We start from the raw sequence: 115,343 nt of genomic DNA, 5'->3' as shown, positions 1-115,343 counted from the left end.
GCGAGTACTGTAATAGACGTTATATACAATTAATGCAAAGCCTATAGCGAGTCCAAGTGCACCGACAAATGAAAGTAAGTTAAGCGGTCCAAACCCAGTTGCTTCCGAATATGTGTACATTCTTCGGGCTTGCCCATCTAAACCAGTAAAGAACATTGGGAAGAATGTAACGTTAAAGCTGATAGCGATAAACCAAAATGCCCATTTCCCAATTCTTTCATTGAGCATGAAGCCAAACATTTTCGGCCACCAGTAAGTTAGACCAGCAAGCATTGCGAATACGACACCTGGAATAATTGTATAGTGAAAGTGAGCGACTAAAAACATCGTATTATGATATTGATAATCTGCACTTGCCATACCTAGCATCACACCGGTTACCCCACCAATTGTGAAAATTGGAATGAAACCTATTGCATAAAGCATCGGAACGGTAAATTTAATTTTTCCTTTCCACATCGTAAGCAGCCAGTTAAAAATCTTAATTCCAGTCGGGATAGCAATCGCCATTGTCGTAATCGAGAAAATACTATTTGTTAATGGCCCTTGCCCCATTGTAAAGAAATGGTGTGTCCAAACTAAAAATGAGAAAAACGAGATAATTACGATAGAAGCAACCATTGATTTATATCCGTATAAGTTACGGCGTGAAAAAGTAGAGAATATTTCACTATAAATACCGAATGCTGGCAAAATCAAAATATACACTTCAGGATGTCCCCAAACCCAGAATAGGTTCGCCCAGAGCATATCCATGCCTCCATTGGTTGTTGTAAAAATGTTTGCACCAAACAGCCTATCCATCGTCCCCAGTAGAAGTGTAACCGTTAATACCGGAAATGCGAAAACGACAATGACGTTCGTGATAAAAGCAGTCCATGTAAACATTGGCATTTTCATTAATGTCATACCAGGTGCTCTCATTTTTAGAATGGTCACTATAAAGTTAATTCCTGATATTAGTGTACCGATTCCAGCAATCTGAATGGCAATCATATAATAATTCGTTCCAACTGATTGACTAAAATCATTGCCCGCGAGCGGGAAATAGGAAGTCCAACCGGCATCAGGAGAACCACCAACAACAAAAGAAATATTGAATAACATCGCACCCATAAAGAATGTCCAAAAACTTAATGCATTTAAGCGCGGGAATGCTACATCACGAGCACCGATTTGCAATGGAACAACAAAGTTCATTAAAGCGAAGATAAATGGCATAGCCATAAATATGATCATTACTACCCCATGAGTTGTAAAAACCTCATTATAATGTTGAGCATCTAGTAACGCGTTTTCAGGTACAGCGGTCTGCGCTCTCATCATAAGTGCGTCAACACCACCACGGAATAACATAAGCAAAGCAGAGATTAAATACATAATCCCGATCCTTTTATGGTCTACCGTTGTTAGCCATTCACGCCATAAATAACCCCATTTTTTAAAATATGTTAAGCCACCAATAACTGCGATAACAGTTAGACCTATAGCAACCATCGCTGCATAAATTGCAGGACTTGGGTGTGGAATGGCAAATCGATCAAAGTAATTCATACTTCTTAGACTCCTTTCAAGGAATATTTCCTGTCATCAAAACTAGTTATGATGATGTTCTGAATCTTTTTCATTGGATTCTTGATCAGAATCGTGTTGATGTCCACTATGAACATCTTCTGAATCTTTATGAGAGTCACTTGATCCATGATTATGACCACCATGCTCCCCCTCTGGTGGAGGCAAGAATTCTAAATGTGTTCCACTAAATGTTAACTGTCCAAGATGTCCCGGTTCCAATAACTCATTGAATTTTTCCTCTGTTAGTGGATCAGCTGTTGTTTTCACTTCTTCTACCCATTTATTAAACTCTGATTCTGGCATTGCCTTCACTTGAAACGTATTTTCAGCGAATCCTTTTCCACTAAAGTTTGCATTCCGTCCCATGTATTCACCCGGAACAGTAGCCGCCAAATGTAAGGTGGTTACCATATCTGACATCGCATATTTTTGTCCTCCAAGTTGAGGAACCCAAAAGCTTGTAATTGGTCCGTATGAATAAAGTTTAAATTCCAATGCCCGATCTGTTGGAATATATAAGTAGTTAACCGTTTCGATATTTTCCTCCGGATAGCTAAAATGCCATTTCCAGTTAGAAGATGAAGCATAAATAATCAATGGTTCTTGATTTTCATAACCTTTCGGTGTTGCTTCCACTTCATAGTTGGATTTGACTGTTACAATGGAAAGAAAAATAATGATTAACACTGGAATCCCAACAATAATTGATTCAACAATCGGATTCCCTTCAATATGTGGTGGTTCATAATCATCACTTTGTTTCGATGCACGGTATTTTGTTATGATAAATATTAATAGAGCGAAAACGACAATTACAACGAACGCCATTGTCGCAATTGAAATCCATATAACATTCGCTTGCGTTTGAGCCTGTGGCCCTTTAGGATCTAAAACCATTAGCGATTCACAACCAGTTAATGCCACAATACTAACCATAATCAAACTAAGAAAAGTCCATTTCATTTTCATCAAAGTACCCCTTTCTTTCATTTTAGAAGCTAACTTACATGAAGTAAGATGTATTAAAATAATCAAAACTACATAGTGTATTCTATTCTTATAAAATGCCAAAAACAATTCTATGTGATACATGTCACAAAGTGTTCATGAAATAATATAAAAGTAAGTCACAAAATGTTAATAAAATAACCATAAAATATATATTGTAAGAGAATAATATTTAATGTTTGTTTAAAAAAGGTTAGGATACTATAGCAATTTGTAGCTATACGCATCTAATTATGGACATTTTAGTCGCAAAGACAGAATGAAAATCAACCCAGATTAAACTACGAGAAAAAAGGTGAGTTACTACTTAAGTTAGTAACTCACCTTTTTTCTCTTATTACAATTATATTATTTTTTAAAAATCCCAAATGGCTTTCCTATCGGTAGCACAACTTGTCCGAAATGTGTATTTAGCACATTCGCCGCCGAGCCATAGAAAGATAGTAAAGCAATGCACATTTCTGCAACTGCCGCTAACATATGGGTTACATCATACATAATATTAAAGGAACTTAAAGATAGGCCAATAAATAGAAAATCAATAAAGACGAAAATGAAGAATAAAACTTTATGGGTTTCCATGGCACCAATAGTCATAAAGATACTGAAAATCAAATAGCCAATAAATGCAAAACCAAGTTGTTTTGGATCACCGTTAGCGGCGAGCTTTTCTCCGAAAAAGCCTAACTGGATTAACCATGTTGTTCCGACACCAAGCCAAAATAATCCGAATGCCCCGAACGCAGTTGTCCCAAATATATTGTTATGCTTTGCATCAAGAACCGAGGCATATAGCTGCGCTAGACCTCCTAGGAAAAACACCCAAGGGAATAGATAGGAATATCCCTCTGTCAATCCTAATTTTTGTGATGATGCTACAAATGTTACCATTGCAAGGCCGAACAAGCCTAGTGCGGATGGATCTGCTGTTGTTATTTTTACTTGTGTGTGATTCTGAGTCTCCATTGTCTCCTCCTAAAAAAACATACTTATGTACTCTATCGGATAAGACAAGGAGTGTCAATATAGCCTTTGGCAAGACCACATAACTTCTCCAACCAAAACATCTCAAGCTTCTATTCCCTTCAAGGTCCACACTTGAAAACTCAAAATACCTAATCTCTGTTAAAAGATTAGGTTCCTTCACACGATATGTTGCTAAATTCCCCCGTTCTCCAACTGAATTAGATTGGAACAATCCCAAGCGATAGGTAAAGATACACTTAGTTATCCGAAAGTATTAACATTCTTAACTTCTCTGTCATTTTTGTCGATGTAAAATAAACTTCCTTATCTTCAATATACATAAACATACTTTTTTCATTCTCTTTACCCAGCCATAAATGAATTCCATGTGTTGGTAGTTGACCTTCCTTTGATGTATATTTAACCATTACATCATACTGTGGATCTGATACATCCACGTCCCCCACTTGTTTACGGGCCGTCGTGATCGCCTTTTTAAAAGTTTTAATTGACTCTTTATCTGTAAAAGATTGAATAATCTCTTCATTCATTCCACCAAATCCATTTGACTCTGAAATTGTAACTTCCGCTATCTTTTCATCCAATAAAACCATATTTTCAATTTCATGAAATTGACAACCAACTAAAAATGCTACACATAAAATAGGTAATAATGAAAATACCCATTTCAACATAGATTCACCTCATATCTGCAATAGTTAAGAATCTTTTTACTAAATAAAGGTAACCCCAAAATTTGAATAACACGTTTATTACTATATTCACTAATAGTCCTATTATAATTTTCTTAGTATACCAAGCTAGTAAATATCCCATTAGTAAGTCCAAAAAGTGGACGGGACAGCTCGTCTCCTTTTCCTCCTACTATTACTTTTTTCCATCTCTCCACCATTCGTGCAATGATATATAAATATTATAAATGAACTAATTCGGCAATTACATGTTTTCAATGCGATTGGTTAAATTAATAACGACATTCTATGATTAAGGAGGGGAAAGAAATGGAGAACACTCATGATTTTGTAGAAAAATTGCATGATACACAGGAGAAAGCCGAAAAAAACAAAAAACGGGGTAAAGGAAATCCCGCCCAAAAGTTACCTAACAAGCAGCACAGCACAAATAAATAAAATATTGCAAAGTAGTGTGGGTGCCAGGCACCCACACTATTCAGAATCTTTCGAGTGCCTGGCACTCAAATTTAAGCTTTGCGTTTTTTTCTTATATACAGTAGTCCTCCAATGATGATCATGCCTATACCTATGAGGAGGTAATTATACATTTGTGTTGCTGTATTAGGAAGTGAATGCTTTCCTTTCTTATCTTGTGCTGGGTTGCCATTATTTTTATTTGCATTATGCTCTGATTTGTTTCCTTGATTATGATTACTATTGTCTCCACCTGGTGCAGTTTCTTCCTGTAGCTTTTCTTTCATTTCTGCAAGGTCTTGGCTCAATTGTTCTAACTGTTTTTCCAACTCTTGAAGCTTGGAGATTTCTTTCCCTTGCTTCACTTCTTCCAGCAGGCCCGCAATTTGTTGTTTTAGTTCAGCTAGCTGCTTTTCCAATGCAGGAATCTGTCCTAGATCCTTTAATGTTTCAATTTGCTGTTTGAGACCAGCCAGTTGTTTCTCAATTTCTTTTATCTCTTTCTGCCAATCTTTTTCAGGTTCTTCACCCTCTGGTGCTTCTGGTTCTGTCGGCCCTTCTACCGCTACTTTGATCACAACGGTTGTTAATGGCTCTAACGTTAAGTTTTCCGCGGTCAGTTCAAATCCTGATCGCTTAGAGACTCCCTCTGTACCTGCTTCATCCTTATCAACGATAACGACCCCATCTGTCAAATCTTCGTTAAGCGTGAGTGTCCGTTTTTCCATATCCGAGTTAATGAATACATAATAAGCATCGCCATTTGTCGCTTCATTCCGATAACCGATCACTAAATCATGCTCATCCATCTCAGGAATATTTAACAATGTCACATTACCATCGACAAGATCCTTCGTCCCTAATCTAAATGCATCTGTCGATCTTCTTAACTTAATTAAGCCCTGTGTATACTTACGTGTCTGGTTGTTTATAGGATATAACTCCTCATTTGTAGCTTTTTCCCAATCTATATGGTTAATAATATCTGTTGAATCATACGAATCATGAATAAAATATGGATATGTGAACTGTTTTCCTTCTTCGTCAACCATATAAGTTGATTTATAAGGTGCTTCATTCGTTTCAGCTCTAAATTGCTTCGTACGTCCGAACTCTTGTCCCGCATGCAGGAAGGCTGTACCTTGGGATGTTAACACCATCGCATTCCCTATTCTGATTCGCTCATGTATTTCCTGTTCATGGTGCTCAGGATCTTTTTTAATCGACTGAGCGATAACATCATGTAAAGTTAAATTATCGTGTGCAGCAATATATGGAACAACATCACCAGGGTCATCTGCCACGAAATTATGTGGTTGGGCCTTAATATTATTAAAAATCTGAGTAATACTGCGGGCACCACCAGTCAGAAACATCGGTTGCCCCTCACTGCCAAATCCAGATTTCAACTCATTTCTAAATTCATCTGAAAATGAGGCAACGCTTTCAGTGTACTGCATCCATTGTTGATCCGCAGGCATGACATCCTTGTCATCGCTATCTCCTTCATATGTTACCCAGCCTTCGCCGATCATAATAATATTTGGATTTAACTTTTTTGCTTCATCAAACGCGATTTGAATGCTCTCTGAATCATGGTCACCCATCATATCAAATCGGAATCCATCCACTTTATATTCTTCGACTAAGTATGTAATCGAGTCTACAAGAATTCGACGTGCCATTTGATGCGTCGTTCCTAATCGGCCACCACCAAAGCTTGTTTTCGGAGTTCCATCTTGCTCCATGAAATGATAATAATTAGGAACAAGGTTTTCAAAAATCTCTAGTTGCGCTGTATGGTTATAAACAACATCAAGTACTACACCCATTCCACGACGATGGATTTCATCAATTAATTTTTTAAATTCGGCAATTCTTAATTCTGGATTATTCGGATTTTCCGAGTACATTCCTGTCAATGAAAAATAACTTTGTGGGTCATAGCCCCAATTATAATTGGTACCAGTTGAAGCATATTCTAGCATTCTCTCTGCACTAGCAAATTCGTCCCCGAAATAATAGCTTAGCACGGGTAATAACTGAATATGTGTCACACCTAGCTCTTCAATATAATCAAGCTTTTCTACAAAGGCAGCGAATGTGCCGAATTGTGCAGTTAATTGATCGGAAATATTTGGATCTGACGTAAAATCCCTTACGTGAACCTCATAAATAATCGCATCCTCACGTTTTTTAAACCCATCAATATTGGCAAAGTTTAATTTAGGTCCAATGGAAGATGGATCCACGATCGCCGCTTTTCCAATCTTATCTTTACCTTGATTACTCCAGCCAGCCATTGATTTAGCATATGGATCTAACGCTAATACTTTCTCCCCATCATGCTCAATCGCATAATGATAATAGTAGCTTCTTAGATCTTTTACTCCTGTATTAGCTTCATCGAGATCAATCTGCCACACACCATGATCACCTAAAGTCATCTCTACTTCATCAGCCACAATAGTAAATTGATTATCTTTATCGTATAAAATGACAGAAACACTTTCCGCCTTTGGCGACCATATTTTTAATGTAGCTGTACCATCCTGATGTAAACTTGCCCCTAATTCACCTTCATAGCCGTACATCTCATCCATCATACGCCAGCCAGTCACCGCTGAAACGGTCTGCTCTCCAAATGTTATGTAGAATGGCGCCCGCTCGTAAGGGAAATCACCACTTAGTTCAACCTTTTTCTCATCGAGAATTTTAATCCCATTTACTGCAATCTCTTTTTGTTCTTTATCAACTACAGTGATCGATTCAAGTAGCTCCTCCTCGTTAAGACCGGCTGTTTTAGAAAAAGTAAGTGTCATTTTTTTATCTGTTAAAACTTCTCCTGACTGGAGTGTTGTTGCAACCGCACCATACGGATTAGTGTACACTCCTATATCACCCTCACTAGTAAATAATTGTTTTGAATCATTTAAACCTGTTAAACTCATTTCCTCACTTTGCTCTCCTGTTTCTCGATTTACAACCAAGAAGGAAACAGTCTGGGCTCCCTCTTTCACTTGCACATCAATATAAGCGCCATAAGGACCAACTTGCTCAGCAGTAAACGGCGTTGCTGCTTTTGGCCAATCCCCTTGTTCTCCTGACTCAACAGCAACATCGTCCCAAAGCCACAAACCTAAATTATCATAGTTTTTATCAGCTTTCTTATAATGAATTCTCACGGTGTTTGCTGGTAAATTTACTGGCTCAAATAAATGCACCTCATCCGAGCCCTCTGTTATCCAGACTTGATTAATATTAGGTGAAAAGAATTCTACAATCTTATCGTCCCCCTCCTTGTCACCTGTCACCCTATCCAGAACTAAGAATCCAACCTTTTTTGCATTATCTTCGATTGGGACATCCACATAAACACCAAAATCTGTAGATTGTTTTTGATCGAATGGTATTCCTCCTGACGGCCAATTATCTGTTGGTGAAACCACATCCTCCCATGTCCAGATTCCAAGATTCGTATAATCTTGATCCTTGCTTTGATAATGAATTCTTAAAGTGTTCTCTGGCACTTCCTTTAGTTCCGTTTTCTCACTTAGCACCTCCACATATCCATGACTTGGAAATGAAAAAATCACAGTAGAAAATAGTAGAATACTAGCAATGAAAGCAGCAACCATATTCCTCATTAACAAACACACTCCTTTTAAGCTTAAATTGCGCAAGCGTTTTCACAAATTAAGCTTAAAGAATCCTCGAACGATTGTCAACTAATTTAGAAAAGTCAAAATAGTGCGAGTGCCAGGCACCCACACTATTCTGAATCCTTCGAGTGCCTGGCACTCGAAAGATTCGCTTATAAATCCAATTCTCCAAGCTTTAAGTAGAGTTTGTGCCTTGTTAGGTTATGTGACTGCCATGATTCGCTTATTAAGTATTCTTTGTTCGCTTGACGCTCTTTTAATAATTCTGCCAATCCTGGAAAATCAGGATTCTTTTCATAGAGCTCAATAAGCCCCAAGACGCCTGTTGCAGATAAATTGTTTAAATAATTAATATCAATTTTTCCAGTCGTTTCAAAGCGGTCAATATTTCGCTCCACTACGAACTTGTCAAAGTTCACGATATTCATACCCGCATAATAAAGTAGCGATACAATGAAATAGAAATGAAACAAGGATAGCTTTTCAATCCATATTTTAGCGAAAGTGTATGCCAAGATGACCATAAGGAAAATCATGAAAGAATGTACAAGGACTCGCGTAAATGTGAAGCCATACGCATCTTCATACATTGTCATTCTCATAAAAGCTGATATCAGAAGTACTCCGCTCGAAAAGACTAAAACTGTCAAGGCCATACGAATAGCTTTTTTCAAATATCCTTGGACCTTTTTCGTTAATTGAATCACCGTTGTAATAACAGTCAGATTAATCAATGTGACAAATAGTAGTTCAAAAAAACCACGTCGCGCATATTCTGCATAAGTAAAGCCTTCATTAAGCGTGCCACTAAAGAAATACTTGAATTGAACGGCAACAAATAGGACATAGACCAAATCCAAGAGTAGTAGCATAGTTAGAGAAATGATTCCATCCACTCCAAATGTTTGAGGGCTATCTTTCTTCTCAAGAATAGAAGTGTTTTTTTGTAAAAGCACTTGCATAAAGCCGAAGAAACCAAATGTATAAATAAGAATGACGACTAAGCGGAATATATAATCTACTCTAATGTTAATGAAATTTGGGATATTGCTTAGAAGCCTTGCAAATTGTGCATCAGCTGACATCAATAAATTCAAAATGATAAACAAAAATGGAACTGAAATGATGATACCTATTAGAATCTTTTTCCATACATCATATTGTTTTTTATTGTGGCTTGGCTTGAATAGCCTCCCAATATACTTTGTGAAAATAGCACTATAACGAACGCCTGCAATAAAACGAAGTATCATGTAAAAGATAAAACTTAGTTTACTCCATTCCATTTTTTTCGGCGAAGTAATCAAAGCAAGGTGAAAAATAACAAGTGTTGGGATCACTAGGATATTTAATGTATAAAAAAGAATGCTGTCATAGAGATAATAGCCAATTGCCAAAAGCCAAATGGCTATTAATATTAAATATCCCAACCGTTGATGCGAAAATGAAAACGAACGAAACCTATAGAAAAATAGCGCATAAAACAGCACGATAAAAACAAAATAAGAAATCCCAATTTGATACATAAAAAACGCTTCTTCTGCTACAACGCCTACTAAAAGGCACATCAATAAAAACAACCAGTCTATCTTTTCAATTTTTAATTCCATGCTTATTACCTCCACTTATAATATATTTCACATACACAGAAATTCTATGTACATAGATAAACAAACCCACAAATGTAAGTTATAGACCTGCACTCCTCTGAAAAATTCAGAATTGTTCGGGTGCCAGGCACCCAAACAACTCAAACAACTTCCCAGTCCAATACATAGAAAGCCTATGTATACAAGTAAAAAAAAGCTCACAAAGAAGCCTTTTTCCCCCATCTATAGCTAATTAGGCAAATGGGGTATAAGAGAAGGGTAAATAGGATGCAAACAATGATAAACGTCTGTGTCAATAGCGGTTGAAACCATTCATGCGGGATGATTTGAAAAACAGTTAATATCATTAGTGTGAGATTCGGTATTAACGCCATAAGAAAAGTCTTTCTCATTAACCCTTTACCACTATGACCAAAGCCTCTGCCTATTTCATAACCAAGTAATGCCCAAAAAAATAAATATATGAGAGCAATTAAAATGGGAAAGGAAGTCATCTGCATCCATAAGCTGCTGAGCCAGTTCCAGTCAAACAGATTATGCGCTAGGGTGAGCACAGAACCTCCACCGAAAAATAGGATATTAACGGCGATAAACAGCCATTTCATATTACTTGGTGTAACAGAAAGTTCTTCTTTCCACATGGCAGCAATTTCTTCAGGTGATCCAAATCTTAAATAGAGTTGATCCCGCACCTCTGATTCATTCCCTAACTTGCAAAGGTCTATAAACAGTTCATCTAAATGAGTATCATATTCTTTTAATATCGACTCTTTCTCTTTATGATTTTCCAGATATTGTGCAAGTTCTTCTAGAAACTCATTCTTCAGCCGTTCCATGTTTTTTTCTCCCTATCATCTTGTTCATTACTGAAACAAAGTCGTGCCATTCTCGGGTTTTTTCAAGAAGCATTTCTCTTCCAGCTTCAGTAATTAGATAATACTTTCTAGCCGGTCCCTTCTCTTGTTCCTGCCAATAATATTCGATGTATTCCTGCTTTTCAAGCTTATGAAGTGCCGGATAAAGGGTTCCTTCCTTGATAGAAAACCCATTACTGCTACGCTTCTCTAATTCTTTTACAAGTTCATACCCGTACATATCCCGCTCATTCAGTAGTTGAAGCAATAAAAGCGATGTACTCCCTTTTACCAATTCACGATTAAACATATGATCACCTACCTAGTTTTCTTATGTATGTAGAAAGTCTACATTCTTCTGGATGAAATGTAAAGGTTTATTTTGATATTTTTCATTAGAATGTTTTTCTATCAAATCTTCTTTGTTTTTGATAGTATTATCTCCATCATAGCAACCATTTTTTCATGGGAACAGGAGCTACCATTTATGAAAAATAAACAAAACGGAATAAAGCCATTTATTACACTTATTTTATCAACAAAAATTCCGAAACTAGCACTAGCCATCGGTTTGATCGCAAGTGTAATTACAACGCTCGCAGGTCTAGTTGTGCCTTTACTGACAAAAAATTTAGTGGATGGTTTTTCCTTATCATCACTAAGTATTCCTCTCATCATCGCTATTGGGGGTGCATTCATCATTCAAGCGATCATTAGCGGGCTATCGCTTTATTTACTCACCTCAGTCGGGCAAAAAATTGTTGCTCGGCTTCGTGACCGGATGTGGTTAAAGCTCGTTCGATTACCTGTCAGCTATTTTGATAAAACATCCAGTGGGGAAACGGTTAGTAGGGTCGTGAACGATACAAGTATTGTTAGAGACTTAATTTCACAGCATTTCCCTCAGTTCATTACCGGCATCATTTCCATTATCGGCGCGATTATCATCTTATTTATTATGGATTGGAAAATGACATTAATCATGTTAATTGCTGTTCCTTTAACATTAGTAGTCATGTTCCCCCTTGGCCGCCAGATGGAGAAAATATCACGTGGTTTACAAGACGAAACAGCAATCTTCACTGGACATATTCAGCAAACACTTGGGGAAGTCCGCTTAATGAAAGCATCTACCGCCGAACAAACGGAAGAGAAGAAAGGTTTATCTGGGATTAATAAGCTATTAGGATTCGGCTTAAAAGAGGCCCGTGTTTTCGCTTTAATCGCACCCATTATGCAGTTAGTTATTATGCTCGTTATTGTGTTGATCATTGGGTATGGAGGAATGCGGGTCGCAAGCGGAGAAATGTCCACTGGATCACTCGTTGCCTTTTTACTTTATCTTTTCCAAATTATTATGCCAATTACCTCTTTTGCGATGTTTTTTACCCAATTACAAAAAGCAAAAGGAGCAACAGAACGTATTATTGATATATTAGGATTACCATTAGAAGAAGGACAGGATGGACTTGATATCGATATTGCGGATAAGCCAATCCATGTTGCTAATGTTTCGTTTGCATATAGCGAAGAAGAGCCTGTTTTAAACAATATTTCCTTCACAGCACAGTCTGGTGAAATGATTGCTTTTGCTGGCCCAAGTGGTGGTGGTAAAACAACGATGTTTGGATTGCTAGAACGTTTTTATGAACCGTCTACTGGTGCAATTCGTATCGGAGAAACTCCTATTAAAGATTTGTCTATGTCATCATGGCGCAGTCAAATTGGCTATGTTTCTCAGGAAAGCGCCATGATGGCTGGCACAATCCGAGAAAATTTATGTTATGGATTAGATAATTGGCAGGAAATTAGCGATGAGCGTCTTTGGCAAGTTGCCAAAATGGCGTATGCAGACCAGTTTATTCGATCATTCCCTCATGGATTAGATACAGAAGTGGGAGAACGCGGCGTGAAATTATCAGGTGGTCAAAGACAAAGAATCGCCATTGCTCGCGCCTTCTTACGAGATCCAAAAATTCTGATGATGGATGAAGCAACAGCAAGTCTTGACAGTCAATCAGAAAGTGTTGTTCAACAAGCATTATCTCGCTTAATGGAAGGTCGAACAACATTTGTTATTGCTCACCGACTATCGACCATCGTTGATGCAGATAAAATTATCTTTATCGAAAAAGGACAAGTAACCGGAAGTGGAACACATCAAGAATTAACAGAAACACATGCGCTTTATCGTCAGTTTGCAGAACAACAATTAGCTTAATTAATGAATATAAAAGGCAAACCACTGTATAAGGGGTTTGCCTTTTCCTTGCCTTACTTTAGTGATCCCGGTTCAGATTATAATTCAATAAATGCTTCAAAAAAGTGGTATTACGTGGCACTTCTTGCAATGCCTCCATTGCAAAACAGTAATGCTCCCACATTGCTTTTCTAGCATCTTCCTGACCTAGAGTTGATACAAATGTCGAATTATTATTTTCTGCATCTTTTCCAACCGGCTTTCCAAGTAGGTACAGATTTCCTTCCACATCAAGTAAGTCATCTTTAATCTGAAAAGCAATGCCCGCATGATAGGAGAATTTCTTCAAAGCTTCTATTTCTAACTCACATACATTGGCCAGAATGGCAGGCATGATGAGAGATGCTTCAAAGGCTATCCCAGTTTTATAAAAGCACATCAAATTTAATTGTTCCAGTGTCAATTGTTTCCCTTTTGAATCCAAATCCATCGCTTGTCCCTTACACATATCCTTTGTGATTTGAGTCGAATATTGGATCAAGTTAAGCACAGTTTTCGAATTGAACTGGTCAAGTGATGCTTGTTCTTCAACAGCCTTTTGCGTCAGAAAAAGGGCAGTCAATTCAGCTGTGGAAATGTTATACACTTGATGAAGAGTTGGGCGACCTCTTCGAATAGATGCATTATCTTGGGATGGCAAATCATCAAGAATTAAGGAGGCGGTATGCATATATTCCAATGACTTAAGGAGTGGAACAATCGCTGCACTTTCTAATCCATATTCATTCACACCCATGACCCAAGTCAATATTGGTCTTAGTCGCTTTCCATGACCCTTCAGGCTATAATTTGCAGCATCAATTATTGGCGCCTTCATCAAAGGTATATGGTCAACTTCAGATATATCTAAGATGTTGTTGATTTGAACGCGTACAGTTTCGAGTGTATTTAAAAATTCTTTCCGCTCTATTCTTTCGTTTTTCAGAACAGTAATCATATGATCTCTAAGCAGTTTATCAAAGAAATCCACATCATCTGCTTTTTGAACCATACTTTGGACTAAACTGTCGAATCCTGGATTTCCACAAGCAAATAGCTGCATCATTTCGTTGTATTTTTTAATCCCCAGTTTTTCTTTAAATCGTTTAAGTCCATTTATCGCACGATTTAAGATCACCTCACAAGCCTTCTTATCTGAGTGATACACATTATGTATCAAATTAGAGATGACGGACCAGTATAATTCAAAAGGGTTTATAAGATCCGGACGTTTATCATGATATTTTATATAGTAGGTATACGGTGTTACCGCACCATTCTTCATATCATCAAACATATCAGCAAAATCATCTGCTAGCTGGTTGTAAATGCCATAAAAGAATGTTCTATTTTCAAATCCTTCATCCTCGGCTGCATTGATTACTGAACGGACAATTAATCTTGAAGAAGAGGATTTTAAAATGATCGGTATATAAAGTTCTTCATTGGTGTAATTTTCATTGGAGAGATTCTTTCCACGGTCTATTTCCTGGGAATTAAAAAACACATAAGATTGCTCCGAAAACTTTGCTCTCGTCTCTTGACGCTGATGTGTTTTAATATACTCAAAGGCATCTCGAAGTTCGGAGTGAATAAATCGGATTAACTCTTTATTATCTCCAGTCCACTCGCCCAATTCTGGCACAAATCCTGTGATAAGTGTCTTACGTATTAAATCGGAATATTGTTTTTCCTCTTTAACCGATAAGATTTTCGCATCCAAAAGATCGTCAATAAAAGGATATGTTAGACCATAGGAATAGCCTAACCTAATAGCTTCATCAAGTTTTTGACGGCGCTCTTCAGCTGATATCTCATCGTTCTTCTCTTCCATCTCGTGCATGATTACCCCAGCAATGATTTTGATTAGCTTTCGTTGAGCTTGCTCAGCATCCATCTCCTTTGGAATATTAGAAGAGACAGTTTTTAGTTTGTTTATCAACCAAATCACAGTAGACTCAATGCCTTCCTTTTGGGCTATCCGATACAATCCAACCATACTGAATGTTTCAATTTTATTTCCTTCCGTTTTAGCGGACTGAGTCAAGTAATTTTTTAAGTGATCAACCACACGCCGAACCCTAGTCTGTGTTCTGGGTGAATCTAATGATTTACCTAGATCTCGCATAAAAATATATGAAATGCTTCTATCCAGATAATTATCTAACTTACCTGTAAAATCTAGCCATTGAATATAATTATCATACTCTCGGGGAGTAGCCTTTCCCTTTCCACGAGAAAAAAAGGATAATAAGGAATGATGATGAATATGATTGTGTTTCCAAGACTGTATATCTTTTGTTAGGGTAGGAACATATGCCCTTTGTATGACTTGCTCATGTAATGATTTATAATATCGGGCCGCCTTTTGCTCTGCCAACCGATAATATGTATCTGCATTTTTTATTGATTTCTCATTCACTGTATATTACCTCTACTTGTCTCTTATTTAAGTATCATATGAAATAAGCTTAAACCTTTATAATATATCATTTTCCCCTTTTCATTTGTAAATATGATGTAAACTTTATTAAGATTATGTAAATGTAATTGACTGTTTCCAATATCATTGGTACCTTTCCGTTATCGGGTTTCGATATTGGGAATGGAAATTAGAGGTGAGACTTTTGGAAGATAAAATTCTAAGGAAGCTTTTTTTAGGGTTTATTCAAATACATATACTGCATCACGCCAAGGAGCATCCTATTTTCGGATTATGGATGTTAGAAGAACTAAAAGAACATGGATATAACATAAGTGCTGGAACATTATATCCTATCCTACACAGCATGGAATCCGACGGGCTTTTAATGAAAGTTGAAAAAAAGGTACAAGGAAAGATAAGAAAATATTATTCGACTACTATACAAGGTGAGATAATCCTTGAACAAGCTCGAAATAAGGCCTATGAACTATTCAAAGAAATCAAAGATTAGAAAGTTGGTAAGGTGAATGAATGCTGGTAAAAATAAAAAATTTACATACTTATTTGAAATATTAATGGTTTCAACCCGCCTTGGACTAACCTCCTTCGGTGGACCTGTAGCGCATTTAGGTTACTTCCATGAGGAATATATACGCAGAAGAAAGTGGATGGATGAAAAAAGTTATGCTGACTTAGTCGCCCTATGTCAATTTTTACCTGGTCCCGCAAGTAGTCAAGTCGGAATTGGGATAGGAGTGATGCGTGGTGGAGTTTTGGGCGGTATTTTAGCTTTTATCGGCTTTACCCTCCCTTCCGTCATTGCCCTTATTATATTCGCCTCACTACTTCACACGTTTGATATTGAAAATGCAGGTTGGATCCATGGTTTAAAGTTGGTTGCTGTTGCGATTGTAGCACACGCTATATTAGGTATGGCTAAAAACCTAACACCTGATTTAACAAGGAAGACGATAGCATTATTTGCGATTGTTGTCACTTTACTATGGCAGACAGCATTTTCACAAGTTGTTATTATTCTATTATCTGGATTAATCGGTTACTTAATCTATAAACAACCGACGATAGAAAAAGATTTATCATCTGACATGCATTTTCCAATTTCACGTCGAGTGGCAGGGGTTTGTTTATTATTGTTTTTTGGCTTACTCATTCTTCTTCCTATTTTACGGGAAACTGTAGCATCTAACTGGATTGCTTTGTTTGATAGTTTTTATCGCTCGGGTTCTCTTGTATTTGGCGGAGGTCATGTTGTATTACCATTACTTGAAAGAGAATTTATTCCAACTGGATGGTTAAGTGAAGAACAATTTCTTGCTGGATATGGTGCTACCCAAGCAGTCCCAGGGCCTCTTTTTACCTTTGCGGCCTATATCGGCACAGTTATCAATGGATGGCAAGGTGGTTTAGTAGCTACTATTGCAGTTTTTCTGCCTGCTATTCTACTTATTTTCGGAACATTACCTTTCTGGGATTCATTACGTCGTAATCCTAAAATAAAAGCGGCTTTAATGGGAGTGAATGCTTCCGTTGTAGGTATTTTAATTTCTGCATTTTATAATCCAATCTGGACGAGCTCCATATTAGAACCGATTGACTTTGCTTTTGCAGCAATCCTATTTAGTATGTTAGCCTTTTGGAAATTACCACCTTGGATTATTGTACTAACCGGAGCATTAGGTGGCGTTCTGTTATCATTATTATAAAATTGATTTGCAGCTTAGCTTATAATTACACAAAAAATAAGAATAACCATTTTAAAAGAGTCAAACTCAAAGGAGCATCTAAATTGACACTTCGAGTTTGCCTCTTCACTTATAAAACAAGTACCTCTATTTTAATCAGTAGACAGAGCTGTTTCCTTTTTACTAAGCAATATTCCAGTTACAGCAAATGCACATACTGCTAGGATTACCAACATGATAAACACTGTATGCAAACTTGACTCTAATGCATGTCCTTGTAACTCATCACTTAACCATAAGCCTGAAATGGCAATACCAATTGCTTGTCCTAAATTTCTTAATAAATTATTGGACCCCATTGCCGCTCCACGCATATTCCAATCCACTGATGATTGAACAGCAACAGTAAATGCTGTAAAGGCTAACCCGAAACCTAGCCCCAGAATGGCTGTGACAACCATCATCCATGCTACCGTTGTATCAGTCTTAAAGAACACTAAGCCAATGCATCCAATGATAATCACTGCGATACCAATCAATGTAATATGGGATATTGGTTTCTTGCTCATCCACCTTCCAGAAAAAACCGCCCCGAGTGGCCATGTCAATGACATTGGCAACATGGCTATTCCAGAAAAGGTCGCATTCAAGTTCGTTACGCCTTGCACCCATAATGGAATATAGAATGTTACGGTAACAAGGATAAAGCCTAATAAAAATCCAGCAATATTAGATATTGTAATGAAGCTATTTTTGAATAAAGAAAGTGGCAACATCGGCTCTTTTCCCTTAGCTTCAATCCAAAGAAATAAACAAAGTCCCACGAGTGCGACAATAAATAATATAGAAATATTACCTGTAACCTGCTTATACTCCTTTAATAAAGTCAATGCATATAAGAAAGCCGTCATACAAATAGCAAATGTGAAAATACCACCATAATCAATGATTTGCTTTTTCTTTTCTATTTGTTCATGCAGAGCAGTCCACAAAAGTATTAATGAAATGATTCCAAAGGGCAAATTCATAAAAAAGATCCAATGCCAAGAAATCGTGTCCACAATGAATCCACCTGCAAGCGGACCAATGATCCCAGCAATTCCCCAAACACTGCTAATCCATCCTTGCATTTTTGCACGCATTTTAAATTCAAAAACATCTCCAATAATGGTAAATGGAATTGTTGCTAAGGCACCTCCACCAATCCCTTGAATGAGGCGAAATAGAACGAGCTGTTCCATTGACTGTGAAAGCCCTGAAAGGACGGAGCCTACTAAAAATATAATTGTACCTATTGTAAACATTAGCTTTCTTCCATATAGATCTGCCATTTTCCCAAAAACCGGGGTGCTAATGACAACAGCTAATAAGTATACGGAAATAACCCAAGTATATAAATGACTACCACCCAAATCTCCAACAATTTTTGGCATGGCCGTACTTACGATCGTTCCTTCTATTGCAGTTAAAAACGTAGAAATTAATAACGCAATAACTACGAACTTCCGATTTGTCTCTCTATTCATTTCTACTCCCCTTTACATACTATTTTGCATAAAGTCTTCGCCAGATGCTTTAAAAACTCCGTGTTCTATCCAACAATCCGATCAGCCAAGCGTTTCCACCTGCCACTATGATATTCAATAAATGACGGGATTAATCCAAGCGCCCAACCGATTGGCCCCGCATACCATACACCAATATAACCAAACATCATTCCAAGTAGTAAGGAGAGCCCTACCTTAGATATTAATTCTACTACACTTGATATTAAAGGAATGGTTACTACACCCATCCCACGCAATGTGTTGTTGTAAAGCCATATAAGTCCTAAAAAAGGAAAGAAGCAGGCACTGATAAGCAAGAATTCACCTGACATTTCAACAATTGTTTCAAGATGGGAATCCTGATCAGAAATAAACCATCTTATTATTACATCTCCAAATAGAAAGATCAATATGGAAGACAAAATACTTAACCCGACAGTAATAAGCGCAACCTTTTTAAAAGCATCTTGGATTCGATCTGGCTTTTTAGCACCTAGATTTTGTGCGGCAAAGGTGGCAAAGGCTTGGGCAATATTAAGATAGGCAAGAGTAGCAAACTGTTGCACTCTCAAACTAGTTGTATAAGCTGCCACTGCGTTCGTTCCATAAGCGTTCACAACTCCTGTAACAGCCATTTCACCAATAGAAATTAATAAGCTTTGTAGTCCCATCGGCACACCGATTTTAGAGATCATCCCGATGTTACCCCAATGCAGGCTCCAATCTGAACGTGATACCCGAAAAATATGAAACTTTTTGTATATATAAAGCACACAAAGTACAGCAGAAATAACTTGGGCTATCACTGTTGCTATTGCTACACCCATTACTGCCATATCGAAAACGATTACAAATAGTAAATCTAATAATACGTTTAGAATAGATGAAAGAATTAAAAAGTATAAAGGCGTTCTACTATCACCAACCGCTCGAAGAACTGCAGCTGCTCCGTTATAAATAAGTAATCCTACACTACCACCTACACAAATTTGAATGTATAGAGTCGCATCGTCGATAATATCGTGTGGAGTTTTCAATAATTCCATAAGCGACCTAGCTCCAAAAATTCCTACAAAACACAATATAATTATACAGAGCAGTGTGATATAAATAGAACTGATCATTGTTTTTCGTACCATTTCTTCATTTTTTGCACCAAAGTATTGAGACATCACAATTGAAAAAGCATTTGTAAGTCCCATTGTAAGAGAAAGTATAAAAAATAAAGTAGAACCTGTAGCACCAACAGCAGCAAGAGCACGAGATCCTACAAAATTTCCTACAATCAAGGTGTCCGCTACATTATAAAACTGTTGAAATACTCCGCCGATCAACATTGGCATTGTAAACGCAAATATAAGTTTTAGCGGGCGGCCCTCTGTCATATCTTTTATCACCAGGCCATACTCCTCTCTAAGATGGGATTCCTTGTAACTTCACACGAAACGTTGAATATTAACAGTAGTTTTTTCAAAAAAATAAAAAACTCATTAAATTGGCACTATTCCTTTGTAAACAATACACTAACCCCTGTTATTAAGGTAATGATACTAAGTATTACTAGAGAGTAACCTACTTCTGATTGACCAACACTATTTAGTTTAGCAATTGATACTGAAATCACATTGGCACTATATAAAATTGCAGATATTACAAAAAACGTCAACCCCACAAATAACTTTTTCATTTTTAAGCCTCACTCTCTAAATCATTATCTATTAACTCTTCCGTCGTTATCATGCCGACTTTCTTATTACCCTACATGATAACTACCTAAGTTCATAGCTGAAAAGTTAAATTACCCCAACTAATATCAATATTTTAAAAAGGTGGTGATACCGCAATGCGTCATATAATTTCGCTGGCTTAAATCTGCTAACCATTTTTTATTATTCATTTGATAAGAACCATGAATATCTCGGTAAGTATAGCTATCCACATTTATTTCAATCGACTCAGGTCTTTCCAACATGTCTCTTTTATATTCTTCAAATGAATGTTGGTTCGGTACTTTGATAATTTCTAACACATCTCCTATTTCCATATACTTTTCAATGTATAATAGAAATAAACGATTTCCAGCCCCATTTATCTCGTATATAAAAGGCATAGAAAACAAACCTTCCAACTCTTTCTCCCAATATTTATCTATCTCTTGAACAGTAAGGTATATAATATCTTCCTCCATTTCAAACACTGTTCGTTTATTATACTCCTCTATTTCTTCAGGTATATTAAATGGCTTTGATGAAGCTAAAAATATGATTCTGTCATCGCCTAATCTCTCCTACTTTGCTTTCCACTACACAAAATTGTTTTCACTTTTAATAGAAGCTTGTACTTTTCGCGGGTGAGTATTTTACGTTATATATATCCCCAATTTCTTGGAGCACTTTTTTCGTTAAAGCAACTCCTATTCGATTAAAATCATCTTCCATCTCCAGCCCATTAGAAAGTAATCTATCTTTCTCCCAATCTATCCATTCTCCATAATTTATTGCCCAAGACGACAATTCCTCTGCTAATTCACCTGATATTGGAACGTCTTCTGTATTGAGATTGCAACCACATATATCGCACCAAAAAGGATCTGCTCCGACATCCCCTTCTATTTTTAATTCATATGTTTTCCCACTTTCACAAAAACAGTTCATATTTTTTCTCCTTTTATCTACTCATCTATCTCAAATTTTTCATATGGATGTTAAAAGGGGGGAAGGATTGCCGAACGAAAGCTTACGAAGTCTTTCAACGCCGTAAGCTTTTAATTTAAGCTGTATAATTATTCCCTATATTTTACAGACAATCCTTTTAAGAAATTCCTGGCGTATTTATCTCCGCATTCTTTATAATTCTTATGCCCCTCTTTTCTTAATAAAGCGCCAAGCTCTCCTTTTGTAACAGTGATTCCCGCTTTTTCGAAAATGTCCAGCATATCTTCAGTAGTTAATGCCAGCGCGATTTTCACTTTCTTTAATAGAAGATTATTTACGTTTGCGCTTTTCTTTATAGAAGGTCCCGCTGTATCCGGCTGTCCTGGTTTCGGTTCTTGTTTCCCTCTTTTAAAAATAATTAGACCATCTAAAAATGCATTTAACATACTATTATTACATTTAATTTGATCATCATTTTCAGTATCATAATCATCTGACTTTGTAAAAATCTTTACTACCTCTGGGACTGTTACATCTTCGCCGCCGAGTTTAAATATTTCCGAAATCTCTTTATTTTTTATTTCAAGTGCGTATCTTAGTCGAATTAATATATCGTTATTATCCACATTAAACCCTCCGTAAATTAGTGCCTGTAGTCTGCCACAACATTGACAATGATCATTTGATTAAATTAATACTACTTTATATTAAATCCTTTATCAAAATTGAACTCAACTTGTTGTTTTTTTATTATCTATTCCTTGGCCAATTCTAGTATGTCTGGCTTGACTCGATGTAGTTATAACCTACCTTGTTTGCTGAAAGGTGAATATTCTAATTTCCTCGTAGTAAACCTTCGAACCTATAAATCATCCAATGAAACAATTTCACCGCTTGATGCATTTACACCATAATGACAATCTAACTTCCCGCATAAAATATATTGTTTTTGTTGGAAGTCATAAACATAATAAGGCTTTAGCTCAAATAATTCTTTGATTTTCCCAAAGGCTTCTTCGTTCGTTATCGCTATTTTATCAGGGGCTTGTAATTGCTCAAAAATACCCAGCATTGGTTTGTTATCCATAAAATTTATTACCTGAAGATCCTTGGCATCAATTATGATCATTAATTTTCTTTGGAATATACGATTGTCCTGGGAGTTCGCCCTTAATATGGCATGAATATACCCTTTGTCACGATGCAATGTTTTAATCATCCATTTTCCTGTGTCACTCGAATATTCTTGTCGCAAAAAGTCTTTAATCGCCATTACACATTTTTCCTGCTCTAATTCTGTTATTGGAAATGAATCAGGGCTTGGTCCGCAAGTAAATGCCTGATCAACTGTTACATCCCCAAATATATTCATTTCTTTTCTTTCAAATGGTTTCATTATCGCTGTATCCCAATACATGATTTTATCTATTTTCACATATGACCTTGCATCCACAATAAATTCGAATGGGATAGTCGAAGTTTGGTCATTTGAAACGTAAATCTCCTCCACCGCATAAACAGGAATTAATTTATTCTGTTCATAGGAAGGAAATTCAATCAACTTCAATTGTTCCTTTGCCAAATTTTCTACTCTTTCAAGGGAAATTATATATGTATCTTCTTTTACTATTTCTTTAGAAGGAAATTGACCATGCACTGAATAGGAGGTGAGTTTCCCTTCCACATTAAGTGTAACGTCAATAAATCCAGAGGGAGACACAGCTACACCTTCCATGCATTCTTTAAATTGTAGCTCTCCATCACTCTCTTTATGTAATTCAAATTGTTTCCCATATGTTAATCCTGTTTCACATTCAATCCATTTTACAATCTCTTTAATATCCTTATTGGAAAACGTTATGCCATCCCTTGCATAGGTTTTCCCCATTACAAAGATAACACTCTCAAACTTACGTGTGTTCACATTTATCTCAATAACCGCCGTACCTTCAGGGTTTAAATCATCATCCTCTTGTTCAATGACATGATTAGGAAACCACTCCATACATAGTGTATAAACCGTTTCATTAAATATATTGACGTTTCGATTGAGCCTATGTAGTTTCAAATAATAATTATGTAATCCCAATTTCGTCTTTGTGAAATCAATTAATTCCTCGATCTTAGCATTCATGCGAAATAACCTCACTTATCATTTTATTCAAAGACATCTAGGAATCCATTACCCTACAATTCTTAAACTCTGGTAAAAGTGATTTATACAAATTACCTTTCAAGTTCCCCCTGTATCGGAGTTTTAATTAGTTAAATTTTTGATCTCTTTCCTATCCTAATCCCAATGGTTAAAAATGACACTCCCAATCTTTGTCGGCCTCCAATATGCAATTTCCTTCAATTCAAGCCTACTCAACTCGTTATCATTTTCTAAAATGTCATTTTTAGGTCCAAGTTTTATTTTTAGTGGTTCATTAAGCTCAATTGCTTCCACTACACAATAAAAAGGGCTGAATAATTCGGCTAATCTAGATTCATCCACAAAATCTATACTAAAATATCCTACATTTGAGGCAAATGCCAAAAATGGATAGCTTTCATTAAGCAATATATACCGCCTTCTACCAAAGATTTCAACTTCTACTTTGAAAAAGTTTGTATCTATTTGTGGTTCTGTGAAATTTATTATTTTACCACCATTCGGTAGTACAAAACTAAAACAGAGCTTTTTAAACTGTTTGCCGTCTTGTTGCTGATAATCACCATCAGATCCATCTGTTAATCCAGTTACACCATTGAGTAGTAACAACTAATCACCATCCTTCATTCTATCTTGGCGATGAAATCAGATCATTTCTATTCCACCTTCACTACTTTCAAATTTGAAACTTGATCAAGTAACCTTCTATAGTAATTAGAACGAATAGAAAATCCGCCAAATTGTTCATGCGTCGTACAAGTAAACCAAGCAAAATTATTTTTAATAAATGTTAAGTCTTCAGGCAAATTCGGAGCCACCCAATCGTATAGCTTATTCGCTGGCTGTAGTAGCAGCTCACACGTATCTTGATTTGCCTCCATGACATACACGGTTGCAGCTGGTCCTTTTGTTTCTGTATTTGCCCACTTTTTTGTTTTATAGGTTTTCACAGTGTGGGGTTCAAATTCGTCCAGAATCTCTTGGGCGTATCTCAACTCTTTTCTTGTCACAAAATAAAATGTGTCCGAATAATCACATAGAACTTTTATTAACTGACGATACGTTTCACCTGTGGGGTTTTCAACTAAATCCCAATATTCCATTTCATCACCTCTAAATTTTTATATTTATATGGATTACTAACATTTAAACTGAATCTCTATCGTTCTTTATTTTACTAATTTCTTGTATTTTTAGATGATAACCCTACTCTTTAAGCTAGCCTACTATACGCACTTATCGACTTTTATGTTTCACATTAACAGAAAATAAATTAAGCTAATTCCTACCCTAACAATCTATTTAAATAAACTCTACGATTCCCCCCTCCCTAGCTGCATGACGAAGAACCATAGTTAAGGAATTCATTCTCTCACCTATGGTTCTATATCATACACTGGAAGACACTCGTGATCCTATATCATTATTATTATAATTTGAATACACTTTCATTATTAGAGTCGGGAGACTAAAATTACTTTTGCTTATCATTCATATTATTTTATTGTAAGTTCTATTGAGTAATTTTTTGCGCAATCTTTGCAATCCAACTATCACAACACCTAAAAAGATTCACAAAAACGTCACTTATGTAAAAAAAATTAGGCATATATAATTACATTTGTTCGCTAAACGAAAGGATGTTTTAATTTGCCTAGTAATAAAAAAGAAGGCATTATATTTGGACTATTTATGTGTTTTGGAATGGTTCTGATTATGTCAGTTTATAACACAGCTTTACACGGATTTTCATCATTTACAGTAGGGAGCGCAGTAGCTCAATTTGTCATAACATTTATCGTAGCATTTATCGTTGAGTCACTAGTTGAGCCAAAAGCACGCAAACTTGCCTTATCACTCCCCTATGATAAATCGAAAGAAATCAACTTTATTGTGGCAATTGCTTTTTGTATGGTACCGATGATGGTTCTGATTATGTCAGTATACGGACTTATCCTAACTGCGTTAATGGTAGGTATTGAAGGCTCTATTTTCACAGCTTATCTTAAAATAGTTGGTCTAAACTTTATCGTAGCACTTCCATCACAGTTACTAATTGTTGGACCCATCTCACGGAAACTATTAACTAAATACATTAAACCAGCAACACATAATCCAGGGTTAAACGTGTAAAAATAGCAAGCTACTTTTACGTAGCTTGCTTGTTCTAGTCTAGAATTATTTTAAACTTATAAGCTAAAATCATACCTGCTACTTTACTGTTTTATCACGATAAACAAACAAAGTAATTGCGTTTAACACGATGGTAACGATTAATATTAAGCAAACGAAACACTTCCAATCTCTTTGTATTTTATTGAAAGCTATTCTCCATTTTAGCCAATACCGTTTTTAGCTCCATTAAGTTATCTATTACCAAATCAGCTTGGGCGAGTTCATCTTCTTGAGCAAAATCGAAATTACATCCAATTGCAATTAAATCATTATCTTTAGCCGCTTTTATATCAGATAAACGATCCCCAACTACTGTTGCTTTTTTTATATCATATTTTTTTATGATTGCTTTAACCAAATCTCCTTTATCAAGCGTTTGTATATCTTGAATACTAAATGTTTCAGTAACCCACTGATCCAAATTATAATAACTTACAATCGCTTTTAAATATTCCGTTAAACCATTACTCGCTATGTAAATGGAATAATTATTTTCTATTAAATAACTGAAAACTTCTTTTACATTAGGATATAAAGCACCTTTTCCACTTTTTATGTTTTCAATCAATCTTTCCAGAAAATAAGCATCTGTTTGTTCTCTTATTTCGTTGGAGTAATTTGGTAACAAAGCTTCCCATACTTTTGGTAAAGGTACACCCATCATTTCACGGTATTTATCAATAGGTGTTACTGTATCCCATTTATTTAGTGATCGTAAATGGTTAAATGTATCATCAAGTGATAATTCTAAAATTTTATCCGTTTGAAATAGAGTACCATCCATATCAAAAATTATTGACTGTACCATTGTTCTTTCTCCTTCTTCATACAGAATAATCTATCCCTAAACTAATCTACCTTGCTCCATTAAGGTTATGCTACCCGTTAGTTCTTCCATACCCCCACAAAAAAGATAACTATCAAAATAATCATAAACAAGCTACTGATTTTTCTCTCATTCCATATATTAACAATTATGAAGATACCTCCTAAAATAAAGAATAATAACCCAATTATCTTCACTATGCTTATATCGAATAAAAAACCTAAATGTGCACAGAAAGCACCAAAGTTAATAAAACCCGTTGTAAGTATAAAACGACGAGACCTAAAATCATTGATTGCTGATTTCTTATCCTCAGTATTCATCTTTAAATATCCTCTAACAACTATAAATGTTGGCATCCCCCATAAAATTAAAACCAGGATAAGAGAATCAGTTTTCATGCTATACACATTCCTCCTACTGACAATCCCTTTGAGTATTATAAACATTTAATTAATAGAATCTATCAGTTGAAAACAATAAAATTTCAACTATGAAAGTTTAACTTTCTCAAAATGTTCAACTGTTGGGAATGGGTCATAAAACTTATGTAATTTCTTTTTCCATTCTTGGTACTCATTCGATTGCCTAAATCCAATTGTATGGTCCTCTAAATTTTCCCATTGCACAAGAAGTAAATATTTCCCTTCCACTTCCATACAACGCTGTAATTCGTGAGATATGTACCCTTTCATAGAAGAGATAATACTTGACGCTTCACGAAATGCTTCTTCATATTCTACTTCTAACCCTGTCTTAACTTGTAACATAACAGCTTCTAATATCAATTTATTTCCCCCTTTTAAAAAGGATAATATTGCTACTTTTCTAGTGATTTTCATTCATGTATTTATCTTATCATTATCTTTTAATTGTACCAGTCGATATTGCTAAAATTTGTTGATATAGAATCCGGGAGACTGCATACACTAAGCCACGAATACGACGTCCTAAAAACTCCAAATAAACTTGGTACGATCATGTTTAGCAAATGAGAAGTAAAATGGGGTTCCCACAATCATTTTCCGCAATATCGACAAATGCATAGCACTGCACAGGTAGGACACAGTTTGATCCATATTGTTAATACTTTTGCTAATCCTTAATTTTAACCCGCTGTGACGTATTAGATCAGGGCAGAAAAAAAGTCTGACCTAGTACTACTTGTACCATAAGTCAGACTAAAAGTTATCCTTATTTATCTTTTGTAACTAATTTTAGCGGTGCGGCTATGAGCTCCTCCACTTTTTCCCCTTGTAAGACATCTTTTGCTGCATCCACTGCCAGCTTTCCAATTAATTCTGGTTGTTGAGCAACTGTTGCTTCCATTTTACCTGCTTGAATAGCACTAATAGCATCTTCGTTTCCATCAAATCCAATGACCATAATGTCCTTACCAGAGCTATTAATTGCCTCAATTGCTCCTAATGCCATTTCATCATTATGAACAAATACTGCTTTCATATCAGGATTTGCTTGTAAAAGGTTTTCCATAACAGTTAATCCTTTTGATCGATCAAAATCAGCAGCTTGTTTTGCAATGACATTTAATTTTTGATCGGCAATGTTATGAAATCCCTTACCTCTTTCCCGTGTAGCCGAAGCCCCAGGAACTCCTTCCAATTCAGCAACATTTGCCTGTTCTCCAAGCTTTTCAACCATATAATTTGCGGCCATTTCTCCGCCTTTAATATTATCTGAAGCTACTAATGCTTCTACCTTCCCTTTATCGGCTGAACGGTCCAATGTAATCACTGGTATGCCAATATTATTAGCGGATTGAACTGCCGTTGAAATCGCGGCAGAATCAGTCGGATTAATAAGTAGCACATCTACACCTTGCTGAATCAAATCCTCCACATCATTTACTTGTTTTGCCGAGTCATTTTGCGCATCCACAACAATGACGTCTATTCCTAAAGCCTTCACTTCTTTCATAACCCCATCCTTTAATGAAACAAAAAACGGATTATTCAAGGTAGAAACAGATAAACCAATTTTCATATCTTTTAAACTTTCCTTTTTATCTGGTTTTGCCCACCCAGGTGGTTCCATTGAACAAGCACTTAAAAGCAAGAGTGTTAGTGACATACATAATGCGATTATTTTCTTCATCGTTTCTCTCCTTACGTTACTTTTTGCGGTCAAGTAATACTGCGATTAAAATAACGATCCCTTTCACTACCATCTGATAAAAGGATGATACACCAAGAAGATTCAAACCATTATTTAAGGTACCGATAATTAAAGCACCAATTAATGTTCCAAAAATTCTTCCTTTACCTCCTGATAAGCTTGTCCCTCCTAATACAACTGCAGCAATTGCATCAAGCTCATAGGAAGTACCCGCGGTTGGTTGTGCAGAATTTAAACGAGATGTTAAAATTGCTCCCGCCAGTGCTGCAAGCATACCTGAAAGACCATAAATCATAACTTTAACTTTTTGTACTTTAATACCTGAAATAAAAGCAGCTTTTTCATTTCCTCCAATAGCATATGTTTTTCGTCCAAACGGCGTTTTATGAAGAACAATGTACAATATCGCAAACGTAATAATCATTGTAATAGCTGGTACAGGTATTCCTAAAAAATATCCACGGCCAAATAACTGAAATAGATAATTTTCACCTAGAATAGTAATGGGATTTCCATCTGTATAAACAAGTGTTAAACCTCTGAATATAGTCATTGTCGCTAGAGTTGCAATAAAGGGGGCCATTTTCCCCTTTGTAATAAATAGTCCGTTTACCATACCCATTAACCCACCAAGAATACATCCAATGATCATGGCAACAATGGGATCAAAACCATAAACGATCAACCCAGCTGTTAAAGCACTTGATAAAGCAAGAATAGCCCCAACAGATAAATCAATTCCTCCTGTTAAAATAACAAATGTCATACCAAAGGCAATAAGTGCATTAATAGCAACCTGCCTTAATAGATTTAAAATATTTAATGGTTCAAGAAAACTTGGATTTAATATGGAGACGATAGCCACTAATATAATTAGACCTAGTAATGGGCCTAACTTTTGGGTGACCGCATTCATCATATTTTTCATACCTGGTTTTGAATCTGACTGAATGGAATTCATCTTACTGACCTCCTGTTGCCAATGTCATAATTTTTTCTTGGGTCGCATCTTCTTTTGCTAATACTCCACTTATTTTTCCTTCATGAACCACGAGGATCCGGTCACTCATCCCTAGAATCTCGGGCAACTCCGAAGATATCATAATGATCGCTACCCCACGCTCCGTCAATTCATTCATCAATTGATAAATTTCTCTTTTTGCACCAACATCTACTCCTCTTGTAGGTTCATCCAAGATAAGCAATTTCGGACCGATTCCAATCCACTTGGCAATGACTACTTTCTGTTGATTACCTCCCGACAGTTTTCCTATCGCAATGTCCGGAGATTCCGTTTTTACTGTTAAGCGCTTAATTAACATATCAACAAACTCTTTTGTACTTTTATCATTAATTAATCCCTTTGGTGCAAAGCTAGAAAGAGTCGGTAATATCATGTTGTCACTTATTGAAAAATCGAGGATTAATCCTTCATCTTTACGATCCTCTGTTATGAATCCTATTCCTAACTTTACAGCCTGATCTGGTGATTTAATGATCACTTTCTTTCCCTCTAGCCAAATCTCTCCACTATCCATTGCATCAAGACCAAAAATAGCTCTCATGATTTCTGTTCTGCCGGCACCCATCAATCCTGAAACTCCGACAATTTCTCCTTCTAGAACGGAGAAACTTACGTCCTCAAAAATACCCTTTTTTGTTAATCCCTTTACTTGAAGAACCGTTTCACCTAGTTCTTGATTACGTTTAGGAAATCTATCCGTTAATTCCCTGCCCACCATTTTTCTGACAACTTCATCAAAATTGGTTTCTGGTATCTCCTTCGTATCAACCGTTTTTCCATCACGCATAACGGTAATCCGGTCACAGATAGCAAAAATTTCTTCCATTCGATGAGATATATAAACGATGGAGACTCCTTCTTTTTTTAATGAAGTAATAACATCAAAAAGTTTGCTGATTTCTCGTTCTGTCAATGCAGCCGTTGGTTCATCCATAATAATCACTTTGGCATCGGTCATTAGAGCTTTTGCGATCTCAATCATTTGCTGCTCTCCAACAGAACAACTCTCTGCCTCTTTATCCAATGGAATCGAAACGGATAATTTTTCAAATTGTTTTTTTGCCAATGCTTTCATTTCTTTCATTTTTAATAGGCCAAATGCATTCTTTAGTTCCTTTCCAATAAATAAGTTTTCTAGAACAGTCATTTCAGGCCAAATATTTAATTCCTGATGAATAAAGGTAATCCCATTTTGCTCTGCTTCTTTTGGATTTTTAAAGTAGGTTTCCTTTCCATCAATGGTGATGGTCCCCTTATCACGAGCATGCAATCCTGTAAGAACGTTCATCATTGTTGATTTCCCTGCACCATTTTCGCCCATAAGAGCATGTACTTCTCCCTCAAGCAAATCGAAATCAACACCTGTTAATACTTCGTTTGTACCAAATGCTTTATGGATGTTCTGCATTATAATTTGCATATTTCTCACCTCATCTATTAGAAAAATACTCCCGATTGTAAAACACAATTTGCATATGGAGTCATTTCACCAGTCCGGATAACTGCTTTGGCTTGTTTCGTTAACTGTTTAAAATCTTCATGACAAATCTGTTCTATTTTCTTATTAACAAATTTCTCTTTGACATATTTTGCATGTCCGGGATTCCCTTCTTCTATTTCAGAGGCAATGATTACTTTTTCAATCACCATATCTTCTTCCACTGCTTCCACAATATCTATAAATGAAGGAATTCCTTTTTTAACAGCTAAATCGATTTTTTTCACACCATCTGGGATAGGTAAACCGGCATCAGCAATGACGATATAATCAGTGTGTCCGAGATCAGCTAAAACTTTTGAAATATGACTGTTTAATATTCCATGGCGTTTCATACTTATAAACTCTCCTCTACTTCTTCCCTTGTTGGCATACCGCCCTGTGCCCCAAATTTTGTAACGGATAATGAGGCTGCGCGATTAGCAAAACGAATACTGTCTTGTATGTTTTTACCTTCCGCAATGGCAACTGCAAATGCTCCATTAAACGTATCACCTGCACCTGTTGTATCAACGGCATCTACTGGATAAGCCGGAACAAGTACCTCATTTTCGCCATCATAATAACGGACACCGTTTTTACCTTCTGTAACCAATAATTTATTCGGATACTCTTTTAAAGCTTCATGAATATCTTTATTGTTAAAAAGAACTGAAGCCTCCCATTCATTTGGTGTAATATAAGCTGCCTTTTCTATGACTGATTTACTAATAGGTCTTGCTGGTGCTGGATTAAGTAATAATGGGACACCATTTGTAAAACAAAGATCTGCCACGTATTCTACAGTTTCCTCAGGAATCTCTTGTTGAATAAGAACAATATCTGATTTTAGTATCACATCAAGAGCCTTATCTATATAATCTGGTGTAATATTGTCATTCGCACCCTTAACGACAATGATACTGTTATCCCCTTCTGCAAGGGTAATATGGGCGGTTCCGGTCTCTAAGTGTGTAACCGGTTCCACATAGGTCGTAAAAACCTCATTAGAAATGAAATTATTCACTATTTTTTCTCCAAATTGGTCTTTACCAACACAGCCAACCATATAAACCTCAGCATTCAACCTTGCAGCAGCGACAGCCTGATTTGCTCCTTTACCGCCGGGAACTGTTTTAAAGCTGTCACCGAGAATTGTTTCCCCTTTATTTGGTCGTTTTGAAGCAGTTACGACTAAATCTATAGAACTACTGCCAATAACTGTTACTTTAGTCATTTTCCTCAACCTTTCTTGTCGTTTGCCTTTCAATAAATGTAACAGGCATTTGGATATTTTTTTGCAATAACGGTTTATTATTAATAATTTTCATTAATAGTTTTGCTGCTTCTCTTCCCATATCATAGGCTGGTTGTCTTATAGTAGATAGTGGCGGAAAAAGCAATCGGCTAAGTGGTATATCATCATATCCGATGATTTGTATATCATTCGGAATTGATCTTCCAATCCTTAGTGCTTCATGTAGTATAGCGGCTGCACTGAGATCATTGCTTGCAATCACTCCATCAATATCGGGATAATTTTCAAATAATGTAATAGCCATTTTTTCGGCATCATCAAAACTAAAAGAAGACGAAATGACGTGAAAATCTACGTTCGAGTTACATAGCTCATCAAGGGCGCCTTTAAATCGATCTTGGGCAGTCATTAATTCAGCAGGCCCTCTAAGTAATGCGATTCTCTTACTTCCCCTTCTGATGATTTCATATGCTGCTTTTTTTCCTCCATTATATCCGTCACCATAAACAGAAGGATGACTATTTGTTGTCCGATCAAGAAATACAACCGGAAAAGATAAGTTCTTATAAGGTGTCGTTTCAGCATGATTTGTTGCCGAAATAATACCAATTACATTATTTTGTTTAAAGGTTTGAATATATTCTATTTCTTTTTCAGGCTTTTCATCGGCATTGCCAATTATTAAGTGTAGCCCTTGCTCTTGCATTTCATCCTCTACTCCCCGAGCCAGTTCGGGAAAAAAAGGATTTCGAATATCTGGCAGTAATAAACCAACTAATCTTGACTTTTTATTAAAAAGTGATCTTGCTACTTCATTCGGTTTATATTTTAATTTTTTTATTGCTTCATTTACTCGTTTTTTCGTATCTTCATGTGAATACCCTTTATTATTTAAAACTCTTGAAACAGTCGCTACTGATACTCCAGCTTCTTTTGCAACATCACGTATGGTAGACATTTACTCACTCCTGTGTAACCGGTTACACATATAGTAACACATTTTTTTCATGCTTGCAATATATTGTCGTATTTATGCAAAGCATTAAAATTCATACTGCTTTCTTCCTCTATGATAATAGCAAGACTAATACTTACTGTGCCGGATGGTATGTCCATTTGGTCATTTCCCCTTTTTGAATTTTCTTAGTAGTATTGATCGTTTTAGTCTTTAATGGTACTAGCAAAGAAAAAGAACCGAGAAGCATACCTTTAGTACGTTCCCGATTCTAATGGAAGTAATAGTTAATACGATATACGACTGTATTCACCACTCTTACTTGCTATGCAAATAGCATGGAGAGTAACTATGTTAACTGCATTGTTGTTATACAGGTATTGTCGCCTTCAAAAGTGGAAATTTGAGACTCAGCTGTTTTTCCATCATGCTCAAATGTCACTTGATATGTTTTATCTCGTGGTAACCATAAATCAATAAATCCATTTTCTAAGGAGGTCATTGTTTCAGCAACCACTACATTACCGTCTTCATCCTGAATATGAACATCGAATTCTTTTTCCACTAACTCTCCTTGACAACCTGTTAAACTGTGGATAGCACACGGGTGTGTTTTCTCAATAAATGGTGCAATCGAGACAAAAAAATCTTCCTTTGGAAGGTCAAATGAAGTTTCATTTCCTTTATCAGTCACGATAAGTTCGTGTGATGTGATGGATGCAGTTACATCGTCAAAACTGCCAACACTATAATCATTGACCATTTCCTTTATATCCTGTTTTCCTGTTTCATTTAGTGTACTATTGTTACAAGCTACTAACATGAAAATTAGCAATAATCCTGACACTGCAAGCAAGCCCTTTTTCATGCATTATTCAACTCCTGTTTTTTATATTTAGAGTTTAATCTGAGAATATCTTATCATATTAACCTCTAATATACCTGTTAAATTAGTATATACCACAGATTTGAAACATTTATTTTAACTACACAAATCGCCGAACTAAACGTGCCACACACTCTATTATCCCTTTATTCAACAAATCAGACTTCGAATACCTATTTTGTGATACATGGAGAAAGACTCCGTTAGTAGCACGAAGCCCGTAGCCCGCTCAAAACGAGATGCCGCTCTATTAAACAGGAGTGAATAAAGAGATTCCTCATGCTTTTAGTCGAGAGATTCGGGGTGATTTATTAGCTAATGGATATTTAACTTCTTACTTAACTCTTGAACTTCTTTATCGTCCCCCCTGATAGCTCTGGCTTTTCGATCATAGCTCTATGTCTTTTTACATGAACTTGCCATATACTCTCCCCACACACTTTTTATATCCATATTTCCTTAAATAAAGAATTGAATGATAGAAACTACGAAAGTCATAATGGTACCAAACTTTTCATTTATCAAGGGATTGATACTATTAATTATAGAATGTTCACTTAACTTCCTTTAAAGACATAAATTATAATTATGACGTTTTTAATATTGGAGGTTTTACATTATGTGTACCGCCATTACGCTACAATCGAGGCAAAAGGAGAACTTCTTCGGAAGAACGATGGACTTTTCCTACCCCATTGAACCCGGACTTTATGTAATACCGAAAAATTACGAATGGTATAGCCTTTTAACAGCAAAAAAATACATTGATTACTACAGCTTTATCAGCATTGGTCAAGAAACCGAAGGTATGTTAGGCTTTTTTGATGGCGTAAATGAACGAGGGTTTGCTGCGGCAGCCTTATATTTTGAAGGGTATGCTAACTATGATTTACCAATAAAAGATAAAGAGCCGATTGCTTCCTTAGATTTTCTACATTATATTTTAGGGCGCTGTGGCTCTGTAGATGATTTAATAGCTTTATTAGAAAACATTCGAATCGTAGGTCTACCAGATCCCGTTACACAAAGAGCAGCCCCCTTACATTGGATTGCTACCGATAGAAGTGGTAAATGTGTTGTTATTGAGCAAACAAATTCTGGTCTTGAGGTCATCAATAACCCAATAGGTGTTATGGCAAATAGCCCTTATTTTCAGTGGCATATGACCAATCTAAGAAATTATATGGATGTATCCATTACACAACAAAAGGAAGTTTATTGGGGAAATGTATCATTAACCCCTTTCAGTCAAGGTGCAGGAACCACGCATCTCCCTGGTGGCTTTACCTCTCCTGAGCGTTTCGTCCGTACAGCATTTCTAAAAACACATGCTGAGGTTCCAGAAAACCGCTCCGAAGCAATTATGACGTGTTTTCATATTATGAATAGCGTTTCTATTCCTAAGGGCATTGTTTTAACTGACAGAGGAACCTATGACTATACGAAATATATTACTTTTATAAACACTAATACATGTGAATATTACTTTAAAACCTATGAGAATAATCAAATCATGAAGGTAAGTCTTTGGGACTATTATATAGAAGGGACGCAACCAATCTTTCTTGGGAGCATTGTACATCCTTTTATCACTTGAAAAACGTAGTTGCCTGAGCTATACCCACAAGGAAAGTGTAAAAACCTTCCTATGAAGGAAGCGAAGTATGGTGTAGAAATTGATTATGGTATTCTGCTGTTTAAAAAAGTTACACTACTTTTGCCAAAAATATTTAATATTTGGGGACATGCAGGCGGCAGGAACATATATGTTTTATCTTCCTAAAATGGATACCTATTTAATTGGTACAAAAGAAAAGGTGTTAGATTTATGTTATTGAAAGTAATAAGCATTGGCAAAGCTTAAAAAATGTAATTAGATAGAAACTGCTATGGGAATGATTTTTTCCAGTGGAAGAATAATCATTATAGTGATTTTCGATCCCATTTCCAACCCTCCCTCTTATATTTAGTAAGGAAGGGTTGTTTTGTTCCATTCTAAAGGAAACTCTTCCTCTCTTTTCATCACTACATGAAATAGAAAATGAAGGAATAGTCTCTTACTATTATTTATTACTCAGCTTTTTTCCATGACTGCGAAGTAATTGCCTTCACTATCTGAAAAGTTAAAAACACTACCAGAAGGCATATTTACAATTTCTCCGACTGTGATATTTTTATTTAAAAAGTCTTTATATAGTTTTTCAAGATCTTCTGCAAAAAACATTAAAGAAGGGGTACTTAGATTTAATTCTGGTGACATTTCAGCTATGAGTTCCTTGTTATGTAAAATGATACTCGTTTCTGCATCCTTTGTTGGTGCGATTTCAATCCATTTCATTCCTTGACCATTATCTTCCTCGGTTATGACACTAAATCCCACTTTCTCAGTCCAAAAGGTGACTGCCTCATCTTGGTTATTTACATAAAGCATTATTTGACCTAATTTATTAATCATTAATATCACTCCATTCTAATAATTAATTTCATATATTATATCTTGATTGAAATAACCTGCCTTACAATTAATTTGGATATTATAAATGTTTTAAGAGCAACCCGATACTTAGTAACTAAAAAAAGGCGATTTAATCCTACGATCAAATCCAGGTTAGAATAATAACTGTTGACTGACCTTTTTACACTATTACACTTTTTTATTTGATTTGTTGTATCTTAGTAATTAAGCAATCTGTGACAATAAACATTTATTCTAATCAAAAAAATGAATCTTGCTCGATTTCTTAAAGCTAACAAATGCATTTCCCAACAATTCATTGTGATGGTCAATCATTTGGTGAGCTTTTAAAGTATTGGAATTCCAATGGCTCACGCTTCTTTTTCATCTGTATTAGGAAATAATATGACTGGAGAATACGGCGCATTTGAATCATCTTTCAGATTAAGAAAATAATTATTATGGTTCACCTCTCCAAATTGCTCTGTATATGGCATTTCTAATGAGTTGAATTTATCTTCATCTTCAACAACACCTACAAATAATTGAAAACCTTCGTCATCAGACGGAAAAAAGGTCCCTATGGATGTACCATTAGCTAAGGCTTGATCTATTTTTCTTCGAAGATCAATTAGTGCCTTCCTGTTTCCTACTATAAAAGATTCTTGATGATGAGCGTGCTGAGCATATATGTGTAAATATTTGTAATCATTCCAAGACATATTTTTATTCTCCCTATATTCAAATTCTACTAATTTATCCACAAAAAAATGTTTACCGGTATTCCTACCGTTTATTTTTCTCACAGTAGCTACTGAAAAACCATTGTATCGACTAATACCTTAACTCGGTTAATATTCCTTTTAGGGAGCGATAATCTTATTGGCTGAAAAACAGTCTTGTATATATATAAATAATGACCATCCCTTATATACAAGATTAACGAATAAGGAGCATTAAACACAAGTTACTACTTTTTTTTATCCAGTCCAAATAATATAAATAAAAAAGATAAGATAAATATAATTAAAAACCATATAATTCGTGAAATTGTAATAACTTCACCAAATTGTTCCCCATTTAGGTAATGGTATAAAAAGGTTGCTAAAGCACTTCCTCCAACTGCAAACATTGAAACAAAAACTGCGGAAATAAATGAAATAAATATCTTTTTAATAGTTATATTAATCACCACCTCTCACATAGATTAATTGAGCTCTATCATATAGCTTAATTACGGAATACTTTGAAATAAGTTTAAATAATTTTCCCTTCAACTCCCTGATACAAATTTGCCCAATTTGTATCAAACATTCTGCACCCATAATTAAGTTGCTGCTGAATAAAGAGAAAAGAATGCAATATTAAGATGAAGTTACAGCTGAGATTGAACCGAATGACCGAAAATCCAAGGGGATAAAATGTGTAAAAAATAACTGAATAGCAATTGAATGCTGAATGAACCCAGTATTGACAAAGGAAGAAACATAAAAAAAACATCTCTCAATCCTAAATAAGAACAACTTCAAAAACTCCATTTTGAAAAAAGACTGATCAAAATGGAGTTACTCTTTTTAGATAAGTATGAGGTTTTTATAAAAAATTTTGATCATTTTAATAAGCTTTATTCTGTAAACACGCCCGTTAACTGAATACTGTCATGTCACTCATTCACAACCACCAAATCAAATGAATCTGGAGAACGTAGAACAGTAAAATAGTAGTCCTCTACCGAGTCCCATCGCAAATGCCATTCTCTATCTTCAGTTCCCTCCCTAAGATTATGCCTATTACGCCGAATGTCAGGAGCTACATCCACTAAAATAGTAAGATTAGTCAAATCAGATAGCCAATGTGAGCTGTATATTCCATCTAAAATGATTACCTTTGAAGGTTCCAATCCTACCACTTCAGATGATAAACCATTCATGGTTGAAAATGAAAAAGGGTGATATTCTGCTTTTTCGCCCGCAAGTATAGGTAGCAATGCTTCTGCACGTACCCTTTCCCAGTCAATACATAAACGACACTTTTTTTCAACTGAGTAAATATCCCATTCATGATCAGGTATTTCTACTGCGAAAAAATCATCGCAGTGAATTATTGTTGCTTCTACAGATGAAGCTACTTCAGATGCTAACGTCGATTTTCCTGAACCACTCCCGCCATCGAAAGACACCACCAAAGGACGATTACGATCTTTTAAGCCTTGGTTAATAGTAAGTACGATAGATTGAGCAGATTCCTTTAAGTTGTAAAATGAATGATTGTTTTTCAAATTAGCTCCTCCAAATGAAGGACGCATAAATTAGATCAACAGAGATATGATTTTTCCCTTCAAAAGAGAAAGACACATAAAAAGCGCCCATCTTCTAATTAGGGTTATTGAGCCAAAAATGCGGTCTTTGAATGATTATAGATAGTCAAATAAACCCTCTTGAAGAGAGTAAAAAATAGCCTAATCAATTTCTAATCATTACAAGCTCTTCCACATCTCGAATCTTTATCCCCTTTCAATATCTCCAATCTATTTATTTTAACAAGAATTAGGAAATTTGACAAAACTAACTCGTTCCCCTAGTTTGACCAAATGGCCCGATTTTTTAATCGTCAGGCTTGAGCTCATCCACTTAAATGTATCAAATCCTTTTATAAAAACATTTTCATAACTTACCATAAAGCTAGTGGTTTGCTAGCACTTGGTTCTGGATAAATGGAATCTATTTTTACTAGATCCTCTTCTGTAAGTTTAATCTCTGTAGCTTTTACGTTGTTAATAACATGTTTATTATTACTAGATTGTGGAATAGCAATGGTCTGCCCATTACGAATACACCATGCTAATAAAATTTGAAAAACATCTGCGTTATACTTTTTTGATATATCCAGTAAAACTTTTTGTTTCGTTAAATCAGCGCCTAAACGATCCCCTCTAGCTACAGGAGCATACGCCATTAACGGAATGCTATTTTCTTTCATCATTGGAACTAAATCGTAATCAATTCCTCGATCTCCTAAATTATATCGGACTTGATTGGTGGCACAATGATGACCATCTGACAGTTTTAAAAATTTCGTCATATCATTCACGTCAAAATTAGAAACTCCCCAGGATTTGATTTTCCCTTGCATTTTAGCTTGTTCCATTGCTTCTATTGTTTCTTCCATTGGAACACTACCTTTCCAATGAAGTAAATAAAGGTCTAAATATTCTGTTTTCATCCTCTTTAAAGAGTTATCTAAACTTATGGGAATTTGTTTTTTCGAAGCGTTATTAGGAAGAACCTTTGACACAAGGAATAAACTTTCCCTTTCAAAAGGTTCAATGGCGTGACCTACTAACCTCTCAGAATTTCCATTTCCATACATCTCAGCTGTATCAATGACTTGCACACCATTGTCCAGCCCTACTCTTATTGCTTCTACTTCTTGATCAAAGTTATCTGCTTTTTCTCCCATATTCCAGGTACCTAGGCCAATGGGAAAAACTTCTCTTCCAGCAATTTTCACTTTTTGCAATCTCCTCACCCCTTTTATAGTAGTTTATTGACATTTTTCAAGGTAGGGCATCATCAGTAAAAGCTGCTCCTGTCACAACTATTGTGTTGTCTCCAATCGTCATTTTTATCTTGAACTCTTGACATAGTTAATAATAGCCTTTCATAGGAGGATCTTTTTCTTCCGTCTAATTTATTTTTCTGTATGAAGAACGGCAACTGGAATATTAAGCTTACTGAAGTCAGGTAATCTATTCTTTAAGAATAATTTTTTCATCTTTATATGTTTGTAGAACATCTCCAAAAATCTAATAGTGATCTCCATATTCCACAATATCTGCGACTTACATTCATAAACGAAATAAGCGTGTTTTAATACAAGGACATCTATTTTTAGTTCATTATCATTTGATACATAAACTTTTCACTTCGAAACTAGCTCTGCAGTTCTTAAGTGGTAGTTTCGAAGGAAAATAAACACTGCGGTCAATATCAACGATAAGATCCCAACTAATACAACGTATTGTGTGCCCAACTCTGATATAAATAATCCGCCTACTCCAGCACCAATTGTCGTTCCTATATTACAAGCTGATAAAAACAAACCGTTTGCGAAATCAGGTGCTTCACTTGCTGCTGTTGTAACCACATATTGATTGATGTTAGCGGCTAGTCCAGCTAATATTCCCCAAATTAAAGTAATAAGCGCCATTGGTAAGGTAAACTGTCCTGCAAAAAATAACAGGATGTACACAGCTCCCATCAGAAAAGGAAGAGCTACGATCGTCTTTACAGGTTTAACAATTAGTAATCTTCCAGCCAAGATGTTTCCTATAATATTAGCTGCACCATAAATAAATAATATGAGACTTGTTATATTCGATGATACATTCGTTACCGTTTGTAAAAATTCAGCAAGATAGCTATAAACACTGTATACAGCAGCATTTATTAAAACAACAATGATAATGGCAAGCCATGTGTTCGAATGTTTTAATACATTTAACTGTGTACCATAGGAGATTTTTTCTTTAACAGGCATTGACGGTACAAATAGGAATGTAGCTATTAGGACGGCAATATTAACAATAGCGAAAAATGCCATTGCCATTTGTAAATTAGACACACCAGCAATGAAACTTACGATTGGTACACCTACAACCATTCCCGCTGACACACCAATAAATACATTTGCAACTGCTTTTGGGGCTTCCTCCTTACTTACTGAATCGGCTGCTACTGAAAATGCCAGAGAACAATATATTGGATGGCAGAGAGCAGGAATAATCCGGGCAATTAGTAGAATGGTAAAGCTAGTTGTAAAGATAGATACAATGTTTGCTACTACGAAAACACTAAGAACAAATACCATTACTTTTTTTCTATCGAATCTCGAAAACATTAAAGGCATTGTGGGGCCAGATACTGCAACACCTATGGCAAAAATACTCACCAACCATCCTGCCGCTGAAACACTAACATTAAAATGTTCAGCAATCTCAGGTAATATTCCAATTACCCCCATCTCAGTATTCAAGATACCGAAAACTCCTATGGTTAATATAAATACGAGTAATTTTTTCTGTTTAGCCAAAATCTATACCTCCAAAATTTTCTACGAAGAGAAGAGTCTTTACAAAGAGATTCCTTCACTTTGAAGTTATATTTATAAAGGATGTCTAAAAATCTAGCTTTTTAGACATCCTACAAATTACCATTAAGATTAATCATTTTTTCCAAATTACATTGTACTGATGTCAATCACGAATCGATACTTCACATCTGAAACTAAGACACGTTTGTAGGCTTCATCAATTTGGTCAGCTGAAATCACTTCAATCTTAGGAACAATATTATGTTTTGCACAGAAATCCAACATTTCCTGGGTCTCACGTATACCACCGATCATTGAACCAGCAAATGAACGACGATGGCCGATAAGCGACATCACATTTAGTGATAATGGCTCAGCAGGAGCCCCTACGTTAACCAAGGTTCCATCAAGAGTGAGTAATGAAAAGTAAGCATCAATGTCAATTTTCGCACTTACTGTATTTATAATTAAATCAAAATAACCAGATAGTTTTGTGAATGTTTCCTGCTCACTTGTTGCGTAGTAGTAGTCTGCACCAAACTGCAAGCCATCTTCCTTTTTACCTAATGTTTGTGATAGCACGGTAACTTCTGCACCCATGGCATGTGCAATTTGAACAGCCATGTGTCCAAGACCGCCCATACCAACCACAGCTACTCTTTTTCCTTGTCCGGCTCCCCAATGGCTTAATGGAGAATATGTCGTAATACCTGCACAAAGTAAAGGTGCTGCTACGTCAAGAGAGATTTTCTCTGGAATACTAACTACAAAGTCCTCCGTTACCACGATATGGGTAGAATAGCCACCTTGAGTTGGTTCCCCGTATTTGTCAACGCCAGCGTACGTATCGACTTTTCCTTTAAGGCAATATTGTTCTTCTCCTTTACGGCAATTTTCACATTTGCCACAGGAGTCAACCATACATCCGACTCCTACCCGGTCACCTACCTTATACTTTGTAACCCTTGGACCAACATCTGTGACAATACCAGCAATCTCATGTCCAGGTACGAGAGGATAGTTCACAGGACCCCATTCGCCATGAGCAGTATGGATATCAGAATGACAGATGCCTGCATATTTAATTTCAATCAGAACATCAAATGAATCAAGATCTCGTCTATTAATTTCAGCTGCTCGAAACGTTTTATCGGGACCATCGACAGCTCTTGCTTTAGCAGTGATCATGAATAAAACCTCCTTTGTTATTAATTCTAGCGTGCTTTTCATTGACATAGCAAATACCTATATCTTATATCAAGTTATGCTAGATAGGCATTTCAAAAACATATATACTAAACATTATATAGGGGGTGTTTTAGATGGAATTTAGGGTTTTGCGATACTTTCTTACGGTTGCAAGAGAAGGAAGCCTTACAAGAGCTGCTGACTTTTTGCATGTTACACAGCCAACCTTGTCAAGACAATTAAAAGAACTTGAACAAGAGTTAGGCAAAAAACTATTTACCCGTAGCAGCCACAGCATCATCCTTACAGATGAAGGAATGCTCCTCCGAAAAAGAGCAGAAGAAATCGTTGATATGGTCGATAAATTAGGAGCAGAATTTAGTTCCATGGAAGAAACAATAAGTGGTGATGTTTATATAGGCTGTGGAGAAACAGATGCCATGAAACAGATTGCACAGGTAATAAAAGATTTGCAATTAAGTTATCCAAATATACAGTATCACCTATACAGCGGAAACGAAGAGGATGTGACTGAACGGCTTGATAAGGGGTTGCTTGACTTTTCTATCTTGATTGAACCAGCTGATTTATCAAAATATAATTATATCAACATCCCAGCCAAAGATGTTTGGGGCGTTGTTATGAGGAAAGACAGCCCTCTTGCTTTCAAAGATACCATTCAAGCAGTGGATTTATTAAATGTTCCGCTAATCTGTTCACGACAGGCTATGAAACAGACATTTTCTAAAAATGAATTTGCGGATTGGTTTGGTGAAGATTTTGATAAACTAAACGTCGTGACTACATTCAATCTTGCCTATAATGCTGCCATTATGGTTGAAGAGTGCATTGGTTATGCAATAACCCTTGATAAAATAGTAAATACTTCTAGTGATAGTAACCTTTGTTTTAGACCGCTTGAGCCAAAACTTGAATCTGGCTTAAATATTGTTTGGAAAAAGCATCAAGTTTTCTCTGCAGCTGCTGAGATGTTTTTAAAGGAAATTCAAGCGAAATTTTCATTTCGTTAACAAGGGGATAAATTTTTTAATGGCAAAGCATTACTATTTTTTTATAAACACCGCGTTTTTTGTATATCCTCCTGCAAGATAGTAATAGAATGGATATTATAATACAGATTGGATTATAATTTAGATAATAGATACAAAAGGAGTAGAGTTATATTGGAAAAAGTCACACCATTTTTAATGTTTCAAGATGGAAAAGCAGAAGAAGCAATGAATTTTTACACATCTCTAATTGAGAATTCGGCAATTACAAATATTATTAGATATGGTGCAAATGAAAGTGGTGATGAAGGAACTGTCATGCAGGCTACTTTTACCTTGAAAGGTCAAGAATTTATGTGCATTGACAGTAATGTAAATCATCAGTTTTCCTTCACACCTTCTTTCTCTATATTTGTTACTTGTAATACGGAAGAGGAACTTGACAATGTTTATCAGAAACTGAACGAAGGTGGGCAAGCACTTATGCCTCTAGGCGATTATGGATTCAGTAAGAAATTTGGCTGGCTAAATGACCGTTATGGAGTTTCGTGGCAACTAAATTTACCTAATTAATTTAAGAAATAACAAACGACTTAGCAAGGTGCTAAGTCGTTTGTTATTTCTTGGATTCGACTGACTCATAACTTTCATAACTATACAGGTCAAATCGTCAATGATTAATTTACTTCTTTAAAACTGTCGGTCAAATTCGTATATTCATCTGAATATTCATCCCATTTGCTTTTAAGCGTCCAAGCCATCAATTGACCATAATGTGTAGGTGTTTCGATAACGGTGACTAAATAAACAATATTTATATTGTCTACAACACCTTCAAGCGTGTATTGTAGCGCCTTATTACCATTAATCGTAACTTCTTTTACATCTCCTTGATTAGGAGTATCTACTGAAGAAATGAATGGTTCGGTAACAATCTCATAATACGCTTGTAGTGAAAAATCCGTAAAATCTATGAAATCCTCTTTTGATTCGAGTAGTGCCATGAAATATTTCTCTTTTCTAGGATTATAAATTTGAAGGTCAGCCTCTGTATTTAGCGTGCCGTTTGCATCTTTCCAACTAGTTGAGGCACTTACCTGAAAATTGTTGTCTTCAGTTTTAAAAACCGTTAAGTTGTCTTCTCCACCACATGCTGCAAGGATGGCAACCATAGAAATAGCTAATACAAATATTAATATCTTTTTCATTGTTAATTGATTCTCTCCCTTTGATTCATTATGTAACTTCAACCACTGCCAATACTAAATATTTCGTATTGAATAACCTTGTGAAAAAATAGCCCCTTATTATACTACGGTATTTATCACTGAATTACCAGATTGTGGAGTGAATATTTACAAAAGTCGCTAAAATTGCGTGCGCCAAGAGGGGATGGTTCTTGATTATCGCGCAAAAAGTCACGTTCTATATAGGTTATCTTTGCTAAAACCTATCATCCAAGAATCTATTTCATTTTTTCGAAACCTATAAATCTATCGTTAGCAAAAACTTACTTCTGTTCAACGATTCGGAATTACAGATAGAGTAGTTTGATTTGAAGGATAAGTTCTACTAGATAGTCATTTTCCAACTTGATAAAGCTAACCAGTCTTCCTTTTCTTTATAATCTGGCATTATTTTTCCAACAAGTCGCCAAAAAGAGCGGTCATGATTCAGATGAACCATATGGCACATTTCGTGAACAACTACATAGTCAATTACCTCCCGCGGTGCCATTGCTAATCTCCAATTGAAGGTTAAATGTAGTTTCGAATCACAGGTTCCCCATGTCGTTTTGCTATCCGAGATACGAATTGAACGTGGTTTTGTTTTAAAGCTATTTTGATAGGCGGACGCACTCTTTTCCACTAAAACCTTGCACTGCTGGTAATAAAATCGTTTCAAAGCTTGTTTTATTTTTGCAGTATCAGACTGATTTACATAAATGTGGAGCTTATCTTTTTCAAACACTACATGTTCTTTCGTTATATTGATATCTTGGAAGATCTGTATCGGATAATTTTTTCCTAAAAAAAGAAAACTCTCACCGTACTCATAAACTTTTTTCTGTGGCCCCTGCAGCCTACCCTCTATCTCTTTTAATGTATGCTGGATAAGATCCCATTTTTCTTCTAATAACTGAATCACAATATTATTAGGTGTCCCTTTTGGAGCCTGAACTGCAATAGTTCCATAGCCATCTATTGTAATACCTATCGATGTACGTTTTTTGTAATGAATTTCAAATTGAATTGTCTCACCCAAGTATGTATGTATCATGTCATCACCTTTAAAAATCTTTTTGCATTATTTGACGCCCAAACCTTTTAAAAATCTCCTGGCGTAATTATCTCTAACACCTCTTTATTATCTTAGTCGAATGAATATATCGTTATTATCCAGACCCTATATAAAATTAGTGTCTGCCCTTTGTCGCAACAAATACACCGACCATTTGATTCATCTAATTCTACTTCGTTTTAAGTCGAATTTCAAAAAAGTAATTAGGCAGCTTTTAAAGATTTGGCACTTAATTTTGAACATCCCTAAAATCCCGAATTTCCCCTGACTGCCGCGAACAATAAAACCCTTAAAAATGCCGCAATACACATTCTTAAGGGTTCCATTATATGAAGTTCAGAGTTCATTGTTTCATTTTATTCAGTAATTAAACCGTAAGCAGAAATTTTCTTAATTTTTCGCGATACAAACATGGAGACAATGTAGGCTAAAATAAGGATTCCTACGCAAATCATTATAATAGTTGGTAAATGAATGATAAACTCCAATCGTTTAATCCCTGCATTTGAAAGTAACACAGAAAGCATAGGATTAGTGAAAAAATAGCCCAGCACACCACCAATTATAACACCTGTAATGATCACAGGTAGAAAACTGATGGATATTTGATTCATCAGTTGAATCGTTGAATAACCTATTGCTTTCATTACGCCAAATTCTTGCTTACGCTTTGTAATCATCGTTTTAATGACTAAATATAGAATCATTACAACCACTAGAATAGTAATGATCAAAACCATCACCATAACCGCAAATACTGCAGCTGTATACATACTTGTTTGACTCTCTATATTTTCATCAATATCTAATGTTTCAACTATATCATCCCCGTACTGTTCCTTGACGTTCTTAATAAAGTCTTTGGTCGATATTCCTTCAAGATATACGTAAAGGGTAGCTCCTTTATAACCTGATTGTAATTGCTGCATGCCTTCCATTGTTAATGAGGCTATCTGTCCTAAATTACCAATTGATTGACTGAGGCCAGTTACTAAATAACTTACTGTTTCATTCCCATATTCTACCTCAACCGTATCACCAATTCCTTTATCGATTTGACTTGATACTACCCAAGAGATAGATATTTCATTTTCATACTTTGGCTGTCGCCCTTCATAAACGATATTATTCTCTAACTGGTTATAATGATCAGTAACGTTCGTATATACGATTTGACCATCAATATTTGTAGTAATTAAATCGAATATATTCACTTTCCTTACATGGTCCATTTGTTCAATGTTACTCAGAAGATCTCTTGTATCTGCCTCTAACTTAACAGCTATATACACATTTGCCGGTTCTGATCCGAATAAGTTAACAAATGCGGTTTTATCGGAAGCAATATTGTAATATAGGACTACCGAAAAGACTGTGGCAAAAGTTAATGCCATAATAATTAAAACAATCATTATGTTTTGTTTCGCATTTGCTAGCATTGATTTCATAGCAAGTAAAAAATGAAGATTACCTTTCGCTTTCTCTAAAGGAATACGATTTTTTCTAAAACTATGTGTTTGAATCCCTCCACGAAGTGCCGCAACAGGTAGGATTTTTCGCACACGAAAAGCCGATAATAATGTTACAAGTACAACACAAATTGTCACAAAAAAAATACTGATTAAGTTAACGATCATATCAAAACTTTGAATCCATATTAATCCAGATAAGGTTGAAATGATACCTCCAATCAATGGCATTAGAGCGTATGATAATGCAATTCCTACTACGCTTCCACACAAAGCAATCAAGATATACTGCAGAATAATGGATGAAAGAATTTGCCTACTTGTATAGCCAATTGATTTCAGCACTCCTATATTTGCCATTCCATCTTCAATATTATTTGAAACACGGAACTTTATAACAATGAGAGAAACAAGCACAATAATTGCTGCAAAAGCTACTAATATTGTAGCTACGATGTTAATTGTCAATGTATTTACATTTTTCACCAGTTCAAAATTCAAACCCCAAATGTTTAAAGTTGTTTCCTCTACTTGAGATTGCTTTGCATTCTGAATAAAATCATTTTCTAACTTCGTAGATTGTGTTTTGTCTTCCATCACTGCGGACATAATCAAACCTTTTGATTGATTGTCTAGTTCGGCTGCTAATGTTTGATAGGAAGACTCTGGTAACATAAATTTCATAACCCCAATGTTATTTGTACCCATCATTGTTGTTTCTAAGAATCCAGCAATTCGATATTCATAGTCCTTGTTTTGGTAGTGAATAATAAAGTCATCACCTAAATCATACCCACCATTTGTTTTAAAACTGTAAGGCACAAAAATATCATTGGTAGTCGATGTGTTTAGCTTTTCAATCAACTTTAACGGCCCAATATTACGATTAGCATCCGCATTAAAAATAACAACACTGTTCGTTAATTCGCCATTACCAAAATTAAAATTAATGCTTATATTGATAATTTCTTCTGTTTCTGTCTCTTTTACCCCAGAATAGTTTGCTAAAAATTCGCCATAAGTCGGATGATAACTTGCTTGATCCATTATAATCGTTACATGAGGATCGTTTAATTGATCAGCTTTCTGATCAAAAAATGTACTTAGTTGAGTAATGACCATTAGGCCAATATTAAGAAGTAGTGCAGCTACCAAAATGAATATAAATAAAGAAATAGTAGCAGATTTACTTTTTCTAATATTCGCCATAGCTAGGTTCATCATCTTCACCTTACCACCCCATCTCTGCAAGGAAAGCCCTTAGCTTTTCATGGCGTTCGACATTCTCATTTTCATTGTAAGTTCCTAGCTGTAAGTCACCGCAAATTACACCATCTCGCAAATATAGAACTCGGTTTCCTCGCAATGCTGTTTTAATATCATGAGTGACCAAAACAATACTTTGTCCATTACTGTTTACATTTGTGAATACGTCTAAAACACTATCACCAGTAGCTGAGTTTAATGCACCAGTTGGTTCATCTGCAAATAATACTTTCGGACTGTTAATGATTGCTCTAATAATCCCCACACGTTGAGCCTCACCGCCAGAAAGTTGAGTTGGAAATTTTGACCATGAGTTTTCATCAATTCCTACTTGAATTAATAGTTCTTTCGCCTTTTTGACGAGTTTGCGCTTATTTTTATTTACTAATAGACCACTTGCAAGCACATTATCAAGTGCGCTCATATTGTCTAGTAAATAAATTTGTTGGAATACAAAGCCACAATTATTCCTTCTAAATATTGCCAGTTGATCGTTATTTAATTTAGCTAATTTGTTCCCAGCAAAGTCTATTTCACCTAATGTCGGTTTATCCATACCACTAATTGCGTAAAGTAGCGTGGATTTCCCGGAACCTGAATTTCCCATTATGATGGTAAAATCCCCTTCTACTAAACTGATATCTAGATTTTTTAAAACATGTTGTAGGATTCCACCGCTTGAAAAGGTTTTACATAGCTTTTCCGTTCTAATAATTATTTTTGTCATGATTGATTAGCACTCTCCTCTTATTGAACTAACCATATTCGACCTAAAAAAAAGACCGTAATAAAGATTACAGTCTTATCATACAAAATCAATTCTTATTAAGTCTTTGTGTAATTCTTAATTACTTCTTAAATATTTAAGCAAGTTTGATTTTCAGAACGACTGTAAAACCATCTTTTCGGTTGTAACAGTTGATTTGCCCCTCCATATTTTCCATGAAGTATTTCGAAATATATAGACCAAGGCCTGAACCATTCTTGCCTTCGACATTTCCTCCTCGATAATATTTATTGAATAATAGAGGTAATTCTTCTGCATTAATCCCTAATCCGTAGTCAATCATGTGGAGTTCAAGATAACCCTGATTGATGTGAGACATTATAGTAACATTGGTTCCTGCATATTTATATGAATTACTTATAATATTATCTATTACCTGCTGCATACGTAGGGGATCCGTCATAATAATGCAAGGTGGAATCGAAGCATAGACAATTTTGTTATCATAATTGACATTCTCAATCATATCACCAAGTACTTCGCTCGATACTTCGGTTATCGCTAATTTTAACTGTTGTAGTTCTTCTAAAGTAGCGTGAAACATATCCGTAACGAGTAAATCAATTTGCTCAGCCTTCGAATAGATTGTATTTACTTGCTTGATTACCTTATCATCTTTTGATTGCATGAGCATTAATTCACTTACCGCTTTAATGGAAGCGACAGGTGTCTTAATATCATGACTTAATGTGGCTACAAGCTCCTTCTTACTTCGGTTGGATTCATACTCTCTTTGGCGTGCGCCCTCTAGTTCTTCTCGCAATAAATCAAAGCTTTCCGTGAACGCACCAAAGTAATTGTTCTTGCCCATATTTAAAGGTATATCCAGATTGCCTCTTGCTACATTCGCAGCAAAATGTTGAAGTTGCCTAAATGGTTTCAATATCGTTCTGTTAATATAGAGAATATAAAGAATGCTAACAATCATGAATAAACCAAATATTAAACTTATAGATGTAACCAATTCCCTTTTCATTTGTTGCACGATTTCTTGGTCGTTATTACGGATAATTATTTTCCCAACAATCTCTTTATTTTGCTTTAGATCAATAAATATATCTCTATTTTTTATAGCATCATTTAAATCGATAAAATGATTGTCTGGTGTTTGATAAATTATGTTTCCCAGGTGATCTATAATAGAAAATGATTGCTTTAGATCGCTGTTATGAAAAGTTTCTTCACTAACATGTCCCCAATTTTTTTCTACAGTTTTAACCACATCATTTATGGCTACAAGATCTACTTCCGAAATATTCTTATTTTTTATAATGATTACGGAGAGGATAATACCAGCACTAAAAACAATCAAAACCAACATAATTAACCATTTTAACTTCATTCGTTCATATCCTCTAGCACATACCCTGTTCCCCATACTGTTTTTATAAATTGCGGTTCCTTTGGATTACTTTCAATTTTCTCACGTAAATGCCGAATATGTACATTAAGGGTCCCATCCCCAACAAAAGAATCGCCCCATACATTTTGAAACAATTCATCTTTTGTGATGACTCGATTTTTATTTTTCGCCATATATGTCAGAAGTTTATATTCCATCGTTTTAAGATGAATAACAACACCATTAACTCTTACACGATGAAGTTTGGCATCAACCTCGACCTGTCCAAATTTTAAAACATCTTGTAAACTACTAGAGCCACTGCCATATCTTTTGAGAACTGCTTTTACTTTTGCTAGTAAAATACTAAGTGTATATGGCTTTTGTATGTAATCGTCGCCACCTATGTTAAGCGCAATAAGAACGTCATCCTCGCTGGAACGTGCACTGATAAATAAAATTGGAATCTGCGTTGTTTTACGTAATTTTTTACATAAATCAAATCCAGAAGAATCCCCAAGATTTATATCAAGGAGAATCAATGATGGTTCATGTTCCTCCAAAAATCGTTCGCACTCCTCTGCATTTGTCACAAACGCCGTTTTGACTTCAAACATATTAAAATATTCGCAAGTCGTTTCAGCTAAAGCAACCTCATCATCAACAATTAAACAATCTAATTTCATCGTAAATCTCCTAGAAAAAGATTATCCTAGTTTGTTAACAGGATATTTACAGTATACATTAGATTTGATAAGCACGTGCAAATTTTGGGAATGATGTATTTTTAACAAATGAGGACAGAGAGGACAGGAATTGGAATCACAAATGAAGACATAGAACATAGCTTAAACTGTTGTATAGATTGCCGTATTAAGAGTGAGTTATCGTAAATAGGAGAAAGTTAGTAAAACCTTCATTCATTCTTTTATTACGTTAAAAATGCTTGAGTATATAGCCTTAGTCATTTAAGTAGGGACTTGAATAAAATCACAAAAGGGCTTCGGAATATTCCTAAGCCCTTTTGTCAATAATATGAAAGTCTTAAAAAGAGTTTTTATTTTCTTTGAAACTTGATAAATTCTAAATATAACATTGGGAAAACAATTAAAAACATTATTATAAAACCTATTATTATTCCAAACATAGTTTTTTGATGAGTTATAAATATAGACACATAATAGAACGCTACACTCGCAATAGTTAAATATAATAAATATCTTAAATATTTCATTTTGTTATATCAATCCATCCATTATTTTTATGCCACTCTAGTGAATCTATGATTTTAGCTATAGCTACACCAACATCTTACTTACTGCTTCATTCATGTACAGCCCCACCTTCAGTATGTCTAGTATAACTATAAAATTATTGCATTGCCATGCCACATGGCCCAGGTTACAAGTACGATCCTTTTTCTACCACATACACTAAAGCTGACAAAGATAAGCGTCCGAGGATCATTTACCGATTCTCGGACGCTTATATATCTTCTATCTTTTTTCAAGCAACACCACACACTCGACATGCGCCGTTTGAGGAAACATGTCCACTGGTTGAATTTCTTTTACTTTATATCCTTTTTCAGTTAAATATTTTAAATCTCTTTTCAAAGTGACTGGGTTGCAGGAGACATAAATCACTTTCTGTGGCGATAGTTTGACAAGGGAAGATAAAAACTTTTCATCACTTCCTGCCCTTGGTGGGTCCATGATTACTAGGTCCATTTTTTTATTTTCATTTGCTAATTTCACCATGAAGTCGCCGGCATCATCATTGTAGAAGTAGGCATTTTTAATATTATTGTTTTTAGCATTTTTTATTGCATCTTTTACTGCATCTTTATTGAGTTCAACGCCTATAACCTTCTTCACTTTGTCGCTGACTATTAATGATATCGTACCTATTCCACAATATGCATCTATGACTGTTTCATCGCCTTTTAGTTTTGCCATCTCAATTCCTTTGTTATATAAAATTTCAGTTTGGATTGGATTAACTTGATAAAAAGACTTGGCTGAAATTTGGAATTTTACACCACATAGTATATCTTCAATATATCCTTTTCCAAATAAAACAATTTCCTCATTTCCCAGTACTACTGAGGTTCTCCGCTTATTAATATTCATAATAATAGTAGATATTTCTGGATGAGCTTTTACCAATGCTTTGATAAAATTATTTTTACCTGGGAAGATTTTTGTTGATGTCACTAAGACAACCATTACTTGATTTGTTGCAAATCCTCTTTTTATTAGTATATGCCTTAGAAATCCTCTACCTGTGTCTTCATCAAATGGTTGCATTTTAAAAGACTTCATAAATTCTTTGATAGTGTCTATAATTTCATCTGCCTTACGGTCATGTATCATACATTCGTCTATATCAATTACATTATGACTGTCTTCCTGGTAGATCCCTGATATAATTTTTCTCTTTTTATCATAGGCAAATGTTGAGTGCACCTTATTTCTATAGTAGTAAGGTTCTTTCATAGGTAAAATATCATTTACTTTGCCATATGATTTTAAAAGATCCTCAACTAATCTTTGTTTAAAACGGTCCTGTGCTTCGTGGGACATATGTTGAAGCTGACATCCACCACACTTGCTATAATAGGAGCATTCTGGTTTTACCCGATGCTTTGATTCTTTTTCAATTTTGACCACATTAACAAAAGTTTTATGTCTCGTTTTTATTATCTCAACGATTGCAGTTTCACCTTCAAGTAGATTGGATACAAGGTAATCTTTCCCCTTTATATTTACAATTCCCTTTCCACTTTCATGCAGACCTGTACATTTAACTTTTAACTTTCCTTTATTCATGCTGCACCTTCTTCCTCCTACATAATATCATGTAAATTCTTTTGCCACCATCTGTTAATGCACTTTAATTGTTCCTACTTTCAATAAAAAGGTTTAATAAAATGAGGTGACTTTTTACCATCTACATTCTATTGAAACTGTGATTAAAATGAGAAAATTTATGGAATTGAAGAACATAAATTGATGGAGTTAGGAAAACAGAATCATTTTATTCAAACCGAACTGTTGGGATCATATTAATGAATAGCAAACTTTGATATTCTGTTAAATAGAGATTAATATAAATGGTTAGGAGAGCCCCTATGGATATTTCAAATTTAATTGCATTGTTTGCACTTATTGTATCAAGTGGTGGAATCTATTTAAGTTATAAGAATCATAGGACAACTAAAGAATGGGAGTTTTATAAGGAAAATATAAGACAAAAAGAGCAAGATGAGCAGAAATTTCATTCTAAAAATAAAAGTAGATTATCTTTGATTCCTTATTTTCATCTATCTTTGAATAAGGAAATATATATTAAGGAAACTAATAATGAAGCAAGCCTTATACTACCAATTTCTTTAATAAACTTAGGTAAGGAAAGTGCGACAAATGTTCAACTTGTACAAATGACAAACAGTGAGTCAGCAAATTGTTACTTTAAAACAGATGGTCTTCAACAAAACAGTCATTTTTTATATGAATATTTTGATAAACAGTATGCCTTTATTGGAGATACTATTAATTTCTCAGTTCGATGTATTAAACATAGTAAAGCATATAATGTATTCTTTAAGATAAGATATAATGATTTAGCAGGACGTACCTACGAGCAAGAATTTCGATTTCAGTATTGCTTTAAGATTATGAACGAATTTTCTATGAATCATACTTCAAATTTGCCAATTTGTATTGAAGATATTGATAAAACAAATAGTCCTATACAACTTTAGGTAAAATAGTGCTTGCTAAACAGATTTTCTATATCAATAAATAACTTTAGAAAAATAAAAACGACGATCACAATTATTCTCCATTCGCAATCGTCGTTCTAATTTCTAATCTTATTGCCCTGTGTTCCCACACCTCATATCAATTACCACAGAAACAGTCATGTAATCTTTCAGGACTTTTTCTTGTTTTTTCACCTTCTCCTACAAACACGGAATGCTTGTGAATGTGTTTGTGGGAGAAGGATTTTCATATAGTCTCTCTTTGTAGCAACGATACACACTCCACCTGTGTTAACATCAGTGGTTGATACATTTTCACGAATATCCTAATTTTGCGTGAATGTATCAACCGTGGTTTTGGAACACGTTAATTAAACAACCATGATTGTTTCTCGAACTGCATTTAATAACACTCGTCCACGACTGTTTGTACAGGATTGACCTCTGTTTTAAAAATTCACCTTCTTAGGGATATCTAACTGCTGTACTTCATCATAGGAAGTGACGTTATTCCCTTTATTCAAATATAACTTTAAATATGCGCCTTCTCGTAACTGTTTTGCTGCTGTGAACTCTACTTTGATTTCTTCCCCATTTTCTTTATAAGCCGCACCGGTATACAAATACCTTTTTATAATTTCACCTGAGTCCAATTTCGTTTCTTCAACTGAAGCTGGTATATCGACATGATAATAAGCATTCGCTTTTCCCATCCTATTGAAATCTATCTTTCCTAATACGAGAACAGCTCCGATTAGAAGAACAACGATGATCCCCATTATAATAAACCCTTTTTTCATATTTACCCCTCCAAATATTCCCGTCTAATTATTTTGATAAAGCTGCGTACAGTAACAAAATAGTAAATTGCATAAATCATTGTGTAAGCCATCATCCAAATAATGACAGGGACAAAGATATCCATCATGATCAAATGGGAAGCTGCAGCCAATGCCACCCCCCCATGAATGAGGCCAAGAAGGAGCGGAACTGCGAAAATAACACCGACCTGTCCTCGGATTGTCCCTTTCATATCCTTATTCGATACACCAATTTTATGAAGAATAGCGTATTTTGCTTTATCTTCCTCTGCTTCAGTCATCATTTTAAAGAAGATGATACTGCCAGTTGCGACAAGGAAAACTAATCCTAAAAAGCTTCCAACGAAAAGTAGTGCACCTGATGATTCAATGGCACCTTTATAATCAGCTGTCGCGCTTGAGAAGTCCTCTGTGGCGGATGCCAGTTTATCCGATAAAGCGACTTGCTTTTTATAGTCGGAAACTTGAACACCTTGTATCAATTTTTCTTCGGAATCAATCTCATCGTATAATTTGCTCGGCACGACGAGCGCAGTTCCTCCCAGCGTTCCGACATTGAACAACGCTTTATCGTAGAAAGCAGCAACCGGATAATCTGCACCGTTGATTGTTACTACATCCAACTTTTCTGACCATCGTTCATCATAAAAAGCGTCAATTACAAAGACTTCATCTTGTTGTCGCAACTCTTGAACATCTGACCAAGCTATATTTTTCGCCAACTTTTCGAATGTCTTTTCGTCTATGACCGCATATTCCATTTCATAAGAACCAAGAGCGATACGGACTGTCTTGCTATTGAACGAGACTTCCGCTTCAATTATGGAGGCATTGATATCCTGCTTCTGCCCTTCCCACATAAAAGTGTAGGGACTATGTTCTTGGACACTTTTTTCAGCGTTGTAATAAACACCGAAAACTGCACCGCCGGCTGTAATTGTTGTTGCGCTCAGCACTGTAATAATCGTCAATGTTTTCGCATTCCCTCTAATCCGATAAAGAAGCTGCGAGGTCGTCATCATATGAAGGCCCCTCCAAGCCCAGCGCGGGTTTCCTTTTAAAAAGGACAATACATACACAAGCACGCTATGGAACAACAGATACGAGCCAATCACGGTCAATGCGATAATGAGGATCGGCGTTGCTAAGCCCAATGTATCCCAAACTCTCGATTCGAGAATATCCTCCAAGGCAATGTAGTACGCAGCTGCCAATGCTGACACGCCAGCTATCGCTGTGAGCACCCTTGCTTTAGGTACTTCCTCACCCTTCTTCTCTGCATGGAACAAATCAATCAATTTGAATTGATAAATGATTCGGTATCCCATCAATGAAGTGAATAAAAAAATGATGATAAACACGATGCTTGTATTCATTAGCGCATTCATTGAAAAAGCAAATCCTGCAACAATGTCGAGACCCATCAGTTTTAAAAGAATGGTAAGCAATACACGTGACAGCAAGAACCCTAAAACAACACCGATAACAAGCGACAACAACCCGATTACCATATTCTCGAAAAACAACAGGAAGCCAATTGATTTTTTACGCACACCTAACAAGGAATAAAGTGCAACTTCCCTCTTCCTCTTTTTCATAAAAAACGAGTTTGAATACAAAATGAAAACCGCGACAAAAATCATTAGCACAAATGTGGATGCACTCATGACTGCTTTGATTTGTTTCGATGTTTCAGCCATTCCGCCAATATCCTCACTATATTTCAACGTTGCAAATGTAAAGTAAATGAGGATGGAAAAAACGGTTGATCCAATATAAAGTGAATAGCTTTTCATATTGCGGCGAATATTTTTCAATGACAAATCAAATAACGTCATTCGCTTCACCGCCTATTTGTGCTAACTCGTCCAAAATCATTTGGAAAAATTCTTTTCGTGGTTTATTCCCACGCAATATCTCCTTTGACAGATTTCCGTCTTTTATGAACAAAATCCGACGGCAAAAGCTTGCCGCATATGCATCATGCGTCACCATCATAATTGTCGTCTCATGCTCTTCATTTAACAAACTCATGCTTTCAAGCAAATCTGTTGCGGATTTCGAATCGAGTGCGCCTGTCGGTTCATCCGCAAAAATGATTTTTGGATTGGAAATCAATGCGCGGCTCGCTGCGGTACGTTGCTTTTGACCACCAGAAATTTGGTATGGGTATTTATCGAGCAAGCTCGAAATACCGAATGTAGCTGCAATTTTCTCCACACGCTCCGCGATTTCCGCGGGCTTCTTTTTAGCAATCGCTAGTGGTAATAAAATGTTTTCTCGTACTGTCAACGAATCCAAAAGATTATAATCCTGGAATATAAATCCAAGATGATCACGTCTAAAATCTGCCAGCTTTTCTTCATCCATCTTCGCAATATTGTCATTCCCGATAAAGATATCTCCAATTGTTGGGGTATCAATAGTTGCAAGGACATGTAACAATGTGGATTTCCCTGCTCCCGAGGGTCCCATTACACCAACAAATTCACCATGATCGATTTCAAATGAAATATGTTCAAGCGCTTTGAAAGTATTTGCGCCTTTCCCGTAGCTTTTTTCAACGTTTTTAACAATTAATAATGGCTCCATTTATTCGCACCTCTTTCGTATGTCCTTACTATACTGATTGCACCTTAAGCTAAAATAACACCAACCTTACATTATCCTTAAATATGGGCGAGTTGTGGAAAATTACTTTATACTTAAGGAAAGAAAACATACGTAACTTGAAGGGATGTGCACGATTTGGAGAAGCCGCGAATCTTAATCGTTGATGATGAAAGTGATTTACGACATTTAATGAAAACAGCGCTTATAAATGAAGGTTTTTCAGAAATTGAAACGGCAGGGTCTGTACGTGAAGGTTGGAAGAAATTCGAATCGTTCTCGCCGGATATTGCCATTTTGGACATTATGCTCCCAGATGGGGAAGGCTATGACTTGTGCAAAGACATTCGGGAAGTTTCCCGGATTCCAATCTTATTCTTATCGGCAAAGTCTGACGAGACAGATAAAATCTTAGGTCTCGCCATCGGGGGCGATGATTATATTACAAAACCGTTCAGCCCGAAGGAAGTTGCCTTCAGAGTAAAAGCCCAATTAAGACGGGCAGGGTATCACGAATCGGACTCTTCTCAACCTAAAAAAATTACCGTCGGACCGTTTTCAATGAATGAAACAGAAACCGAAGTGATGAAAAATGGCGAAGCATTGGAATTGACGGCTAAGGAAATAGGATTGATGGCTTGTTTCATGCATAACCCGAACCAGATTCTAAGCAAAGAGACACTTTTTGAACGCGTCTGGGGGGAAGACTTTTTCGGTGCGGATAATACGCTGATGGTCCATATCCGCCGCCTTCGCGAGAAAACGGAAGATAATCCGTCAAAGCCTTCCTATCTTACAACTGTAAAAGGATTAGGATATAAATTCACTGTGAAATAGGTGATACAATGAAATGGAAATTGACCGTCCGCTATTTATTTTCAGTCTTGAGCATTGTTTTTATTGTGATATTCGTTAATTTGTTTTTATTGATTGGTATACTTTTCTACCAAAGGATAGATGGTAATGACAGTTTATCCGCCGAGACTGGTGAAAACTTCACACGCCAATTTTCCCGTCATATGTCAATAGAAAATGGTCAACCTGTCATTTCAGACGAAGGTGTTCAAGCGTTGCGGAAGTTCGGCGGTTGGCTTCAGGTATTGGATAAAAACGGCAATGTTGTAACAAATGTTCTTGCGCCTAAAGACGCACCTGCACACTATAGCCCTATTGAGCTTGTGCATATTTATAAATATATGGATGACCAATTTACAACATATTATATTGGTGAAATTGAAGAGTATAGTTACCTGTTAGGTGTTAAGAATCCTGCGGAGCAGCGTATTATCTTCGTGTTCAACTCCAAATCTTTTATATCGTATATGTCCAAAGCATTAGTCGGCATTACAATTGCCGATCTGCTTATCGCGATGATCATCGGGTTGCTGTTCAGCATTATTATTACGAAACCAGTATCATACATTATCGACTGGATATCCCAGCTGAAGGAACGTAATTTTACCGTCCAGAAAATGAAACGCCAAGGCATTTTCAAACCAGTCTTTTCAAATTTAAATTCCGTTTCCGAAACACTCCAAGCCCAAGAAGAAGAGCGTATGAAGCTGGAGAAAATGCGTGAAGAGTGGATCAGCAATGTTTCGCATGATTTGAAGACGCCCCTTGCATCCATTCAAGGATTTGCAGAATTATTGCGTGAACAAGACGTGGCGGATTCGGAACGTATGGATTATGCGGGAGTAATCGAACGAAAATCCATTTATATGAAGGAACTTTTGGATGACTTTAATTTAACGATGCGATTGCGCAATCAAGAAATGCCGCTTAATCGAGAAGACACCCGCCTCGAAAGCTTTGTTCGCGAGCTAGTCATAGATTTATTGAACGACTCAAAATACAGCGATCACGCAATATCTTTTGAAAGCAACGCACAAAATGTAATGTGGACGTTCGACCGGCATTTAATGAAACGAGCCATTATGAATTTCATTAACAATGCAATCATCCACAACGACAATAACACTGAAATTACCGTCAGCGTCACAAAAACAGGAATCACCATTGAAGACAATGGAAAAGGCATTGCGAAGGAGGACATCGATCAGATATTCAACCGCTATTATAGAGGGTCCAATACGGAAAACATTCAGGGCACAGGTCTCGGACTCGCCATTTCTAAAGATATTATCGAAGCACATGGGGGAAGGATCACACTGACAAGTGACATTGGCAAAGGAACAAAAGTAGAGATCCTCTTAGGTTAAGAAGACGAAGACCCCGGGAATCATTGTTTGACTCGCGGGGTTTCGTTTAAGTAAATTATATACTAGTTTCAATATGCTATTATAAAGATTCGCCTTTATTGAATTCTATTTAAGGTAACGATTGATATATTTTTAAGAGTATTCATCAATCAAGTCAAATTCGAAAGAATAATATTGATCTACACCTATCTTCTTTAAGGCAGTTAATTTGTTAATAACAATTAGGGTTTCTTAACATTGCTCCCTCCCCATCATAATCTACATCCTCAATCTTTCCGCAAAAATATACTTCACCCAAATATTTGTCAATTCCGAGTAAAAGTTAGACCCCTGGGGGTCAAAAAAATCCCCCGAACCATTCGTCCGAGGGAACATAACACATACTTCAATATTCAACTAAAAACCATTAAACCTATTGCCAGCAAGCTATTTCAACTCTATCAACGCCACGCACTCCACATGCGTGGTATGTGGAAACATATCCACTGGCTGCACTTCCACCGTTTTATACCCACCATCTTCCAATATCCTTAAATCACGTGCCAAGGTAGCTGGGTTGCATGATACATAAACGACTTTTTCTGGTTTCATGTTGATAATTGTATCAAGCAAGGCTTGGTCGCAGCCTTTACGAGGTGGATCAACAACGAGAACGTCCGCTTTGTTGCCTTGTTTATACCAATTAGGTATGACGACTTCCGCTTCGCCGACGGCAAATTCAGCGTTTGTTATGCCGTTTAGTTCAGCGTTTTTTCTTGCATCTTCTATTGCTTCAGGAATAATTTCGACTCCAAATACTTTCTTTGCCTTTTTGGCTAAGAAAAGAGAGATAGTGCCAATGCCACAATAGGCATCAATGACATTTTCATTACCACTTAAACCAGCGTATTCCAATGCCTTATCATAAAGGACCTTCGTTTGTTCTGGGTTCACTTGGTAAAAAGATCGAGCTGATATGGCGAATTTAATATCACCAATATAGTCGTAGATGACTTCCTCTCCCCACAGTACTTTCGTTTGTTCGCCAAAAATAACATTCGTGCGTTTTTTATTTACATTTTGTACGATCGATTTTATTCCTGGGATAGCCTTCGTTACTTCTTCGATGATTTTTTTCTGATTTGGTAAATCAGATGTGCGTGTAATTAAAACGACCATTATCTCGCCTGTTACGATTCCATAGCGAATCATCACATGACGAAGGACTCCTTTATTCGCCTTTTCATCGTATGCTTTCACACCGTATTTCCCACAGATTTCTTTCACTTTGCGCAATACGACATCGTTTTGTTCATGCTGAATAACACATTCATCCATATCAATGATGTCATGTGATCTCCGTTGATAAAACCCACCAATTAATCCGCCTTCTCGCTCACCAATTGGAACTTGTGCTTTATTCCGATAACGCCACGGATCTTCCATACCAAGCACAGGATGAATAGTCACGTTTTCTAGCTTCCCAATTCGCTCCATGACATCCCGAACCTGCTTTTCTTTAGCAAGGAGCTGCCCTTCATAACTCAAGTGCTGCAACTGACAACCACCGCATTGTGCATAGATAGGACATGTTGGGACTACACGATGTTCACTTTCTTCATATACTTCCATTAAACGCCCGAAGCCATATCCTTTATTCAACTTCGTTACTTTCACTTTCGCTTTTTCTCCTGGTAAACCATTGGCCACAAATAATGGATAGCCATCTACCTTTGCAACGCCATTCCCGTCATGTGTTAAGTCTTCAAACGTAACATCTATATAATCATTCTTATTAATCGGAGCTTTGGTTTTACTCATTATTTCCGTCCTTTACATGCTAATTTTTCTGTCCTAATTGTATCATATTGATGCGAGTTATCGAAATTAGGTAAAAATAAGTATAAATAGAGCATAGATGTCGACAAGTCTCTCATACTATTTGTAAGTGCTTTAAATTTTTTGTTGCTTTTCTAAAATATATTTCTTATAATAAGTATGAAAATAATTTACATCTAGGAGGTACACATGATGAGTAGTTTCTTCGAGAAAGCACAACAATTTGGTAAATCATTTATGCTGCCCATTGCTGTTCTTCCAGCAGCTGGTTTGCTTTTAGGAATTGGAGGCGCTTTATCTAATCCTAATACGATAAAAGCCTATCCTTTTTTGGACGTCTCTTGGCTCCAGTCTATTTTTACAATTATGTCGAGCGCCGGAAATGTCATTTTCGCCAATCTTGCTTTGTTATTCGCAATTGGGGTCTCGGTTGGTTTAGCTAAAAGTGATAAGGGAACAGCTGGTTTAGCCGGTATGCTTGGTTTCCTAGTCATGAATGCAACGATTTCGTCATTATTAAGTATTACAGGAATTTTGAATACGGAAGATCCAGCATCTGCTGGTCAAGGGTTAGTGCTTGGTATTCACACTTTAGAAACAGGTGTATTCGGTGGTGTAATGGTTGGGGTTTTAGTGGCATTACTTCACAACCGTTATAATAAGAAACAACTTCCTGCATTTTTAGGTTTCTTTAGTGGATCACGTTTTGTTCCAATCATTTCCTCATTTGCAGCTATTTTTCTAGGAGTTTTTATGTTCCTAGTATGGCCATTTATTCAAGCAGGTATTTTTAAATTAGGTGGATTAGTCGAAGCTACCGGGTATATTGGCACCTTTATTTATGGATTTGTGTTACGTTTATTAGGTCCATTTGGACTGCATCATATATTCTATATGCCTTTTTGGACAACTAGTTTAGGTGGTTCACTTGTTGTTGATGGAACGCTTATTGAAGGTACACAGCGGATTTTCTTTGCACAGCTTGCTGATCCTACTGTTGAACAGTTTTATAGTGGCACATCACGTTTTATGTCTGGTCGTTTTATTACGATGATGTTTGGCCTTATTGGTGCAACATATGCCATTTATCGTACAGCGAAACCAAAAAACAAAAAAATAGTGGCAGGTTTGATGGGATCAGCTGCATTAACATCCTTTCTAACAGGAATTACAGAACCAATTGAATTCTCATTCTTGTTTATCGCTCCTTTACTGTATGTTGTACACGCATTCTTAGATGGATTAGCATTTATGATGGCTCATATCTTCCAAATCACCATTGGTCAAACATTTTCGGGAGGATTTATCGACTTTGTCCTATTTGGGATCTTACAAGGAAATGCGAAAACAAACTGGATAATGGTTCCGATTATTGGTATTCCGTGGTTCTTTGTCTATTACTTCCTCTTTACATTCTTAATTAAGAAATTCAATTTCAAAACGCCAGGTCGGGAAGATGAAGAATTAACAAAAGCAACAACGGAAAATTCAAGCGAAAGAGCACAAACAATTATTACAGCATTAGGTGGCGCCAATAACTTAACAGATGTTGATTGCTGTGCTACTCGTTTACGTGTCAGTGTCAATGATGCGGATAAGGTAGATGAAGCATTATTGAAAGAAACAGGAGCAAAAGGCGTAGTAAGAAAAGGGAACGGTATCCAAGTTATTTATGGACCACATGTAACGATTATTAAAAATGAAATTGCAGAAATAGTGGGGGAATAATTATGTTAAATAAAATCAAACATGGACTTGTTGCTTCATGTCAAGCTCTTGAAAATGAACCTCTTCATAGTTCATTCATTATGTCAAAAATGGCACTTGCTGCTAAGCTTGGCGGTGCAGTCGGAATTCGTGCAAATTCTAAGGTAGATATTATAGCAATAAAACAAGAAGTTTCTCTACCTGTAGTCGGAATTGTTAAACGAGATTATCCTGATAGCGACGTTTTCATTACAGCAACTAAAAAAGAGGTAGATGAATTAATTGAATCAGGGTGTGAAATGATTGCCATGGATGCTACATTGCGAAAACGTCCAAACGGCGAACAGTTGAAAGATATTGTTGATTATGTAAAAACGAATCATCCACATATCGAGTTAATGGCGGATATTTCAACTTTGGAAGATGCACTTGAAGCGGAACGTTTAGGTTTTGACTGTGTTTCTACCACTCTGCATGGGTATACAAACGAAACAAGCGGATGTAAACTATATGAGAATGATTTTGAATTTATGAAAATCATCTTAAATAACATTCGCATTCCAGTTATAGCTGAAGGCAATATTATTACACCTGAAATGGCGAAAACTGTGATTTCTCTTGGTGCTTATTCTGTTGTCGTTGGTGGTGCCATTTCAAGGCCTCAGCAAATTACTAGCCGGTTTGTAGAGGAGATCAAAGGAGTTTAAATCAATGGTTACGCTTTTGAAGGAAATTCAGTCCAGATATTCCTCCTTATCAGAAAAGGAAAGAAGCTTAGCGGATTATTTGCTTGCTTCACCGATTGAAGCTTCCCAAAGCAATATTAAAGACATCGCTGCCAAAACGGATATTTCAGTAGCAACGATTACAAGATTTTGCAAAAAAGTCTCTTGCCGAAATTTTGTCGAATTGAAGATAAAATTAGCTCGCGAAGCCTATCAAGATGGTAAAGATAACGTTGATTCGCAATTAAAGCTTCAATATGAAGACATACTTCATGATATTCAAGGGCTTAGTGGACAGCGAGCTCTAGAAGAAGCCATGCAACTTATAAAGACAGCAAAGAACATTTATATTTATGGACTAGGCAGCTCAGGACTTGCTGCTCAAGAATTAAATTATCGTTTAAGTAGAATGGGATTTGCATCAGAGGCTGTCACTGATCCACACTTAATGATCATTAGAAGTGCCCTATTCCAGGAAGGCGATTTATTGCTTGCCTTCTCTCGTTCTGGTCAGACAAGAGACTTATTGCATTCCGTAATGGAAGCTAAAAATAACGGTGCGAAAGTCGTTTCGTTCACAGCTTATGGCGATACCCCGCTAACAAAATTATCGGAAGCCGTTTTATGGACGATACATCCAATCCGCACTGGATATATCTCAACTGGTCTTGATTTGAGCGTCCTTTATTTAATTGACCGCATTAGCTTATTTTTTCTACAAGATAAAAAGCGGCAGGAAACGTATCAAAAGACTGTTACGGCCATTTCTTCCGAAGCTTATATCGAAAATAACCGCTGAAATTAGAGTTTTTTCAACTAGATTGTAAGCAAAAAAATACGACTTATTCTTAAATAGAATGGAGTCGTATTTTTTCGTCTCTATTAGCTTAATTGTTAACTCTTAGGCAGGTTTCCCGCGTTTAATTGAAACCGAACTTACTGTAAAAGAAGAACACCAAGTTGATGAAACGTAAGGTGGCGACTCCGAGGGGATTAGCTCACCGCACGCCCCCCCGCCCCCCGGAAAGCGCCATCCTGAAGCGGAAATCAACGGTGATTAATTAACGCGTTTTATATAGGTTATTTACTTCCATTAGAATAGATTTTTCAGCGCCCTCGATTAGCGGCCTAAGTTCTTTGTATTCCACACTATCAAAAAAAGCCTTCTCCTCTCTTTCTCGTCATCATCTTTCTGAAAAAATTGCATAGATTTTATAAACAGGAGGCGATTCCATTTAATGTTTCACATACCTAATTTAGGGTAATTAATCTTTTGAGGTGACTATTTAATGATAAAGGAAAAGAGCGCTTTATTTACAAAAGAAGATATGACTAATCCTGATTTAGTACCTGACTGGGTGATAAGAGAATATGAGACATTTAATAGCATCGTGACGCAAAAGACGTTTCCGTGCACATTTGGAATGAGCGCAGAGAAAAAGGGAGAACTACGTTATTCTTATATCTCTCATAATGACTGGTCAAGCCTTCCGCAAACAGTAGAAGACTTTATTAATCTGTTTGACGAGTCCGAGAAATTAATACGCCATGGATTTTTCTTATTTGTTGAACCAGAAAAAGAGGAAAAATCTCTTGAGTATTATAGAGCTTATTTTTGGAAGATACTTCAGTATTTGCATGATGCAGATCAGAAACCTTGGCCGGAAGATTATCCAGAAGACCCTGATCACCATTTATGGAATTTTTCATTTGCCGAAGAACCTTTTTTCATTTTTGGGAATACCCCAGCATACAAGCAACGAAAAACAAGAGATTTAGGTAATAGTTTAATTCTTGGATTCCAGCCACGACGTATATTTGACGGGCTAGAAGGTACCTCAAAGGGTGGAAGCATGTCACGCGAAAAAGTTCGTGCGCGTGTAGAAAAATGGGATCGACTACCAAAACACCCAAATATCAGTCATTACGGGGATCCTGAGCATCGGGAATGGAAGCAATATTTTATCGGCGATGATATCAAACCAATTAAAGGTACATGTCCTTTTCAACATAAATCAATGAAAAAAGCTTAATTCCACCAAGGAATCAAGCTTTTTTTCTTTTATTGATCTGTTTTTTTAGGTATAAGCTTAAATATCTCATGATCTTCAAATGCATCTACTAAACGATTAAGCCATTCGTAGTATTCAGCCATATATATCAATTTTTCCATATCTTCTTTAGCCATTGTCCGTACTTCTAAACTAATATTGCTATCTCCAATTAGTTGTTCTAATTCTGTCATTGATTTTTTTATAGCTAATATATGCATCGAGATGGCACTTTTCCACTTTGTCGAAAACAAGTCGATAAAACTTTGATACCAATCATCTTCTATTTGATATAAATCTTTGCGCACTCCTTTTTTCCAGACACGCTCTACCATTTTCAAATCAGATAATGCTCTTACTGTTGTACTCATACTCGTTTTGCTCATCCCGAGTTCTTCCTTCATATCATCAAGTGTTAATGGCTCTTGATGAAAAAACATCATTCCATAAAGCCTACCTGCTGAAGATGTCGCACCGTATAGATGTATATTTTGTGCAATCGTTTCAACAATACGCTCACGAGCTTTTTCAAGCCGCTCTTTACCTTCCACCTTATTTTCACATCCTTCAAATGCTATAACATGATGTTTCTTCTAGAATATAATAACGCTGACCGTATTGTAAAGATTCAAACATGCAAGTAATACAGAGCATTCAAGAGGATTTTTAAGAATACGCTAAATTTAGTTTGTACAGTATATTCTGTACGTACTATACACATGGAATATGAAGTTATATGACATTTGTATTACAAGCTCTACTTACTCTAGACTTATATAGGTGATCAAGAATAGGGAGTGAAACCATGGATGAGCAATCAGGCCATAAAAAAATAGAGGTCAAAAACGCAACAAAAATCTTTGGAAAAAACACAAAGAAAGCAACACAACTTTTAAACGAGGGGAAATCCAAAAGCGAAATATTAAAAGCATCTGGGGCAACTGTCGGAGTCAAAAATGCTAGCTTCGATGTGTACGATGGAGAAATTTTCGTTATTATGGGTTTATCCGGGAGTGGAAAGTCCACGTTGGTTAGATTGTTAAATCGTCTAATCGAACCAACTACAGGCCATATACTATTAGATGGATCAGATATTGTTCAAATGAACAAAGAACAACTTCGTGAAGTGAGACGCAAAAAGATTGGAATGGTTTTTCAAAAGTTTGCACTCTTTCCTCACCGAACGATCTTAGAAAATACTGAATATGGATTAGAAATTCAAGGTATTAACAAGGATGAACGTCAGACGAAGGCGAAAGAATCTTTGAAACTTGTTGGCTTGGAAGGTTATGAAGCTCAATATCCTGACCAATTAAGTGGTGGTATGCAACAGCGTGTCGGACTTGCGAGAGCGCTCGCAAATGATCCTGATATTTTGTTAATGGATGAAGCTTTCAGTGCCTTAGATCCTCTAATTCGGAAGGATATGCAAAATGAATTACTTCAATTGCATGATGAAATGGGGAAAACAATTATTTTTATTACCCATGATCTTGATGAGGCCTTACGGATTGGCGATAGAATTGCATTAATGAGAGATGGTCAGATTGTGCAAATCGGAACGCCAGAGGAAATTCTAATGAATCCTTCCAACGAATATGTTGAAAAATTTGTGGAAGATGTGGATCTTTCAAAAGTATTAACAGCTGGGCATATCATGAAACAAGCTGAAACAGTTCAACTAGACAGAGGACCAAGAGTTGCACTTAGACTCATGAAACATCATGGTATCTCTTCTATCTATGTTGTCGATAAGCAAAATAGATTGCTAGGAGCTGTAACAGCTCAAGACGCTAATGCTGCTTCAGAGAAAGGTAGTACTCTTCAGGATGTCCTCATAAAAGATATCGCCACAGTACCTTCTGAAACCTTGCTAACAGATCTTTTCAATCTTGTTTCAACCGCTCCAGTACCGGTAGCTGTAGTAAATGAAGATAAAAGGCTTCAAGGGATTATTATTAGAGGCGCATTAATTGGCGCTTTATCCGGAGATGAACATTTTATTAATGAGCAAGTTGAATCGGAAAATGATTTACGGGAGGTGAATTAATTGGATAATTTACTCCCACGTATTCCACTTGCTTCTTGGATAGACCAATTTGTCGATTGGCTCGTTATTACATTTGGTGGTGTATTTGATGGCATCACATTGTTATTAGAAGGTATTGTGGAAGGTATTGTGTCTGGACTTGGATTTATTCCTTCTATTATACTAGCATTCTTATTTGGCGCGCTTGCTTGGTTTATTTCGACAAAAAGAATTGCTGTATTTACCTTAGTTGGTTTATTACTGATCGATTATTTAGGTTACTGGTCTCCGATGCTTCAGATGCTTGCTCTTGTACTCACATCTGTCGCCATTTCGATTGTGATCGGTATACCAATAGGCATCTGGTCTTCTCAAAATGACACGGCGCGAAAAATCGTTACACCAATTCTAGACTTTATGCAGACAATGCCCGCTTTCGTATACTTATTGCCTGCCATTTTCTTTTTTAACATTGGTGTCGTTCCAGGTGTTGTAGCCTCTGTTATCTTCTCCATGCCTCCGACTATTCGTTTAACTACGTTAGGGATACGTCAGGTACCAGAAGATTTAATTGAAGCAACGGAAGCATTTGGTTCTACTACTTGGCAAAAGCTAGTTAAAGTAGAGATACCACTTGCCATGCCAACAATTATGGCTGGGATTAACCAAAGTATTATGCTCGCACTTTCAATGGTAGTAATTGCGTCTATGGTCGGTGCACCAGGACTTGGTGAAGAAGTATACCGTGCTGTGACACAGTTAAAAACCGGTGTTGGTGTAGAAGCTGGACTTGCTATCGTGATCGTAGCGATCATTTTAGATAGAATTACGCAACATGCAGGAAAGAAAAAACAAGGGGGAATTGTATCATGAGTTTTGCAAAGAAAATTACTGGATTAGGTGCAGTGGCTTTACTTGCACTGGGCCTTGCTGCTTGCGGCAGTGATGACACAAATAAAGATAGTGGAACTGATACTGGAGCTAAAACAGAATCTGTTGGAAAATCTGTCAAATACAAAATTACAGGGATTGATCCTGGAGCTGGCATTATGGAGGCCACTGAAAGGGCAATTGAAGAATATGAATTAACAGATTGGGATCTTGTTTCCGGTTCAAGCGCTGCAATGACTGCTGCTTTGAAAAAGGCATATGACAAAGAAGATCCAATTATTATCACTGGTTGGACTCCACATTGGAAATTCTCTAAATATGATTTGAAATATTTAGAAGATCCAAAAGGTGCTTATGGTGGAGCAGAAGAAATTCGTACAATTGGCCGTACAGGATTGGAAAAAGATTTACCTGAAGCGTATCAAATTTTACAACAGTTTAAGTGGACGGAAGAAGACATGGGTACAATCATGGTCGCTATTGAAGAAGGCGAAAAACCAGAAGTGGCTGCACAAGCATGGGTTGATGATAATGCTGATAAAGTAGCTGAATGGACAGATGGTGTAGAAAAAGTAGATGGCGATAAAATTAAACTTGCTTACGTTGCATGGGATAGTGAAATTGCTAGTCATAACGTAATGAAAATTGTTCTAGAAGATATGGGATATAACGTGACACTTACACAAGTGGAAGCTGGTCCAATGTGGACAGCTGTTGCTGATGGAAGTGCTGATGCAACACTTGCTGCTTGGCTACCAATTACACACAAAACATATGCTGATAAATACGAAGGTAAATTCGAAGAAATTGGCGTTAATATGGAAGGCGTAAAAATTGGCCTAGTAGTTCCAAATTATATGGATATTGACTCAATTGAAGATCTAAAAGAATAATATACTTATCGCAAGAGCATGAATCATATGCTCTTGCGATTTTTTGTTTCTCTTTTTGGGAGGTGAATTGAAATCAGGAATGCGAATGAATGAACCGTGGCGGCGAATAGAATCGCACCTATGCGAATTGATTGACCACGATGGCGAATAGATTCACACCAATACGAATGGAACAACCAGGACGGTGAATAAGCCCTATTTTTTCATCTTTCTTCTTGTTCTAACTCCTCGTTCACTTCTTCCAGCACTTCCCCAATTTTACGATCCTGAATAACAAGGTCCGCATAAATATCAAAATCTGTCGGCTCCAAATTTACAATGACAAGCTTTGCTCCACTTTGTTTTGCAATCATTGGAAATTGATTAGCTGGAGTCACTGTTAACGAAGAACCTAATACAATAAATAAGTCAGCCTTTTCACTTTCTACCTGCGCTTTCATAAATGCATCCTCAGGAAGCATTTCACCGAAAAGCACAACAGACGGCCGTAGTTTTCCACCACATTCACACTGAAACTTTTCTTCTACATAAGTATCATTTCCATAAATCTTCCCACAAGTTTGGCAATGCACTTGCTTCATCGTGCCGTGGAGCTCAGATACTTCCCTACTTCCTGCCTCTTGGTGGAATCCATCAATGTTTTGGGTTATGATGCTTTGTATTAAGCCTTCCTTCTCCCATCTCGCTAAAATATCATGTCCTTTATGTGGCTCACATTCATTCAAACCAAGCACGCGCTGTCTGTAAAACGTAAAGAACTTCTCTACATTTTTATTTAATGCTTCTGTGCTAGCGATTTGACTAGGATCTTCCTGGGTCCACATCCCAGTATTGGCTGATCTAAAATCTGGAAGTCCGCTTTCCGTAGACATACCAGCTCCTGTCATAACAACCGTATAATTAGACTCTTGCAAACATTTCTTTAGCATATGATATCTTCTCCTTATCTAAGTGCTGAAGCCGCCATCCGAATATAAGTATGTCTTTTGCCCCGAATAGCAATGGATAATGCTTTAATATTTTCAGGTATAGCCATCCCTAAAAATCCAGCATCCCCCATATGAAAAATATCTATCCCTGCTCGTTTAGCACTTAATGCAATGGATCTTATCGTATCTTCATCAGCGCCTTCCTGACTTGTACCAATTGCCGCTAGAGTTAAGGCATCTCTTTGTTTCACAGATTCTACCGCCTCTGCAAGTGTATCTTCCCGTATTCCTGGAACCGTACCTGGTGCTGGAAAGAGAATAACATCTGCTCCAGCATCAGCAAACCGATTAAATGCATCAATATCTAACGGTTTATTTTTTGCACCAGCGCTATGCATCTTCCCAGCGATGATTAAGCCACCAAAATACTTTTTAGCTAAGTGAATCGCTTCTTCAATTTTTTCATTTGTCACACCTGTCTTCGGGTTTCCAGTTAAGCAAACAAAATCACAACCAAGTTCTTTTGCTTTTTCTAGGGTTTCCTTTGTTGCCGTTCTCCCTACTGGTAAAGCATACAACGTCTCTAAAGCATCTGCTGATTGATCCACTGGCTCCAGATTTATACCTACTGGAAGTCCCGTCAATTGTTTCACTATTTTAATCGCTTCATGATTTGGAACAATTTCTCCTTCCTTGGGATGGAATAGATCAATGGAATGTAAACCTTCCACACGAGGATTAAAAACATCAAATACATTTAATAAAATTAGATCCGCTCCAAAAGCTTTCATTATTTCTGGATTCGATATTTCCGGAAGAAGCGGCTGCGAAGTTACAACAGTTTCCGCGATAACTGTTCTTCCCTCCGCCGCAAATATAGCTTGCTTTAATTCCTTTCTACCCATTTGTTGAAAATCTGTTCCTCTGCAGTCTAATATTCTTTTCATTCTTCAAACTCCTTTGCTGTATTTTTCAAGATTTTCCATTCATCCTAGAGTCTTTATCTTCACAATTTCGCTCATCCTATTCTTCTTCGACAAAATTCGTGTCTGTCTGGCACCAGTTTATCATATTAATAAAGGTATTTAGATTAATTTGACTAATATATTATAGTGTAGGCCTCAATGTAGTGAAAGGTGGAGATTAAATGGAAGGTAAACATAATCTCGAGGAACGTGTACAACATTTAGAAAATCGGGTTCGATATCTTGAAAGCAAGCTTCAGATGATTCAACCTGAAAAAGTAGCCGATGAGAAAGCAGCTAATTTTACGCATGATATTCCCGTATCTAAAACCGATTCTGTTATAGAACCAAAGGAAAACAATGTCATCGAATGGGATGTATTAATTTTTCAAAAAATACTGCCGCGGCTTTTTATATTCGTCTTTATCATTGGGGTTCTTTGGGGATTTAAAGCAGCTTCAGACTATGGATATTTGACAGCGACCGTGAAAATATTGCTTGGATTTATTACTGCTATTGCTTTTGTTATCATTGGAATTCGTCAGTTAAAACAAGGCCGAACAGTTTTAGGTCAGGTGCTAGTGGGCGGTGCCATTCCAATCTTGATGTTAACAACATTTACGATGCATCAACTCTATGATATGACTGGTCCAGAGGTTGCTTTTCTTCTGAACATTATATGGATTGGATTGGGACTATTTTTCACGTATAAATATAAATCACAAAGCATCGGAATTGTCTCTGCAATTGGCGGTGTATTCGTTCCTTTTTTAATAGAAAGTACAGCACCTAATATACCGGTATTCGTTTTTTATGAAACATTGCTTTATGTATTATTTATTTGGCTCGCACTGAGATCTCGCTATATTATTCTATATTATTTATCTGCTATTTTATTGAATATAGCTTTACTTCTATTTATCATTTTTGCCGGTGTACCTGAAAATGATAAATGGCTGGCTGTTTCACCCGTTCTCGTCCAACAAATTGCATTGCTTACCGGCTTTATTAAGACCAGTTACAGTTTAAATAAACAGGCTTATACTTTGTTTTCCAGTGTCTTATTATCTTCCCTTTGGCTTGGGGTTGTCTTAACTGACTCAGAATCTTCCATCGTATTTGCAATAATTGCACTGCTGTACGGAGTATCCTTTTATTATTATCAAAAGGATACCGTTAGAGCTCCAATATTTATTGCGAATGCACTAATGGGAATACTATTCTTTGTTAAAATGATGAGCAACGAGTTAACGATTGAAATGTTAATTGGTTCTAGTCTCATTTACATGTATATTGCACATAAATATAAAAGTCTCTTTCATACTTTGCTAGGCATCCTTACTTACTTTATTGGTGCTATAAGTATCATTTATAAATTTATCCCCGCTTGGATTTCTTGGGAAATGCTACATTGGCTTGTACTTATTATCGCAACAAGTTATGCCATCTATTATTTAGCCAACAGGAGAAAAGAAGATTATCAAACAACGATGAACATCGGTGTACCTTATGTATCCATTCTCTTATTAGCATTTACAGCAATGCTTTCTATACTTCTAGCTGATAACGCAAGTGAAAGTATGGAGCGTATCATCATGAGCATCCTTTGGATCATTATTGCCATCGCCTTCATGCTCGTTGGTAAAAGTTTATCTATTATTCAAGGTAAATATATAGGCGCAGGTATTCTATTTCTTACCCTTGCAAAAATTATATTAATAGATATTTATTTTGTATCAGTAGCTGTTAAAGCATTGTTATTCATCATATTGGGTATTGTCGGGTTATTAGTTTCTAGGGCTTATTATAAAAAATAAGGAGTTTCTTAATAATCGAAAAAGGGAAAAGATGAATAAGTCTTTTCTAGGAGGTATGAGCATGGCGAAACCAAATGAAGAGGAAAGAAGACTGCAAGATGAACAAAAGCAAGAACAAAAATTCAAAGAACAAGAAAGAGTTCCGGATGAACAAAACCGATTGAAAGATAAAGAGAATTTGAGGAAGTAAGAAAAGAGGATGAACCGATATCGGTTCATCCTCTTTTACTGTTTATTTCAAGCTTCCTTCTACTTCTTTTACCATTTCTGATACAGATTCAAGACCCCCACCAGATAGATACCAGAAATCAGGATCTAAATATACGATTTTGCCATTTTTATATGCTTTCGTACCTTTTACTAAATCATTTTCAATAACATCTTTCGCAGCAGATTGACCATCCCCTGATGCTACTACAGCACCACGATCAATAACAAATAAGAAATCTGGATCTTGTTCTAAGATGTATTCGAAAGAAACACTTTGACCATGCGTAGATACTTCTATTCCTGGATCAGCTGGTGCAAATCCGAAAACATCGTGGATAATTCCAAATCTAGAGCTTGGACCATATGCACTAACTTTTCCTTCATTAGCTAACACGATTAATGCTTTTTCATCTAGACCAGATGCTTCACCATGCAATTTCTCTATATCCTTGTTAATAGCTGTTAATTGCTCTTCTGCTTCTTTATCTTTATTGAAAATCTCGCCAATTGTTTTCACATTTTCTTCAAATGATTCCATGTATCTTTCTGTATCAACACCTAGAAAAATCGTAGGCGCAATTTCTGTAAACTCTTTATACATATCAGACTGTCTACCAGATATAATGATTAAGTCTGGTTTGATTTCATTAATTTTTTCAAAGTCTGGTTCTTTCAAACTACCAACATTCGCATACTTCTCATCTTCATATTTCTCAAGATATTTAGGCACATTATTTTGAGGTATAGCAGCTACTTCAATTCCTAGTTTATCTAATGTATCTAGTGATCCAAAGTCAAAAACAACCACCTTTTCAGGATTTTGATCTACTTCGGTTTCACCTAATTCATGTTTAATTGTTAATGTTTTCGTTTCCGCCTGTGGCTCTTCTTTTGCTCCTTTATTTTCTGTGTCTTCCGTTTTGTCTGCTCCACAAGCAGCTATAACCATCATTGCAATTACAATTCCAACTAGCGCTAAAAACTTTTTCACTTTATCCACCTCTTTATTTTTATGTATACTATTAATGATAATCATTATCAACGACCCGCAAAAAAAATAAAACTTCTCTATATTTAATTGAACCTCCAGTTTGGACTTCTTTCTCGATAATGATATTCGTTCTCAATGAGTAATATACCATATTTAAGATTTTTTTCAACTGTTTTTTCAAAAAATTATATAAATAGCTAATCTCCATTTACCCTTTAACGATTAAATTTCATTTGTTTCTGTAGTTTTTGCATATCCTACTTCATAAGTTTGATCCATTTCATCGCGAATCTCTTTCATGATTTTTTCTCCTTTATAATCTACTATTGCTTTTACAGCTATTTCCAAGCAAACATTACATTTCCTTCCATGGTCGTCCAAACGATAGAGCTATTTTCTAATACTGCTTGATTTTTCGCAACTTCCAAATAGGGAAGTTGCGGTTCTTCCGGCTTATCGTGTAGAAAACTTGGTTTACTACTTACTCCATTCGTTTCTTCTCGAATATCTCCAAGTTCCGCTTCTGCGTGGAATCCTTGCACTTCATCAGGCTCATCATTCTTCGTGCTCGAACATGCTTGCAATAATATACTTAACATGAACACGATGCTAATAGTTACTTTTTTTACCAATGACGCAAGACACCCTTTTCTATACTATGTTTCTTTAAGTCTATGCTTACAACCGATATATATCAAGACTCTTCACAGCTCTTTAACAAGATTTCAAAATAGTTGTGTTAAAATAAGGGAAGTAAAATTTGGAGGTATATGAATATATGGTAGGGATAGGATTTATTCTTTTATCTTTTATTGTGGTTATTGCTTTACTAGTATGGGGCATTTCTTATACTAGAAAAAATTTAAATGAAGTACGCTCAAAAAAATACCGTGCAGCAGCTTTTTTATGTACACTTGGTCTTATTTTCTCCATTAGCTTCGTACTAGGAGCTAAAAGATTTTCCGATAATATCGATGTGACAATTATTTGGATGATCCTATCAACAGGATTACTCTTCTCTTCAGCAGTTACGTTTGCTATAAGTTTTATCAATGAATATTCAAGGAGAGAAAATGAATGAATATTAGACATATCCGTCTTGAGGATGCAGAGCAGTTTACCAATTTACTTATTAGCGTAGATGCCTCAAACATGATGTTATATGAACCTGGGGAACGCAAAACGAGCCAAGACCAAGAAGAAAAACGCATAGAAACAATACTTCTTCAAAGAAACTCTACTATTATTATCGCTGAGAAAGATAACCGGCTTATTGGGTACTTGCTTATTCTTGGTGGAAATAGCATCCGCACTCGCCATTCGGCTTATATCGTAATGGGAATCATAGAAGAATTTCGAGGTAATGGAATCGGGGCCAAACTTTTCGAAGAAGCATTCCACTGGTCAAAAGAAAACGGAATAACCAGACTCGGAATGACAGTCCTGAAGCATAATAAAAGGGCAGCTAGACTATACGAAAAGTTAGGATTCGAGATTGAAGGAGAAAAGGTGCATTCACTCATGATTAATAATGAACCTGTAAATGAGCTTTACTTATATAAATTATTATGATGTTCATGTTAAAAAAGTCATCATCTATACTGAAGGCACTGAAAAAGCCCTCTTCATATAAGGAACAGAGTTATCATTGTCTATCGACTAGGAGACTTTAGGGCTTCTCCCTAGAAGATGATAAGTTAACATCCATTCGCTCCCCTGTGTCTTGCTACTGGCAGGTAGGGCTGTTATTAAAGTTTTAACTGAAAGATAATAGCGGGGGATACCATCATTAGACTGGTCCTGTCTATTGTAGAGTGATAATAATTATGCTAAAAGTAATAGAGTTAAGTAAGAAAGGTGTTTGATATATTTATGCTTCATAATCCAACAGGAAAAGAGCGTTTAGGCTTAGCATTTCTTCTCGGCATGCTTGCTATCTTAGGGCCACTCAATATTGATATGTATTTACCAAGTTTCCCTGATATTGCTGATGATTTAAGTGCTCGTGCCTCGCTTGTACAGCTTAGTTTAACAACTTGTTTGATCGGGCTTGCAATTGGTCAAGTGATTATTGGACCAATCAGCGATGCTCAAGGTAGAAGAAAGCCTTTATTAATCTCCATCTTCTTATTCGCATTATCATCCCTTCTCTGTGCACTTGCGCCGAATATAACCATATTGGTAATAGCTCGATTTTTACAAGGGTTCACTGCCTCAGCAGGTATTGTCCTTTCTCGTGCTGTTGTAAGTGATGTGTTTAGCGGGAGGGAGCTGACGAAGTTTTTCGCACTTTTAATGGTAATAAATGCATTTGCTCCAATGATTGCACCAATGGCTGGTGGAGCTATTTTGCTCTTACCATTTGCAAGTTGGAATTCAATTTTCTACTTTTTAAGTATTCTTGGACTGTTAATCGTTTTAATTGTTGCTATGCGATTAAAGGAAACATTGCCGCCCGAGAATCGAATGCCAAGCTCAATCGGGCATTCGATACGTACAATAGGTAGTTTATTGAAAGACCGCTCTTTTATTGGTTACGCATTAACCGTTGGATTTATTCATGGGGGGAGTTTTGCTTATGTATCGGGAACTCCTTTCGTATACCAAGGTATCTATAATGTGTCACCTCAAGTTTTTAGTATTCTATTCGGCATTAATGGACTAGCCATTATTTCCGGAAGCTTTATCATCGGGCGCTTAGGGGGTGTCATTCATGAGAGAAGCTTACTTCGAGTTGCAGTCATTATAGCATTAAGCGCGACTTCCATTCTTCTTCTCATGACGATTATTCAAGGACCACTAGCAACTCTTGTCATTCCCATTTTTGTTTACATGACGTCTATGGGAATGATTTTAACAAGCTCTTTTACACTAGCTATGGAAAACCAAGGATATCGAGCTGGAAGTGCAAGTGCTCTGTTGGGTACGCTCCCGTTATTGCTAGGCTCCATGGTCTCTCCTCTCGTTGGTATTAATGAAACAACAGCAATACCGATGGGAGCAATTTTATTTACAACTTCTCTTATTGGTGCTATCGCCTTCTTTAAATTAACAAAGAAGACGAAGCAGGCAGAACAAGCATAGATTATTCTGAATCCGATAACTAAAGAGTACATCTTTTTAATTGCGCTGATCCCTCTTGAATTAGGGTATGCCGGCTCAATAACGACAATCATTGCATAAAAGTTCCTAAATAAAAAAGCAGCTGAACACCTCAGCTGCTTTTTTACATTTTTATTCGACTTTATCTTCTGCTCTAATTTTATCAATTGGTACAAATACATCAAAATGTCTGTAAAGATTAGAGAACTCTGCAGGTAAAAGCCCACCGTATTCCCCATCAATATTTAGCTGCATTTTTTCTTTAGACCTTACTTTTATATGATTCGCTTTTACATAAATCAAATTGGGGTCATTTATATGCTCTCCTCTAAGAGCAAGTGAAGCAATACGGATAAACTCCGCAATATTTGTTTTCTTCAGTATCATTAATGTAAATAAGCCATCATTTATGGAGGAGTCAGGTGCTAATTTTTCAAAGCCGCCAATGGAGTTGGTTAGACCAATCAAAAACAACATGATTTCGCCCTCAAATAATTTTCCATCATACTCAATGCTGACTTCAGCTGGGTGGATGGAAGGTAGCATTTCAATGCCTTTTAAATAGTATGCTAATTGGCCAAGCACTGTCTTTAACCTGCTTGGTACTTCATACGTCAACTCTGTAAGCCTGCCGCCGCCAGCAATATTTATGAAATAGCTATCATTCATTCGTCCGATATCGACTGGGATTGTGTCTCCCTTAATAATGATATTTACTGCATCATCTATATCACGTGGTATGTGTAATGCTCTCGCAAAGTCATTCGTCGTTCCTGTAGGAATGATGCCTAACTTAGGACGGTAATCCTGTTCAGCGAGACCATTAACAACTTCATTAATTGTCCCATCACCACCAGCTGCGATGACAATATCATATTTCCGCTCTATAGCTATTTTAGCAGCCTCTATGGCATCCCCTTCAGCTCTTGTTGCATGGCAAGAGGTTTCGTAGCCAGCAGCCTCCAGTTTCTGTAACACATCTGCTAGATTTCGTTTGAACATTTCGCGACCAGACGTCGGATTATATATAATACGTGCTCTTTTCATACTTATCACCCTGTCCATTAAAACAGTAATATGATTCCTATTTCTATCCGTCTTATTATACCTTTTTCAAGTGATAAAATCCAATTCGACAAAAAAACGAGTAGTCTTGTTATACCACTCGTAAGATTATACTAATTTATTTCAACTGTATAGCTGTCTTTCACTTTTATCGTGTATTTACCAGACCCATAAGTAAGGGTCCCTGTTAAAGGAATACTTTCTTCGTATTCATTATCTTCGTCCTGATTATTTGATTTGCCCCCCTGGACTTCTTGCCAGTCAGCTTCACCTGCTTCCTGCACATTCACCGCTTGGATCTTCATATTCGCATTTTCAGCTATATCCATGTTAACATTGCCTACACTTGCAATCGACCAATTACTTTGCAAATCACGAGGCTTCAAATTTAAGTTATTATGTTCTCCTATTAATTCTAACTCCACATTAGAAGGAATCAGGATTGTCGCATTAAGTTCATCATTATAGTTCATAAAACGACTCATAGGCGCTCTTTTCAATTTAATGTATAAAGTATCACCTTGTTTTTCAATAAGGGCATAATCAGAAATACTTTTTATCGAATGATCACCTTTTTTCATATCCCCTCGGTATGTTCCGAACATCACTGCTTTTTCCCCTTGGGATCCTTCTACATTTAATGAGTATGGTCCTGTCTCAATATACACTCTTTTAATTTCATTTGTTAATTCTTCTTCAAACTTTGGCAAATCCAATGTACGTTCTTCTGCGATCACGAATTGCTTTGATACCTCTAGCAATCCCGTCGCATTGACAACTGCCATACCAAGTCCAAAAGTACCGATAATACTAATAAAAATGATGCTTATAAAATCATATTTTATTTGCTGTTTTTCACTTTTTGAAAATCCTAAATAGAGAAGTATCTCCACACCAAGAATAATAAAGAGCAATGGCCACCACGAAATCATTGCTATCGCTGGATCCCATTTTAGAAATTGGGATAATAGCAGAAATACACCAAGGAGCACAAGTGCTGCCCCCATGGAAAATGAACCTACACGCCATGTCCTCATTCTTTTTCACCTTCTTCTACTCGTTTCGCTTTTCTACCAGTCATTAATTTAATACCGCCACCAATTAGGAGTAGACATAAGATAGTTGTTTGGAAATATTGGTAAAACCAATATTGGATATCAATATGAAACACATTTTGAATATAAGGGTTCAAAACAGGCATGACAATATTAGTTCCCAAATAATACACACCAAGTGCAATCAAGCCAATTCCTAGCCATCTTTGGTGATTAATCAAGTACGATACAATTGGTTCATCTTCAACTACACCATCATCCGCTTTTGCAGCTTTTTGCAGGCCATCGAAAAAGCTGAAAAACCAAATGATTGGTACGAGGAATAAGAAAATTCCTAATCGCATCACATCGAGGATATAAATGGAAAACAGAAATGCAGCCATTAATTGAATGCCACGTTTTTGTAATCCTAGATAAAGATGCCCTGCACCTGGTATGATCGAAAGTAATGTTGCAATTGTTTTACTTTTTCGCCCATCTCCTTCTCTACTCTCAAAGTCTTCAAAAATAGAGCGATCAACAAGCACTTCACCCTGCTGCTTTTTTTCTAGCTGTTTCATCACATCGAAGAATCCATATAGCCAAACAATTGGTAATGATGCAAGGAATACAAGAATTTCGCTGCGCCCTGTCATCATTGCGACAAACAAAATCATGATCCCTAGACCACTAAACGCCGCTAGTAACGTCATTCCGCGATAGGTCAAACCTAGTTGAAAATGACCTAACCCTGGAATAAATGAAAGAATAATCGTGAAAAAACGTTCAGATTCTGGGTTTTTTTCAATGACAGTTTCATCACCGATATTCTTCGTTTGGTTATAAAGCTTTGATGCTGTTACTGCTGTATCGATAAAGTTAACAAGATACAGAAGCAATGCGCCGCCTATAGGGAAAAATAAAAGTGCTTCGCTGTAAAAAAAGATATTAAAAATAATTATCCCGAAAATTGGCATTCCGATCACAACAGCTGTATAAAAAATCCCACGTAAAACTTTACCAAGATACATTAGCCCTCCACCCGGAAAAAATGCGAGCAGAAAAGCAATAATAGGGTTTTTATTCATTTTTTATTCCCCTCCTTAAAGTTTTCTTCTAGCTGATCAGTTATAGATATTGAGTTATTTAAAAAATTACTTACGAAGGATTCTGTGTGTTTCGGATTAGGATTATCAAACTCATTCGCCACATTCATGAGCTGTGAGAATATACCTGTCGACATTAAAATCAATGTCATTGCAGCTGCTAATGCATAATGTATCATCGTTTGCCTTCGATTATTTTTAACCCTCTTATTTATAACAGGTTTCTCTTTCTTTGTTTCATTCACTTGATTCATGACTGAGTCTGTAAAGCTTGTCGAAGAAGTTAGCACTGGCATTGAAGTTTCACTTGCCTCGACTGCTGCTAAATAGATCTCTAAGCAATGATCGCAGTTGTATAGATGGTTTTCATATTCTGTACGTGTTTCTTCATCTAGCTTATCTTGCGCATATTGAAACCACTTTTCATATGATATATGGTTCATGAAAAATCATCCTCCTTCCAGTGCTTCTTCATCCATTGTCTTGCTCTGTATAATTTCACTTCAATTGATTTCGGTAAAACATTTTCTTCTTCCGCCAGTTCTTGAAACGACTTTTCTTGTATGTAAAAGCCTCTGACCACTCTTTGATAATTCTCTGGAAGTTCCTCTATTCGCTTCCTTAATTCTTGTTGCTGTTCTTTCTTCAACACTTGCAGTTCTACACTTGCAGCTGGTTCTGCATGAAATTCCTCGTACTCTACTTGCTGGTCTTCTTTTCGCCTTACCTTTTTACGTTTTATATCGATTGCATGATTGACTGCAATCCTCGTGACCCATGTTTTAAATCCTTGCTTCTCATAGCGGGGGAGAGAAGTATAGATTTTCATAAACACTTCCTGTGCAGCATCTTCCGCGTCTTTTTCATTGCGGAGCACACCATATACAGCGTAGAACACAACATTACGATATTTTTCCACAAGTAATCGAAACGCGTGATCATTGCCATTTTTAATTTTCTCGATGAGCGCTTCATCCAATGCTTCTCTCCCCCCTTTCCAACCTGACACCTCTATAGACGTCAGATGATCATATAAACACTACACTTTAATATAACATTTTTATTTTCCATTGAACTTTTTAATAATTTCCAGTTTCAAAACCATAGTCTAATAGAGTGATTGAGTCAGTCCACACTGTCTCTTCACCAGAATGCAGTACCACTGTGATTAACTTCTGACCATCCTTTTCTGCAGATGAAACTAAGCAATAGCCAGCTTGATCAGTAAATCCAGTTTTCAGCCCAGTAGCAGCTCCATAATAATATTCACTACCATCACTTAAAAGCTTATTTCGGTTTGTATATGTGTGTGTTTTAGTAGAATAACTTTGTTGATTCACGATACTTTCGATTACTTCATTCTGTTTGGCCGATTTTGCGATCAAAGCTAAATCCCAAGCTGTTGAATAATGTTTTGGGTCATGAAGTCCATGAGGATTTACAAAATTAGAGTCAGTTGCACCTAGTTCACGAGCCTTCTCATTCATCAATTGAGCAAAATATTGCTCTGCTTCATCTAAGGATAATGCTGATCCATTGATTTTTTGTGCAGTAAAAATAGCAAGTGATCTAGCTGCATCATTTCCTGATTGCAAAAGCATCGCAGCTAGTAATTCCTCTACTGATTGAACTTGACCTTCGAATAAGCCTGCACTTGCTTCACCTTCCATCTTTAAGTAGACTTCCCGGCCTACCGTAACAGGCTCTTCTACAGAAGCATTCTCCAATACAACTAATGCAGTCAATAGCTTTGTCGTACTTGCAGGATATAATTGCCTATGTTCATTCTTCTTGTACATGACCTTTCCCGTATTTTCATCTATTACAACCGCTGCATCTCCATTTATCTTCACTGTTGAAGAATCAAATGCTATTTTAATCTGATCTTTATAATAAAAACCAAACACTACTATTATTAAAATGATAATTAAAAAACCCTTTTTCTTCATTACATTCCACTCCCACAAAAACTTGTCCTAATATAGACGAATCATCTAACTAAATCACTACATCTATTTTAAAAAAAGTTAATATAAAAACAGCAATGGAATGATCCGTTGCTGTTCGTCTCTTCATCTTGTTCCGATTTTGACCTCATCATTCTCCCAATTTTTCATGGTAAATGAAGAGATACTGCTCCTAATACCCCTGCTTTATTTCCAAGTGATGCTTTTAATATTCTGACGTCTGAAAAGCTATCCATAATTAGCTCATGAACTCTGTTTGAAACAAGACTGACAAGTTGCTCTTGTTCCATGACTCCGCCACCAACAATGATCGCCCGAGGATTAAAAGTATGAATCAAAGAAACAAGCCCCAATGCTACTTCGTTCACCCATTCATTGAGCACCTTCTCTAACATTGAATCCCCTTGCTTTAATCTATTAAATATCATTCTGCCATTTATTAATTCCTTGTTTAGTTCTGATGCATTTTTTACTAGAGCTGTAGTAGAAGCATACATTTCATAACATCCACTCCCTCCACAGCCACAGCGCTTTCCAGCAGGATGTGTCAATATATGTCCGAATTCCGCTGCATTTCCTCTATATCCCTTGTATATCTTTGAATCAACGATAATTGCGCCGCCAATGCCCGTTCCATATGTTAAACAAAGAAAATCATTATATTCTTTACCAATACCAAAGTATTTTTCTCCAAGAGCCGCTGCATTCACATCATTTTCTACTCTAACTGGAACATTAAATTTATCTTCTAATATTTCCTTTAACTTTGTCCCAGTATAATTCGGTATATTTTCATTCGCATAAAGTATCGATCCTTCTTCACTGTTTACTTGACCAGCAGTACTGATACCAATTGCTTCAAACTCTCCGAATTCCTCCATGATTCGAATTAACTTCTCTACTACATATTTTCCACCCTTTTTACTCTCTGAATCATATTCCTTAAATATCTCGATATTTCCTTTAAGGTCTGATATACAAAGCTTGATCGAAGTCCCACCAATATCCGCTGCTAATACCTTCATTTATTTCTCCTTTTTTACAATAGAATATATCTAGAACAAATACATAATGTTTATCTAAACTCGCTGAAATGATACCGCTTTCTAAAAGAATATAACATAGATATTATATTCGGTAAATCTATCTTTTTTCTAGCTTTAATAGATAATAATATAAACTTTTCCAATAAACTTCATATTTTTTGTAGTGTTACCCCTTCGAGCTTCGTCTAATAGAATAGACAATCATAAAGGTGGGAGTAAATTGATAGAAGTAAAACAAGTAAGTCATGCTTTTGAAATTGGTAAAAAGGGTGATAAAAACATCATCCCGGTTCTGGAAGATATCTCTTTTAAAGTAGAAAAAGGTGAGATCGTTACGATCGTCGGACGTAGTGGATCCGGAAAATCAACATTATTAAATATTATTAGTGGGTTTATTAAAGCGAATCAAGGTGAAGTTTGGATTGACGAAACGAAAGTGAGTGACTTTAATGAGTCAAAGTTTGCCGACTTTCGTTTGCAACATCTTGGTTTCATTTTTCAAAATTTCCAGCTCATCCCAAGCATGACTGCTTTTCAAAATGTAGAATTACCATTAGTTTTTAGAGGCATCGATGAACAAACACGTAAGAGTTTAGTCGATGAAACTTTAAGTAAAGTCGGATTGCTAGAATACAAGGATCATTATCCAAGCGAGCTTTCAGGTGGACAACAACAGCGTGTAAGTATTGCCCGTGCACTCGTTGTTAATCCGCCGCTTATCCTAGCAGATGAGCCTACAGGAAGCCTTGATAGCGAGACTGAAACGGAGTTACTTGCATTTATTCAGGAGCTGAATCAGGACCTGGGCATTACTTTTCTTATCATTACTCATGATGAAAAAGTGGCTAATATCGGAGATCGTACAATTGAAATAGCAGATGGAAAAGTGTTGGAGGGAGTATTAGTATGACATTTAAAGATCAATTCAGATTCGTTCGGCAAAATATGAAAAAAAATAAAATGCGCCTATTTATGACGATTTTAGCTACAGCGATTGGCTGTACCTTTTTAATTGTTTTGGCTTCCGTAGGGTTCGGTCTGCATAAGACAATTATTCAGGATAGAATGGAAGATCAGCTTGTCACAGAAATTGATATTCATGGGAAAACTGATGAGGATGCTAATTATCAAAGTATTACAGATGCAGATATTAAGCACTTTGAATCTATCGATAAAGTAAATACTGTTACTCGCAGACAATTTGTTCAACAAACTCCCATGTTCACTATCGAAGATTACAATACACATGCTGAAACTTTTGTCGCACATTTCCCTTCTGAAATTAAATCCGGCTTTAAACTATCGGAAGGCCGACTGCCTGAAAAAGATAATGAAATCTTAGTCGGTCATCATTTCCGTGAAAATTTAGCAAAAGAATCTGCTAGGGAAAAGGATCTATATGATGAAGATGGATTTTTAAAAGAGGAGTATGCATATAAAGGGGATATTCTCGGGAAGACAATAGACATGCAAGTACAGAAAGTTGAAAATGGCAAAGAAATTACCGAAGTCTTTCCTGTTAAAATTGTTGGGATAGCAGAAGCCCCTTCGAGAGAATGGATGAAAGATTATACAGTGTTTATCTCTCCAACAGTCATGAAAAAGATTGAAGACTTTACTGGAAATATCGGCGGTTCCCCCGAACCATTAGACGATGAGCAACCCAGCAATAACGTAACAGAGAAAACATATGACTATGTAAAGGTATATGCGGATAATGTTCAATCTATTACGGAGATTAATGAGCAATTACAAGAGGAACAATATTTTACCTATTCGATTGTTAGTGAAATGAAGCAAATCAATATGCTATTTGCGATTATGAAAATTGGTTTAATTTTCATTGGAACAATTGCCTTACTTATCGCTTCCATCGGAATTTATAATACGATGACAATGGCAGTTACAGAACGAGCTCCAGATATCGGGATCATGAAAGCAATTGGTGCCAACCCTAAAACAATTAAAAATATTTTCCTACTGGAAAGTAGCTATATTGGCTTACTCGGTGCTTTAATCGGAACAGTTGTCGCTTACGGTATTAGCTATATTGTTAATTTTGCATTACCACTCGTTCTCGAAAATGTGTTTAACGAACAAATGCCTGAAGGAATTATGCTGTCCTATATACCTTTATCACTTACGGCAATCAGCATAGCCATTTGTTTAATCGTCACCATTTTTTCTGGTTGGAGACCAGCAGAGCGTGCTACAAGAATTGATGTTTTAAAAGCAATGAGAAGAGAAGTATAATAAAAATTTGCCATCTGTATAGATAAGTGAATTTCTAGACTGCCGTGAAAGTTCGGCAGTCTTTTTGTGTTCAAAGGGAGTAAGTATGTCTTCTCTCATTTAAATGGGTGACGGCCTGTATTTTGGCTGCGATGGCTTGTAAGTTGCTTGCCACGGCTTGTAAACTCACACAATGGCCTGTATTCTTCGCGTGATCGCTTGTAAGTAGGTGCTGACCGCCAGTAAATGCAAAAAAGGGATCGTTTGATATCTTTCTATGTCACGCTAACCAGAGTAAAGGTACAATACAAAGCAAAAACCACAAAAAAAGCTTGTAGATAAAGTAAATACTTTATCTACAAGCTTTTAAAATAACTTTACTCCTCTTTCTTCTAAAAAGTCGAGTGTTCCAGATAATGAGTTCGTTTCAATTTGATATACTTCTTGTATTAGTTTCGCCCATCTATCGAAATTAGTCATCTTAATTTCACTGATATTACGAAAAGTCATTACCTTCATCGAACGGTTACGTAAATAAAAACATTGATGTCCATTAAATCGGACTGCCGTAATTCGTCTCATGGTAATATTATCATCATTATCTAAATAGGAAGAGCGAATATCTTCTGTAATATCTGATTCCGCAAGCGGTACCCAATTTATTTGTTTTTTTACAAAAGTCTTCCCATTGGATCTACGATCAATTTCATATGTATCTGCACTTAATTTAGTAAAGATAATTTCCTCGCCGAATCCATGCATAATGTGCTGCGGCTTTGCTTCAAGTTCAATGGGTTTCATAATGGGAGAGCCATACCCTACGTCAACATAATACTTTTTCCCGGCAACCTCGACCATTATTGCAATATGCCCTGGTTCTACCCTCACAAGTGAACACTCGAATCCCAACTCTGAAAGTAAACGGGCAAAGTTCATATTTAATGTAAAGCAAGTTCCACCCCACCCCTTATCAAGCAAATTTTGCACAAAAAGAGGGAATGGTGGAATATAATCTGGCGCTAGACTAAAGTAATGAAATTTACTGAATGATTCATAAGGTACCAATGACAACTGATGCTGGATGAGGCGCTGTAAATAATTTAAACTTGGTCGTTCCCACTTCAGCCGCAAATGTTTTAAATAGGTTTCTACCACTTGTTCCATCACCCAACACCCCTTTACCTCTCTGTAATTACCATTTTAATTTAAGATAACGCTCGTTTAATACTTTGATATACTTCTTCCCATACCGTTGGATCTTCCGTATATTTTTTAGTCATTTGTTGAATCATTTCTTTTTGTTTTTCCGGGAAGCTTACATCGTCCTTCGGTGGCATTTTTGCCCGCTGTTGATCAACAAAATGTTGTACAGTTTCTGCTCTCGGCCCCCAAAATGTTCTTTCTTTTCCCTCTTGGTCAATAAATATAAATATAGGAATCGCACGAGCAGTCCCATTTGTTAAATATTGATCCATTAATTCAAGGTTTTGATCGCGCAACAGCATTCTAACTTCCATTCCGCTTTTTTCAGCCAATTTCAGTAGTATAGGAATATTTAACATGGCATCTCCGCACCAGTCTTCTGTTAAGACAATAACCCGTAACTTCTCATCCCTTAGCTTTTTGAAATATGCTTCATCATCGGCTGGCACCTCAAATTGATTTAAAATCAATTGAAGGTTTTCCTTATTCGTTTCCATTGCATTAATATATTCATCTCTCGACATCGCTTTATCATACCAATTATTAAGAGTCATCTTCCTGCCCCTTTTCTTATATATCTTTATATATTATACACTACACTTAAGCGTATAGACTGTAGTTTGGATCCTCGAATATTTCAAAATGGCTACTATTAATATTTTTCGCCTTTACTCGCATATAATGCTTTTTACAAAAGTAACCGAGCAATTTATCTGTTTCCCAATCATGTACTGGTAACACACAGTCTACGTCTTCTCCGGCCTTACGCAAACAATAAGCACATGTTGTCTTTAATTGAAATATGTGTTGTTCCACTGCTTATCATCCTTTTTCTTATCTATTAGAAGCCCAGATGGTATATACCCTTCTCTTACCATTCTTAAACTTATCAGTGATGAGAAACAGCTTTTAACTATGCACATAGAACTATTATAATATCTTCGAGCACTGTGTAGCTATTACATTAGACTAATTTTGAAGCCGGAAAAAGTATAGATTATTCGATCAATCAACAAGAATACATGATGGAAAGTCTTTTGCTAAATAAAAAGATAGATGTAAGCAGCTAATATACTGCCTACATCTATCACCAATTTTATCGTTTGTTCATTTCTTGAGCTAATAATTTATTAACCATTGGAGGGTTAGCCTGCCCTTTTGTTGCTTTCATAATTTGGCCGACTAAGAATCCAAGTGCACGGCCTTTACCGTTTTTATAATCTTCGATTGACTGTGGATTTGCATCCAAAATTTCGTTAACGATCGGAAGAAGTGCACCCTCATCAGAAATTTGCACAAGGCCTTTTTCCTTAACGATTTTCTCTGCATCTCCGCCTTTTTCGATTAACTCACGGAAGACTTTCTTCGCAATCTTAGAAGATATTGTGCCATCTTCAATCAATTTAATCATGCCGGCAAGCCCAGCAGGTGTAAGAGCTACCTCATGAAGTTCCTTTTGTTCAGAATTCAAGTAGGCAGATACTTCCCCCATTAGCCAGTTTGATGCTAGTTTAGCATCTGCACCGGCAGCAAGAACCTCTTCAAAGAAGTCAGACATTTCCTTCGTTAACGTTAACACCATTGCATCATATGCTGGCAAGCCTAATTCTTCTACATAACGTTTTTGACGAGCATCTGGTAATTCTGGAATTTCAGCACGAATGCGTGCTTTCCATTCTTCATCAATATTCAACTGAACGAGATCAGGTTCAGGGAAATAGCGATAATCATCTGCACCTTCCTTGATTCTCATCAAGATCGTTTCACCTGTTGCCTCGTCAAAACGAAGTGTCTCCTGTTGAATAATTCCACCTGAAAGTAACACTTTTTCCTGACGCTTTTGTTCAAACTCTAACCCTCTACGTACATAGTTAAATGAGTTTAAATTTTTCAATTCAGCTTTTGTTCCAAATTTCTCTTGACCAATTGGACGTAATGAAATGTTAGCATCACATCTTAGTGAGCCTTCTTCCATTTTACAGTCGGAAACGCCAGTATATTGAATAATTGCTTTTAACTTTTCCAAATAGGCATATGCCTCTTCTGGTGTACGAATATCAGGCTCAGATACAATCTCGATTAATGGCGTTCCCGCACGGTTTAAGTCAACTAGGGAATAACCATCATTCGTATGAGTTAATTTTCCTGCATCTTCTTCAAGATGGACACGCGTAATACCAATTTTCTTTTTCACACCGTCTACTTCAATCTCAATCCATCCGTGCTCCCCGATCGGTTTATCAAATTGAGAGATTTGATAAGCTTTTGGGTTATCAGGATAAAAATAGTTTTTACGGTCAAACTTTGTTTCAGTTGCGATTTCACAATTCAACGCCATTGCCGCTTTCATACCGAAATCTACTGCTCCCCTGTTTAAGACTGGCAAAACACCAGGATATGCGAGATCAATTACGGTAGTATTTGTATTTGGTTCTGCACCGAAATGGTTCGGAGCCGGTGAAAAAATTTTTGAATCTGTTTTTAATTCTACGTGGACTTCTAATCCAATTACTGTTTCAAAATTCATGTCATCTCACCCCTTACAATTGTGGTTTTTTCGTATGGAAACCTGCTGCTTGTTCATATGCATATGCAACTCGATAAATAGTACGTTCATCAAAATGCTTACCAATGATTTGTAACCCTAATGGTAGACCTTCTGTAAAACCGCATGGTACGGAAATCCCCGGAAGTCCAGCTAGGTTTACTGGAATTGTTAAAAGGTCCCCAGCATACATGGTTAATAAATCATCAATTACTTCTCCAACTTTATAAGCTGGTCTCGGCGTTGTTGGACCGATTACAACATCATATTTCGCAAAAACTTCATCAAAATCTTGTTTAATCAATGTACGAGCTTGTTGTGCTTTTTTATAATAGGCATCATAGAAACCTGCACTCAGTGCATATGTTCCTAGCATAATGCGACGCTTTACTTCATCACCAAAACCTTCAGAACGTGACTTTTTATATAGATCCATCAAATTCTTAGGATTCGGTGTACTGTATCCGTAGCGAACTCCATCAAAGCGTGCAAGGTTTGCTGAAGCTTCTGAAGAAGTTACTAAGTAATATGTTGATACTCCATATTTTGAATGTGGAAGTGATACTTCTTCCCATGTCGCTCCTAATCCTTCTAATACTTTCAATGCATCAAGCACAGACTGACGTGAAGCTTCACTAACACCCTCACCTAGATACTCTTTAGGAACTGCAATTTTTAATCCTTTAATATCACCCGTTAAACCAGAAAGAAAATCCGGTACGTCTTGATTAACAGTTGTAGAATCACGTGGATCAAGACCTGCAATATTTTGAAGAACTAACGCATTGTCTTCCACTGTTCTCGTAATTGGTCCTACTTGATCAAGTGATGAAGCAAATGCAACAACACCATAGCGTGATACGCGACCATATGTAGGTTTTAACCCAACAACACCACAAAATGCTGCCGGCTGACGAATCGAACCGCCCGTGTCTGTACCAAGAGCAAATGGTAGTTGACCAGAAGCTACTGCCGCTGCAGATCCACCTGAAGAACCACCGGGAACTGCGTCAAGATCCCATGGATTACGTGTCGTTTGAAACGCTGAGGTTTCTGAAGTTGAACCCATTGCAAATTCATCCATATTTAACTTTCCAATTGTAATAGCATTCGCATCATTCAATTTTTCCATGACCGTTGCATCATAAATCGGGTTAAAATCCTCTAGCATTTTACTTGCACAAGTTGTCCGCAAGTCTTTCGTAATGATATTATCTTTAATTCCCGCTGGAATAGCGAAAAGTGGGTTTTCTTCTACTTTTCCATCAAGTTCTTTTGCTTTATTACGAGCATTTTCTTCATCTAATGTAAGAAATGCTTTTATTTTTCCATCTACCTCGTTGATCCGTTTAAATGACTCATCAACTAGGTCTGTAGCCGTAATTTCTTTTTTATGTAAAAGTTCATGTAAATCGACTATCTTCTTATCCAATAAAGACATGTGGTTCCCTCCTTATTCCAATATTGTTGGAACTTTAATTTGTCCATCTTGATGACTAGGTACGTTTCTCATTACTTCGTCACGCGGTAATCCTTCTTCTGCAACATCTTCGCGCATCACATTTTCTTGTTGGAAAACATGTGATGTCGGCTTAATACTCGCTGTGTTCAATCCATCTAGATTTTCAGCCATCGAGATCATATCATCTAGATCTTCCGTAAACTTTTCTGCTTCTTCATCATTTATTTCAAGTCGCGCTAAATGCGCTACGTGCAATACTTGTTCCTTTGAAATTCTTGACATTTTTTTACACCTCCACTTATAATCGACCACTTGCAATACTATTGATAATATCAGAAAAAGGCGAACATACGCAAGAGGGATAACCCTAAGTGTTCAGTTTCTCTCTCTCACAAACAAGCTTTTCATTATCGAATGTCGGCGACTTACAAGTAATATACTTTAGTCGCCTTGTTTCGATAATCTCGCGCCCATCTCTATCAATAAATATGGACAAAAGGTTCTGTTTCACCAGCTTCTTTCACTATTAACGCTTCCGCACCATTCACTGATGTGATGTCCACTTCCACTTCTACATACTCAGGGAAATGATCCACAACTAATGAGGTAGCCCATTGGGTAAATCCAATAATTTCAGCTTCTCCATATAATTGGATCGGAATTTCTATCGATAAATCCATTAGCTGATCATCTTTATAAAAACCTCGACCAATTACACCATTATAATTCGGAAAATACTCTTCGATATCATCTTTAAACCTTAGAAATACAGCCATATCCTCACGATGGTCTTTCTCTGCTTCTGATGAAGGGAATAGAAGGTATTTCTCATCTACATTTTTCCAATCACCGAGTGATGAACTGCCTTTATTTGCATGAGCATACGCAAAAAAGTTCCCCGGAATTACGGTACTTTTACTTTTTTGCTCAAATAAGGCGATCGTAATTGGAACATCTCCAATTTCTTTCATTCCTCTTAGCCGTTTTAACACTTCCTCAGCCATTTTCTTTCCTTCTGCGGCCAACTTGTCATGAGGTATATCTTGTTGAAAGGTTGCCCCATATTTTTCTTTTTGATAATAATGAACAGAATTTAACGCAAGGCCAATAACAACCCCGCCAAGACTAACATTTTTATCATTTTTGACTAAATAATTATGCTCAAGTATATGTGCCAGATAGATCGGATTTTTCTCGTTTTGTTCTTCGACAGAGCCTTTGCCATCATTAAGAGGATTTAGACCAATATTATCTTCCTCTTTTATGTTTAATTCCTTCAATTGTGCTTTCGTATACTTCCTATTCAGTAATGAATTAACGGTTTTCTTATCTAAATATTGTCCTTCTTGAAACACATAATTATCTGTTGAAAATTGTTCCTTTGCGACCCGCATTAAGCCTGTTTCAAATTCATTCATATCGTATTTTGAATATAGGTTGGAAACAACCATCCCTCTTGTTTTACTTGGTTCAAAAGGAATGATCGAACGATAATAAGATTTGGATATTTGGTAATTCGGAATAATCGCAGTTTCTTTTAATTCCTCTTTTTCTTGTACAACTTCGGTATTTTTTTCAAAATTCGGTACACAACCAGCGATAAGTATTGCCGCTAAAAACAACGGAAACCATTTTTTCATACCGTTTTACCACCTTATTCTTTAAGTTCTTCCAGAAGTTTTTCCTCGCTCAATACTTCGATCCCGAGATCTATTGCTTTCGTTAGTTTCGATCCAGCATCTGCTCCCGCAATCAAAATATCTGTTTTCTTACTAACACTTCCTGACACATTGCCTCCAAGTGCTTCTATTTTCTCTTTTGCTTCATTCCTTGTTAATTGTTCAAGCTTTCCCGTTAATACCACTGTTTTTTCATTAAAGACAGAATCACTATCTTCTATTTGTTGTCGTTTTATTCCCAAATAATTCATATTGACGCCTGCTGACTTTAACTCAGAAATTAGTTGCTCCACTTCTTCATTTTCAAAGTAAGTGACGATGGCATCTGCCATCTTGTCACCGATTTCTGGGACAGTCAGCAGCTCTTCCTCTGTAGCAGTAGATAGCCTGTCCATTGATTCAAAATGCTCGGCAAGTGTTTTCGCGGCTTTTGCGCCAACATGGCGTATACCTAATCCGAATAATAACTTTTCAAGTGAATTGCCTTTCGATATGTCAATGGATGTAAGTAAATTAGTAGCAGATTTTTCTCCCATTCTTTCTAAACTCAACAACTGATCTTTCGTTAAAAAATAAATATCAGCTGCATCTTTAATAAGAGCATGATCAAACATCTGCCCAATTACTTTTTCACCCATCCCTTCGATATTCATCGCATTACGAGAAACAAAGTGAATGAGGCTCTCACGCCTTTGTGCCGGGCATTTTGGATTAATACAACGAAGTGCGACTTCCCCTTCGAGCCGGACAAGTTCACTTGCACAATCAGGACATTCGGTTGGCATAGAAAAAGCTATTTCTTCACCTGTTCTTCTCTCTGCAAGCACATTTACTATTTCAGGAATGATATCACCAGCTTTTCTAATAACAACCCAATCTCCAAGCATTACATCTTTTTCCTTAATAATATCCTCATTATGAAGAGATGCTCTTTGCACAGTTGTTCCTGCTACAGTTACAGGTTCTAGAATCGCTGTTGGTGTAATAACGCCTGTTCTTCCTACACTTAATTCAATGGAAGTTAATTTGGTCACTACTTCTTCAGCTGGAAATTTATAAGCAATCGCCCAGCGTGGTGTTCTAGCCGTAGCCCCTAGCTCATCTTGTTGATCAAGCGAATCAACTTTGATGACAATTCCATCGATTTCGTAGTCAAGCTCTGGCCGTTCCACCGTCCACTTTTCGATATAATTCATTACTTCTTCTACCGTTGCGCACTTTTTGCGCTCTTTATTTACCTTTAAACCAAGGTCTTCCAATAAGTTAAGTCCGGCACTATGAGTAGCAACTCCAGTTGTTCCATAATTACCCATTCCGTATAGGAATATATCAAGATTTCTTGAAGCTGCAATCCTGGGGTCTAACTGACGAAGGGATCCGGCCGCAGCATTTCTTGGGTTAGCGAATAACATTTCCTCTTTTTCAGCCCGCATTTTATTGAGTTGTAAAAATGATCTTTTCGGCATATAAGCCTCTCCGCGGACTTCGAATGTGTATGGCTCATTTAATCGAAGGGGTATGGAACGAATCGTTCTTAAGTTCGCTGTAATGTCTTCGCCAATCTCACCATCGCCCCTTGTCGATCCTTTGATAAATAAACCTTCTTCATAACTGAGGGAAACTGCTAACCCATCAATTTTAAGCTCACAAATATAAGTGAATTTATCCCCTATTGCCTGTCTAATCCGTCGGTCGAAATCTCGAATATCAGCTTCTGAAAATGCATTTCCTAAACTAAGCATTGGTGTTTCATGCGTGACTTTTTCAAAAGCTGATAACGCCGCTCCACCAACACGCTGTGAAGGTGAATCGGGCGTTATTAACTCAGGATAGGCTTTCTCCAAATCTGTTAATTGCTTCATCAATTTATCATATTCAGCATCTGGAATCGTTGGATTATCTAATACATGATACTCATAGTTATATTTATTTAATAAATTTTGCAGTTCTTTCAGCTGCAACTCAGCCTTCTCACTGGTCATATACACAACCCTTTCCCAGTAGTAAACTTATACTTTCGTAATAGGAGCAAATTCAGCTAGCAGTCGTTTTATTCCAGTTGGACTTGGAAATGCAATATCTAGCTCCACACCTTCATTATCGCCTTTTACGCTGACAACCGTACCGATACCCCATTTTTTGTGTTCTGCTTTATCTCCGACATTCCAACTGACATTATTTGTAATATCCGGCTTAGCCACACTCCGAAAAACTGGCTTTGCTCGTTGCTGTGTTTTCTTAGAAAATCCAGAAGACACGCTTTGTCTTTGTTCAGCTTGCACATCTTCTAGTAATTCTCCCGGTATTTCAGCAATAAATCGGGAAACAGGATTCATATTTGTCCGACCAAACAATGTTCTCATTTGAGCATTTGTAATAAATAATTCTTCTTCTGCTCGAGTAATCCCTACATATGCAAGTCTTCGCTCTTCTTCCATTTCTTCTTCTTCCATCAACGAACGGCTGTGTGGAAAGACTCCTTCCTCCATGCCAATTAAAAATACTACCGGGAACTCCAATCCTTTTGCAGCATGAAGTGTCATTAATGTAATCGCTTCTCCAGGGGTACCATCTTCATCTAGCTTGTCTATATCTGCAACCAACGCTAAGTCCGTTAGAAATGCAATTAAACTTTTATCATCATTGCTATCTTCAAAACTCTTCGTAACAGAAAGGAATTCATTAATATTCTCAAGACGGCTTTCTGCCTCTAATGACTTTTCAGCAATTAACATTTCCTTGTATCCTGATTTTTCAATAACTTCCTCTACTAATTCAGTTACTGACAGAAATTCCTGCATTTGTGTGTAATTTCGAATCAATGCATGAAAATCTGCTGCTGCATTGGCTGCTCTTCCTGTTAAGCCTATAAAGTCTATTTCATTCAATGCCACAAATAATGAGATATCATGATCTTGCGCATACCTGGCAATCTTATCTATCGAAGTTGCACCTATCCCGCGTTTAGGTACGTTTATCGCACGCTGAAGACTAATATCATCATCTGGATTAGCAATTAAACGCAAATATGCAAGTAGATCTTTAATTTCTTTTCTATCATAGAACTTAGTACCGCCAATAATGTTGTATTCAATATTAGATTTTAATAATACTTCCTCAATAACACGGGATTGAGCATTTGTACGATATAAAACAGCAAAGTCCGAAAGTTTTCTATTTTGTCCTTGGCATAATTCTTTAATCTTCCCGGCAACAAATTGTGACTCCGACTGTTCACCATCTGCTCGATAATACGTGATTTTCTCTCCCGGAGTATTATCTGTCCACAAATTTTTCGGCTTACGATTGGGATTGTTTTTAATTACTTCATTTGCAGCCTCCAGAATTCGTTTCGTTGAACGATAATTTTGTTCTAGAATAATCACTTGGGCATTGGGATAGTCTTTTTCAAAGGATAAAATATTTGCAATATCTGCCCCGCGCCATCTATAGATTGACTGATCGGAATCACCAACGACACATAAATTTTTTAAACGAGCAGCCAATAGCTTTACAAGCATATATTGAGCTCTATTCGTATCTTGGTACTCATCCACATGAATATATTGAAATTTGCGTTGATAAAATTCAAGTACTTCTGGGACTTGATCAAAAAGTTGAATTGTAATCATGATTAAATCATCAAAATCCAGCGCATTATTTCTACGAAGCCGTCTTTGATACTCTGTATATACATCGCTAATCACTTGCGCGTAATATCCAGAAGCTTGTTTTTCATATTCTTTTGTAGATACTAACTCGTTCTTCGCACTACTAATCGCTCCTAAAATAGCTCTAGGCTCGAATTTTTTCGGATCAATATTTTTCGCTTTTAAAATATTCTTAATCACAGACAGTTGGTCAGTAGTATCTAAAATTGTAAAATTTCTATTATAGCCAAGCCTGTCGATATCTCGACGCAATATACGCACACACATAGAGTGAAATGTTGAAATCCATACACTTTCAGCTGCATCCCCCATAATATGTCCGATCCGTTCTTTCATTTCACGAGCAGCTTTATTTGTAAATGTGATCGCCAAGATATTATACGGATTCACGCCTTTTTCCACCATTAAATATGCAACGCGATGTGTAAGCACTCGCGTTTTCCCACTACCTGCACCAGCCATTATTAATAAAGGTCCGTCCGTTGCTTTTACTGCCTCCCCTTGTTCAGGGTTTAACCCTTCAAGAAGACGCCCTGTTAATATTTCCACGTCTACACCACCTATAAAGAACATTCGTTCCTATTATATCATTTACATCTTTATTTGCTAGATATTTTCAGAGCGTTAACTGTTTTCAGCGCTTCTTTTATGTTTTCATAAATTATATTTCCTACGACGATTACATCAGCATATTGTCCCATTTCTTCTGCTAGAGCAGCAGTTTTAATACCACCACCGTAAAAGAGTCGCGTGTCTGTAAGTTGTGCTTTTACTTGTTGCACCAGTCGAGGATCACCATACATACCACTATATTCTAAATAAAAGATTGGCATATGAAACATTTTCTCTGCCATCATTGCATAGGCAGTAATATCATTTTCACTAAGATCTGTATTTGCCGAGGTTTGCTTTGCTGCTTTACAATCCTTATTTAATATACAGTATCCTTCTATGAAAATTTCATCCCAATCCATTAACTCTCCATACTCTTTGACAGCTTGATGATGATGGCCCGTAATCCACGAAGGATCACTACTGTTCAAAACAGTTGGAATAAAGTACAAATCGAATCCTGGTGATATCGATTCGTGATTACTTACTTCCAATACACACGGAACAGTATATCTACGAATCCTTGCCATTAAATTCAATACTTTTTCCAATGTAACACCGTCAGTCCCACCAACAATGACAGCATCTGTACCTGATTCACATATAAGTTCAAGATCTTTATCTGAGATCGTTTTGTTTGGATCTAATTTAAAGGCATGACGCCATTGCCCCACATCGTACATATATGATAAATCCTCCAATCTATTTCCTATTCCATACTACATTATAGCATTTTGCCAAGCAATCACCTTAATGAATTTCTTTCTTGTGTAATAGCGAAAAAACCGCATGATAAATCTGCGGTTTTTCGCTACTTAAGAAATTATAAAATACTACAATGTAATAAGGTTTAAGAAAGTGAATCTTCGTCTAGCACCCTACCACTAACAAACTTCAAGATACATGGGTAATTAGTGCATCGCTGAAATAGGGTTTTTATATACATGTCTATTCTTGTGTTCTGTCTAAAACCATTTCATATGTATCATTTCCATAGTTTAGACAGCGTTTCACTCTTGATATGGTTGCAGTGCTTGCACCAGTTTCTTCTTCTATTTTATGATACGTACTTCCTTCACGCAACAGTCTAGCTACTTCTAATCGTTGTGACAAGGATTGAATTTCATTAATTGTACATAAATCGTCAAAAAATCGGTAGCATTCTTCTAAATCTTTTAATGATAAAATTGCAGTAAAAAGCTGGTCTAGTTCTTTTCCTCTAAGCTTTTCAATTTGCATGTATACCCCTCCCTTCCTAAACTTCATCACATAGTCACTGTTCGAATGAGACAATATCCATCTCCGGCACAATATTGACCCAAGTTTTCCCTGGAACAAGTCCTATTGGCTCATTCTCTACATATGGGATTAAACGACCATCGTCATTCTTCCATTCGACTTCATAGGAATTACCTTTTTGCAATAAAAATGCACGCCCTCCAGAAGTAAGATCTATTGCTCTGCGTCCAGCGTCATCAATCACTTGATGAGCCACTTCCATCACGATTACATTATCCAATTGGACAGGTTTATCCGTATTAAGATCAGTCGTTTGTACACCATCTGAATAACGAGTATATTTTTTTGTCTGTTTATCATACTTATATTCCGAAGTAAATTGTGTCGTTCTCCCGTAAGATACTTCCATATACTCTGTTTGCGTACCTTCTATAGAAAGTTCTTCCCCGTCTAAGAAGACCAATTCTTTCGGTGCCTTGTCCATGTCATATTCCAGCTCTGAAGCACCCTTTTTAATACTGTCAAAGCTTATATACGAGTTATGTGGCGCCTTTCGTGATGAAGATCTTTTAAATAATGAACCATCATATTGGATGCCATTTAAATTATCAATTTCCCCTGATGTTAACATCTTTTTTGCATCAGGACTATAACCATGGGCTATGAATAAACTATCATATCCTTGTGCCAAATCAATAAAATAATTACGTGCACTACGTACCGGGCCAATATTTTCAGGTTGCTCACTTTGATAAATCGCCAAAAGCCTCGTAACTTCACCCTCAGCTAACGCTTCATAAACGATATCTGCTTCACTTAATCCACTTTGCGGACGTGCAGCTGGATGATTATTAACAATTACCGCTACAGCTCTGCCTTCAGAATTCTCCTCCATTTCTATACCAGTAAGAGGAAATCGTTCAAAATCCTTATTTTCTTCTGATTGCTGAGGGTTCTTTTCTACTTCTCGTTCCGCTGACTTGTTTTCTCCCTTGCTACAAGCAGACAATGCTAATACAATCACTGCAGCTATTAGGAGTGGATTTCTTTTACTTAACACATAACATCCCCCAAATCATCATTTTGACACTTATTCATTATATCATTCTACTATTTTAACGCATTAACGTTGGAAAGAGAATTGTTTTATTCATAACATCATACATTCCTTGTTGGGTAACCCGTACGTAAGGTAAGTGTGTGGAAGAAAAAAATAGCAAAGAATAAATTGGATCAGTAAATTGGTAGCCTCTTTCAATAAGTAATTTCTTCAATTCTTCTTCTTCCTTAATCAAGCTAGGTAGCTCTTTCTCGGACATTAAACCCGAGAGTGAAAGCTGAATTTCGTGAAGTACTTTTCCTTCTTCTGTTAGTACAATTCCGCCACCAATTTCTTTCATTCGGTTAAAGGCTAGCAGCATATCTTCCTTATTTTTACCAATTAATATAAAATCACCTGTATTTGAGAAAGACGAGGAGAAACCGCTTACATTTTGTGCGAATCCTTTGACTATTGTGTTAATCCGCCATTTCCCTTGACGATCCACTAACATAAAATAACTTTCATCATGATCACCCGAAAGATTCTCTATGGAAAAATCCATTGTCACTGAGTATGGCTTCGTGATCACGTCATTCACCATTTCTATCCCAAATGGCATCGAAAACTGCATATCGCTTTCTTGTAAATTCCAATCTAACTGAAGTGGCTCCATATCAAACTTAGACCAATCAATATTTTCATCATGCTGGATTTGTTGACCGTCTCTCTTTACCCAGTCTCCTTTTGCAAGAACGGATACCGGAGTAGGATCTTGCTCATCTTCTAGAAAATTAATATTAGCTATGCGCCCAGTAGCAATCATGCCATGGTGATGAAGAAGGTTATAATGACGAGCCACATTGTAAGAGGCCATATGGTATGCATCTATAATTGGAACATCGTTTTCTAATGCAATTCGAATCATCATGTCAGCGATGCCTTGTTTGTAAAAACCCGGTGTGGAACCATCAGTAGTGAAAAGCATAGAATCATATTGCTGAAGACCAAGCTCACTCATTTCTTTTAATAATACAGGTAAGTCCGGTCTAATAGATGAATGACGTAGAGAAACGTTATAACCATGCATAAGACGCTTATATACATCTTCTCCAGTCATCGATTCATGATCTGCATCTACTCCAAACAACATCATCTTCGCAAGCGTTTTGTCAGAAGCCCCTGGAAAATGCCCTTCCACTTTCTTGCCAACGCGCTTTGTTTCTTGAATCCAATGAAGCATCAAATCATCGCCAGCAAGTAACTTCGGCCAACCAGTCAATTCTCCCCCCTGTACAACTAAATCATGTTCAAGCCACGATTGAATATCACCATTTGAAAATATTGTTTCTTCTCCATCCATTTCGGTTTGGGAATCGAAACGACTCCACCAATACATACTCACAGGAGATTCATTTAACTCCCTTAACAAGGAAAACGCTTTCTCTTTATTCAAATGTAAAAATATAACTAAGTTATCATTAATAATTGTCGTCGTTCCTGTTTGGGATGCATATCGAGCAAATGTTTGCGGATTATATAATTGAAATGGGTGCACATGCGGCTCTATATAACCTGGAACAAGAGTAAACCCTGAACAATCAACAATTTCACAATCTGTTGTTAACTTTGGTAATTCTTCTCCTATATAAACAATTCGGTCATTGTGTATCCAAATATTAGCAATAATCCATTTGCGAAGCACTGAATGTAAGAATCGAGCATTTATTAGAAGTTTTGTTGGCGCCTTCTTACCGTTCACAACGGCTACTTGACCACGTATTTGTTTGTTCTTCCATCTATATTTTTGATCTAACATATTAACTCCTCCTGCCAAACTAACTTTTCATCCTAAAACTATCCTAACATATTAATCTTTTTAACGCATTACAGTTTCACAGTGAAATATTAACATTATGTGAAAACGGTAACAACACAAAACATATGCTATTTATTTTAAGTTGTATATACCACTATTCTAACACATATATACAAAGAAAAGACTTATATAATTTTTTAGAATTATGTTAGTAAATGTAGAAATTCCTTAATTTCCAAAGAAAAACCAAGTAAAAACGCTTTTATACGTTTTTACTTGGTGACATAATTAAAGGGCCTTATATGCGATATCTTTACGGTAGAAAAATTCTTCATGATCTGTTTTTTTCATTTCAGCATACACTTTTTTGACTGCTTCTTTAATCGTTTTACCTTTAGCAGTTGTTAGTAATAAGCGTCCGCCGTTGGAAACCAATGCTCCATCTTCCTCACGTTGGCTTGTTCCTGCATGGAAAACAGAAATCTCTGGACCTAGTAAAGTAAGATCTGGTAATGGCATACCTTTTTTATATTCTCCTGGATAACCTTTTGCAGCTGTGACTACCCCAACAACTGCATCATCTGACCATTCAATTTCTGGTTTTTCTCCATCCATAATATCCATTATTAACTGGACCAAATCCGTTTCAAGACGTGCCAAAACTACTTGTGTTTCTGGGTCACCAAAGCGTGCATTAAATTCGATCACTTTTGGGCCTTGTTTGGTTTGAATTAGACCTGCGTATAGTATGCCTGTAAAAGTACGGTCTTCAGAAATCATCGCTTTCGCTGTTGGAATTAAAATTTCCTTCACACCAAATTCTACTTCTGCGTCTGCAATATGTGGAACAGGCGAATATGCACCCATGCCTCCTGTATTTGGTCCTTGATCACCATCATATGCACGTTTATGATCTTGAGCGATAACCATCGGATATACATCTTCTCCATGCACGAATGCCATTAAAGAAAATTCTTCTCCATCTAAAAATTCCTCTACTACTACACTTGCGGATGACTCCCCAAATCTAGCATCCAAAAGCATGTCTTTTAAAGCTGCAATTGCTTCATCCATTGTCATCGCAACGACAACGCCTTTTCCGGCAGCAAGGCCATCTGCCTTAATTACAATTGGTGCCCCTTGTTTCTCTACATAAGCTTTTGCTTCTTCATAAGAGTGGAATGTTTCATATGCAGCGGTTGGAATCGAGTATTTCTTCATTAGATCTTTTGCAAATGATTTACTACCTTCAATAATAGCTGCATTTTTTCGAGGACCAAATATTTTGAGACCAGCAGCTTCGAATTCATCGACAATACCGGCTGCAAGAGGAACTTCAGGACCAACGATCGTTAAATCGATCGCTTCCTTTTTAGCAAATTCAATCAAATTAGCAAAATCTGTTTCTTGAATTGGGACTAGCGTTGCGTCTGCGCTAATTCCAGCATTTCCTGGGGCACAAAAAACTTCCGTAACGCGCTCACTCTCCCGCACCTTTTTGCAAAGTGCATGTTCCCTACCTCCACCACCAACAATTAAAATCTTCATTAACATCACCCGTCCAAAATTTATTAAGGCGGGGGCTGACCCCGCCTCACTAACGTATTAGTACTCACCATGCTGGGATTCAACCTTCACCTTGCTACTTAAAATAAGGTCCCTCGACTAAAACTGCCACATCCTGTGAGTGCAGTTTATACGTCGATAAACGGGAGCTTCCGCTTTTCTTTTATGTCTAGCTGCAGTGCCTATCGACTAGCAGACTTCAGGGCTTCTCCCTACGATAAGTCTACATCGAATCGCTTTGCTCTTCGTGTTTCCTTTATCTCGTACGAAAGCCCCTCCAGTCTGTACGTCGATGAGCAAGGCGCTTCCGCTTTTCTTTTATGTCTAGCTGCAGCGCCCAGCGACTAGTAAACTTCACGATTCTTCCTACGATAAGTCAACATCGGCTCGCCTGCAGGCTTACCGTGTTTCCTTTATCTCGTCAGAATCCCTCCAGTTTATACGTCGCTAAACGGGCGCTTCCGCTTTTCTATTATCAATGTTTAAAATGTCTTACGCCTGTTAGGATCATGGCGATTCCGTGTTTGTCAGCTAGTTTTATAGAGTCTTCGTCGCGAATGGATCCGCCGGGTTGGATGATTGCTGTGATTCCTGCTCGTGCGGCTTCTTCTACTGTATCACTCATTGGGAAGAATGCATCTGATGCGAGTACTGCACCTTTTGCTCGTTCGCCCGCTTGTTCTAGAGCTATTTTCGCTGCTCCCACCCTATTCATTTGCCCAGCGCCAACTCCAATTGTCATATCATTGCTTGCAACTACGATTGCATTCGACTTTACGTGTTTTACTACTTTCCACGCTAATTTTAACGCAGCTAACTCTTCTTCTGTTGGTTCACGTTTTGTTGGAATAGAAATCTCCGCGTCTTCGTATGTATAAGTGTCTTGATCCTGAATAAGCAAGCCACCTTCCACTGAAGTGAGCATTTTCTCTGCCTTCTTTGTTTGATCAAATGGAACCGTCAATAAACGTATGTTTTTCTTCGTCGTTAAAATTTCCAGGGCTTCGTCTGTAAAGGCAGGTGCGATAATAATTTCCAAGAAAATTTCATGTAATTTCTTTGCTGTTTCTCCATCTACTAGACGGTTGAAAGCTATAATTCCTCCAAATATAGATGTTGGATCTGCCTCAAATGCTTTTTGGAAAGCATCCGAAGAATTAGTTCCTACCCCAACTCCACATGGGTTCATATGCTTTACTGCAACGGCGGCAGGCTCATCAAAATCTTTTACTATCTGTAAGGCGGCATCTGCATCATGGATATTATTATAAGAAAGCTCCTTACCATGATATTGACGAGCATTAGCAATCGAAAATTCTGAACCAAGTGGACGACTATAAAAAGCCGCTTTTTGATGTGGATTTTCCCCATAACGTAATGGTTGTTTTAATTCATATGTAAATGTAACACGCTCTGGCTGCTCTTCACCTGATAGCTCCGTCATATACTCAGCAATATAAGCATCGTATGCCGCAGTATGGCGGAAAACTTTTGCGGCAAGTTTTCGCTTCGTCTCTTTCGATACTTCACCTTGAGCCCGCATTTCTTCAAGTACTTGTTCATAATCAAGAGAATCCACTAAAACTGTAATATATTCATGATTTTTGGCAGATGCCCTCAGCATTGCTGGACCACCAATATCGATATTTTCAATTGCATCTTCAGCTGTAACATTTGGTTTTGCGATCGTCTGTTGGAACGGATATAAGTTCACACAAACTAAATCAATTGGTTGAATTCCTTGTTCATCCAACTGCTCCATATGTCCCGAATCATCACGCTTCGCCAATAAACCACCATGTATCATTGGATGAAGTGTTTTTACTCGCCCTTCCAAAATCTCTGGAAAACCAGTAATATCGTCTACAGCTTTAATGTCTAGGCCACCTTCTTCAAGTACTTTCTTTGTGCCGCCTGTCGACAAAATTTCGAATCCAAGTTCAATCAGTTGTTTCGTAAATTCCACAACACCCGTTTTATCCGATACACTGATAAGTGCTCTCTTCATTATTGGTCACCCTCCGGATTTTTCATCTTAAAAAATATCTTTATTAGACTCTGCCTTTTCCGAATAATCTTTCTAATGTTTCTGGATAAAAAACATGTTCTATTTCATGAATCTTACGGACAACATCAGCAAGCCCATCTCCATCTGTTAACTCCATTGCTCTTTGTGCAATAATTGGACCTGTATCCATTCCTTCATCGACAAAATGGATGGTCACTCCAGTAACTTTTACACCCGCTTTTACCGCTTGGCCAATTGCGTCCTTGCCAGGAAAAGCTGGTAATAATGAAGGGTGAATATTGATGATCCTATTCGTGTATGCTGTAAGCAATGTTGGACCAACTAATCTCATATATCCTGCTAATACGACAAAGTCTACCTCATGCTGCCTAAGCTTATGAATGATCTGTTGTTCAAACGCGGCTTTAGATTCATATTGTTTGGGCTCAAATACAAAAGCAGGCACTCCCGCCAATTTAGCTTTATCAATGGCACCTGCCATCGGCTTATCACACACAAGCAAGGCTACTTCTGCTTGAAGTTGCTTCGCGGCGATAGCATCAATAATCGCTTGAAAATTGCTTCCAGTACCTGATGCGAAAATAGCTATCTTTTTCACTTTTCGTCCTCCGCGCTCACAAACTGTACGCCCTCTCCTTTAACGACAGAACCGATTTTATAGGCATTTTCACCTTGTTCTATAAAGAAACGCATTGCTTTATCTGCAACATGAGCATCAACGGCCACAACATAACCGATTCCCATATTAAAAATATTGTACATTTCTTCACTTTTTATATCCCCGTACTTCTCGAGCGCTTGGAATATAGGTAAGACAGGCCAAGATCCTAGTTTAATTTCCGCACCAAAGCCTTCAGGTAGCATTCTTGGGATATTTTCGATAAAGCCACCACCTGTTATATGGGACATACTATTAATCTTAAACTCTCGAAGAGCAGCAATGATCTGTTTTGCATAAATTCTTGTTGGCTTAAGTAACTCCTCACCAAGTGTATCTGCTAGCTCTGGTAACTGGGCATCTAGTTGAAAACCTTGATCTTCGAGGAATACTTTTCTAACTAATGAATAACCATTGCTATGAATACCACTTGAAGCAAGACCAATAAGAACATTGCCTGCCTGTATATCTTCACCAGTGATTAATTCAGATTTCTCACAAGCACCTACAGAGAACCCCGCCAAATCATATTCTTCTTCCTCATACAAACCTGGCATTTCCGCTGTTTCTCCACCAATTAGTGCACACCCAGCCTGCTCGCAACCATCAGCGATTCCGCTCACGATCTGTTCAATTTTATCAGGAACAGCCTTTCCAAGTGCTACATAGTCAAGAAAATAAATCGGCTCTGCACCTTGGACAACAATATCATTGACACACATTGCTACACAGTCAACCCCAATTGTGTCATGCTTGTCCATCATAAATGCGAGTTTCAACTTTGTTCCAACTCCATCCGTACCGGAAACGAGTACAGGTTCTTTTAAATTCAATTCAGATAAATCAAAGACTCCACCAAAACTTCCCAGCTGTCCCATCACACCTGCACGTAATGTTCTTTTCGTATGCTTCTTTATTTTCTCAACTGCTTCATATCCAGCCTCAATATTGACGCCGGCCTTTTGGTAGGCATTTGCCATCCTAATTGCCCCCTTATCATTTAGTTCCAGCGTCTGCATTACAGGACGCTGGAATTTCAGCTCACAGACGCGACACACATAAATTTCATTATCTCATCAATTCTTTTTCATATGGTAATTTCGTATCTGGATAAATCTCTGTCGGATATTCCCCAGTGAAACATGCCATGCATTGCCCACAATCTTTTCCATACCCTTTTCGCCCGATTGCTTCAAGTGTTCCTTCGACGCTTAAAAATGTTAAGGAATCAGCGCCGATAATTTCACGGATTTCTTCCACGCTATTTGAAGACGCAATTAACTCTTCATGTGTGGAAATATCAATTCCATAAAAACACGGGTTTTTCATTGGCGGTGAGCTGATACACACGTGTACCTCTGTTGCTCCTGCTTCCTTTAACATTCTTACAATTCGCTTACACGTTGTACCTCTGACAATGGAATCATCCACCATGACGACGCGTTTACCTTCAACCACTCTTCTAACTGGTGAGAGTTTCATTTTCACTCCGCGCTCACGGAGTTCTTGAGATGGTTTAATAAACGTCCTACCAACATAGCGATTTTTAATTAAACCAAGTTCATAAGGTATACCTGCTGTTTCTGCGAATCCAATTGCCGCTGAGATACTTGAATCTGGCACCCCTGTTACCACATCGGCTTCAATATTAGCTTCCTTCGCTAGCATTTTCCCAAGGCTTTTTCTCGCGGTATGAATATTTATACCTTCAATATCACTATCTGGGCGAGAGAAGTACACATATTCCATGGTACACATAGCATTTGAAGGAGAAAGTGAAAATCGCTCCGCTTGTATTCCCTCATTATTGATGACTATCAATTCTCCAGGCTCCACATCGCGAACAAAATCGGCTCCAATGAGATCAAATGCACATGTTTCAGATGCTACACAATAGGCTTCTCCTATTTTCCCAATCGAGAGCGGTCGCATCCCATTTGGATCTTGTGCAATAATCAACTCATCTTCGGACATAATTACAATTGCATATGCCCCTTTAACCATTGATAAAGCATTTTTCACTTTATCTTTCAATGCTAGGTAACCGCTCCGTTTAATTAAATGAGCAAGTACTTCTGTATCTGAACTAGTTTGAAAGATACTGCCTTGCATCTCAAGTTGATGCCTTAAATCACTCGCGTTAATTAAATTCCCATTGTGAGCAAGCGTAAGACCACCACTTTGTGAATGGAGCAAGAATGGCTGCACATTTTCTAGGCCGCCTTTATCTATACCTCCATATCTCACATGACCAATCGCACTTGTCCCTTCTAAGCTTTCGATTTTCTTTTCATCGAAAACATCATTGACAAGCCCTTCGCCTCTAACCCCTTTTAGTCGTTCACCATCTGTTACAACAATACCCGCACCTTCTTGCCCTCGGTGTTGCAGACTATGGAGACCATAATAAGTTATTTGCGCTGCATCAGGATGACCCCAAATACCGAAAACGCCACATTCCTCGTTTAGCCCTCTTACTTCAGCAAACATGGAATGGCTCCTTTCCAGGCTTCTTCCAATGCCCTTGTATCAGATTGGATTAACTGTTTTTCTGCGCCTTTAATGATCAACTGGCCACCGTTCGTTACTTCGCCAATCAATCTTGCATCTTCAACAATTTGTTCAAAGGCTTTTTGATCTTCTTTTTTAACAGATAGAATAAAGCGTGATTGTGTTTCTGCAAATAATGCGGATGTCTCATTGCCATGAAGTGTCACTTCAGCACCAAGTCCATTTGTACCAAATAATGATTCTGCGATCGCTACAGCTGTACCACCTTCAGAAACGTCATGAGCCGATGCAACAAGACCACCTTGGATTGCTTCTAGCACTTGTTTTTGTCTGCTAACTTCGACTTCTAAATCAATTGCAGGAGCTTTACCGAAAATTTTGCCATGAATCATTTTTTGCAATTCACTTCCACCAAACTCATCTTTTGCTTCACCAATTAAATAAATAAGGTCTCCAGCTGACTTAAACACTTGTGTCGTTACATAAGATGTATCTTTGATCAAGCCAACCATTCCAATAATTGGTGTTGGATAAATCGCCTTGCCTCCCTTTTCATTAAAGAGTGACACGTTTCCGCCAATGACTGGACTTTCAAGTGCAAGACAAGCTTCACTAATACCGGCTGCTGATTTTTCAATTTGCCAAAATATTTCTGGCTTTTCTGGACTACCAAAGTTTAGTCCATCCGTAATTGCCAATGGTTCAGCACCAGAGCAGACAACGTTTCTTGCTGCTTCAGCTACTGCAATTTTTCCTCCAACTTCGGGATCCAAGTAAATATAACGTGAGTTACAATCTGTTGTAATCGCGATTGCTTTTTTCGTGCCACGAATCCTCACTACCGCTGCATCTGATCCAGGGCTAACAACAGTATTAGAACCAACATGATGGTCAAACTGACTGTATACCCATTCTTTACTTGCTATCGTCGGCTGTTTTAAAAGTTGCATTAATGTTTCATTATAATCAGTTACTTGTGGAACTTCTTGCTCCATTGCTTGGAAGTCACGGTAATAAGCTGGCTCTTCAGAAGGCTTATGGTACACTGGCGCATCCTCTGCTAGTGCATCAGCCGGTACTTCGGCAACAACATTGCCCTTATGAAGTAAACGAAGCATTTTATCATCTGTTACATGTCCAACAGATACTGCTTCAAGATCGTATTTTGCGAATAAATCAATAATTTCTTGTTCGCGTCCTTTTTTGATAACAAGCAACATCCGCTCTTGTGATTCTGATAGCATCATTTCATAAGCTGTCATATCTGCTTCACGTTGTGGGACCAAATCAAGATTCATTTCAACTCCATAGCCTGCTTTACTCGCCATTTCCGCAGATGAACTTGCAAGACCAGCTGCCCCCATATCTTGAATACCAATCAATGCATCTGACTTAACGAGCTCCAAGCAAGCATCCATTAGCAATTTCTCTGTAAACGAATCCCCAGCTTGTACCGCTGCTCTATCCTCGTCCTCTTCTTCTGCTAGTTCAACGGAAGAGAATGTTGCTCCATGAATTCCATCTCTACCAGTAGCGGCGCCCGCATACATTACTGTATTACCAACACCTTTTGCCTGGCCTTTTTGCATGTCTTCATGATTAATCAATCCAACAACCATCGCATTCACAAGTGGATTATGTTCATAAGCCGGATCGAATTGAATCTCACCGCCAACAGTTGGAATTCCAAGTCCATTACCGTAATCCGCGATTCCTGCTACTGCTTGTTCAAGCAAATAACGAACTCTTGGTGAATCCAGTTCACCAAAACGAAGGGAGTTCAATGATGCAATAGGTCTTGCTCCCATGGAGAAAACGTCTCTGACGATACCACCAACCCCAGTTGCAGCCCCTTCATAAGGTTCAATCGCTGACGGGGAGTTATGGCTTTCAATTTTGAATACAACTGCCTGGTTATCACCAATATCAACAATTCCAGCACCTTCTCCAGGTCCTTGAAGTACTTGTTTTCCTTCTGTCGGAAACTTTTTCAATACTGGTTTAGAATTTTTATAACTACAATGCTCAGACCACATGACCGAAAATAAACCCGTTTCTGTATAATTAGGTGTTCTACCAAGCATTTTTTCCGCAAGGGCAAACTCTTCGTCTGTCATACCCATGTCACGATATATTTTTTCTATTTTCACTTGTTCTGAGTTTGGTTCAAGCATTTGTGGCATGTGATTCCCTCCAGTTTCTTACAATTGATTGAAAAAGCCTTAATCCGTCTTCACTTCCGAACAGCTGCTCCACTGCTCGCTCAGGGTGCGGCATCATACCAAGAACATTTCCTTGTTTATTGCTGATTCCAGCAATATTATCCATGCTACCGTTAGGATTCTCTGTTGTATAAGTAAAAATAATTTGATTATTTTGTCGGAGTTTTGTTAGTGTTTCTTCATCCGCATAATAGTTTCCATTTCCATGTGCGATAGGTATAGTAATCTGTTCCCCACTCTCATATGTGGAAGTGAACAAAGTATCGTTATTCTCCACTTTTAATTGAACTGGTTTACAGATGAATTTCAAATCTCTGTTTTCAAGCACTGCACCTGGTAAAATGCCTGTTTCAAGTAATATTTGGAATCCATTGCCGATCCCTAACACTGGTTTTCCTGCTTCAGCAGCTTTTTTTACCGCCTTCATCACTGGTTGCATCCGAGCTATTGCCCCTGGACGAATCGCATCTCCATAGGAAGTTCCACCTGGAAGAATAATTGCATCATATGCGTTTAAATCTTCACTATTATGTCTTACAAATTCTACATCTTCTCCAAGCACATTTTTTATTGCATCATACGTGTCTGCTTCACAGCTTGTACCAGGAAATACTAGGACAGCGAATTTCACTCTGCTCCAACCTCCTCGATGTCAAAACGATAATCTTCCACTACTGTATTTACAAGCAGATTTCGGCATATATCATGAACTGCTTCTTCAATATCTTTATTTGACTTTTCAAAACTAAGTTCAATATATTTACCTACACGCACATCTTGCACCTCAGGGAACTCCGTGTTTTGTAATGCTTTCGTTGCTGCAGAACCTTGTGGATCAACAACACTCTCTTTTAATGTTACAAAAACCTTCACTTTATACATTTTCATTTCTCCTCTCGATATGGGGTCTAGCTTTTTTAAATGAAACCAAGTCATGATTCCTGTCATTAAAACACAATATTATTTCCAAACATTACTAGCGTCTAACTCCTGTAAAGTCGCTTCTACATTTTCAGTTAAGATCGTTACATGGCCCATTTTCCGGTTATGTTTTGCTTCATTTTTTCCATAAAAATGAACCGCCCAATCTGTACGCTGCGGAATTTCCCTTATCACTCCATCTACATGCTGACCTAACACATTGATCATCACCGCAGATTTCAAAAGTTTTGAATCTTGCAACGGCCAACCGCACACTGCTCGTATATGCTGGCCAAATTGTGAAATATTACATGCTTCAATTGTATAATGTCCCGAATTATGTGGCCTTGGTGCAAGTTCGTTCACATAAAGCTGCCCATCTTCTGTTAAGAATAACTCCACAGCCAATGTTCCCACTAGATTTAATTGATTAGCAATTTTCCTAGCTAACTCGACAATTTTTCCTTTTAAATGCGGTAAAATTCTTGCTGGAACGATCGTTTCATGTAAAATGTTATTCACATGAATATTTTCTCCGATAGGAAAACAGTTCAGTTCACCCTCTATGCTTCTTGCCATGACAACAGATATTTCCTTTTCAAATGGGATCCATGCCTCTAAAACGCAAGGGCCGTGTGTTAATAGTTGTGCTGCTTCTTGAACATCTTGTGCTTCTTTAATAACATATTGTCCTTTACCGTCATATCCACCACGTGAAGTCTTCAGCACACAAGGAAATCCTATTTTCTCTAATTTCTGTTGTAAATCTTTTTCATTGCGAATAACTGCATACGGAGCAACTTTCACACCTGCATCCGTTAAAGACTGCTTTTCTAAAATACGATCCTGTGTCACTTTTATTAATTCAGAACCTTGTGGAATAAAAGCTTTTTTAGTTAGCCAATCAAGTGCCTCGTAATCAATATTTTCAAACTCATATGTGATGACATCGCTTTTTTCTGCCAATCTAGCAAGTGCAGTGCGGTCATCATAAGCAGCAACTATTTGTTCATCTGCTACTTGTCCTGCTGGTGAGTCTGGAGCAGGCTCCAATACTATTACACGAAATCCAGCTTCCTTTGCAGAAAAAGTCATCATACGGCCAAGTTGTCCGCCGCCAATAATACCAATTGTTTGACCAGGTTTAATAAATTGCTTAGACAAGCTGATCACTACTTTCTAATACCTTTTCTTTCATTTCATTTCTTCTATTTTCAAGACGCTCTGCTATTTTCTCATTTTCAGTACCAAGTATTTGTGCTGCAAGTAATCCTGCATTCACTGCCCCAGATTTACCAATTGATACCGTTGCAACTGGTACTCCGCCAGGCATTTGAACAATCGAAAGTAATGAATCCATTCCTTTTAAGGACTTAGATTCTACGGGAACACCAATCACTGGTAATATAGTTTTTGCAGCAACCATTCCTGGTAGATGTGCTGCCCCGCCAGCTCCAGCAATAATCACTTTTAATCCTCGTTCTTTTGCTTTTCCCGCATATTCAAACATTAAATCTGGAGTTCTATGCGCCGATACTACCTTTTTTTCATATGGCACCTGTAATTCATCTAATATGTCACAGGCATGTTTCATCGTCTCCCAGTCAGATGTGCTGCCCATAATAATTCCGACTTCGGTTTTCATATCATCCCTCCGTCCTTTATATGTAAAATAAAAAAACGGATAGACTGCGTTTCTATAAAAGAAAGCAGGCTATCCGGGAGTAGAAATCGCACTTGAAAAAAGCACATCAAATGCTTCCCAAATTCCACTTTCCTCATAGTCCAATTATTTACGGTAATTGGGTAGATACGTATGGGCCCTATTCCCATGATATACGAGGCCTTGTTCAACAATTACATCTTACCAAAGTTAAGAAGCAGATGTCAATTAAAAATCGAACATTAGTTTAATATTTTATTTTAATGTTCGTGTTTAAGTGTTTTTAACTCCTTCAAAAATAATTTTCTGAGCAATTGGTATAAATTTGCTTTCCTTATTGTTGCCTTCTTCTTTAAATATCGGTTTTTCAATTCTCTTTATTGGATGATATCCTTCCTTATCCATTCTATCAAGGCACTCACCAATAGTTTCATTTTCCATTACTTCAAATTGTTTTTTCATGACTCTTTAACTTTCCTTCCCTTAATAGCTTTTACCCAAAAACCGCCGTAGATAGCTTTTGGCTCATACGCAATAATAAATGCTTTTGGGTCTAGTTCCTTGATTGTTTGGTATAATTTTAACTCGAATTTTCTTGATGTCAAAACTTGTAATGCCATTCGATCTCCTTCCAACCCTTGGGCTGCCCAGCTTGTTACTCCATATCCTGCATTACGCAATTGTGTTGGGAGGTCTTTATCATACTCTTTCGTGATCACATGTACAGTAATATATCCAAGTGCCATCTTTTCCTCAATTTTCGTACCAACGATAACCCCTATACCATATCCCACTGCATAAGCAATGACATTTTGAATTTGATTCAAATTATCCAAAACCAGTCCAAGACCTACCACATAAATTACAATCTCGATCATACTTAAAAATGCCGCAATATATCTGTAACCCTTCAACGTGAGTATCATCCTGATCGTAAAAAAGGAAACATACACAATATTAATAATTAGAATAATTGCAACCATAACTAAACTATTACCAAGCATAAACATTCCTCCGTTTAAAATTTACTCTATCGTAAAATTAACTGTATCTACTTTATATTACCCTTTATATATAAGAACAGTACTAATTAGAGAATTTCACTTCAATATATAGGCATTAAATTAAGATACCTTCAAATATATGTAAATAAGATGCAGTCAGGAGACTAGCACTGTTATAAGCACGGCATGGAGTTCCACTACTAGATTATTACTATACATACCTTTTTGCAACATCCTGTGTTTAAACAAAATTCTACACTTGAAATAAAAAATATTTAAATCAAAAAAAA

109 protein-coding genes and 1 riboswitch (1 of these 110 running past the window's edge) are annotated in these 115,343 nt (G+C 36.9%); of the genes, 25 read left to right on the top strand and 84 right to left on the bottom strand.

The genetic code is table 11. The features are described 5' to 3' along the window. The 4 genes from qoxB to BLE01S_RS00515 form a co-directional block, all read right to left on the bottom strand. Window positions 1-1,554, bottom strand: the 5' portion of a protein-coding gene (qoxB, locus tag BLE01S_RS00530; protein WP_066135924.1) for a cytochrome aa3 quinol oxidase subunit I. 396 nt of this gene lie to the left of the window's left edge; only the first 1,554 of its 1,950 coding nucleotides appear in the window; the start codon lies at window positions 1,552-1,554; its stop codon lies off the left edge, out of view. Window positions 1,555-1,596: 42 nt separating this feature from the next. Further along, window positions 1,597-2,544: a cytochrome aa3 quinol oxidase subunit II gene (gene qoxA, locus BLE01S_RS00525; protein WP_066135920.1), complete on the bottom strand. Its 948-nt coding sequence runs from the start codon at window positions 2,542-2,544 to the stop codon at window positions 1,597-1,599. Between the two features lie 387 nt (window positions 2,545-2,931). After that, window positions 2,932-3,549: an acetate uptake transporter gene (locus BLE01S_RS00520; protein ID WP_066135917.1), complete on the bottom strand. Its 618-nt coding sequence runs from the start codon at window positions 3,547-3,549 to the stop codon at window positions 2,932-2,934. A gap of 257 nt (window positions 3,550-3,806) precedes the next feature. Continuing rightward, complete coding sequence (locus tag BLE01S_RS00515; RefSeq protein WP_066135914.1) at window positions 3,807-4,244, bottom strand: YhfM domain-containing protein; 438 nt, start codon at window positions 4,242-4,244, stop codon at window positions 3,807-3,809. Between the two features lie 327 nt (window positions 4,245-4,571). Here BLE01S_RS00515 and BLE01S_RS20260 point away from each other — a divergent pair, with 327 nt between their 5' ends. Continuing rightward, complete coding sequence (locus BLE01S_RS20260; RefSeq protein WP_082788530.1) at window positions 4,572-4,700, top strand: DUF4023 domain-containing protein; 129 nt, start codon at window positions 4,572-4,574, stop codon at window positions 4,698-4,700. A 71-nt stretch (window positions 4,701-4,771) separates the two neighbouring features. Here BLE01S_RS20260 and BLE01S_RS00510 read toward each other — a convergent pair whose 3' ends face one another. The 4 genes from BLE01S_RS00510 to BLE01S_RS00495 all read right to left on the bottom strand — a co-directional run bounded on the left by BLE01S_RS00510 (window position 4,772) and on the right by BLE01S_RS00495 (window position 11,154). Next, window positions 4,772-8,365, bottom strand: coding sequence for a pullulanase (locus BLE01S_RS00510; protein ID WP_066135911.1), 3,594 nt, complete (start codon window positions 8,363-8,365; stop codon window positions 4,772-4,774). Window positions 8,366-8,532: 167 nt separating this feature from the next. After that, window positions 8,533-9,990 carry a DUF4153 domain-containing protein gene (locus BLE01S_RS00505; RefSeq protein WP_066135908.1) on the bottom strand — a complete coding sequence of 486 codons (1,458 nt, stop codon included), beginning with the start codon at window positions 9,988-9,990 and terminating at the stop codon, window positions 8,533-8,535. Between the two features lie 197 nt (window positions 9,991-10,187). Beyond that, entirely contained in the window at window positions 10,188-10,826 is a 639-nt protein-coding gene (locus tag BLE01S_RS00500) for an HAAS signaling domain-containing protein (RefSeq protein ID WP_066135904.1), read from the bottom strand. Continuing rightward, window positions 10,807-11,154, bottom strand: coding sequence for a PadR family transcriptional regulator (locus tag BLE01S_RS00495; RefSeq protein ID WP_066135901.1), 348 nt, complete (start codon window positions 11,152-11,154; stop codon window positions 10,807-10,809). Before BLE01S_RS00495 ends, BLE01S_RS00500 begins: the two co-directional genes overlap by 20 nt. Before the next feature lie 177 nt (window positions 11,155-11,331). Here BLE01S_RS00495 and BLE01S_RS00490 point away from each other — a divergent pair, with 177 nt between their 5' ends. Next, on the top strand, window positions 11,332-13,065 hold the full coding sequence (locus tag BLE01S_RS00490; protein WP_066135899.1) for an ABC transporter ATP-binding protein: 1,734 nt from the start codon (window positions 11,332-11,334) through the stop codon (window positions 13,063-13,065). A gap of 58 nt (window positions 13,066-13,123) precedes the next feature. On the opposite strand, the gene BLE01S_RS00485 is transcribed toward BLE01S_RS00490, so the two are convergent. Further along, complete coding sequence (locus tag BLE01S_RS00485) at window positions 13,124-15,505, bottom strand: polyprenyl synthetase family protein (protein WP_066135897.1); 2,382 nt, start codon at window positions 15,503-15,505, stop codon at window positions 13,124-13,126. Window positions 15,506-15,710: 205 nt separating this feature from the next. Between BLE01S_RS00485 and BLE01S_RS00480 the strand changes: the two genes are divergently transcribed. Then, window positions 15,711-16,019, top strand: coding sequence for a PadR family transcriptional regulator (locus tag BLE01S_RS00480; protein ID WP_066135894.1), 309 nt, complete (start codon window positions 15,711-15,713; stop codon window positions 16,017-16,019). Window positions 16,020-16,035: 16 nt separating this feature from the next. Further along, on the top strand, window positions 16,036-17,232 hold the full coding sequence (locus BLE01S_RS00475) for a chromate transporter (RefSeq protein WP_066135891.1): 1,197 nt from the start codon (window positions 16,036-16,038) through the stop codon (window positions 17,230-17,232). A 131-nt stretch (window positions 17,233-17,363) separates the two neighbouring features. On the opposite strand, the gene BLE01S_RS00470 is transcribed toward BLE01S_RS00475, so the two are convergent. The 9 genes from BLE01S_RS00470 to BLE01S_RS00430 form a co-directional block, all read right to left on the bottom strand. Beyond that, window positions 17,364-18,737, bottom strand: coding sequence for an MDR family MFS transporter (locus BLE01S_RS00470; RefSeq protein WP_066135888.1), 1,374 nt, complete (start codon window positions 18,735-18,737; stop codon window positions 17,364-17,366). A 65-nt stretch (window positions 18,738-18,802) separates the two neighbouring features. Continuing rightward, window positions 18,803-20,155: an MATE family efflux transporter gene (locus tag BLE01S_RS00465; RefSeq protein WP_066135885.1), complete on the bottom strand. Its 1,353-nt coding sequence runs from the start codon at window positions 20,153-20,155 to the stop codon at window positions 18,803-18,805. A gap of 104 nt (window positions 20,156-20,259) precedes the next feature. Then, a complete protein-coding gene (locus BLE01S_RS00460; RefSeq protein ID WP_066135882.1) occupies window positions 20,260-20,445 on the bottom strand; it encodes a hypothetical protein in 186 nt (61 codons plus the stop codon). A gap of 126 nt (window positions 20,446-20,571) precedes the next feature. Beyond that, window positions 20,572-20,955 (bottom strand): hypothetical protein, encoded by a 384-nt coding sequence (locus BLE01S_RS00455; protein WP_066135879.1) that lies wholly within the window; start codon window positions 20,953-20,955, stop codon window positions 20,572-20,574. A gap of 127 nt (window positions 20,956-21,082) precedes the next feature. Next, on the bottom strand, window positions 21,083-21,412 hold the full coding sequence (locus BLE01S_RS00450) for an immunity protein CdiI family protein (RefSeq protein ID WP_066135876.1): 330 nt from the start codon (window positions 21,410-21,412) through the stop codon (window positions 21,083-21,085). A gap of 128 nt (window positions 21,413-21,540) precedes the next feature. Next, window positions 21,541-22,038: a YehS family protein gene (locus tag BLE01S_RS00445; protein WP_066135873.1), complete on the bottom strand. Its 498-nt coding sequence runs from the start codon at window positions 22,036-22,038 to the stop codon at window positions 21,541-21,543. Between the two features lie 236 nt (window positions 22,039-22,274). Then, window positions 22,275-23,546: a hypothetical protein gene (locus tag BLE01S_RS00440; protein WP_066135870.1), complete on the bottom strand. Its 1,272-nt coding sequence runs from the start codon at window positions 23,544-23,546 to the stop codon at window positions 22,275-22,277. Window positions 23,547-23,702: 156 nt separating this feature from the next. After that, window positions 23,703-24,176: a hypothetical protein gene (locus BLE01S_RS00435; protein WP_066135867.1), complete on the bottom strand. Its 474-nt coding sequence runs from the start codon at window positions 24,174-24,176 to the stop codon at window positions 23,703-23,705. A gap of 47 nt (window positions 24,177-24,223) precedes the next feature. After that, window positions 24,224-24,670: a hypothetical protein gene (locus BLE01S_RS00430; RefSeq protein WP_066135864.1), complete on the bottom strand. Its 447-nt coding sequence runs from the start codon at window positions 24,668-24,670 to the stop codon at window positions 24,224-24,226. Between the two features lie 547 nt (window positions 24,671-25,217). Between BLE01S_RS00430 and BLE01S_RS00425 the strand changes: the two genes are divergently transcribed. Beyond that, on the top strand, window positions 25,218-25,700 hold the full coding sequence (locus BLE01S_RS00425) for a DUF2798 domain-containing protein (RefSeq protein ID WP_066135861.1): 483 nt from the start codon (window positions 25,218-25,220) through the stop codon (window positions 25,698-25,700). 181 nt (window positions 25,701-25,881) lie between these two features. On the opposite strand, the gene BLE01S_RS00420 is transcribed toward BLE01S_RS00425, so the two are convergent. From BLE01S_RS00420 to BLE01S_RS00375, 10 genes are all read right to left on the bottom strand, one after another. Continuing rightward, entirely contained in the window at window positions 25,882-26,550 is a 669-nt protein-coding gene (locus BLE01S_RS00420) for an HAD family hydrolase (protein WP_066135858.1), read from the bottom strand. A gap of 77 nt (window positions 26,551-26,627) precedes the next feature. Beyond that, window positions 26,628-26,969 (bottom strand): hypothetical protein, encoded by a 342-nt coding sequence (locus tag BLE01S_RS00415; RefSeq protein ID WP_066135855.1) that lies wholly within the window; start codon window positions 26,967-26,969, stop codon window positions 26,628-26,630. A gap of 90 nt (window positions 26,970-27,059) precedes the next feature. After that, window positions 27,060-27,356 (bottom strand): antibiotic biosynthesis monooxygenase family protein, encoded by a 297-nt coding sequence (locus BLE01S_RS00410; RefSeq protein ID WP_066135851.1) that lies wholly within the window; start codon window positions 27,354-27,356, stop codon window positions 27,060-27,062. 406 nt (window positions 27,357-27,762) lie between these two features. Beyond that, window positions 27,763-28,683, bottom strand: coding sequence for a ribose ABC transporter substrate-binding protein RbsB (gene rbsB / locus BLE01S_RS00405; RefSeq protein ID WP_066135848.1), 921 nt, complete (start codon window positions 28,681-28,683; stop codon window positions 27,763-27,765). 16 nt (window positions 28,684-28,699) lie between these two features. Then, on the bottom strand, window positions 28,700-29,632 hold the full coding sequence (gene rbsC, locus BLE01S_RS00400; RefSeq protein ID WP_111703605.1) for a ribose ABC transporter permease RbsC: 933 nt from the start codon (window positions 29,630-29,632) through the stop codon (window positions 28,700-28,702). Window positions 29,633-29,666: 34 nt separating this feature from the next. Further along, a complete protein-coding gene (locus tag BLE01S_RS00395; RefSeq protein ID WP_066135843.1) occupies window positions 29,667-31,148 on the bottom strand; it encodes a sugar ABC transporter ATP-binding protein in 1,482 nt (493 codons plus the stop codon). A 17-nt stretch (window positions 31,149-31,165) separates the two neighbouring features. After that, a complete protein-coding gene (gene rbsD / locus BLE01S_RS00390; protein WP_066135840.1) occupies window positions 31,166-31,561 on the bottom strand; it encodes a D-ribose pyranase in 396 nt (131 codons plus the stop codon). Between the two features lie 2 nt (window positions 31,562-31,563). Beyond that, the gene (rbsK, locus tag BLE01S_RS00385) at window positions 31,564-32,442 is read right to left on the bottom strand and encodes a ribokinase (RefSeq protein WP_066135837.1); all 879 of its coding nucleotides are present in this window, start codon (window positions 32,440-32,442) and stop codon (window positions 31,564-31,566) included. Continuing rightward, the gene (locus BLE01S_RS00380; RefSeq protein ID WP_066135836.1) at window positions 32,435-33,421 is read right to left on the bottom strand and encodes a LacI family DNA-binding transcriptional regulator; all 987 of its coding nucleotides are present in this window, start codon (window positions 33,419-33,421) and stop codon (window positions 32,435-32,437) included. The genes rbsK and BLE01S_RS00380 overlap by 8 nt, the downstream gene beginning before the upstream one ends. Window positions 33,422-33,767: 346 nt before the next feature. After that, complete coding sequence (locus BLE01S_RS00375; protein ID WP_066135834.1) at window positions 33,768-34,286, bottom strand: CueP family metal-binding protein; 519 nt, start codon at window positions 34,284-34,286, stop codon at window positions 33,768-33,770. Between the two features lie 637 nt (window positions 34,287-34,923). Here BLE01S_RS00375 and BLE01S_RS00370 point away from each other — a divergent pair. After that, window positions 34,924-35,901 (top strand): choloylglycine hydrolase family protein, encoded by a 978-nt coding sequence (locus tag BLE01S_RS00370; protein ID WP_066135831.1) that lies wholly within the window; start codon window positions 34,924-34,926, stop codon window positions 35,899-35,901. Window positions 35,902-36,378: 477 nt separating this feature from the next. Here the strand turns inward: BLE01S_RS00370 and BLE01S_RS00365 are convergent, their stop codons facing one another. The 7 genes from BLE01S_RS00365 to BLE01S_RS00335 form a co-directional block, all read right to left on the bottom strand. Then, entirely contained in the window at window positions 36,379-36,759 is a 381-nt protein-coding gene (locus BLE01S_RS00365) for a VOC family protein (RefSeq protein WP_066135828.1), read from the bottom strand. Between the two features lie 371 nt (window positions 36,760-37,130). Next, complete coding sequence (locus BLE01S_RS00360; RefSeq protein ID WP_066135825.1) at window positions 37,131-37,481, bottom strand: hypothetical protein; 351 nt, start codon at window positions 37,479-37,481, stop codon at window positions 37,131-37,133. A gap of 248 nt (window positions 37,482-37,729) precedes the next feature. Next, window positions 37,730-37,951, bottom strand: coding sequence for a hypothetical protein (locus BLE01S_RS00355; protein ID WP_066135822.1), 222 nt, complete (start codon window positions 37,949-37,951; stop codon window positions 37,730-37,732). 471 nt (window positions 37,952-38,422) lie between these two features. After that, window positions 38,423-39,037 carry a uridine kinase family protein gene (locus BLE01S_RS00350; protein ID WP_066135819.1) on the bottom strand — a complete coding sequence of 205 codons (615 nt, stop codon included), beginning with the start codon at window positions 39,035-39,037 and terminating at the stop codon, window positions 38,423-38,425. Between the two features lie 392 nt (window positions 39,038-39,429). Next, window positions 39,430-40,269, bottom strand: coding sequence for an aldo/keto reductase (locus BLE01S_RS00345; RefSeq protein WP_066140692.1), 840 nt, complete (start codon window positions 40,267-40,269; stop codon window positions 39,430-39,432). Between the two features lie 411 nt (window positions 40,270-40,680). After that, window positions 40,681-41,850 (bottom strand): MFS transporter, encoded by a 1,170-nt coding sequence (locus BLE01S_RS00340; RefSeq protein ID WP_066135817.1) that lies wholly within the window; start codon window positions 41,848-41,850, stop codon window positions 40,681-40,683. 147 nt (window positions 41,851-41,997) lie between these two features. Beyond that, entirely contained in the window at window positions 41,998-43,038 is a 1,041-nt protein-coding gene (locus tag BLE01S_RS00335) for an NAD(P)-dependent alcohol dehydrogenase (RefSeq protein WP_066135815.1), read from the bottom strand. 134 nt (window positions 43,039-43,172) lie between these two features. On the opposite strand from BLE01S_RS00335, the gene BLE01S_RS00330 reads away from it, so the two are divergent. Together BLE01S_RS00330 and BLE01S_RS00325 are read left to right on the top strand one after the other, a co-directional pair. Next, window positions 43,173-44,069: a LysR family transcriptional regulator gene (locus BLE01S_RS00330; protein WP_066135812.1), complete on the top strand. Its 897-nt coding sequence runs from the start codon at window positions 43,173-43,175 to the stop codon at window positions 44,067-44,069. 153 nt (window positions 44,070-44,222) lie between these two features. After that, complete coding sequence (locus tag BLE01S_RS00325) at window positions 44,223-44,621, top strand: VOC family protein (protein ID WP_066135811.1); 399 nt, start codon at window positions 44,223-44,225, stop codon at window positions 44,619-44,621. Window positions 44,622-44,725: 104 nt separating this feature from the next. Here the strand turns inward: BLE01S_RS00325 and BLE01S_RS00320 are convergent, their stop codons facing one another. From BLE01S_RS00320 to rlmD (BLE01S_RS00290), 7 genes are all read right to left on the bottom strand, one after another. Beyond that, entirely contained in the window at window positions 44,726-45,256 is a 531-nt protein-coding gene (locus BLE01S_RS00320; RefSeq protein WP_066135810.1) for a hypothetical protein, read from the bottom strand. A 364-nt stretch (window positions 45,257-45,620) separates the two neighbouring features. Beyond that, window positions 45,621-46,328, bottom strand: coding sequence for a M48 family metallopeptidase (locus BLE01S_RS00315; RefSeq protein ID WP_066135807.1), 708 nt, complete (start codon window positions 46,326-46,328; stop codon window positions 45,621-45,623). Window positions 46,329-46,705: 377 nt separating this feature from the next. Further along, window positions 46,706-49,042: an ABC transporter permease gene (locus tag BLE01S_RS00310; RefSeq protein WP_231955893.1), complete on the bottom strand. Its 2,337-nt coding sequence runs from the start codon at window positions 49,040-49,042 to the stop codon at window positions 46,706-46,708. A 7-nt stretch (window positions 49,043-49,049) separates the two neighbouring features. Next, complete coding sequence (locus BLE01S_RS00305; RefSeq protein ID WP_066135804.1) at window positions 49,050-49,811, bottom strand: ABC transporter ATP-binding protein; 762 nt, start codon at window positions 49,809-49,811, stop codon at window positions 49,050-49,052. 136 nt (window positions 49,812-49,947) lie between these two features. Further along, window positions 49,948-51,213: a HAMP domain-containing sensor histidine kinase gene (locus BLE01S_RS00300; RefSeq protein WP_066135801.1), complete on the bottom strand. Its 1,266-nt coding sequence runs from the start codon at window positions 51,211-51,213 to the stop codon at window positions 49,948-49,950. Beyond that, window positions 51,210-51,899 (bottom strand): response regulator transcription factor, encoded by a 690-nt coding sequence (locus tag BLE01S_RS00295; RefSeq protein WP_066135795.1) that lies wholly within the window; start codon window positions 51,897-51,899, stop codon window positions 51,210-51,212. The genes BLE01S_RS00300 and BLE01S_RS00295 overlap by 4 nt, the downstream gene beginning before the upstream one ends. 810 nt (window positions 51,900-52,709) lie before the next feature. After that, on the bottom strand, window positions 52,710-54,044 hold the full coding sequence (rlmD, locus tag BLE01S_RS00290; RefSeq protein WP_082788529.1) for a 23S rRNA (uracil(1939)-C(5))-methyltransferase RlmD: 1,335 nt from the start codon (window positions 54,042-54,044) through the stop codon (window positions 52,710-52,712). A 302-nt stretch (window positions 54,045-54,346) separates the two neighbouring features. Between rlmD (BLE01S_RS00290) and BLE01S_RS00285 the strand changes: the two genes are divergently transcribed. Further along, a complete protein-coding gene (locus BLE01S_RS00285; protein WP_066135790.1) occupies window positions 54,347-54,979 on the top strand; it encodes a hypothetical protein in 633 nt (210 codons plus the stop codon). A gap of 449 nt (window positions 54,980-55,428) precedes the next feature. Here BLE01S_RS00285 and BLE01S_RS00280 read toward each other — a convergent pair whose 3' ends face one another. From BLE01S_RS00280 to BLE01S_RS00270, 3 genes are read right to left on the bottom strand one after another with little or no spacing between them, the layout of a single operon-like run. Next, window positions 55,429-55,779 (bottom strand): YxeA family protein, encoded by a 351-nt coding sequence (locus tag BLE01S_RS00280; RefSeq protein WP_066135787.1) that lies wholly within the window; start codon window positions 55,777-55,779, stop codon window positions 55,429-55,431. 2 nt (window positions 55,780-55,781) lie between these two features. After that, the gene (locus tag BLE01S_RS00275; protein WP_066135784.1) at window positions 55,782-57,638 is read right to left on the bottom strand and encodes an FtsX-like permease family protein; all 1,857 of its coding nucleotides are present in this window, start codon (window positions 57,636-57,638) and stop codon (window positions 55,782-55,784) included. Continuing rightward, on the bottom strand, window positions 57,625-58,392 hold the full coding sequence (locus BLE01S_RS00270) for an ABC transporter ATP-binding protein (protein ID WP_066135781.1): 768 nt from the start codon (window positions 58,390-58,392) through the stop codon (window positions 57,625-57,627). Before BLE01S_RS00270 ends, BLE01S_RS00275 begins: the two co-directional genes overlap by 14 nt. A gap of 156 nt (window positions 58,393-58,548) precedes the next feature. Here BLE01S_RS00270 and BLE01S_RS00265 point away from each other — a divergent pair, with 156 nt between their 5' ends. Both BLE01S_RS00265 and BLE01S_RS00260 read left to right on the top strand, forming a co-directional pair. Then, window positions 58,549-59,247, top strand: coding sequence for a response regulator transcription factor (locus BLE01S_RS00265; protein ID WP_066135774.1), 699 nt, complete (start codon window positions 58,549-58,551; stop codon window positions 59,245-59,247). A gap of 8 nt (window positions 59,248-59,255) precedes the next feature. Further along, window positions 59,256-60,632 carry a sensor histidine kinase gene (locus BLE01S_RS00260; protein ID WP_066135771.1) on the top strand — a complete coding sequence of 459 codons (1,377 nt, stop codon included), beginning with the start codon at window positions 59,256-59,258 and terminating at the stop codon, window positions 60,630-60,632. A 426-nt stretch (window positions 60,633-61,058) separates the two neighbouring features. Here BLE01S_RS00260 and rlmD (BLE01S_RS00255) read toward each other — a convergent pair whose 3' ends face one another. Beyond that, window positions 61,059-62,432: a 23S rRNA (uracil(1939)-C(5))-methyltransferase RlmD gene (gene rlmD, locus BLE01S_RS00255; protein WP_066135769.1), complete on the bottom strand. Its 1,374-nt coding sequence runs from the start codon at window positions 62,430-62,432 to the stop codon at window positions 61,059-61,061. A 210-nt stretch (window positions 62,433-62,642) separates the two neighbouring features. On the opposite strand from rlmD (BLE01S_RS00255), the gene ptsG reads away from it, so the two are divergent. From ptsG to BLE01S_RS00235, 4 genes are all read left to right on the top strand, one after another. Continuing rightward, window positions 62,643-64,178 (top strand): glucose-specific PTS transporter subunit IIBC, encoded by a 1,536-nt coding sequence (gene ptsG / locus BLE01S_RS00250; RefSeq protein WP_066135767.1) that lies wholly within the window; start codon window positions 62,643-62,645, stop codon window positions 64,176-64,178. Window positions 64,179-64,180: 2 nt separating this feature from the next. Beyond that, complete coding sequence (locus BLE01S_RS00245; protein WP_066135764.1) at window positions 64,181-64,864, top strand: N-acetylmannosamine-6-phosphate 2-epimerase; 684 nt, start codon at window positions 64,181-64,183, stop codon at window positions 64,862-64,864. 4 nt (window positions 64,865-64,868) lie between these two features. Then, on the top strand, window positions 64,869-65,681 hold the full coding sequence (locus tag BLE01S_RS00240) for a MurR/RpiR family transcriptional regulator (RefSeq protein WP_066135761.1): 813 nt from the start codon (window positions 64,869-64,871) through the stop codon (window positions 65,679-65,681). Between the two features lie 490 nt (window positions 65,682-66,171). Next, window positions 66,172-66,915, top strand: coding sequence for a YqcI/YcgG family protein (locus BLE01S_RS00235; RefSeq protein ID WP_066135756.1), 744 nt, complete (start codon window positions 66,172-66,174; stop codon window positions 66,913-66,915). A gap of 29 nt (window positions 66,916-66,944) precedes the next feature. Here the strand turns inward: BLE01S_RS00235 and BLE01S_RS00230 are convergent, their stop codons facing one another. After that, window positions 66,945-67,484: a GbsR/MarR family transcriptional regulator gene (locus BLE01S_RS00230; RefSeq protein WP_066135753.1), complete on the bottom strand. Its 540-nt coding sequence runs from the start codon at window positions 67,482-67,484 to the stop codon at window positions 66,945-66,947. Between the two features lie 254 nt (window positions 67,485-67,738). On the opposite strand from BLE01S_RS00230, the gene proV reads away from it, so the two are divergent. Genes proV through BLE01S_RS00215 form a run of 3 tightly spaced genes read left to right on the top strand, consistent with a single transcriptional unit; the run spans window position 67,739 to window position 70,746 of the window. After that, the gene (gene proV / locus BLE01S_RS00225; protein ID WP_066135750.1) at window positions 67,739-68,983 is read left to right on the top strand and encodes a glycine betaine/L-proline ABC transporter ATP-binding protein ProV; all 1,245 of its coding nucleotides are present in this window, start codon (window positions 67,739-67,741) and stop codon (window positions 68,981-68,983) included. Further along, complete coding sequence (locus tag BLE01S_RS00220; protein WP_066135747.1) at window positions 68,984-69,835, top strand: ABC transporter permease; 852 nt, start codon at window positions 68,984-68,986, stop codon at window positions 69,833-69,835. After that, on the top strand, window positions 69,832-70,746 hold the full coding sequence (locus BLE01S_RS00215; RefSeq protein ID WP_066135746.1) for a glycine betaine ABC transporter substrate-binding protein: 915 nt from the start codon (window positions 69,832-69,834) through the stop codon (window positions 70,744-70,746). Before BLE01S_RS00220 ends, BLE01S_RS00215 begins: the two co-directional genes overlap by 4 nt. 203 nt (window positions 70,747-70,949) lie before the next feature. Here the strand turns inward: BLE01S_RS00215 and BLE01S_RS00210 are convergent, their stop codons facing one another. Both BLE01S_RS00210 and BLE01S_RS00205 read right to left on the bottom strand, forming a co-directional pair. After that, a complete protein-coding gene (locus tag BLE01S_RS00210) occupies window positions 70,950-71,675 on the bottom strand; it encodes an NAD-dependent protein deacylase (RefSeq protein ID WP_066135743.1) in 726 nt (241 codons plus the stop codon). A 14-nt stretch (window positions 71,676-71,689) separates the two neighbouring features. Further along, a complete protein-coding gene (locus BLE01S_RS00205) occupies window positions 71,690-72,622 on the bottom strand; it encodes a DUF7916 family protein (RefSeq protein WP_066135740.1) in 933 nt (310 codons plus the stop codon). A gap of 200 nt (window positions 72,623-72,822) precedes the next feature. On the opposite strand from BLE01S_RS00205, the gene BLE01S_RS00200 reads away from it, so the two are divergent. Both BLE01S_RS00200 and BLE01S_RS21245 read left to right on the top strand, forming a co-directional pair. Beyond that, a complete protein-coding gene (locus BLE01S_RS00200) occupies window positions 72,823-74,457 on the top strand; it encodes a DUF2339 domain-containing protein (RefSeq protein ID WP_066135737.1) in 1,635 nt (544 codons plus the stop codon). Between the two features lie 61 nt (window positions 74,458-74,518). Then, on the top strand, window positions 74,519-74,647 hold the full coding sequence (locus BLE01S_RS21245; protein WP_274379891.1) for a hypothetical protein: 129 nt from the start codon (window positions 74,519-74,521) through the stop codon (window positions 74,645-74,647). Window positions 74,648-74,689: 42 nt separating this feature from the next. Here BLE01S_RS21245 and BLE01S_RS00195 read toward each other — a convergent pair whose 3' ends face one another. From BLE01S_RS00195 to BLE01S_RS21235, 3 genes are all read right to left on the bottom strand, one after another. After that, entirely contained in the window at window positions 74,690-75,658 is a 969-nt protein-coding gene (locus BLE01S_RS00195; protein WP_066140685.1) for a siderophore ABC transporter substrate-binding protein, read from the bottom strand. A 222-nt stretch (window positions 75,659-75,880) separates the two neighbouring features. Then, entirely contained in the window at window positions 75,881-76,006 is a 126-nt protein-coding gene (locus BLE01S_RS21240; protein ID WP_169800008.1) for a PCYCGC motif-containing (lipo)protein, read from the bottom strand. Then, window positions 75,997-76,290 carry a PCYCGC motif-containing (lipo)protein gene (locus tag BLE01S_RS21235; RefSeq protein WP_066135734.1) on the bottom strand — a complete coding sequence of 98 codons (294 nt, stop codon included), beginning with the start codon at window positions 76,288-76,290 and terminating at the stop codon, window positions 75,997-75,999. Before BLE01S_RS21235 ends, BLE01S_RS21240 begins: the two co-directional genes overlap by 10 nt. A gap of 128 nt (window positions 76,291-76,418) precedes the next feature. On the opposite strand from BLE01S_RS21235, the gene BLE01S_RS00185 reads away from it, so the two are divergent. From BLE01S_RS00185 to BLE01S_RS00175, 3 genes are all read left to right on the top strand, one after another. Beyond that, window positions 76,419-76,739, top strand: coding sequence for a hypothetical protein (locus tag BLE01S_RS00185; protein ID WP_145981920.1), 321 nt, complete (start codon window positions 76,419-76,421; stop codon window positions 76,737-76,739). After that, complete coding sequence (locus BLE01S_RS00180) at window positions 76,736-77,230, top strand: GNAT family N-acetyltransferase (protein WP_066135726.1); 495 nt, start codon at window positions 76,736-76,738, stop codon at window positions 77,228-77,230. Before BLE01S_RS00185 ends, BLE01S_RS00180 begins: the two co-directional genes overlap by 4 nt. Before the next feature lie 300 nt (window positions 77,231-77,530). Beyond that, the gene (locus BLE01S_RS00175; protein WP_066135723.1) at window positions 77,531-78,742 is read left to right on the top strand and encodes a Bcr/CflA family efflux MFS transporter; all 1,212 of its coding nucleotides are present in this window, start codon (window positions 77,531-77,533) and stop codon (window positions 78,740-78,742) included. A gap of 150 nt (window positions 78,743-78,892) precedes the next feature. Here the strand turns inward: BLE01S_RS00175 and BLE01S_RS00170 are convergent, their stop codons facing one another. The 7 genes from BLE01S_RS00170 to BLE01S_RS00140 all read right to left on the bottom strand — a co-directional run bounded on the left by BLE01S_RS00170 (window position 78,893) and on the right by BLE01S_RS00140 (window position 84,957). Next, window positions 78,893-79,807: a diacylglycerol kinase gene (locus tag BLE01S_RS00170; RefSeq protein WP_066135720.1), complete on the bottom strand. Its 915-nt coding sequence runs from the start codon at window positions 79,805-79,807 to the stop codon at window positions 78,893-78,895. Between the two features lie 131 nt (window positions 79,808-79,938). After that, on the bottom strand, window positions 79,939-80,862 hold the full coding sequence (locus BLE01S_RS00165; RefSeq protein WP_066135716.1) for a LiaF transmembrane domain-containing protein: 924 nt from the start codon (window positions 80,860-80,862) through the stop codon (window positions 79,939-79,941). Continuing rightward, complete coding sequence (locus BLE01S_RS00160) at window positions 80,859-81,947, bottom strand: hypothetical protein (RefSeq protein ID WP_066135713.1); 1,089 nt, start codon at window positions 81,945-81,947, stop codon at window positions 80,859-80,861. Before BLE01S_RS00160 ends, BLE01S_RS00165 begins: the two co-directional genes overlap by 4 nt. Then, complete coding sequence (locus tag BLE01S_RS00155; RefSeq protein WP_066135710.1) at window positions 81,944-82,408, bottom strand: hypothetical protein; 465 nt, start codon at window positions 82,406-82,408, stop codon at window positions 81,944-81,946. The genes BLE01S_RS00160 and BLE01S_RS00155 overlap by 4 nt, the downstream gene beginning before the upstream one ends. After that, window positions 82,405-82,944, bottom strand: coding sequence for an RNA polymerase sigma factor (locus tag BLE01S_RS00150; RefSeq protein WP_066135707.1), 540 nt, complete (start codon window positions 82,942-82,944; stop codon window positions 82,405-82,407). Before BLE01S_RS00150 ends, BLE01S_RS00155 begins: the two co-directional genes overlap by 4 nt. A gap of 100 nt (window positions 82,945-83,044) precedes the next feature. Then, the gene (locus BLE01S_RS00145; protein WP_066135704.1) at window positions 83,045-83,914 is read right to left on the bottom strand and encodes a D-alanyl-D-alanine carboxypeptidase family protein; all 870 of its coding nucleotides are present in this window, start codon (window positions 83,912-83,914) and stop codon (window positions 83,045-83,047) included. Between the two features lie 164 nt (window positions 83,915-84,078). Then, entirely contained in the window at window positions 84,079-84,957 is an 879-nt protein-coding gene (locus BLE01S_RS00140; protein WP_066135701.1) for an ROK family protein, read from the bottom strand. 241 nt (window positions 84,958-85,198) lie between these two features. Here BLE01S_RS00140 and BLE01S_RS00135 point away from each other — a divergent pair, with 241 nt between their 5' ends. Continuing rightward, entirely contained in the window at window positions 85,199-85,888 is a 690-nt protein-coding gene (locus BLE01S_RS00135) for an ABC transporter ATP-binding protein (protein ID WP_066135698.1), read from the top strand. After that, entirely contained in the window at window positions 85,885-87,231 is a 1,347-nt protein-coding gene (locus BLE01S_RS00130) for an ABC transporter permease (protein WP_066135695.1), read from the top strand. Before BLE01S_RS00135 ends, BLE01S_RS00130 begins: the two co-directional genes overlap by 4 nt. 345 nt (window positions 87,232-87,576) lie before the next feature. On the opposite strand, the gene BLE01S_RS00125 is transcribed toward BLE01S_RS00130, so the two are convergent. The 25 genes from BLE01S_RS00125 to BLE01S_RS00005 form a co-directional block, all read right to left on the bottom strand. Beyond that, window positions 87,577-88,374, bottom strand: coding sequence for an arylamine N-acetyltransferase (locus tag BLE01S_RS00125; protein WP_066135693.1), 798 nt, complete (start codon window positions 88,372-88,374; stop codon window positions 87,577-87,579). Window positions 88,375-88,415: 41 nt separating this feature from the next. Beyond that, a complete protein-coding gene (locus tag BLE01S_RS00120) occupies window positions 88,416-88,967 on the bottom strand; it encodes a thioredoxin family protein (protein WP_066135691.1) in 552 nt (183 codons plus the stop codon). Between the two features lie 46 nt (window positions 88,968-89,013). Further along, window positions 89,014-89,229 (bottom strand): hypothetical protein, encoded by a 216-nt coding sequence (locus BLE01S_RS00115; protein ID WP_066135688.1) that lies wholly within the window; start codon window positions 89,227-89,229, stop codon window positions 89,014-89,016. 280 nt (window positions 89,230-89,509) lie between these two features. Next, window positions 89,510-90,940 carry an Asp-tRNA(Asn)/Glu-tRNA(Gln) amidotransferase subunit GatB gene (gene gatB / locus BLE01S_RS00110; protein ID WP_066135685.1) on the bottom strand — a complete coding sequence of 477 codons (1,431 nt, stop codon included), beginning with the start codon at window positions 90,938-90,940 and terminating at the stop codon, window positions 89,510-89,512. A gap of 13 nt (window positions 90,941-90,953) precedes the next feature. Next, window positions 90,954-92,399 carry an Asp-tRNA(Asn)/Glu-tRNA(Gln) amidotransferase subunit GatA gene (gene gatA / locus BLE01S_RS00105; protein ID WP_066135678.1) on the bottom strand — a complete coding sequence of 482 codons (1,446 nt, stop codon included), beginning with the start codon at window positions 92,397-92,399 and terminating at the stop codon, window positions 90,954-90,956. Between the two features lie 12 nt (window positions 92,400-92,411). Next, window positions 92,412-92,702 (bottom strand): Asp-tRNA(Asn)/Glu-tRNA(Gln) amidotransferase subunit GatC, encoded by a 291-nt coding sequence (gene gatC / locus BLE01S_RS00100; protein WP_066135675.1) that lies wholly within the window; start codon window positions 92,700-92,702, stop codon window positions 92,412-92,414. A gap of 197 nt (window positions 92,703-92,899) precedes the next feature. Next, complete coding sequence (locus tag BLE01S_RS00095; RefSeq protein WP_066135674.1) at window positions 92,900-94,060, bottom strand: CamS family sex pheromone protein; 1,161 nt, start codon at window positions 94,058-94,060, stop codon at window positions 92,900-92,902. 14 nt (window positions 94,061-94,074) lie between these two features. Then, window positions 94,075-96,081: an NAD-dependent DNA ligase LigA gene (gene ligA, locus BLE01S_RS00090; protein ID WP_066135671.1), complete on the bottom strand. Its 2,007-nt coding sequence runs from the start codon at window positions 96,079-96,081 to the stop codon at window positions 94,075-94,077. A gap of 27 nt (window positions 96,082-96,108) precedes the next feature. Next, window positions 96,109-98,319 carry a DNA helicase PcrA gene (pcrA, locus tag BLE01S_RS00085; RefSeq protein ID WP_066135668.1) on the bottom strand — a complete coding sequence of 737 codons (2,211 nt, stop codon included), beginning with the start codon at window positions 98,317-98,319 and terminating at the stop codon, window positions 96,109-96,111. A 50-nt stretch (window positions 98,320-98,369) separates the two neighbouring features. Next, window positions 98,370-99,065 (bottom strand): heptaprenylglyceryl phosphate synthase, encoded by a 696-nt coding sequence (pcrB, locus tag BLE01S_RS00080; protein ID WP_066135665.1) that lies wholly within the window; start codon window positions 99,063-99,065, stop codon window positions 98,370-98,372. 265 nt (window positions 99,066-99,330) lie between these two features. After that, window positions 99,331-99,621, bottom strand: a complete 291-nt coding sequence (locus tag BLE01S_RS00075) for a YerC/YecD family TrpR-related protein (RefSeq protein ID WP_066135662.1) — start codon at window positions 99,619-99,621, stop codon at window positions 99,331-99,333. Window positions 99,622-99,655: 34 nt separating this feature from the next. Beyond that, window positions 99,656-100,681, bottom strand: a complete 1,026-nt coding sequence (locus BLE01S_RS00070; protein ID WP_066135659.1) for a DUF3048 domain-containing protein — start codon at window positions 100,679-100,681, stop codon at window positions 99,656-99,658. 55 nt (window positions 100,682-100,736) lie between these two features. Then, window positions 100,737-102,479: an adenine deaminase C-terminal domain-containing protein gene (locus BLE01S_RS00065; RefSeq protein WP_066135655.1), complete on the bottom strand. Its 1,743-nt coding sequence runs from the start codon at window positions 102,477-102,479 to the stop codon at window positions 100,737-100,739. A gap of 288 nt (window positions 102,480-102,767) precedes the next feature. Then, on the bottom strand, window positions 102,768-104,027 hold the full coding sequence (gene purD, locus BLE01S_RS00060) for a phosphoribosylamine--glycine ligase (RefSeq protein ID WP_066135652.1): 1,260 nt from the start codon (window positions 104,025-104,027) through the stop codon (window positions 102,768-102,770). Between the two features lie 493 nt (window positions 104,028-104,520). Next, a complete protein-coding gene (gene purH / locus BLE01S_RS00055; RefSeq protein WP_066135649.1) occupies window positions 104,521-106,056 on the bottom strand; it encodes a bifunctional phosphoribosylaminoimidazolecarboxamide formyltransferase/IMP cyclohydrolase in 1,536 nt (511 codons plus the stop codon). A gap of 40 nt (window positions 106,057-106,096) precedes the next feature. Next, window positions 106,097-106,672, bottom strand: a complete 576-nt coding sequence (gene purN, locus BLE01S_RS00050) for a phosphoribosylglycinamide formyltransferase (protein ID WP_066135646.1) — start codon at window positions 106,670-106,672, stop codon at window positions 106,097-106,099. Continuing rightward, a complete protein-coding gene (gene purM / locus BLE01S_RS00045; RefSeq protein WP_066135642.1) occupies window positions 106,669-107,712 on the bottom strand; it encodes a phosphoribosylformylglycinamidine cyclo-ligase in 1,044 nt (347 codons plus the stop codon). The genes purN and purM overlap by 4 nt, the downstream gene beginning before the upstream one ends. A gap of 88 nt (window positions 107,713-107,800) precedes the next feature. Further along, window positions 107,801-109,222, bottom strand: a complete 1,422-nt coding sequence (gene purF, locus BLE01S_RS00040; protein WP_066135639.1) for an amidophosphoribosyltransferase — start codon at window positions 109,220-109,222, stop codon at window positions 107,801-107,803. Further along, on the bottom strand, window positions 109,207-111,426 hold the full coding sequence (gene purL, locus BLE01S_RS00035; protein ID WP_066135636.1) for a phosphoribosylformylglycinamidine synthase subunit PurL: 2,220 nt from the start codon (window positions 111,424-111,426) through the stop codon (window positions 109,207-109,209). The genes purF and purL overlap by 16 nt, the downstream gene beginning before the upstream one ends. Continuing rightward, window positions 111,410-112,096 (bottom strand): phosphoribosylformylglycinamidine synthase subunit PurQ, encoded by a 687-nt coding sequence (gene purQ / locus BLE01S_RS00030; RefSeq protein ID WP_066135632.1) that lies wholly within the window; start codon window positions 112,094-112,096, stop codon window positions 111,410-111,412. The genes purL and purQ overlap by 17 nt, the downstream gene beginning before the upstream one ends. Continuing rightward, window positions 112,093-112,347, bottom strand: coding sequence for a phosphoribosylformylglycinamidine synthase subunit PurS (gene purS / locus BLE01S_RS00025; protein ID WP_066135629.1), 255 nt, complete (start codon window positions 112,345-112,347; stop codon window positions 112,093-112,095). Before purS ends, purQ begins: the two co-directional genes overlap by 4 nt. 78 nt (window positions 112,348-112,425) lie before the next feature. Then, window positions 112,426-113,550: a 5-(carboxyamino)imidazole ribonucleotide synthase gene (purK, locus tag BLE01S_RS00020; RefSeq protein ID WP_066135626.1), complete on the bottom strand. Its 1,125-nt coding sequence runs from the start codon at window positions 113,548-113,550 to the stop codon at window positions 112,426-112,428. Then, entirely contained in the window at window positions 113,543-114,031 is a 489-nt protein-coding gene (gene purE, locus BLE01S_RS00015) for a 5-(carboxyamino)imidazole ribonucleotide mutase (protein ID WP_066135625.1), read from the bottom strand. The genes purK and purE overlap by 8 nt, the downstream gene beginning before the upstream one ends. A gap of 116 nt (window positions 114,032-114,147) precedes the next feature. After that, window positions 114,148-114,248, bottom strand: a riboswitch (purine riboswitch). A 74-nt stretch (window positions 114,249-114,322) separates the two neighbouring features. After that, window positions 114,323-114,511: an NETI motif-containing protein gene (locus BLE01S_RS00010; protein WP_066135623.1), complete on the bottom strand. Its 189-nt coding sequence runs from the start codon at window positions 114,509-114,511 to the stop codon at window positions 114,323-114,325. Then, window positions 114,508-115,053 carry a DUF2179 domain-containing protein gene (locus BLE01S_RS00005; protein ID WP_066135620.1) on the bottom strand — a complete coding sequence of 182 codons (546 nt, stop codon included), beginning with the start codon at window positions 115,051-115,053 and terminating at the stop codon, window positions 114,508-114,510. Before BLE01S_RS00005 ends, BLE01S_RS00010 begins: the two co-directional genes overlap by 4 nt. Window positions 115,054-115,343: the final 290 nt, after the last annotated feature.

The organism is Lederbergia lenta NBRC 16444 (assembly GCF_001591545.1).
GTDB lineage: Bacteria > Bacillota > Bacilli > Bacillales > Bacillaceae_C > Lederbergia > Lederbergia lenta.
This window is presented reverse-complemented; position numbering and strand designations above follow the sequence as displayed.

Bases quoted from the DNA above. Each gene is read 5' to 3' on its own strand.
- purF (WP_066135639.1), bottom strand. From the start codon at position 109,222: ATGTTTGCTGAAGTAAGAGGGCTAAACGAGGAATGTGGCGTTTTCGGT.
- BLE01S_RS00430 (WP_066135864.1), bottom strand. From the start codon at position 24,670: ATGGAATATTGGGATTTAGTTGAAAACCCCACAGGTGAAACGTATCGT.
- ligA (WP_066135671.1), bottom strand. From the start codon at position 96,081: ATGACCAGTGAGAAGGCTGAGTTGCAGCTGAAAGAACTGCAAAATTTA.
- BLE01S_RS00165 (WP_066135716.1), bottom strand. From the start codon at position 80,862: ATGAGGACATGGCGTGTAGGTTCATTTTCCATGGGGGCAGCACTTGTG.
- rbsK (WP_066135837.1), bottom strand. From the start codon at position 32,442: ATGACTAAAGTAACAGTTATTGGCAGTAGTTCTATAGATTTAGTCGTA.
- BLE01S_RS00490 (WP_066135899.1), top strand. From the start codon at position 11,332: ATGAAAAATAAACAAAACGGAATAAAGCCATTTATTACACTTATTTTA.
- purE (WP_066135625.1), bottom strand. From the start codon at position 114,031: ATGAAAACCGAAGTCGGAATTATTATGGGCAGCACATCTGACTGGGAG.
- BLE01S_RS00260 (WP_066135771.1), top strand. From the start codon at position 59,256: ATGAAATGGAAATTGACCGTCCGCTATTTATTTTCAGTCTTGAGCATT.
- BLE01S_RS00215 (WP_066135746.1), top strand. From the start codon at position 69,832: ATGAGTTTTGCAAAGAAAATTACTGGATTAGGTGCAGTGGCTTTACTT.
- BLE01S_RS00235 (WP_066135756.1), top strand. From the start codon at position 66,172: ATGATAAAGGAAAAGAGCGCTTTATTTACAAAAGAAGATATGACTAAT.
- BLE01S_RS00005 (WP_066135620.1), bottom strand. From the start codon at position 115,053: ATGCTTGGTAATAGTTTAGTTATGGTTGCAATTATTCTAATTATTAAT.
- BLE01S_RS00075 (WP_066135662.1), bottom strand. From the start codon at position 99,621: ATGCAAATTGAAAAGCTTAGAGGAAAAGAACTAGACCAGCTTTTTACT.
- BLE01S_RS00280 (WP_066135787.1), bottom strand. From the start codon at position 55,779: ATGAAAAAAGGGTTTATTATAATGGGGATCATCGTTGTTCTTCTAATC.
- gatC (WP_066135675.1), bottom strand. From the start codon at position 92,702: ATGTCAAGAATTTCAAAGGAACAAGTATTGCACGTAGCGCATTTAGCG.
- BLE01S_RS00270 (WP_066135781.1), bottom strand. From the start codon at position 58,392: ATGGAGCCATTATTAATTGTTAAAAACGTTGAAAAAAGCTACGGGAAA.
- BLE01S_RS00365 (WP_066135828.1), bottom strand. From the start codon at position 36,759: ATGATTAATAAATTAGGTCAAATAATGCTTTATGTAAATAACCAAGAT.
- BLE01S_RS00285 (WP_066135790.1), top strand. From the start codon at position 54,347: ATGGATATTTCAAATTTAATTGCATTGTTTGCACTTATTGTATCAAGT.
- BLE01S_RS00170 (WP_066135720.1), bottom strand. From the start codon at position 79,807: ATGAAAAGAGCACGTATTATATATAATCCGACGTCTGGTCGCGAAATG.
- gatB (WP_066135685.1), bottom strand. From the start codon at position 90,940: ATGAATTTTGAAACAGTAATTGGATTAGAAGTCCACGTAGAATTAAAA.
- BLE01S_RS00360 (WP_066135825.1), bottom strand. From the start codon at position 37,481: ATGTCTTGGAATGATTACAAATATTTACACATATATGCTCAGCACGCT.
- BLE01S_RS00065 (WP_066135655.1), bottom strand. From the start codon at position 102,479: ATGTTAGATCAAAAATATAGATGGAAGAACAAACAAATACGTGGTCAA.
- BLE01S_RS00130 (WP_066135695.1), top strand. From the start codon at position 85,885: ATGACATTTAAAGATCAATTCAGATTCGTTCGGCAAAATATGAAAAAA.
- purD (WP_066135652.1), bottom strand. From the start codon at position 104,027: ATGAAGATTTTAATTGTTGGTGGTGGAGGTAGGGAACATGCACTTTGC.
- BLE01S_RS00420 (WP_066135858.1), bottom strand. From the start codon at position 26,550: ATGGTACAGTCAATAATTTTTGATATGGATGGTACTCTATTTCAAACG.
- BLE01S_RS00140 (WP_066135701.1), bottom strand. From the start codon at position 84,957: ATGAAGGTATTAGCAGCGGATATTGGTGGGACTTCGATCAAGCTTTGT.
- BLE01S_RS00245 (WP_066135764.1), top strand. From the start codon at position 64,181: ATGTTAAATAAAATCAAACATGGACTTGTTGCTTCATGTCAAGCTCTT.
- rlmD (WP_082788529.1), bottom strand. From the start codon at position 54,044: ATGAATAAAGGAAAGTTAAAAGTTAAATGTACAGGTCTGCATGAAAGT.
- BLE01S_RS00145 (WP_066135704.1), bottom strand. From the start codon at position 83,914: ATGAAGAAAAAGGGTTTTTTAATTATCATTTTAATAATAGTAGTGTTT.
- BLE01S_RS00095 (WP_066135674.1), bottom strand. From the start codon at position 94,060: ATGAAAAAATGGTTTCCGTTGTTTTTAGCGGCAATACTTATCGCTGGT.
- BLE01S_RS00305 (WP_066135804.1), bottom strand. From the start codon at position 49,811: ATGACAAAAATAATTATTAGAACGGAAAAGCTATGTAAAACCTTTTCA.
- BLE01S_RS00010 (WP_066135623.1), bottom strand. From the start codon at position 114,511: ATGAAAAAACAATTTGAAGTAATGGAAAATGAAACTATTGGTGAGTGC.
- BLE01S_RS00440 (WP_066135870.1), bottom strand. From the start codon at position 23,546: ATGAATGCTAAGATCGAGGAATTAATTGATTTCACAAAGACGAAATTG.
- purL (WP_066135636.1), bottom strand. From the start codon at position 111,426: ATGCCACAAATGCTTGAACCAAACTCAGAACAAGTGAAAATAGAAAAA.
- BLE01S_RS00475 (WP_066135891.1), top strand. From the start codon at position 16,036: ATGAATGCTGGTAAAAATAAAAAATTTACATACTTATTTGAAATATTA.
- proV (WP_066135750.1), top strand. From the start codon at position 67,739: ATGGATGAGCAATCAGGCCATAAAAAAATAGAGGTCAAAAACGCAACA.
- BLE01S_RS00125 (WP_066135693.1), bottom strand. From the start codon at position 88,374: ATGGAACAAGTGGTAGAAACCTATTTAAAACATTTGCGGCTGAAGTGG.
- pcrB (WP_066135665.1), bottom strand. From the start codon at position 99,065: ATGTACGATGTGGGGCAATGGCGTCATGCCTTTAAATTAGATCCAAAC.
- rbsB (WP_066135848.1), bottom strand. From the start codon at position 28,683: ATGAAGAAAATAATCGCATTATGTATGTCACTAACACTCTTGCTTTTA.
- BLE01S_RS00320 (WP_066135810.1), bottom strand. From the start codon at position 45,256: ATGAAAAAGATATTAATATTTGTATTAGCTATTTCTATGGTTGCCATC.
- BLE01S_RS00510 (WP_066135911.1), bottom strand. From the start codon at position 8,365: ATGAGGAATATGGTTGCTGCTTTCATTGCTAGTATTCTACTATTTTCT.
- BLE01S_RS00395 (WP_066135843.1), bottom strand. From the start codon at position 31,148: ATGCAAATTATAATGCAGAACATCCATAAAGCATTTGGTACAAACGAA.
- BLE01S_RS00505 (WP_066135908.1), bottom strand. From the start codon at position 9,990: ATGGAATTAAAAATTGAAAAGATAGACTGGTTGTTTTTATTGATGTGC.
- gatA (WP_066135678.1), bottom strand. From the start codon at position 92,399: ATGTCTTTATTGGATAAGAAGATAGTCGATTTACATGAACTTTTACAT.
- BLE01S_RS00275 (WP_066135784.1), bottom strand. From the start codon at position 57,638: ATGACGTTATTTGATTTGTCATTGAAAAATATTCGCCGCAATATGAAA.
- BLE01S_RS20260 (WP_082788530.1), top strand. From the start codon at position 4,572: ATGGAGAACACTCATGATTTTGTAGAAAAATTGCATGATACACAGGAG.
- BLE01S_RS00520 (WP_066135917.1), bottom strand. From the start codon at position 3,549: ATGGAGACTCAGAATCACACACAAGTAAAAATAACAACAGCAGATCCA.
- rlmD (WP_066135769.1), bottom strand. From the start codon at position 62,432: ATGAGTAAAACCAAAGCTCCGATTAATAAGAATGATTATATAGATGTT.
- BLE01S_RS00415 (WP_066135855.1), bottom strand. From the start codon at position 26,969: ATGAAAACTGATTCTCTTATCCTGGTTTTAATTTTATGGGGGATGCCA.
- BLE01S_RS00160 (WP_066135713.1), bottom strand. From the start codon at position 81,947: ATGAATAAAAACCCTATTATTGCTTTTCTGCTCGCATTTTTTCCGGGT.
- BLE01S_RS00370 (WP_066135831.1), top strand. From the start codon at position 34,924: ATGTGTACCGCCATTACGCTACAATCGAGGCAAAAGGAGAACTTCTTC.
- BLE01S_RS00240 (WP_066135761.1), top strand. From the start codon at position 64,869: ATGGTTACGCTTTTGAAGGAAATTCAGTCCAGATATTCCTCCTTATCA.
- qoxA (WP_066135920.1), bottom strand. From the start codon at position 2,544: ATGAAAATGAAATGGACTTTTCTTAGTTTGATTATGGTTAGTATTGTG.
- BLE01S_RS00210 (WP_066135743.1), bottom strand. From the start codon at position 71,675: ATGCTAAAGAAATGTTTGCAAGAGTCTAATTATACGGTTGTTATGACA.
- BLE01S_RS00300 (WP_066135801.1), bottom strand. From the start codon at position 51,213: ATGAAGTTAAAATGGTTAATTATGTTGGTTTTGATTGTTTTTAGTGCT.
- purS (WP_066135629.1), bottom strand. From the start codon at position 112,347: ATGTATAAAGTGAAGGTTTTTGTAACATTAAAAGAGAGTGTTGTTGAT.
- purM (WP_066135642.1), bottom strand. From the start codon at position 107,712: ATGGCAAATGCCTACCAAAAGGCCGGCGTCAATATTGAGGCTGGATAT.
- rbsD (WP_066135840.1), bottom strand. From the start codon at position 31,561: ATGAAACGCCATGGAATATTAAACAGTCATATTTCAAAAGTTTTAGCT.
- BLE01S_RS00470 (WP_066135888.1), bottom strand. From the start codon at position 18,737: ATGAATAGAGAGACAAATCGGAAGTTCGTAGTTATTGCGTTATTAATT.
- BLE01S_RS00450 (WP_066135876.1), bottom strand. From the start codon at position 21,412: ATGAACTGTTTTTGTGAAAGTGGGAAAACATATGAATTAAAAATAGAA.
- BLE01S_RS00315 (WP_066135807.1), bottom strand. From the start codon at position 46,328: ATGATACATACATACTTGGGTGAGACAATTCAATTTGAAATTCATTAC.
- BLE01S_RS00335 (WP_066135815.1), bottom strand. From the start codon at position 43,038: ATGATCACTGCTAAAGCAAGAGCTGTCGATGGTCCCGATAAAACGTTT.
- BLE01S_RS00330 (WP_066135812.1), top strand. From the start codon at position 43,173: ATGGAATTTAGGGTTTTGCGATACTTTCTTACGGTTGCAAGAGAAGGA.
- BLE01S_RS00180 (WP_066135726.1), top strand. From the start codon at position 76,736: ATGAATATTAGACATATCCGTCTTGAGGATGCAGAGCAGTTTACCAAT.
- BLE01S_RS00515 (WP_066135914.1), bottom strand. From the start codon at position 4,244: ATGTTGAAATGGGTATTTTCATTATTACCTATTTTATGTGTAGCATTT.
- BLE01S_RS21245 (WP_274379891.1), top strand. From the start codon at position 74,519: ATGGCGAAACCAAATGAAGAGGAAAGAAGACTGCAAGATGAACAAAAG.
- BLE01S_RS00310 (WP_231955893.1), bottom strand. From the start codon at position 49,042: ATGATGAACCTAGCTATGGCGAATATTAGAAAAAGTAAATCTGCTACT.
- BLE01S_RS00175 (WP_066135723.1), top strand. From the start codon at position 77,531: ATGCTTCATAATCCAACAGGAAAAGAGCGTTTAGGCTTAGCATTTCTT.
- BLE01S_RS00205 (WP_066135740.1), bottom strand. From the start codon at position 72,622: ATGAAAAGAATATTAGACTGCAGAGGAACAGATTTTCAACAAATGGGT.
- BLE01S_RS00495 (WP_066135901.1), bottom strand. From the start codon at position 11,154: ATGTTTAATCGTGAATTGGTAAAAGGGAGTACATCGCTTTTATTGCTT.
- rbsC (WP_111703605.1), bottom strand. From the start codon at position 29,632: ATGAAAAATATGATGAATGCGGTCACCCAAAAGTTAGGCCCATTACTA.
- BLE01S_RS00500 (WP_066135904.1), bottom strand. From the start codon at position 10,826: ATGGAACGGCTGAAGAATGAGTTTCTAGAAGAACTTGCACAATATCTG.
- BLE01S_RS00460 (WP_066135882.1), bottom strand. From the start codon at position 20,445: ATGAAAAAGTTATTTGTGGGGTTGACGTTTTTTGTAATATCTGCAATT.
- ptsG (WP_066135767.1), top strand. From the start codon at position 62,643: ATGAGTAGTTTCTTCGAGAAAGCACAACAATTTGGTAAATCATTTATG.
- BLE01S_RS00295 (WP_066135795.1), bottom strand. From the start codon at position 51,899: ATGAAATTAGATTGTTTAATTGTTGATGATGAGGTTGCTTTAGCTGAA.
- BLE01S_RS00120 (WP_066135691.1), bottom strand. From the start codon at position 88,967: ATGACTCTTAATAATTGGTATGATAAAGCGATGTCGAGAGATGAATAT.
- BLE01S_RS00375 (WP_066135834.1), bottom strand. From the start codon at position 34,286: ATGAAAAAGGGCTTGCTTGCAGTGTCAGGATTATTGCTAATTTTCATG.
- BLE01S_RS00380 (WP_066135836.1), bottom strand. From the start codon at position 33,421: ATGTCTACCATACGTGATGTTGCAAAAGAAGCTGGAGTATCAGTAGCG.
- BLE01S_RS00155 (WP_066135710.1), bottom strand. From the start codon at position 82,408: ATGAACCATATATCATATGAAAAGTGGTTTCAATATGCGCAAGATAAG.
- BLE01S_RS00200 (WP_066135737.1), top strand. From the start codon at position 72,823: ATGGAAGGTAAACATAATCTCGAGGAACGTGTACAACATTTAGAAAAT.